General features: G+C 36.0%; 110 protein-coding genes and 1 tRNA gene. 51 read left to right on the top strand and 60 right to left on the bottom strand.

Annotated elements, in window-relative coordinates:
* Positions 1–295 precede the first annotated feature (295 nt).
* The gene (locus IQ237_RS10360; RefSeq protein WP_194054751.1) at positions 296–1,531 is read right to left on the bottom strand and encodes a tyrosine-type recombinase/integrase; all 1,236 of its coding nucleotides are present in this window, start codon (positions 1,529–1,531) and stop codon (positions 296–298) included.
* Between the two features lie 325 nt (positions 1,532–1,856).
* Here IQ237_RS10360 and IQ237_RS10355 point away from each other — a divergent pair, with 325 nt between their 5' ends.
* Entirely contained in the window at positions 1,857–3,443 is a 1,587-nt protein-coding gene (locus IQ237_RS10355) for a sodium:solute symporter family protein (protein WP_228019986.1), read from the top strand.
* Positions 3,444–3,519: 76 nt separating this feature from the next.
* Here IQ237_RS10355 and IQ237_RS10350 read toward each other — a convergent pair whose 3' ends face one another.
* Entirely contained in the window at positions 3,520–4,362 is an 843-nt protein-coding gene (locus IQ237_RS10350) for a tetratricopeptide repeat protein (RefSeq protein ID WP_194054749.1), read from the bottom strand.
* Positions 4,363–4,629: 267 nt separating this feature from the next.
* Entirely contained in the window at positions 4,630–5,550 is a 921-nt protein-coding gene (locus IQ237_RS10345) for a ribonuclease D (protein ID WP_194054747.1), read from the bottom strand.
* A 149-nt stretch (positions 5,551–5,699) separates the two neighbouring features.
* On the opposite strand from IQ237_RS10345, the gene IQ237_RS10340 reads away from it, so the two are divergent.
* The gene (locus tag IQ237_RS10340) at positions 5,700–6,728 is read left to right on the top strand and encodes an NADP-dependent oxidoreductase (RefSeq protein ID WP_194054745.1); all 1,029 of its coding nucleotides are present in this window, start codon (positions 5,700–5,702) and stop codon (positions 6,726–6,728) included.
* Between the two features lie 117 nt (positions 6,729–6,845).
* On the opposite strand, the gene IQ237_RS10335 is transcribed toward IQ237_RS10340, so the two are convergent.
* Positions 6,846–7,142 carry an RNA-binding protein gene (locus IQ237_RS10335; protein WP_194054743.1) on the bottom strand — a complete coding sequence of 99 codons (297 nt, stop codon included), beginning with the start codon at positions 7,140–7,142 and terminating at the stop codon, positions 6,846–6,848.
* Positions 7,143–7,224: 82 nt separating this feature from the next.
* Between IQ237_RS10335 and IQ237_RS26665 the strand changes: the two genes are divergently transcribed.
* The 4 genes from IQ237_RS26665 to IQ237_RS10320 all read left to right on the top strand — a co-directional run bounded on the left by IQ237_RS26665 (position 7,225) and on the right by IQ237_RS10320 (position 11,947).
* Positions 7,225–7,350 carry a hypothetical protein gene (locus IQ237_RS26665; protein ID WP_255512646.1) on the top strand — a complete coding sequence of 42 codons (126 nt, stop codon included), beginning with the start codon at positions 7,225–7,227 and terminating at the stop codon, positions 7,348–7,350.
* A 518-nt stretch (positions 7,351–7,868) separates the two neighbouring features.
* On the top strand, positions 7,869–9,980 hold the full coding sequence (locus tag IQ237_RS10330) for a TIGR00300 family protein (RefSeq protein WP_194054741.1): 2,112 nt from the start codon (positions 7,869–7,871) through the stop codon (positions 9,978–9,980).
* 456 nt (positions 9,981–10,436) lie between these two features.
* A complete protein-coding gene (locus IQ237_RS10325) occupies positions 10,437–11,234 on the top strand; it encodes a Uma2 family endonuclease (protein WP_194054739.1) in 798 nt (265 codons plus the stop codon).
* Between the two features lie 200 nt (positions 11,235–11,434).
* Positions 11,435–11,947, top strand: coding sequence for a DUF2085 domain-containing protein (locus IQ237_RS10320; protein WP_194054737.1), 513 nt, complete (start codon positions 11,435–11,437; stop codon positions 11,945–11,947).
* 465 nt (positions 11,948–12,412) lie between these two features.
* Here IQ237_RS10320 and IQ237_RS10315 read toward each other — a convergent pair whose 3' ends face one another.
* Complete coding sequence (locus IQ237_RS10315) at positions 12,413–13,105, bottom strand: response regulator transcription factor (protein WP_194054736.1); 693 nt, start codon at positions 13,103–13,105, stop codon at positions 12,413–12,415.
* An 84-nt stretch (positions 13,106–13,189) separates the two neighbouring features.
* Here IQ237_RS10315 and IQ237_RS10310 point away from each other — a divergent pair, with 84 nt between their 5' ends.
* Positions 13,190–14,548 carry an ATP-binding protein gene (locus IQ237_RS10310; protein WP_194054734.1) on the top strand — a complete coding sequence of 453 codons (1,359 nt, stop codon included), beginning with the start codon at positions 13,190–13,192 and terminating at the stop codon, positions 14,546–14,548.
* 147 nt (positions 14,549–14,695) lie between these two features.
* On the opposite strand, the gene IQ237_RS10305 is transcribed toward IQ237_RS10310, so the two are convergent.
* A complete protein-coding gene (locus tag IQ237_RS10305) occupies positions 14,696–16,471 on the bottom strand; it encodes an N-acetylmuramoyl-L-alanine amidase (protein ID WP_194054732.1) in 1,776 nt (591 codons plus the stop codon).
* 331 nt (positions 16,472–16,802) lie between these two features.
* On the opposite strand from IQ237_RS10305, the gene IQ237_RS10300 reads away from it, so the two are divergent.
* The gene (locus IQ237_RS10300; protein WP_194054730.1) at positions 16,803–18,440 is read left to right on the top strand and encodes a CTP synthase; all 1,638 of its coding nucleotides are present in this window, start codon (positions 16,803–16,805) and stop codon (positions 18,438–18,440) included.
* 90 nt (positions 18,441–18,530) lie between these two features.
* Here IQ237_RS10300 and IQ237_RS10295 read toward each other — a convergent pair whose 3' ends face one another.
* On the bottom strand, positions 18,531–19,445 hold the full coding sequence (locus IQ237_RS10295) for an ROK family protein (RefSeq protein WP_194054728.1): 915 nt from the start codon (positions 19,443–19,445) through the stop codon (positions 18,531–18,533).
* A 262-nt stretch (positions 19,446–19,707) separates the two neighbouring features.
* Here IQ237_RS10295 and IQ237_RS10290 point away from each other — a divergent pair, with 262 nt between their 5' ends.
* Positions 19,708–20,223 carry a type IV pilin-like G/H family protein gene (locus tag IQ237_RS10290; RefSeq protein WP_194054726.1) on the top strand — a complete coding sequence of 172 codons (516 nt, stop codon included), beginning with the start codon at positions 19,708–19,710 and terminating at the stop codon, positions 20,221–20,223.
* Positions 20,224–20,226: 3 nt separating this feature from the next.
* On the opposite strand, the gene IQ237_RS10285 is transcribed toward IQ237_RS10290, so the two are convergent.
* The 8 genes from IQ237_RS10285 to IQ237_RS10250 form a co-directional block, all read right to left on the bottom strand.
* Entirely contained in the window at positions 20,227–20,388 is a 162-nt protein-coding gene (locus IQ237_RS10285) for a hypothetical protein (protein WP_194054724.1), read from the bottom strand.
* Positions 20,389–20,637: 249 nt separating this feature from the next.
* A complete protein-coding gene (locus tag IQ237_RS10280; protein ID WP_194054722.1) occupies positions 20,638–21,522 on the bottom strand; it encodes an ABC transporter permease in 885 nt (294 codons plus the stop codon).
* 154 nt (positions 21,523–21,676) lie between these two features.
* Positions 21,677–22,078, bottom strand: a complete 402-nt coding sequence (locus IQ237_RS10275; protein ID WP_194054721.1) for a type II toxin-antitoxin system VapC family toxin — start codon at positions 22,076–22,078, stop codon at positions 21,677–21,679.
* A 4-nt stretch (positions 22,079–22,082) separates the two neighbouring features.
* On the bottom strand, positions 22,083–22,379 hold the full coding sequence (locus IQ237_RS10270) for a hypothetical protein (protein WP_194054720.1): 297 nt from the start codon (positions 22,377–22,379) through the stop codon (positions 22,083–22,085).
* Positions 22,380–22,433: 54 nt separating this feature from the next.
* A complete protein-coding gene (locus tag IQ237_RS10265; protein ID WP_194054719.1) occupies positions 22,434–23,054 on the bottom strand; it encodes a Uma2 family endonuclease in 621 nt (206 codons plus the stop codon).
* Between the two features lie 351 nt (positions 23,055–23,405).
* Positions 23,406–24,794, bottom strand: coding sequence for a thioredoxin-disulfide reductase (gene trxB / locus IQ237_RS10260; RefSeq protein WP_375539904.1), 1,389 nt, complete (start codon positions 24,792–24,794; stop codon positions 23,406–23,408).
* A gap of 220 nt (positions 24,795–25,014) precedes the next feature.
* Positions 25,015–25,455 (bottom strand): type II toxin-antitoxin system PemK/MazF family toxin, encoded by a 441-nt coding sequence (locus tag IQ237_RS10255; RefSeq protein WP_194054717.1) that lies wholly within the window; start codon positions 25,453–25,455, stop codon positions 25,015–25,017.
* Positions 25,449–25,691 (bottom strand): AbrB/MazE/SpoVT family DNA-binding domain-containing protein, encoded by a 243-nt coding sequence (locus IQ237_RS10250; RefSeq protein ID WP_194054716.1) that lies wholly within the window; start codon positions 25,689–25,691, stop codon positions 25,449–25,451. The genes IQ237_RS10255 and IQ237_RS10250 overlap by 7 nt, the downstream gene beginning before the upstream one ends.
* Before the next feature lie 147 nt (positions 25,692–25,838).
* Between IQ237_RS10250 and IQ237_RS10245 the strand changes: the two genes are divergently transcribed.
* The 7 genes from IQ237_RS10245 to IQ237_RS10215 all read left to right on the top strand — a co-directional run bounded on the left by IQ237_RS10245 (position 25,839) and on the right by IQ237_RS10215 (position 32,948).
* On the top strand, positions 25,839–26,399 hold the full coding sequence (locus tag IQ237_RS10245; protein ID WP_194054715.1) for a Uma2 family endonuclease: 561 nt from the start codon (positions 25,839–25,841) through the stop codon (positions 26,397–26,399).
* Between the two features lie 86 nt (positions 26,400–26,485).
* Positions 26,486–27,673 carry a class I SAM-dependent methyltransferase gene (locus IQ237_RS10240; RefSeq protein WP_194054714.1) on the top strand — a complete coding sequence of 396 codons (1,188 nt, stop codon included), beginning with the start codon at positions 26,486–26,488 and terminating at the stop codon, positions 27,671–27,673.
* 234 nt (positions 27,674–27,907) lie between these two features.
* Positions 27,908–28,423, top strand: coding sequence for a type IV pilin-like G/H family protein (locus IQ237_RS10235; protein WP_194054712.1), 516 nt, complete (start codon positions 27,908–27,910; stop codon positions 28,421–28,423).
* 185 nt (positions 28,424–28,608) lie between these two features.
* Positions 28,609–30,804 carry a hypothetical protein gene (locus IQ237_RS10230; RefSeq protein WP_194054710.1) on the top strand — a complete coding sequence of 732 codons (2,196 nt, stop codon included), beginning with the start codon at positions 28,609–28,611 and terminating at the stop codon, positions 30,802–30,804.
* Positions 30,805–30,977: 173 nt separating this feature from the next.
* Positions 30,978–31,211, top strand: a complete 234-nt coding sequence (locus tag IQ237_RS10225; protein ID WP_187041475.1) for a hypothetical protein — start codon at positions 30,978–30,980, stop codon at positions 31,209–31,211.
* Between the two features lie 10 nt (positions 31,212–31,221).
* On the top strand, positions 31,222–31,530 hold the full coding sequence (locus tag IQ237_RS10220) for a PIN domain-containing protein (protein ID WP_194054708.1): 309 nt from the start codon (positions 31,222–31,224) through the stop codon (positions 31,528–31,530).
* 410 nt (positions 31,531–31,940) lie between these two features.
* Complete coding sequence (locus IQ237_RS10215) at positions 31,941–32,948, top strand: hypothetical protein (RefSeq protein ID WP_194054700.1); 1,008 nt, start codon at positions 31,941–31,943, stop codon at positions 32,946–32,948.
* Positions 32,949–33,054: 106 nt separating this feature from the next.
* On the opposite strand, the gene IQ237_RS10210 is transcribed toward IQ237_RS10215, so the two are convergent.
* From IQ237_RS10210 to IQ237_RS10170, 9 genes are all read right to left on the bottom strand, one after another.
* Positions 33,055–36,000, bottom strand: coding sequence for a tetratricopeptide repeat protein (locus IQ237_RS10210; RefSeq protein WP_194054698.1), 2,946 nt, complete (start codon positions 35,998–36,000; stop codon positions 33,055–33,057).
* A 43-nt stretch (positions 36,001–36,043) separates the two neighbouring features.
* Positions 36,044–40,402: a glycosyltransferase gene (locus tag IQ237_RS10205; protein ID WP_228019984.1), complete on the bottom strand. Its 4,359-nt coding sequence runs from the start codon at positions 40,400–40,402 to the stop codon at positions 36,044–36,046.
* Between the two features lie 48 nt (positions 40,403–40,450).
* Positions 40,451–41,776, bottom strand: a complete 1,326-nt coding sequence (locus IQ237_RS10200) for a radical SAM protein (protein ID WP_194054696.1) — start codon at positions 41,774–41,776, stop codon at positions 40,451–40,453.
* A gap of 266 nt (positions 41,777–42,042) precedes the next feature.
* On the bottom strand, positions 42,043–42,999 hold the full coding sequence (locus tag IQ237_RS10195; RefSeq protein WP_194054694.1) for a glycosyltransferase: 957 nt from the start codon (positions 42,997–42,999) through the stop codon (positions 42,043–42,045).
* A gap of 48 nt (positions 43,000–43,047) precedes the next feature.
* On the bottom strand, positions 43,048–43,656 hold the full coding sequence (locus tag IQ237_RS10190) for a class I SAM-dependent methyltransferase (RefSeq protein ID WP_194054692.1): 609 nt from the start codon (positions 43,654–43,656) through the stop codon (positions 43,048–43,050).
* Between the two features lie 15 nt (positions 43,657–43,671).
* Positions 43,672–44,589, bottom strand: coding sequence for a glycosyltransferase (locus IQ237_RS10185; protein ID WP_194054690.1), 918 nt, complete (start codon positions 44,587–44,589; stop codon positions 43,672–43,674).
* Between the two features lie 5 nt (positions 44,590–44,594).
* A complete protein-coding gene (locus tag IQ237_RS10180; protein ID WP_194054688.1) occupies positions 44,595–45,614 on the bottom strand; it encodes an NAD(P)-dependent oxidoreductase in 1,020 nt (339 codons plus the stop codon).
* The gene (locus IQ237_RS10175; protein WP_194054686.1) at positions 45,615–46,811 is read right to left on the bottom strand and encodes a nucleotide sugar dehydrogenase; all 1,197 of its coding nucleotides are present in this window, start codon (positions 46,809–46,811) and stop codon (positions 45,615–45,617) included.
* Between the two features lie 241 nt (positions 46,812–47,052).
* The gene (locus IQ237_RS10170; RefSeq protein ID WP_194054676.1) at positions 47,053–47,196 is read right to left on the bottom strand and encodes a DUF3368 domain-containing protein; all 144 of its coding nucleotides are present in this window, start codon (positions 47,194–47,196) and stop codon (positions 47,053–47,055) included.
* Between the two features lie 108 nt (positions 47,197–47,304).
* Between IQ237_RS10170 and IQ237_RS10165 the strand changes: the two genes are divergently transcribed.
* The 8 genes from IQ237_RS10165 to IQ237_RS10130 all read left to right on the top strand — a co-directional run bounded on the left by IQ237_RS10165 (position 47,305) and on the right by IQ237_RS10130 (position 50,161).
* Entirely contained in the window at positions 47,305–47,538 is a 234-nt protein-coding gene (locus tag IQ237_RS10165) for a hypothetical protein (RefSeq protein WP_194054674.1), read from the top strand.
* Between the two features lie 10 nt (positions 47,539–47,548).
* On the top strand, positions 47,549–47,695 hold the full coding sequence (locus IQ237_RS10160; RefSeq protein WP_228019981.1) for a hypothetical protein: 147 nt from the start codon (positions 47,549–47,551) through the stop codon (positions 47,693–47,695).
* A gap of 12 nt (positions 47,696–47,707) precedes the next feature.
* Complete coding sequence (locus IQ237_RS10155; RefSeq protein ID WP_194054672.1) at positions 47,708–47,929, top strand: hypothetical protein; 222 nt, start codon at positions 47,708–47,710, stop codon at positions 47,927–47,929.
* Between the two features lie 8 nt (positions 47,930–47,937).
* Positions 47,938–48,339: a type II toxin-antitoxin system HigA family antitoxin gene (locus IQ237_RS10150; RefSeq protein ID WP_194054670.1), complete on the top strand. Its 402-nt coding sequence runs from the start codon at positions 47,938–47,940 to the stop codon at positions 48,337–48,339.
* A 287-nt stretch (positions 48,340–48,626) separates the two neighbouring features.
* Positions 48,627–48,839: a hypothetical protein gene (locus IQ237_RS10145; RefSeq protein WP_194054667.1), complete on the top strand. Its 213-nt coding sequence runs from the start codon at positions 48,627–48,629 to the stop codon at positions 48,837–48,839.
* A 7-nt stretch (positions 48,840–48,846) separates the two neighbouring features.
* Positions 48,847–49,068 (top strand): nucleotidyltransferase domain-containing protein, encoded by a 222-nt coding sequence (locus tag IQ237_RS10140; protein ID WP_228019978.1) that lies wholly within the window; start codon positions 48,847–48,849, stop codon positions 49,066–49,068.
* A gap of 188 nt (positions 49,069–49,256) precedes the next feature.
* A complete protein-coding gene (locus IQ237_RS10135) occupies positions 49,257–49,724 on the top strand; it encodes a DUF29 domain-containing protein (protein WP_194054665.1) in 468 nt (155 codons plus the stop codon).
* A gap of 11 nt (positions 49,725–49,735) precedes the next feature.
* Positions 49,736–50,161 (top strand): DUF29 domain-containing protein, encoded by a 426-nt coding sequence (locus tag IQ237_RS10130; protein ID WP_194054663.1) that lies wholly within the window; start codon positions 49,736–49,738, stop codon positions 50,159–50,161.
* A gap of 99 nt (positions 50,162–50,260) precedes the next feature.
* On the opposite strand, the gene IQ237_RS10125 is transcribed toward IQ237_RS10130, so the two are convergent.
* From IQ237_RS10125 to IQ237_RS10095, 7 genes are all read right to left on the bottom strand, one after another.
* Positions 50,261–50,932, bottom strand: coding sequence for a Uma2 family endonuclease (locus IQ237_RS10125; RefSeq protein WP_194054661.1), 672 nt, complete (start codon positions 50,930–50,932; stop codon positions 50,261–50,263).
* Positions 50,933–51,051: 119 nt separating this feature from the next.
* Positions 51,052–51,306 carry a UPF0175 family protein gene (locus IQ237_RS10120; protein ID WP_194054659.1) on the bottom strand — a complete coding sequence of 85 codons (255 nt, stop codon included), beginning with the start codon at positions 51,304–51,306 and terminating at the stop codon, positions 51,052–51,054.
* 45 nt (positions 51,307–51,351) lie between these two features.
* Positions 51,352–51,957: a hypothetical protein gene (locus IQ237_RS10115; RefSeq protein WP_194054657.1), complete on the bottom strand. Its 606-nt coding sequence runs from the start codon at positions 51,955–51,957 to the stop codon at positions 51,352–51,354.
* 96 nt (positions 51,958–52,053) lie between these two features.
* On the bottom strand, positions 52,054–52,605 hold the full coding sequence (locus IQ237_RS10110) for a Uma2 family endonuclease (protein WP_194054655.1): 552 nt from the start codon (positions 52,603–52,605) through the stop codon (positions 52,054–52,056).
* A gap of 86 nt (positions 52,606–52,691) precedes the next feature.
* A complete protein-coding gene (locus IQ237_RS10105) occupies positions 52,692–53,450 on the bottom strand; it encodes a Uma2 family endonuclease (protein ID WP_194054653.1) in 759 nt (252 codons plus the stop codon).
* A gap of 124 nt (positions 53,451–53,574) precedes the next feature.
* A complete protein-coding gene (locus tag IQ237_RS10100) occupies positions 53,575–54,420 on the bottom strand; it encodes a Uma2 family endonuclease (protein ID WP_194054651.1) in 846 nt (281 codons plus the stop codon).
* 182 nt (positions 54,421–54,602) lie between these two features.
* Positions 54,603–55,010, bottom strand: coding sequence for a tetratricopeptide repeat protein (locus IQ237_RS10095; protein ID WP_194054649.1), 408 nt, complete (start codon positions 55,008–55,010; stop codon positions 54,603–54,605).
* A 458-nt stretch (positions 55,011–55,468) separates the two neighbouring features.
* Between IQ237_RS10095 and IQ237_RS10090 the strand changes: the two genes are divergently transcribed.
* A complete protein-coding gene (locus IQ237_RS10090) occupies positions 55,469–55,687 on the top strand; it encodes a DUF4327 family protein (protein WP_096565289.1) in 219 nt (72 codons plus the stop codon).
* A gap of 91 nt (positions 55,688–55,778) precedes the next feature.
* On the opposite strand, the gene IQ237_RS10085 is transcribed toward IQ237_RS10090, so the two are convergent.
* Positions 55,779–57,017, bottom strand: a complete 1,239-nt coding sequence (locus IQ237_RS10085; RefSeq protein WP_194054647.1) for a protein kinase — start codon at positions 57,015–57,017, stop codon at positions 55,779–55,781.
* A gap of 129 nt (positions 57,018–57,146) precedes the next feature.
* Complete coding sequence (locus tag IQ237_RS10080; RefSeq protein ID WP_194054645.1) at positions 57,147–59,069, bottom strand: serine/threonine phosphatase; 1,923 nt, start codon at positions 59,067–59,069, stop codon at positions 57,147–57,149.
* 1,017 nt (positions 59,070–60,086) lie between these two features.
* On the opposite strand from IQ237_RS10080, the gene IQ237_RS10075 reads away from it, so the two are divergent.
* Positions 60,087–60,266 carry a replication restart DNA helicase PriA gene (locus IQ237_RS10075; RefSeq protein WP_194054643.1) on the top strand — a complete coding sequence of 60 codons (180 nt, stop codon included), beginning with the start codon at positions 60,087–60,089 and terminating at the stop codon, positions 60,264–60,266.
* A gap of 115 nt (positions 60,267–60,381) precedes the next feature.
* Here the strand turns inward: IQ237_RS10075 and rlmN are convergent, their stop codons facing one another.
* The 5 genes from rlmN to lgt all read right to left on the bottom strand — a co-directional run bounded on the left by rlmN (position 60,382) and on the right by lgt (position 69,526).
* Entirely contained in the window at positions 60,382–61,467 is a 1,086-nt protein-coding gene (gene rlmN / locus IQ237_RS10070; RefSeq protein ID WP_194054641.1) for a 23S rRNA (adenine(2503)-C(2))-methyltransferase RlmN, read from the bottom strand.
* A gap of 47 nt (positions 61,468–61,514) precedes the next feature.
* Positions 61,515–66,944: an ATP-binding sensor histidine kinase gene (locus tag IQ237_RS10065; RefSeq protein WP_194054639.1), complete on the bottom strand. Its 5,430-nt coding sequence runs from the start codon at positions 66,942–66,944 to the stop codon at positions 61,515–61,517.
* A gap of 173 nt (positions 66,945–67,117) precedes the next feature.
* A complete protein-coding gene (locus IQ237_RS10060) occupies positions 67,118–67,471 on the bottom strand; it encodes a phenylpyruvate tautomerase MIF-related protein (RefSeq protein ID WP_194054637.1) in 354 nt (117 codons plus the stop codon).
* A 147-nt stretch (positions 67,472–67,618) separates the two neighbouring features.
* The gene (cobM, locus tag IQ237_RS10055; RefSeq protein WP_194054635.1) at positions 67,619–68,407 is read right to left on the bottom strand and encodes a precorrin-4 C(11)-methyltransferase; all 789 of its coding nucleotides are present in this window, start codon (positions 68,405–68,407) and stop codon (positions 67,619–67,621) included.
* 264 nt (positions 68,408–68,671) lie between these two features.
* Positions 68,672–69,526: a prolipoprotein diacylglyceryl transferase gene (gene lgt, locus IQ237_RS10050; RefSeq protein WP_194054632.1), complete on the bottom strand. Its 855-nt coding sequence runs from the start codon at positions 69,524–69,526 to the stop codon at positions 68,672–68,674.
* A 256-nt stretch (positions 69,527–69,782) separates the two neighbouring features.
* Here lgt and coaD point away from each other — a divergent pair, with 256 nt between their 5' ends.
* The 3 genes from coaD to IQ237_RS10035 all read left to right on the top strand — a co-directional run bounded on the left by coaD (position 69,783) and on the right by IQ237_RS10035 (position 72,713).
* Positions 69,783–70,334, top strand: coding sequence for a pantetheine-phosphate adenylyltransferase (gene coaD / locus IQ237_RS10045; RefSeq protein ID WP_194054630.1), 552 nt, complete (start codon positions 69,783–69,785; stop codon positions 70,332–70,334).
* A complete protein-coding gene (locus tag IQ237_RS10040; RefSeq protein ID WP_194054628.1) occupies positions 70,244–70,912 on the top strand; it encodes a DivIVA domain-containing protein in 669 nt (222 codons plus the stop codon). The genes coaD and IQ237_RS10040 overlap by 91 nt, the downstream gene beginning before the upstream one ends.
* A gap of 154 nt (positions 70,913–71,066) precedes the next feature.
* Positions 71,067–72,713: a DUF1565 domain-containing protein gene (locus IQ237_RS10035; protein WP_194054625.1), complete on the top strand. Its 1,647-nt coding sequence runs from the start codon at positions 71,067–71,069 to the stop codon at positions 72,711–72,713.
* Between the two features lie 247 nt (positions 72,714–72,960).
* Here the strand turns inward: IQ237_RS10035 and IQ237_RS10030 are convergent, their stop codons facing one another.
* A complete protein-coding gene (locus tag IQ237_RS10030; RefSeq protein WP_194054623.1) occupies positions 72,961–73,245 on the bottom strand; it encodes a DUF3493 domain-containing protein in 285 nt (94 codons plus the stop codon).
* Positions 73,246–73,282: 37 nt separating this feature from the next.
* Here IQ237_RS10030 and IQ237_RS10025 point away from each other — a divergent pair.
* The 8 genes from IQ237_RS10025 to IQ237_RS09990 all read left to right on the top strand — a co-directional run bounded on the left by IQ237_RS10025 (position 73,283) and on the right by IQ237_RS09990 (position 78,929).
* Positions 73,283–73,354 (top strand) — tRNA-Thr (locus IQ237_RS10025).
* A gap of 126 nt (positions 73,355–73,480) precedes the next feature.
* Entirely contained in the window at positions 73,481–73,795 is a 315-nt protein-coding gene (locus IQ237_RS10020; protein WP_194054621.1) for a hypothetical protein, read from the top strand.
* 2 nt (positions 73,796–73,797) lie between these two features.
* Complete coding sequence (locus IQ237_RS10015; protein WP_194054619.1) at positions 73,798–74,280, top strand: hypothetical protein; 483 nt, start codon at positions 73,798–73,800, stop codon at positions 74,278–74,280.
* Positions 74,281–74,348: 68 nt separating this feature from the next.
* On the top strand, positions 74,349–76,865 hold the full coding sequence (locus tag IQ237_RS10010) for an alanine-zipper protein (RefSeq protein ID WP_194054617.1): 2,517 nt from the start codon (positions 74,349–74,351) through the stop codon (positions 76,863–76,865).
* Between the two features lies 1 nt (position 76,866).
* A complete protein-coding gene (locus IQ237_RS10005; protein WP_194054615.1) occupies positions 76,867–77,874 on the top strand; it encodes a hypothetical protein in 1,008 nt (335 codons plus the stop codon).
* Positions 77,875–77,909: 35 nt separating this feature from the next.
* A complete protein-coding gene (locus IQ237_RS10000) occupies positions 77,910–78,335 on the top strand; it encodes a hypothetical protein (protein ID WP_194054613.1) in 426 nt (141 codons plus the stop codon).
* Positions 78,335–78,658: a hypothetical protein gene (locus IQ237_RS09995; protein ID WP_228019972.1), complete on the top strand. Its 324-nt coding sequence runs from the start codon at positions 78,335–78,337 to the stop codon at positions 78,656–78,658. The genes IQ237_RS10000 and IQ237_RS09995 overlap by 1 nt, the downstream gene beginning before the upstream one ends.
* A 25-nt stretch (positions 78,659–78,683) precedes the next feature.
* Positions 78,684–78,929 (top strand): hypothetical protein, encoded by a 246-nt coding sequence (locus IQ237_RS09990; RefSeq protein ID WP_194054611.1) that lies wholly within the window; start codon positions 78,684–78,686, stop codon positions 78,927–78,929.
* A gap of 8 nt (positions 78,930–78,937) precedes the next feature.
* Here IQ237_RS09990 and IQ237_RS09985 read toward each other — a convergent pair whose 3' ends face one another.
* From IQ237_RS09985 to IQ237_RS09950, 8 genes are all read right to left on the bottom strand, one after another.
* On the bottom strand, positions 78,938–80,554 hold the full coding sequence (locus IQ237_RS09985; protein WP_194054609.1) for a type IV secretion system DNA-binding domain-containing protein: 1,617 nt from the start codon (positions 80,552–80,554) through the stop codon (positions 78,938–78,940).
* A 120-nt stretch (positions 80,555–80,674) separates the two neighbouring features.
* Positions 80,675–81,196 (bottom strand): hypothetical protein, encoded by a 522-nt coding sequence (locus IQ237_RS09980; protein WP_194054607.1) that lies wholly within the window; start codon positions 81,194–81,196, stop codon positions 80,675–80,677.
* A 25-nt stretch (positions 81,197–81,221) separates the two neighbouring features.
* Positions 81,222–81,830 (bottom strand): hypothetical protein, encoded by a 609-nt coding sequence (locus IQ237_RS09975; protein ID WP_194054605.1) that lies wholly within the window; start codon positions 81,828–81,830, stop codon positions 81,222–81,224.
* Entirely contained in the window at positions 81,820–82,050 is a 231-nt protein-coding gene (locus IQ237_RS09970) for a hypothetical protein (protein ID WP_194054603.1), read from the bottom strand. Before IQ237_RS09970 ends, IQ237_RS09975 begins: the two co-directional genes overlap by 11 nt.
* On the bottom strand, positions 82,047–82,427 hold the full coding sequence (locus IQ237_RS09965; protein WP_194054601.1) for a hypothetical protein: 381 nt from the start codon (positions 82,425–82,427) through the stop codon (positions 82,047–82,049). The genes IQ237_RS09970 and IQ237_RS09965 overlap by 4 nt, the downstream gene beginning before the upstream one ends.
* Complete coding sequence (locus IQ237_RS09960; RefSeq protein WP_194054599.1) at positions 82,417–82,668, bottom strand: hypothetical protein; 252 nt, start codon at positions 82,666–82,668, stop codon at positions 82,417–82,419. The genes IQ237_RS09965 and IQ237_RS09960 overlap by 11 nt, the downstream gene beginning before the upstream one ends.
* A 25-nt stretch (positions 82,669–82,693) precedes the next feature.
* Positions 82,694–82,867 (bottom strand): hypothetical protein, encoded by a 174-nt coding sequence (locus IQ237_RS09955; RefSeq protein ID WP_194054597.1) that lies wholly within the window; start codon positions 82,865–82,867, stop codon positions 82,694–82,696.
* A gap of 383 nt (positions 82,868–83,250) precedes the next feature.
* Positions 83,251–83,457, bottom strand: a complete 207-nt coding sequence (locus IQ237_RS09950) for a helix-turn-helix transcriptional regulator (RefSeq protein ID WP_228019969.1) — start codon at positions 83,455–83,457, stop codon at positions 83,251–83,253.
* A gap of 267 nt (positions 83,458–83,724) precedes the next feature.
* Here IQ237_RS09950 and IQ237_RS09945 point away from each other — a divergent pair, with 267 nt between their 5' ends.
* From IQ237_RS09945 to IQ237_RS09935, 3 genes are all read left to right on the top strand, one after another.
* A complete protein-coding gene (locus IQ237_RS09945; RefSeq protein ID WP_194054593.1) occupies positions 83,725–84,045 on the top strand; it encodes a hypothetical protein in 321 nt (106 codons plus the stop codon).
* A gap of 99 nt (positions 84,046–84,144) precedes the next feature.
* On the top strand, positions 84,145–87,198 hold the full coding sequence (locus IQ237_RS09940; protein ID WP_309225749.1) for a DUF3854 domain-containing protein: 3,054 nt from the start codon (positions 84,145–84,147) through the stop codon (positions 87,196–87,198).
* Positions 87,195–88,310: a site-specific integrase gene (locus IQ237_RS09935; RefSeq protein ID WP_194054590.1), complete on the top strand. Its 1,116-nt coding sequence runs from the start codon at positions 87,195–87,197 to the stop codon at positions 88,308–88,310. Before IQ237_RS09940 ends, IQ237_RS09935 begins: the two co-directional genes overlap by 4 nt.
* A gap of 191 nt (positions 88,311–88,501) precedes the next feature.
* Here the strand turns inward: IQ237_RS09935 and IQ237_RS09930 are convergent, their stop codons facing one another.
* A complete protein-coding gene (locus tag IQ237_RS09930; RefSeq protein ID WP_194054589.1) occupies positions 88,502–89,110 on the bottom strand; it encodes a hypothetical protein in 609 nt (202 codons plus the stop codon).
* A 457-nt stretch (positions 89,111–89,567) separates the two neighbouring features.
* Between IQ237_RS09930 and IQ237_RS09925 the strand changes: the two genes are divergently transcribed.
* Positions 89,568–89,873 (top strand): HigA family addiction module antitoxin, encoded by a 306-nt coding sequence (locus tag IQ237_RS09925; protein WP_194054588.1) that lies wholly within the window; start codon positions 89,568–89,570, stop codon positions 89,871–89,873.
* 60 nt (positions 89,874–89,933) lie between these two features.
* On the opposite strand, the gene IQ237_RS09920 is transcribed toward IQ237_RS09925, so the two are convergent.
* Both IQ237_RS09920 and IQ237_RS09915 read right to left on the bottom strand, forming a co-directional pair.
* Positions 89,934–90,293 (bottom strand): hypothetical protein, encoded by a 360-nt coding sequence (locus IQ237_RS09920; protein WP_194054587.1) that lies wholly within the window; start codon positions 90,291–90,293, stop codon positions 89,934–89,936.
* 316 nt (positions 90,294–90,609) lie between these two features.
* Positions 90,610–92,121 (bottom strand): CIA30 family protein, encoded by a 1,512-nt coding sequence (locus IQ237_RS09915; RefSeq protein WP_194054586.1) that lies wholly within the window; start codon positions 92,119–92,121, stop codon positions 90,610–90,612.
* Positions 92,122–92,214: 93 nt separating this feature from the next.
* Here IQ237_RS09915 and IQ237_RS09910 point away from each other — a divergent pair, with 93 nt between their 5' ends.
* The 3 genes from IQ237_RS09910 (at position 92,215) to IQ237_RS09900 (ending at position 94,082) form a co-directional block, all read left to right on the top strand.
* Positions 92,215–92,721, top strand: coding sequence for a HugZ family protein (locus tag IQ237_RS09910; RefSeq protein WP_194054759.1), 507 nt, complete (start codon positions 92,215–92,217; stop codon positions 92,719–92,721).
* Between the two features lie 12 nt (positions 92,722–92,733).
* Positions 92,734–93,621: an alpha/beta fold hydrolase gene (locus IQ237_RS09905; protein WP_194054585.1), complete on the top strand. Its 888-nt coding sequence runs from the start codon at positions 92,734–92,736 to the stop codon at positions 93,619–93,621.
* A 68-nt stretch (positions 93,622–93,689) separates the two neighbouring features.
* Complete coding sequence (locus IQ237_RS09900) at positions 93,690–94,082, top strand: GFA family protein (protein ID WP_194054757.1); 393 nt, start codon at positions 93,690–93,692, stop codon at positions 94,080–94,082.
* Positions 94,083–94,171: 89 nt separating this feature from the next.
* Here the strand turns inward: IQ237_RS09900 and IQ237_RS09895 are convergent, their stop codons facing one another.
* A complete protein-coding gene (locus tag IQ237_RS09895) occupies positions 94,172–94,816 on the bottom strand; it encodes a DUF3386 domain-containing protein (protein ID WP_194054583.1) in 645 nt (214 codons plus the stop codon).
* Between the two features lie 104 nt (positions 94,817–94,920).
* On the opposite strand from IQ237_RS09895, the gene IQ237_RS09890 reads away from it, so the two are divergent.
* The 3 genes from IQ237_RS09890 to IQ237_RS09880 are packed head-to-tail and all read left to right on the top strand — an operon-like array spanning position 94,921 to position 97,574.
* Positions 94,921–95,619 (top strand): LuxR C-terminal-related transcriptional regulator, encoded by a 699-nt coding sequence (locus IQ237_RS09890; RefSeq protein WP_194054581.1) that lies wholly within the window; start codon positions 94,921–94,923, stop codon positions 95,617–95,619.
* Between the two features lie 58 nt (positions 95,620–95,677).
* Positions 95,678–96,871: an AAA family ATPase gene (locus IQ237_RS09885; protein WP_194054579.1), complete on the top strand. Its 1,194-nt coding sequence runs from the start codon at positions 95,678–95,680 to the stop codon at positions 96,869–96,871.
* On the top strand, positions 96,864–97,574 hold the full coding sequence (locus tag IQ237_RS09880; protein ID WP_194054577.1) for a DUF4276 family protein: 711 nt from the start codon (positions 96,864–96,866) through the stop codon (positions 97,572–97,574). Before IQ237_RS09885 ends, IQ237_RS09880 begins: the two co-directional genes overlap by 8 nt.
* An 88-nt stretch (positions 97,575–97,662) precedes the next feature.
* Here IQ237_RS09880 and IQ237_RS09875 read toward each other — a convergent pair whose 3' ends face one another.
* The 7 genes from IQ237_RS09875 to IQ237_RS09845 form a co-directional block, all read right to left on the bottom strand.
* A complete protein-coding gene (locus IQ237_RS09875; RefSeq protein WP_194054755.1) occupies positions 97,663–98,370 on the bottom strand; it encodes a Na(+)/H(+) antiporter subunit B in 708 nt (235 codons plus the stop codon).
* A gap of 5 nt (positions 98,371–98,375) precedes the next feature.
* Complete coding sequence (locus IQ237_RS09870; protein ID WP_194054575.1) at positions 98,376–98,918, bottom strand: DUF4040 domain-containing protein; 543 nt, start codon at positions 98,916–98,918, stop codon at positions 98,376–98,378.
* Complete coding sequence (locus tag IQ237_RS09865; protein ID WP_194054573.1) at positions 98,911–99,210, bottom strand: monovalent cation/H(+) antiporter subunit G; 300 nt, start codon at positions 99,208–99,210, stop codon at positions 98,911–98,913. Before IQ237_RS09865 ends, IQ237_RS09870 begins: the two co-directional genes overlap by 8 nt.
* 81 nt (positions 99,211–99,291) lie before the next feature.
* Positions 99,292–99,549, bottom strand: coding sequence for a hypothetical protein (locus IQ237_RS09860; protein ID WP_194054571.1), 258 nt, complete (start codon positions 99,547–99,549; stop codon positions 99,292–99,294).
* 2 nt (positions 99,550–99,551) lie between these two features.
* Positions 99,552–99,932, bottom strand: a complete 381-nt coding sequence (locus IQ237_RS09855; RefSeq protein ID WP_194054569.1) for a Na+/H+ antiporter subunit E — start codon at positions 99,930–99,932, stop codon at positions 99,552–99,554.
* On the bottom strand, positions 99,929–101,362 hold the full coding sequence (locus IQ237_RS09850) for a cation:proton antiporter (RefSeq protein WP_194054568.1): 1,434 nt from the start codon (positions 101,360–101,362) through the stop codon (positions 99,929–99,931). The genes IQ237_RS09855 and IQ237_RS09850 overlap by 4 nt, the downstream gene beginning before the upstream one ends.
* Positions 101,363–101,455: 93 nt before the next feature.
* Complete coding sequence (locus tag IQ237_RS09845; RefSeq protein WP_194054753.1) at positions 101,456–101,791, bottom strand: cation:proton antiporter subunit C; 336 nt, start codon at positions 101,789–101,791, stop codon at positions 101,456–101,458.
* 181 nt (positions 101,792–101,972) lie between these two features.
* Here IQ237_RS09845 and IQ237_RS09840 point away from each other — a divergent pair, with 181 nt between their 5' ends.
* Entirely contained in the window at positions 101,973–103,100 is a 1,128-nt protein-coding gene (locus IQ237_RS09840; RefSeq protein ID WP_194054567.1) for an ATP-binding protein, read from the top strand.
* A gap of 479 nt (positions 103,101–103,579) precedes the next feature.
* On the opposite strand, the gene IQ237_RS09835 is transcribed toward IQ237_RS09840, so the two are convergent.
* Complete coding sequence (locus IQ237_RS09835) at positions 103,580–104,776, bottom strand: MFS transporter (protein WP_194054566.1); 1,197 nt, start codon at positions 104,774–104,776, stop codon at positions 103,580–103,582.
* A 162-nt stretch (positions 104,777–104,938) separates the two neighbouring features.
* On the opposite strand from IQ237_RS09835, the gene IQ237_RS09830 reads away from it, so the two are divergent.
* The 3 genes from IQ237_RS09830 to IQ237_RS09820 all read left to right on the top strand — a co-directional run bounded on the left by IQ237_RS09830 (position 104,939) and on the right by IQ237_RS09820 (position 108,759).
* A complete protein-coding gene (locus tag IQ237_RS09830) occupies positions 104,939–105,175 on the top strand; it encodes a hypothetical protein (protein ID WP_194054565.1) in 237 nt (78 codons plus the stop codon).
* A 102-nt stretch (positions 105,176–105,277) separates the two neighbouring features.
* Positions 105,278–105,901: a hypothetical protein gene (locus IQ237_RS09825; protein ID WP_194054564.1), complete on the top strand. Its 624-nt coding sequence runs from the start codon at positions 105,278–105,280 to the stop codon at positions 105,899–105,901.
* A 59-nt stretch (positions 105,902–105,960) separates the two neighbouring features.
* Entirely contained in the window at positions 105,961–108,759 is a 2,799-nt protein-coding gene (locus IQ237_RS09820) for a ParA family protein (protein WP_194054563.1), read from the top strand.
* Between the two features lie 127 nt (positions 108,760–108,886).
* Here the strand turns inward: IQ237_RS09820 and ilvC are convergent, their stop codons facing one another.
* On the bottom strand, positions 108,887–109,882 hold the full coding sequence (gene ilvC / locus IQ237_RS09815; RefSeq protein ID WP_194054562.1) for a ketol-acid reductoisomerase: 996 nt from the start codon (positions 109,880–109,882) through the stop codon (positions 108,887–108,889).
* Between the last annotated feature and the right edge of the window lie 125 nt (positions 109,883–110,007).

Raw genomic sequence — 110,007 nt, 5'->3', positions numbered from 1 at the left:
TTTAGACCACACTAACGAACTTAGTCAAGCCCGAAGAATGAGACGTAGTGAAGGCTTGACTTAGTGAGTGTGTGGTATACAATCCCTTCCTAAGCAAGAGAGTATTGTGGGTTATTTGTGGTATGTTAAATAGCTAAAAAAAAATCCCTAGCTCGGTACTCGCAACTTTGCTAAGGATTGTAATAGGTGCATCCAGGGTATTGTGTTTAGTATAGCTGATAGGCAATAAAAAACCTACCCAAATAATGAGTAGGTAGGTTAGTTATTTGGTTTCTAAATACAGTAAGGTTTGTGGTTAAATTTCAGGTAACTCTATGTCATTATTGGTTGCTAGGTAATTGTTAATAATTGTTTTTGGATTATTACCACTAACACCTGCGGTTGTAGCTAAATCAATACCATTTCTAACAACATGAGTAATAAAAGTATGGCGCTGATCGTAAAATGGTAGATATTCCTTAACTTCACCTAACTCAACTAATGTTTCTACATATTTTTTCCATATCCGCTTAGAAAAGTTATCTATATGGAAAATATCGCCATTGTAGCTAGGAAACACTAAATTATTTTCATTAGGAATTGTAGGTAAACTCCTAATGAACTCGGTTAGTTGTTTATTACAAGGGAAAATTCGAGCTTCAATACCATTTTTAGTGCCATGTTCGGGTATTTTATTTTTTTTATTCCTAGCTGATATACGTTTATTAAAGACAATTTGCATTTTATCGCCATTGTCTTTAATATCATCCCAAGTTAACGCTATTGCCTCACTAGGTCTACATCCAGTTAAAAATCTAAACTCGATAATTGGAGCATAGAAACTGCTAGGATATGCTGATTTATCGCTATCAAATCTACAACTTTTAAAAGCATCAATTATTATTTTAATTTCTGCTTTAGAGTATGATTTGATAATTTTTTTCTTTGGTAATTTCAGCAAACTAACTAATGGTACAAATGGATTTACTCTTTTGATCTTCCCTAGTTTGATAGCTAAATTAACTGCTGATGACAACAAATCAAAACACATTTTAATAGTAGTATCAGCATATTTAGTGCGTAATGATTCTAGTAATTTATCAGCGTTACTAAGCAATAAACAGTTAGATGAACATTGTGATAAGCAATTATCAATTATTCTCCATTTATTTTCTTTGCTTATTGCTGATGTTTCGTTAGATTTTAACGCCTTATAATCCTCCCAAATCTCAAGTAAGTTCGGTTCACTGTTATCACCAGTCGGTAAACTAATTATTTCAGTTAGCTTAGGTGTATCTGGCTTAACAAGCCCATACTTAACAAGTGTGCTATCAAAGTTGCCACGGTAATAGTCAACTAAAATTTCTTGACAGATGCTTACAGTTGCATTTATACCGCTATCAGAGTAGTCAAAAGTGTACTTAGTAAAGTTAATATCCTTGCGTCTAACTCGGATACGTAACCGTCCTTTTTCAACTTCTATTTTTAACGGTTTGACACTTGCGTTAGCTTGTGCTAGTTTGCGTTCTAACTTGCTAATATCTGCCTTCATTACTCTCAAAATCCTATTAAATCAGGTGTTTTGAGAGTTTTTGTTTCTACCAAATTTCTACCAAACTTAAAAACAAAATTTAATTTACAAGTGGTAAAAGCGGAATAGGACAAGCTGACCTGTCTTTAAGCTTCAATGGCATTGAAGAGGTCAGCGGTTCGATTCCGCTTAACTCCACTGTAAATTAAATAATTAGGGTTTGCTGAAAAAGTTATCTATAAAGTAATACTGCTCATAACTTTAAACCGTGAAATGTGCATTTTTACACCTCTGGTTTTGTCTCATATCATAAAACTTACGAGATGAAATAAAAATTTAGAAATTATTGTATTTTACTATAGGAATAAAGGATTTTTTTGTAGCTGGACAGGGTATTCCTTCTATTGCTAATGGTGCAGCAACCGCAGCAGATTGGATGTCTGCGGCTTCGTTTATTTCGATGGCTGGATTAATTTCTACTTTGGGTTATGATGGTTCAATTTATTTAATGGGTTGGACTGGTGGCTATGTTTTATTAGCTTTATTATTAGCCCCTTATTTACGCAAGTTTGGTAAATATACAGTACCAGATTTTGTGGGCGATCGCTATAAATCAAATCTCGCTCGTTTAGTTGCAGTTGTCGCGGCAATTTTTGTTTCTTTAACCTATGTTGCTGGACAAATGCGCGGGGTAGGAATTGTATTTAGCCGCTTTTTACAAGTTGATATCAATACTGGTGTCATGATCGGTATTGTGATCGTTGGTTTTTTTGCAGTTTTGGGAGGAATGAAAGGTATTACTTGGACACAAGTTGCCCAATATTGCATTTTGATTTTAGCTTATTTAATTCCTGCCATTGCGATTGCATTTAAACTCACAGGAAATCCTTTTCCCCAATTAGCATTTACCTTTAGTGATGTTGCTAATAATTTAAATCAACTTCAGGTGGATTTAGGGTTTAAAGAATATACCCAACCTTTTGCTAATAAAACTATGTTAGATGTCCTATTCATCACTATTGCTTTGATGGTGGGAACTGCTGGTTTACCTCATATTATCGTCCGATTTTACACTGTTCCTAATGTGCGGGCAGCGAGATTTTCCGCAGGTTGGGCATTATTATTTATAGCCATTCTTTACACCACTGCCCCCGCTTTATCAATGTTTTCCCGTTACAATTTAATTCAATCTTTGCATAATAATACGATTGAAGAAGTCAGACAATTAGACTGGGCAAATAAATGGGAAAAAACCAAGCTTTTGACTTTTGAAGATAAAAATAAAGATGGAAAATTGCAGTTAACACCGAATAAAGCAACTAATGAAATTACCATTGACAATGATATTATTGTCCTTTCAACTCCTGAAGTTGCTAAACTTCCAGCTTGGGTTATAGCTTTAGTAGCTGCGGGTGGTTTAGCTGCTGCATTATCAACAGCTTCCGGTTTATTATTGGTGATTTCCAGTTCTGTCGCTCATGATCTTTATTATCGTATTTTTGATGAAACAGCTTCAGAAGAAAAACGGGTGTTTGTGGGGCGAGTTGTTGTTGGTTTTTCCTTAATTTTAGCAGGATATTTTGGTGTTAACCCTCCCGGTTTTGTGTCTCAGGTGGTAGCTTTTGCGTTTGGTTTAGCTGCTGCTAGTTTCTTTCCGGTGATAGTGTTAGGAATTTTCGATAAACGCACAAATTCTCAAGGTGCGATCGCGGGAATGTTGGCAGGTTTAATTTTCACGATCATCTATATCATTGGGGTGAAATTTGCGGGAATGACACCTTGGTTTTTTGGAGTTTCTGCTGAAGGTATTGGTACTTTAGGCATGGTCATTAATTTTATTGTCACCTTGATAGTTTCCCGTTTTACTCCTCCACCTCCTGAAGATATTCAAGCTTTAGTGGAAGATTTACGTTCTCCCAGTTTTGAAGAATAGGTGACTGGGGATTTGGGACTGGTGATTGGTAACTGGGAATATTTATCTTTCTCCTAACTCCTGACTCCTATTCTTTTTACCTTCCCAAATCTTCAATATTTTTCATTACTTGTTGATACAATTCTTTGTTACCTTCTCGATCAAAAATAGCTGCTGCCCGTTGTAAATCTTGTAATGCACTGCGTTTATCTCCAGCAGCAGCAAAAGCATTTCCTCGGTTATTAAACCCAGGACCAAAATTAGGATTTAAACGAATGGCTTGATTGTAATCTGCGATCGCTTTTTGTGGATCTCCCACGGCAGCGTAAGCATTTCCCCGGTTATTATAGGCAACAGAATAATTTTCATCTATTCTAATTGCTTCAGTATAATCTTCTATCGCCCCATTTCTATCACCTTGAGCAGCACGGGCATTTCCTCGATTATTAAAAGCTTCGGCATAATTTGGAGCTAAACGAATCGCTTCATTATAATCAGAAATAGCTGCTTGTTGATCTCCCAAAGATGCAAAAGTATTACCACGATTATTATAAGTTTCTGCATCATTGGGATTGAGACGCAAAGCTTGATTATAATCAGCGATCGCACCTTCTTTATTACCAATATCAAAATATGCTAAACCCCGACTTTTAAACGCAGGTGCATATTGAGAATTAAGACTAATTGAACGACTATAAGCAGCAATAGCCGCTTCAGAATTACCTTTAGCGTGCTGATTTTGTCCCTGAATATAAAACTCTCCTGCTTTGGATGTTCTAGGTGTCAGTCGGTTCGGAGGACTAACCCCTATTTCTGTTACTAAAACATCCTGATTTTGATTGCAAGAAACGCATAAAATTCCACTGAAAACAGTAATCACTGTTATTTTTAATATTCTACCTAGCACTTGTCTATTATATGTCAATAACTGCCATTTCATAAGTTCTTATCAATCACTTGCATACCCGGAAAAAATTGTTACCAAAATCTAATAGAAACTAAAAGAAACTAATAGATTCCATGAATTACTTTTTCAAAATTTAACCAGTAATTGGAAAATTTAATGTATAAATAATTCCATTTCAGCTTTTATAAAATGTTGATTAAGATACATTTACGTAAATATAAATAATCAAAACCCCGACTTATTAAATAAGTCAGGGTTCTGTGAGTTCAAAATATAATAAATTCTGGCTTTTGCATTCCATTAATCATTTTTAACATCTTCTTCCTGAGATTTAGTAATTAACCGCCAAACAGAAGTTTTTTCAATATCTACATCTAATTGTTCTAAATTTCTGCCTAATTCTTTTTGTAATTTCTCAGTTAAAGTAATGGGAAAATCCAAATCAATATCTTCATTTTCTACTAATCTCACCAACTCCGTAAATTTCACCTTAACAGATTTACGTTCATAACCACTGAGTTGATAATATTCAGTTTCCGATACATTTTGAATTTGCATCGCTTTTTTTAATCTTTCTTGTAAATAATCAAATTCAGAATTAATCAGTTTTTTTTGCTGTTCCACTTCTGTATATCTTTGAGAAAGTAAAGATAAATCTTCCGTTTCTGGATTTGTAGTAACTTGAGACTGTAAAGCTAATAATTTTGAATGTACTTGAGCCAGATAAATACAATCAAAATAAGCATATTCTAATTGCTCATCGCTTAAAGGTCTTATACCCCAATCGCTACCTTGTTCTTGTTTATCAATACCATAAAAATTACACAACACATTAGCTAGAGTTTTCAGTTGATAATTAGGCAATGGTAGAATATGATATGGTATGGACTTAGCCATTTCTAAAGTGCAAGTGATATTTTTGGCTTTTTTATTGCCTAAAAGTTTCAAATCATAACTTGCATTGTGAAAAACCTTTTCGATAGATTCATTAATCATGATTTGCTCAATAAAAGCAGCAATCACATCAGACTTATTTAAAACATCCAAAATATAAACACTGTCACCAGTCATATCTTGAGGATGATCCAATATTTGAATCAGGGATAATCGAGGATTACGACTTTTATAATCAGCAACTTCTGTATCTATCCAAAGAGTTTTAGCTTTGGTATATTGAGCAATTTGAGAACGGATTTCCGCAGCAGTAGTAAGATAAGGCATTGGTAGATGTAGAGCAGTTTAACTTAGTTATAATTTTATAAATTAACATTTTGTGACTAATTTTGCCCTTACCTACTGCCTGATAATTATGCTAAGTTTTAATAAAAGTTCTTGCCAATCTGCCAAAATTCTGAAAAAAACTCAAATTTATGAAATCATCTATAAATCGTCAATGGCGTTTAGCATCTCGTCCTGTGGGTGACATCAAAGTAAGTGACTTTGAGTATCGAGAAGAACCCATTCCCACAGCAAAAGATGGCGAAATACTGATCCGCAATATCTATCTTTCCTTAGATCCTACCCATCGCATTTGGATGAGCGATCGCCCCCAGTATATGCCACCTGTGGAAATTGGGGAAGTCATGCGTGGTTTAGTTCTTGGTATAGTGGAAGAATCTAAAAATCCCAACTTTCAACGGGGGGATCTCGTTTCTGGACTGTTAGGATGGCAAGATTACGCTTTAATTACTACTGGAAATCTTCCTTACATCACCAAAATTCCCCAACCCTTAACAGTTCCCCTCACTGCTTTTATGGCAGTTCTTAGCTTTATTGGTTGCACCGCTTATTTTGGACTTTTAGATATAGGAAAACCTCAACCAGGAGAAACTTTGGTAGTCTCAGCGGCCTCTGGTGCTGTAGGTTCATTAGTCGGACAAATAGGGAAAATTAAAGGTTGTCGTGTAGTGGGGATCACTAGTTCCGATGAAAAATGTCGCTATTTATTAGAAGAACTGGGTTTTGATGCTGCAATAAATTATAAAACCGCAGATTTAAGTCCCGCTTTAGCTGCATCTTGTCCCAATGGAATTGATATATATTTTGAAAATGTGGGTGGGGAAATTCTCGACGCTGTTTTAACACAAGTGAATTTAAATGCCCGCATTTCTCTATGTGGTTTGATTTCTACTTATAATGCTGAAAAACCTGTACCCGGACCTTATAATTTCAGTCAGATTTTAATGAAGCGGGTGTTAATAAAAGGTTTCATTGTCACTGATTATGTGAGTCAATGGGATCTTGCTTTTAGGGAGATGGGACAATGGATACAACAGGGAAAACTTAAATATCAGCAAGAAATTGTCCAGGGTTTGGAAAATGCACCTACAGCTATTCTCAAACTTTTTAATAGTGAGAAAATGGGTAAATTAATTGTGCAGATTTCTGAACAGCCCTAATCTGAAATTATCCATGAAAAAGGCTCAAGTATTACTATTTTGTCATACCTGAGCCTTTAATTAATTCAATTAATTTGCTAAAACTATTGCATTAGCAAAAATGCTTGATTTTATAACTTAGTAGCGATTGCGATTATAACCACCACTGTTGCGATTACCACCACCTCTATCTTCTTTGGGTTTAGCTTTGTTAACTTTTAAATCTCTTCCCATCCACTCAGCACCATCAAGGGCATCAATAGCAGATGTTTCTTCTTCATCTGTACTCATTTCCACAAACCCAAAACCGCGCAGTCTTCCTGTTTCACGATCTGTAGGTAGTTGAACGCGCTTTACAGAACCATATTCTGCAAAAACCGCAGTTAGAGTATCTTGGGTAACTTCATAAGAGAGGTTGCCTACATAAATTGACATAGATTTTCTCCAAAATCATAAGAGTGTAGAGATTTAGGTTTCGGAGAAAAGTCTGTAAGTACCAAAAGGAAAAAACCTATCAATGTTAAAAACAAACGCCGTCGCCGAATTACTTCTCACCTCCCATCATGGCACGGAAATTCACTTTCGGGGAAGAAGTGACCAAAACTGTTACATATCGTTATGTGAACAATTAAAGTCTAAGTAACTTTATCAGTTCAAGCTGATTACATTAACGCCTAATCCGGTAACGCTTATATAAAATTCTTTGTTTTTAGTGTTTATTGTGTTATTTGTTCATTGCGTTATTTATTTTTTGTTGAAGAGAAGCGATAATTTCATCACTTAATTCTTCTTCTGGTTCTACAACTTCACGTTCAGCTAAAACTGATTGAATTTGACTTTCAGAAGCTTTTCCTAACCTTTGGTGTAAATTTTTGTAAACAGTGTTTATACATAAAATAAATTATTTTTTTAATACAAATTTTTATAAAAATTAACTCACTATGAGTTAGTTGAGAATGTAAAAGCCAGCAGTTTACATCCCACATAACACATTTTCCCTCCTCCCCCTCCTTTTCCCTATAGCAGTAATAGAATAGGAACGATATCCTGGTATAGTCTACCAAGAGCAAAAGGTAGCTATTAAGTAGCAGATTTGACAGACTTAGAACACCAAAACTCTGTATCCAGAAGAGATTACTGAAAAGCAAAGTAAAATTTTTTATGGTTTCCCAAATTCGGTTTTTAATGTGCGCTCCCGACCACTACGATGTAGACTATGTGATTAACCCGTGGATGGAAGGGAATATTCACAAATCATCACGCGATCGCGCTGTAGAACAGTGGAATAAATTATACAATGTTATCAAAAATCACGCCATTGTCGATTTAGTGACACCCCAAAAAGGTTGGCCAGATATGGTATTCAGTGCCAATGCTGGTTTAGTTCTTGGTGAAAATGTGGTTCTCAGCCGTTTTTTACATAAGGAACGCCAAGGAGAAGAACCGTATTTTCAACAGTGGTTTGAAAATAATGGTTTTAAGGTTTACACACTTCCTAAAGACTTACCCTTTGAAGGTGCTGGTGACGCGCTTTTAGACAGGGAAGGGCGCTGGTTATGGGCGGGGTATGGTTTCCGTTCTGAGTTAGATTCTCACCCATACTTAGCTAAATGGCTAGATATTGAGGTGATTTCTCTGCGGTTGATGGATGAAAGATTTTATCATCTTGATACCTGTTTCTGTCCCCTAGCTAATGGGTATTTGCTGTATTACCCCGGTGCGTTTGACTCCTACTCTAACCGGGTGATAGAAATGCGCGTTGCGCCAGAAAAACGTATTGCTATTGCAGAAGCTGATGCGGTTAACTTTGCTTGTAATGCAGTGAACATCGAAAGCATCGTGATTATGAACAAAGCCAGTGATAGTTTAAAATCACGGTTAGCGGAAGTTGGTTTTCAGGTAATTGAAACACCTTTAACTGAGTTTTTGAAAGCTGGTGGTGCGGCTAAATGCTTAACTTTACGAGTGACTGAACCTGTACGGGAAGAGGTACACGCTACAACTCAAGTCGAAAGTCGGATAATTCGTTTAGAAGGTCATTTATTAGATGCGGGTTTAATTAACCGCGCTTTAGATTTGATCGTAGACATGGGGGGGAGTTTCCAAGTTCTCAAGTTCAACTTGGGTGAACAACGTCAAAGCACTTCAGCAGCAGAAGTCAGGGTTTCTGCACCATCTCACGAGGTGATGGAAGAGATTATATCCCAGTTGATTGATTTGGGTGCGGTTGACTTACCCCAAGATGAAAGAGATGCAAAACTCGAACTTGTTTTACAAGCGGGTGTTGCTCCTGATGATTTCTATGTCAGTACAATTTATCCTACTGAAGTGCGAGTAAATGGAGAATGGCTGAAAGTAGAAAATCAACGCATGGATGGGGCGATCGCTATTTCTAGTACAGCCAATGGGTTAGTTGCTAGATGTAAAATTTTGCGTGATCTAGAAATTGGTGAACAGGTAGTAGTTGACGTTCAAGGTATCCGCACTATCCGCAAAACCGAATCCCGCGAACAACGCAACGCCCAGGAATTTAGCTTTATGTCTTCCGGTGTTTCCAGCGAAAGACGGGTAGAATTAGTTGTGGAACAGGTGGCTTGGGAATTACGTAAAATTCGGGATGCTGGCGGTAAAGTAGTTGTCACTGCTGGACCAGTGGTAATTCATACAGGCGGCGGTGAACACCTTTCTAGATTGATTCGTGAAGGTTATGTTCAAGGACTTTTAGGTGGAAATGCGATCGCAGTTCATGACATCGAGCAAAATATGATGGGAACATCTCTCGGTGTGGATATGAAACGCGGTGTAGCGGTACGTGGTGGACATCGACATCATTTAAAGGTAATTAACACCATTCGCCGTTTTGGTAGCATCACTAAAGCGGTAGATGCTGGGGTAATTACTAGCGGTGTGATGTATGAATGTGTGAAAAATGACGTTCCTTTTGTTTTAGCTGGTTCAATTCGGGATGATGGACCTTTACCAGATACGCAAATGAACTTGATTTTAGCACAGCAAGAATATGCTCAAATCATTCAAGGTGCGGAAATGATTTTGATGCTGTCTTCTATGCTGCATTCTATTGGTGTAGGAAATATGACACCAGCAGGGGTGAAGATGGTATGTGTGGATATTAACCCTGCGGTGGTGACAAAATTGAGCGATCGCGGTTCAATTGAGTCTGTAGGTGTGGTTACGGATGTGGGTTTGTTTCTGAGTTTGTTAATTCAACAGTTGGATAAGTTGACGAGTCCTTATGTTGCTAATGTAGGTTAAGAATTTTCTCACGCAAAGGCGCAAAGACGCAAAGGTTTTTTCTGTGCGTTTTTGTGTCTTTGTTTTTTCACGCAGAGGCGCAGAGAACGCAGAGAGTTATAATATAAACAAAACTAAGAAAAAACATAATTAACTCAAAATTAGCTTGTGAAAACATGGAAGCTGAAAAAAATAACTATGAAAAAAAACCAATAATTGAGTTTCTATTGGTAATATTTGGCAATTTGTGATTTTGCATCGTGAATCAAAAGAAATCACTCAAGATTTAAACCTTTATCGTGTACCCACTGATTTAGAAATTTTAATGAAAATTTTAGTGGCTTTAATGAAAAATCTCTAGGCTATTTACAAATAACATCCTGTAAATCCTTAAATCCTGGACATCCTGATTCTGACAATTTTATTTACTATCATGCGATATAATCTTAAATTAATAACTGCAATCCTTTAAATAGTATGAGTGAAACCCTGGCTGATATTGCTATACCACCGCAGTTTCCTGATCATACTCAACTACCGGAGTCTGACGGTACTTTCGTGAAAAACTTTCAAGAACATCCCCAAAGCATAATCATCACAGATTCAATAATTCAAACTTTAGAAAAAAAACATCCCGATGGACAATTTTGTATAGGTCAAGATTGCGGGATTTATTGGCGAGAAACAGAACCACCAGAAAAAGGTACAGTAGCACCAGATTGGTTTTATGTCCCTGATGTTCCCCCTAGACTAGATGGTAAAATTCGCCGTTCTTATGTTCTATGGCGTGAATATATTCCCCCTTTAATTGTCATAGAATTAGCTAGTGGTAATGGTGATGAAGAACGAGATAAAACACCTTTAGCGGTTTTACAACCAGGTGAAAAACCTGGGAAATTTTGGGTTTATGAACGCATTATCCGCGCTCCCTATTATGCTATTTATGAAGTTAATAGTGGCAATTTAGAAGTTTATCATTTGGTAGATTTTTCTTACCAAAAAATGCAGCCTAACAAACGCGGACACTATCCAATTCTGCCATTAGGTGTAGAATTAGGTTTATGGCAAGGAAGTTACTTAAATAATGCCGATCAACTTTGGTTACGTTGGTGGGATAATGAAGGTAACTTATTATTAGTAGGTCATGAACAAGCACAGTTAGAAAAATCAAGGACTGAACAACAACAACAAAGAGCAGAACAAGCAGAAATTAAAGCTGCAAAGTTAGCTGCAAAATTGCGAGAGTTGGGTATAAATCCTGATGATGAGTTCTAATTAGTAATCAGCTATCAGTCTATAACGGCAAAATCAAAGATCAAGTAGGATTAATTGAAGGAGGAAAGTTTAATTTTTCTCATTTGTTCTTATTCTTTGTACCTGAGTCTTGAAAGCTGATGGCTGAAAGCTGACTGCTGAATATTTACACTGTATAATTAAAGAAACAAACCACAGAGTCACAGAGGACACAGAGAGAAATGCAACGGGCTATTTTATTAGAAAAGGTTGAATTTGAAAAAATTAATTGGGTGAGTTTTTTTGCTGACTTCCTGTTAGTAGGAATGGTTTTTGGTCCCCCTATTGCTCCCTTTTTAGCCGCTTCTGGTTTTTTGGTACTGCCTAATATTGGGAATATTATTTATTTTATGGGTAATCATGTCTGTCCTCAACCTACTATGGGTTTGGAGTTAGCACCACCTCATATTATGGCGGTTTGTATGCGGTGTTATGGCACTGTTACAGGATTGTTAATTACTAGAATTTTGTGTGCTATGACTAAAGGAAAAGGCAGTTTTTGGTTACATCACTATGGTTGGATCGGTGCTGCTTTTGCTAGTGTGTTAATGATGGCTTATCCTTTGGAATTAGCAGCGCAAATTTTCGGTTTGTGGGATTTTAACAATTATATTGTTACTCCTTTTGGTTTAATTACTGGTTTAGCTTGGGGGTTGTTTGCTATGCCAATTTTACACAGGCACACAAAAAGGTAAACCACCTAGAGTAAACCTACCACTGCCACGACCATCGTCTATAATGTTCGTTAACATTTTTTATTCCTTTGATGAAAATAATGTGATTTAGTTCACGCACCCCAGATAACTAGTAATTTGATTAATACATGATTTGAAGATAGAGGAAAGGCGTTTTTGTTGTTGTTCTTAGTAATCAATCATCACTCAAATGCTAATTCATTAGTCTAATCTTTCCTGAGAAAAAAAATTTTTACTCTCTCAGGATATAACCTATATATGCAATTATCGTGCAAGATTTGTGCAGAATTTGTGCAGATAAACTTTTCTAGAAAGTTGTATGATGATGGTGAGTTTATTCTTTTCTAACAATGCATTTAATAAATGAAGCCTGTGAGATATAAAAATCTGGTAGAGACAGTTTATCAATCGCCTCTACATTGAACAGATTAACAACAAATTCCCTATAATTTTGTATCAATTGTATCAGTTGAGACGATATCCCAAACCATGAACAGTTTCAATCAAAGTTTCCGGCGCACCTAAAGCTCTTAATTTCTGTCGAATACTTTTGATATGTGACCTTACTGTTTCCTCCACTGGAGAGTCATCAACAGACCAAACCTGCTCAATGATGCTAGAACGACTCAATACCCTTCTACCATTAGCAACCAGCAGTTCTAAAATTCCATACTCTTTAGGAGTCAAGGACATAAGATGACCATCATAGGTAGTCTCGTAAGTGCTGGGATTTAAAGTTAACTTTCCCCAAGATAAACTGACTGTACTGGCAGCACTACCACGTCTGAGTAAAGCACGTATCCGAGCCATTAATTCTTCTAAGTCAAAGGGCTTTGCTACATAGTCATCTGCGCCGGCATCTAAACCAGCAACCTTATCGGCTACGGTATCACGGGCGGTTAGCATTAATACGGGTGCTGCTGAATTACGATGTGCCGGACTGTTGGTGCTAGTGGTGCGTAAGCGGTGACAAAATCTGATGCCATCTAACTTTGGTAAAGTGACATCCAGCACCACTAAATCATACTTCATTGACTCTGCTGCGTGCCAAGCTGCTTCTCCGTCTTGAGCAACATCAACTATATACTTTCGTCTGCTTAAAGCTTCTATTAGTGCTTCTGCCAGTTGAATATCGTCCTCAACTATTAAAATTCGCATAATTTATTCCTTATTCCACAGCAAGTCATGAAGTAATGAGGGAAATATTAACTTAAATTGACTATCTGAATAAAAAGGTAATTTATGAAATTGCATTTTTCAGTAAATTGGATTTCTGCGGGAGTTTCTTTGGCTATATCTCTGATGCTTTTGGTTACTTTCGCTGCATTAAACAACACTACCGAAATTAAGGAAAATGTTGCTCAAGTTCAACATACTTCTCAAACACTCAATACTTTGACAGATTTTTATGCAGCAATGACTGTGGCTGAATCAGCACGACGGGGGTATATATTTTTGGGTAGTAAACAAGATTTAGAGCGTTATCAAACTGCTATCAATAATATTAAAAATCACCTCAATTTATTAGATATTCAAATACATGAAAATATCAATCAAAGACAGAGGTTAAACCATTTAAAATCATTGGTTAATCAAAGATTAGCTTTGTTAGAAGAATCTATAAAACTTTATCAACAAGATGAAACCGCATGGCAACGGCAAAATAAAATTACTGAACTTAGTGTTAATCTCAGAGAGCAAATTATAATGATAATTTTAGAAATTCAAGGGGAAGAACAAAGTTACTTGAAAACTTATCTCCAGCAGTCAGAAAATGGTATTCACTTACGAATCATCATAGAAATAATAGGAACTATTTTAAGTTTGTTAGTAATTTGCATTTTATGTTTTATTATCGAGAGTCAATCGGTGAAACGAGAACATATTAAATCTTTAGAAGCTTCCTTAGCTCAAGAAAAAAAGATTGGGGAACTCAAGGTTCAGTTATTTTCTATGATTTCCCATGAATTTCGTACTCCTTTAAGTGTAATTTTGCTATCTTGTCAGTTATTAAGGGAAATTTTGATAGAATTAGTAGATGAAAAGGAATTGAAAAACCTTTATCGCATTCAGTCTTCAGCTAAGTTAATGAATCACCTTTTAACAGATATATTAACTTTAACTAGAGCCGAAGCAGGTGAACTAGATTATAAACCTCAATTAATTAATGTGGAAAACTTTTGTTTAAATTTGCTGGAAGATGTGCAAATGTTTAGTCGCACAACTCATACTATTAAGTTTATCAAACATGGTCAATCTTTTCGGGCTAATCTAGATGAAAAGTTACTATATTCTATTTTGAGTAATTTACTGTTAAATGCTATCAAATATTCATCACCAGGGGGTAAAATTTACTTGTTTTTAAATGCTCAACAGGATGCTACTATTTTTCAAGTGATAGATGAAGGAATCGGTATTTCTCCAGAGGAACAGGTGAGGCTTTATGAGCCTTATTATCGCTCGGAAAATGTTGAAGGTATTGTTGGTACTGGGTTAGGATTACCAATTGTGAAAAAATGTGTAGATCGACATCAAGGAGAAATTTTTGTAGACAGTAAAGTGGGTGTAGGAACAACTTTTACTGTGAAAATTCCTATATAGCAGGAGTCAGGAGTCAGAAGTCAGGAGTAAAACTCTCTTGTATTGGTAGTTTCATTATTTACTATGACTTACACAATATAGGACTAAAAACCTAATTATTACGTAGGGGTAATTCATGAATTACTCCTACTTACGTTCTGTTTTGCTTTATTTCCGACTTTTAAACCACTCTGTCACCCCATCAGCTAAAGTCCGCGCCATTTTCCTTTGTTCTTGGGGGTTGACTATCTCTTCAAACTCCTGGGGGTTGATCATAAAACCTAATTCTAATAATACTGAAGGAGCAGCAGCAGGACGAGTCAGGGCTAAATTATTCCAAAACACGCCATAATAAGGTTTCCTCAATGTTTTTACCACGTGATTTTGCAAAAATATTGCTAAACTGTGTGCTTGTGGATGATACCAAAAAGTCCCAAAACCTCTAGTTTTTTCGGCATCGCCATCATCAGGTAAAGCATTGTAATGGATAGAAAGGGCGATCGCAGGTTCTTCTTTTTCAATCATCTGCTGACGTTCCACTAAAGACACATCCCGATCATCTTCCCTTGTCATCACCACCTTTGCACCCCGTTTTACCAACTCATCCCGCAGTAACTTGGAAATTACCAAGTTGGCATCTTTTTCTGGATACCCAGTCGGACCAATTGCACCAGACTCTTTACCACCGTGACCAGGATCAAGTAATATCTTAATACCAGATAAAGGTAGGCGTTTTCTGTTGTGAATCTTAGGTGCATGGCGCAAGGTCAAAACCAGCGTTGTGTTGTCGTATTTCAGCTTATATCCCCACTGTTGGAAGTTTTTGAGGTTAAAGGTATATTTCACTTGACCAGGACTCACCTGTTGCCAATCTAGGCGATAAATCAAGGGGTCATCATCCAGGCGAATGGTGTCTGTTTGAGCAGTAGTATTGTAAAGGGTGAGACTAAAAGTGCGATCGCCGAAGGCGGGGCTTTGCCCATCGCTCTGTTCCACACTTACAGGTATGGGCATTTGTAAAGGAAACCTGATTTCTGTTCTATCAGACAAGCGACGATATCCCACACTACGAATTACAGTCTGTGGTGGTACTGCACCTGGTATAATTCTAGTTTCTTTACTATTGATCCAAGCCCCATAATCTAAGCGTAGCCAATCACCTTCTCTACCGGTAACTGTTGCTTTTGTTCCCTGTGGTAGTGGTGTCAGTCGAGAATAATCTGTACTAGGACCTGTGCGAGCAACACCTGATGTTGCTGACACTTCCACAACTGGCAACTGTGCAGGTGCAAGAATTTCAATTTTGCCCTTACCAGTTTCAGTGATAGTCTGACCATTCAATGTCAAACTATATTGAGGTTTTCCTAAATCAGCAGCATTGGCCACTGTTGTACAACCTTGATATTTGTTAGGACTAGAAGTTGTGGGTTGATTTCTTCCCGTTAGTACACCTGAATTAGCAGGTAATTGCGCCTGTGGTGGTTGTGGTAATAAGGGAATGGTTTGTTCGGCCAGCTTCACAAAGACACTAGCTTGAGGAGGTGCAACAGCACCAAAACAAATCAATTCTCCCGGTAGTCTAGTAATATCAGCAGTAGGAGTCAAAGAATCTTTAGCAAAGCCTAAACCTTGTGGTAATTCTGGTTGAGTAGAAAGCCTTGTTACTTTAATCTCTCGTTCCTGATTTTGGTAACGTACTTTAAATACATTCTCCCCTAACTGTAAAGGGAAACTGGGAGAAAAATGACCAGCCTTGCTGCGGTTAATTAGTCTACCATTGATGAGAACTTCTCCAACTGGTGGTGCAGTACCGATAAAAAATATTTTTTCTTTACTGGTTTGGTAGTTTGTTGGGGGAAAAACTACTAGGAGCGATGTTTGTGCAAAAGCAACGGAGGAGGTAAGCAGACAGTTAAATACTACTAATCCTAAGAGTTTTTTCACGGCAAAAAACAGAAGATTTTACGATAATGACTGTGAGACAATGAATAATCAAGGATAAAGAATGAAGCATAAAAAGCAGGAAGTCAGGAGTCAGGAGTCAGTAGGGGCAATCCCCCCGTGGTTGCCCCAGGAGTCAGAATATTTGATCAATCGTAGATAATCGAATAGTGATTTTTGGCGTAACCGTTAAAACCTGACTGCTAAAAGCTGACGGGGTAGCTTACCTTTAAGCATTAGCTGAATCTTTACTTCATATCTAGTGTTTGGGCGCACGTTTTATCCTTCAAGAAACAGAATGTATTTTTAGAAGTTGCTAGAAATTGAAAATACTATGACTAAGTTTATCTTTGTAACTGGAGGCGTTGTTTCCAGTATTGGTAAAGGCATTGTAGCAGCAAGTTTGGGGAGGTTGCTTAAATCACGGGATTATTCAGTATCCATTCTCAAACTTGATCCTTATATTAATGTTGATCCTGGTACAATGAGTCCCTTTCAACATGGGGAAGTTTTTGTTACCCAAGATGGTGCAGAAACAGATTTGGATTTGGGACATTATGAACGTTTTACGGATACTTCTATGTCCCGGTTAAACAGTGTTACTACTGGGTTGATTTATCAATCAGTAATTAATAAAGAACGCCGGGGAGAATATAATGGTGGGACTGTACAAGTAATTCCCCATATTACCAATGAAATTAAAGACCGCATTTTAAGAGTTGCTAAGGAAACAAATCCGGCGGCAGTAATTACGGAAATTGGTGGTACTGTGGGTGATATTGAATCACTGCCATTTTTAGAAGCGATCCGTCAGTTACGTAAAGAAGTCGGACGACAGAATGTTTTGTATATGCACGTTACCCTTCTCCCTTGGATTGCTTCAGCAGGGGAGATGAAAACTAAACCTACTCAACATTCTGTTAAAGAATTGAGATCCATTGGTATTCAACCAGATATTTTAGTTTGTCGTTGCGATCGCCCCATTGGTGTGGGTTTAAAACAAAAATTATCGGAATTTTGTGATGTACCGGTAGAATGTGTGATTACCTGTCAAGATGCTAGTAGCATTTATGAAGTACCTCTGATTTTAGAAAAGGAAGGACTGGCGCAGCAAACTTTAGACTTGTTGCAAATGGAACAACGCCAGCCTGATTTGAGTCAGTGGGAAACAATGGTAGAAAGAATGTATAGTCCTAAATATAGCGTAGAAATTGCCATTGTTGGTAAATATGTGCGTTTAAGTGATGCTTATCTTTCTGTAGTTGAATCCTTACGTCATGCGGCGATTTCTACTTACGGTGATTTGCGGATAAGATGGGTAAATTCAGAAACCCTAGAAACTGAATCAGCGGAAAATTATCTTGCAGGTGTGGATGGTATTCTTGTTCCTGGTGGTTTTGGTAGTCGGGGGATAGATGGCAAAATTGCCGCGATTAAATTTGCACGCGATCGCCAAATACCCTTTTTAGGTTTATGCTTAGGAATGCAATGTTCTGTGATTGAATGGGCGAGAAATGTTGAAGGTTTAGCTGATGCTAACAGCGCCGAATTTGACCCATATACCACAAATCCCATTATTAATCTTTTACCTGAACAACAAGACGTAGTAGACTTAGGTGGAACAATGCGCTTAGGTTTGTATCCTTGTCGGGTGCAACCTGATACACTAGCATTTGATTTATATCAAGAAGAAGTCATTTATGAACGTCACCGACATCGTTATGAGTTTAACAACTTGTACCGCAACGCTTTATTAGAGTCGGGTTACGTTGTCAGTGGTACTTCTCCTGATGGAAGGTTAGTAGAAATAGTTGAATATCCCAAACATCCATTTTTTATAGCTTGTCAGTTTCACCCAGAATTTCAATCTCGTCCGAGTACACCCCATCCTTTATTTAAAGGTTTCATGGAAGCTGCTATTTCCCGTACTCATCACAGTAAGAATACATCTAAACCAGTCCAAGTTTCTTAATTTGGAGGCAGGAGGCAGGGGGCAGAAGGCAGGAGGATGAACAAATAATTTTCTATTCCCTGTTCCCTATTCCCTTCTTACTGTCACCTGTCACCTGTCACCTGTCACCTTCTTACTGTCACCAGTCACCAGTCCCCACGCTAATTTAGCAGCACCTACCATTCCCGCTGAATTACCTAGTTCTGCTGGTAAAATTTGTAAACCTATACGGGATGTTGGTAAAACTCGCTTTTCTATTTCTGCTTGCATTGCTGGTAAGAAATACTGAAAACTCGCACTTACACCACCACCAATAATTACCGCTTGGGGTGTGAGTACATATATTAAACTTGTTAAGCCAATTCCCAAATATTTACCATATTCTTGCCAAAATGTCAAGGCTTCAATATCGGCATTTTCCGCTAATTTACCTAATTCTACGGGTTCTTTTCCTGTGCGACGACGAATAGCTGAAATTGAAGCATATTGTTCTAAAGAACCTTGATTACCACTATTACACATTGGACCATCGGGGTTTAAAGTAATTAAACCTAATTCTGCACCTGCACCTTGAGGTCCGACAAATAATTTACCATCAAGAATAATCGCACCACCAACCCCAGTTCCCAAAGTTAGTAAAATTAAATGTTGAAAATTACGTCCAGCACCTAACCAAGCTTCTCCTAAACCTGCACAGTTAGCGTCATTAGCGAGGATGGTAGGTTTTCCAGTTTTTGCTTCTAACCAATCTGCTAAGGGTACATCATGCCATCCTACCAGATTAATGGCAACTTTGGCAACTCTGCCAGCAGCATCAGCAGGTCCGGGAGTTCCCACACCGATCGCTATACTTTGATTATTCGGATCAATTTGGGCGATCGCATCTACCATCTTTAATAATACAGCTTCTGGTGTTGCCGGTTGGGGAGTATCCACAGTTAATGATTGTAAACAGTTTCCATCCTCTGTAAATCTTCCCAGTTTAATCGCTGTTCCACCTAAATCAATACCAATTACATTAGTCATTAGTCATTAGTTATTAGTTATTAGTGATTAGTTGATTCTACCCAATCACGGCGGGATAGATCCCCGACCTCTCTAAGAAGTTGGGGATCTGAGTTTTGAAATTGGGTGTAAAATATTATCTAAACCCCTATCTATTACACAGGAATTAAGGGATAATAACGAACCGCAGAGGCGCAGATTTCGCAGAGAAATAAAACTTATTGAAATTGGGTAATTTATTTATAGAGGTAACAAAAATTCTCTCATCTCCAAAGAAACCACTATGAAACTAACCATAAAAGCTAAGTTGATGCAGCATCTACTGATCAAAAAACAAGATCATGCAGGTTTTACGATTATTGAATTGTTAATTGTATTTATTCTCATTGGTATTCTATCAGCGATCGCTCTTCCTTCCTTCCTGAGTCAAGCTGCAAAAGCCCAACAATCAGAAGCTAAAACTTATGTTGGTGCATTTAATAGAGCGCAACAAGCTTATAGAATGGAAAATCCTGCTTTTGCTAGTGATATAGAGACTTTACAACTGGGTATACCTGTGGTGACAGAGAATTATAATTATACCGTTGTAGCAGATATTAATACTACTACAATTACAGCTATAGCTAATGATGCTGCTGCGCTGAAAGGTTTTAATGGTGGTGTAACGGTTCTTTTAAGTGGACTGACTTTAGGTGTTGCTTGTCAAACAGCAGGAACATTGGCTAATAATCCCATTACTGCTCCTAGCTTAACTGCTACTGGAGCAAGTTGTACAGGAACGATGGTTAGTATGGATTAGGAATTAATTTTTTTTAGTAAAAACTTGCACATTAGCAACAGTGTAAGACTTAATATGAGATTTTTCCGAAGTTATCACGGGTGCGCCTTTTAATATACCAGATAGAGCAACAGAAAGCATTAACCCACCAGTAGCAGCTGCAATTAAAGTAAATTTATCGTTCACAGTAGTCTCTCAGTTTGTTAGTTATCAGGAGTCAGGAGTCAGGATAAAGAATATATACAGCAGATTTCGTTTTTATGAGGTACAAATCATAATCATGAAATTCTTGTGGGGTGGGCATACTTCGACATAGTTCGACTGCGCTCACTAACCGCTCAGTACAAGTCTTGCCCGCCCAAAGTGTACCTCATTACACCGGAAAATGCTGTATTACCTATTCCCAATCACCAATTACCAATTACCAATTACCAATCATCTATTTTCTCTTCTCAAACGAGGATTGACAAATTCATTCAACCCTTCACCAAGTAGGGATAACCCTACTACCATAATTGTCATTGCTAAACCGGGAAAAAGAGTGGTCCACCAAATACCTGTAGGTAGTGCTTCCAGAGCTTGTTTTAAATCATAACCCCATTCTGGGACATCTTCGGGTAGTCCTAAACCCAAAAAGCCTAAACCACCTAATACTAATATGGCATCTGCGGCGTTGAGGGTAAAGAGGACGGGGACACTTTGAATAACATTGAAAAATAGATATCTTGATAATACAATCCAGGTAGAAGCGCCCATTGCTTGCGCTGCTTCGATGTATACTTCGGTTTTAACGCTGACGGTGTGATTACGGACAACGCGATAATATTGGGGGATGTAAGCTATACTAATGGCGATCGCTGCATTAAAAATTCCTCTCCCTACCACAAAAGCTAATGTTACAGATAGCAGTAATCCTGGTAAAGTGTAAATGCTATCCATGAGAAATAGCAAAGTTTTATCTAATTTTCCTCCTAAATAACCACTTACCATCCCCAAAGGTACACCCACTATCATACTTAATGCTGTGGCTAAAATCACTACTTGTAAAGCTGCTTGTGCGCCAAAAATTGTCCGGGAAAAAACATCATAACCCAAGCGACTTGTACCAAACCAATGTTTTAAAGAAGGTGCTTCATGAATAGGGTTACTTAAAAATTCTTTGGGGTTTTGTAACCATCCCCACTGTTGAAACACTGGGGCAAAAAAGGCTAAAAATATGAATGATAGGGTAATAGCTAAACCTATCAACATAAATTTTTGAGATAGGTTAGATTTAGCAAAGTTTAAAAATCTGGGTATGCGGCTTTTTGTAATAGTCATCCGATTTTAGATTTTAGATTTTAGATTTTAGATTTTAGATTTGGGATTTTCCTATATACAGCAGATTGCATATCAATGAGGTACAGAATCAAAATTAAAACCTATACACTAAGCTAGTTTTACTCCTGACTCCTGACTCCTGACTCCTGCTGTATTACAATAACCAATTTTCCAATTTAAGTCCTTCAACTCTGGATAAATCGGAATCATTAGAAACAAGAATTAAATCTAAGATAATTGCTGTTGCTGCTATTAAAACATCTGCATCTTGAATAGGTGTACCTTGATTTTTTAACTTAGCGTGAATTTCACAGGATTTTTCAATGATTTCTAAATCATCTAAAAATAACACAGGATAATCATTACAAAAACCATGAAAATCTACTAATTGCCTAGTAGCGTTTAAAGATATTAGTCCTCTTTTAATTTCATAGTAGGTAATACAACTAATAAATATTTCTGAACCAAGAAAACTTAACTCTCTCAGTTTATTATTTATAGTTGTATTTTTCTTTAACGCATAACTAACGATATTTGAATCAAGTAAGTAATTCACAGTGTTATTTTCCTTCTACTGCTGCATCAAAAATCGCTATTTCTTCGGGTGATAAGTCGTTTAATGTGCCAGAAACCGCTTCTAGAGTTAGGATTTTACCAATTCTTCTACTTAAATCATGTTCTTTAATTGCTCTCATTTCCTCTGGTGACAATCTGCCAAATAATTCTATCAGCATTTCAGTCATTTCATATTGGTCTAATTTGACTTTGTAGAAACTACTTCCTTGAAATAATTTATCTACCAATGTGGAAATACGTTCGGTTAGTTCTTGTTGATAGTCGGTTATTTGTTCTTGCATGGTTTTGACTCCTGATGACGGCTGAATATTTACATTAAAATTATAATCTATCCTCTATAAACTTGCTTGAAAAATTTGATTAGCAGTTAAATTTAACTCTGGGAAAGTGGGTGATACTATTAAATCATTACCTGTAAATTGACTAACTTGATATTCTCCTTCTATCAGTTGATAAATTGAAATAGTTGGTTGTTTAGGATTGCCAATAAACACTCTACCACCTAAAGCAGCATAATCAACAATCCAATATTCAACAATACCCATTTCCTCATAGTCAGCAAGTTTTTTATGGTAATCATCACGCCAGTTTGTACTGACAACTTCAACGACTAAAGGAATTGAAGCTGATTCACTAATTGTAGATGATTTTTTCCATAAAGGTTCATTAACTAAATTAGGACGATTTAATAATAGTATATCTGGTAAGTATGCTGATTCTTTTTCAGGTGGTTTGATAAAAGCGGTTTTGGGAATGAAATAAGGCAGTTTTAGACGACTAAATTCTAATGTGATTTGTGCAGCTAAAAAACCAATAATTTCTTCATGTTCTCCTACGGGTGGTGTCATTTCTACAATTACTCCATCATGTAATTCATAGCGAACTCCTGTATCTGGATACCACTTTATAAACTCTGCAAAAGTAACTAATTTAGTTTGAGGTAAAACTTGAATCATAATTTAGATTATTTGTTTTGAATAGTTATTATATCTGTTCAGGCAGGGAACAGGGAACAGAAGGCAAAAGGAAAATAATCTATTCTCTATTCTTTTCACTGTCACCTGTCACCATTGGTGTCAACTTAACATAAAACCGATCACCCGACTGGGAATGAATTCCCAGTCTCATAGTATAAGTCATCTAAAGATGACTAAAAACACCCATAAATCTATAGTTTACTTTAGTAAACTTTGACTATTAGCCCGGAAATATGGCTAACGCCACGCTGCGCTATCATTTCTGGGCGGGTGTGGAAGCCAAAAAATAAGACATTTTTCGGTTAATAAGTTGAAACCAGTCCCCAGTCACTACAAATTACTTTCAATCAACTGTCGATATTCACTTTTCTGTTTTACACCTTTCAATTCCTTCACTAATTCTTTATTCTTAAATATCTGTACCGTCGGTGTACCAACTATGCCAGCATTTTCAGCAATATCTCGATCTTGGTCAATGTCGATTTCCACAAAGTGAATTTTACCATCAAATTCATCCACGACTTTATTTAATATCGGTTTCAAGGTGTGACAAGGACCACAACCAGGAGAAACATATTTTACCAACAGCAAGCGATCGCTCTCATGGAATAATTTTCTTAAAGCATAACCCCCATTATGCCGTGTTGCTTGTACATTAAATTCAGTAGCTGTTTCTGCTTTCTCGGTTTCTGGGTGGGGTGTTGTTCCCTCAGTTTGGGTTTGATGAAATTCATGAATTAAATTCTTTGATGATAACCATCTTTCCGCTAACATGGCCGCCATACAACCAGTACCCGCTGCTGTAATAGCTTGTTTAAATTCATGGTCTTGCACGTCACCGGCTGCAAATACGCCATCTACGCTGGTTTCTACACCACCATGTTTAGTGGTAATGTACCCCACCTCATCCAGTTCTAATTGTCCCTGAAATAACTCTGTATTGGGCTTGTGACCAATGGCGTAAAATAAACCTTTAGCGGGAATAGTGCTTTCTTCCCCGGTTTGATTATTACGCACTTGCACACCATTCATACTTTCTTCACCAATTACATCTACTGCTTCGGTGTGCCAATGTATTTTAATTTTCGGGTTACTCAAAACTCTGTCTTGCATAGCTTTAGAAGCCCGCATTTTATCAGAACGCACTAACAAATGCACCAAAGAAGCATATTTAGTTAAATAAATAGCTTCTTCTGCTGCTGAGTCTCCCGCACCAATAATCCCTAACTCCGTATTACGAAATAGAGGAGTTGCACCATCACAAATGGCACAAGCGGAAATTCCCTGACTCCAAAATTGTTTTTCGCTGGGTAAACCTAAGCGTTTTGCAGTTGCACCGGTGGCGATAATTACACTATGGGCTTTTATTTCCCTTTCTTGGGAACGGATAGTAAAAGGACGTTGACTTAAATCTACTGATATCACATCTTCAGTATATAATTCTGCTCCCCACCGTTCTGCTTGTGCTTTCATATTATCCATCAAGTCTGGTCCGGTGATACCTTGGGGAAACCCTGGGAAGTTCTCCACTTCGGTGGTTGTCATCAGTTGGCCACCTGGTAAACCACCTGCTTGAAACCCTTCAAAAACCACGGGTTTTAAATTTGCCCTTCCTGCATAGATAGCTGCTGTATATCCAGCAGGACCAGAACCGATAATGACTAAGTTTTCTACTGTGTTTGCTACTTGGGAATTTGTCATGCTATTATACAAACTCATAACGACTACGTTTTAAATAGTATAGCATAACTCAAAGATCCCCGACTTCTGACATTACAGCGATTTTCAGGTAAATAAACCACATTTTTTAATCTCACGCAAAGACGCAAAGGAAGAAAGGAAAATAATAAGAAGGATGTGGTACAACTACATGAAAACTGCTGTAATTTATGATTTGTAGACCAGATCAAAGAAGAAGTTGGGGATCTGATGGTTCAAACTATAAAATTAAAGTTTCCAACCTAGCTTGTACTTCTTCTATTACATCTTGTGGTACAGTTTCCACAAATTTAACTTTTCTCGCTCTCCAATCTAATGTTTTAATTTGGTCAGCTAACACAACTCCTTTTGTTTGCATTCCCTCAACGAGTGGTACTTCAAAACTTAGCCCTTTTGCGTTGCTGGTGATGGGACAAGTTAGAATTAAAGAAGCCATTTGATTATATTTAATTGGAGATATCACCAAAACCGGACGATAACCAATTTGCTCACGTCCTTGCTGTTGTATTTCCTCATTTAATATGTTAGCAATATCATCAAAAGACATTCCTGATGCTTGTAGAGTCAATACACGCCTAATAGAATCCGCCGTAAACCGCTGCTTATTGCCAAATTCTAAGTTAATAATATCTCCTCTGTTGGGAAAATAAGAAACTACCAATCTTCATTACCCACAGCGTTTCCAGTTTCAAATTCAGGATGAAATTTATCAGGAGTCATACCCTCCAGTAACTCATCAAGTGTATATTTTTTTCTCTTTTGCGGTGTAATCACAATACTGTTACCTTCCAGAGTCAAATTTATGGCTACTCCTTCGGTTAATTGCACTTGTTCAGCTATAGATTTAGGAATGCGAATAGCTAAACTGTTTCCCCATTTTGCGACAAATGTAGTCATAACTTGCCTTAATGTATCTACTTTGAAGATACAGATTTAATTGGCAGATGTCAACGGGAAGTTTAGGTTTTATATTATGTACGGGTTTAGCAGTGCTAAACCCCTACTGACTCCTGCTATAAATAGAGAAGAGTTTTCTGGTGTATTATGCTGACTATTGCTGATTTAGAACAGTTACAAACCGAACATCCAGAATGGCAAATGGAGTTGGTAGAAGGGAATATAGTAATTATGGGTCCATCAGATTACGAGTCAGAAGAAATAGGTGGTCGGTTACTAACCTTTTTGAATATGTGGGTGCTATCTCGTAAACTGGGACGAGTCACAGGTTCTAGTGCTGGTTTTATTTTGCCCAGTATAGATAATAACTCAGAAAAAAGAAACCTCCGCGCCCCTGATGTATCTTTTGTGAAAGCGGAAAGATTGAAAAAGAGTAAACGGGACTTTGTAGAGTTAGTACCTGATTTAGTAGTAGAAATCAAGTTTAAATCAGATAGAATTAAACCTTTAGAAGAGAAAATACAGTTATTTTTACAACTTGGGGCGACAGTGGGTATTTTAATTGACCCTGATAAGTTGACTGTAACAGTTTACCGATTTAATCAAGCACCTGTGATCTTGAAAAATCACGATATCCTCAGTGTACCAGAGTTACTACCTGGTTGGGAACTTTCAGTGTCAGAACTTTGGCCACCTGAGTTTGAGTAATTTATGTATATTTTCTGCAACATATACACATAATCAATAAATATCAGCTAGTATCATAATCGACTTAGCCATTAAGATGTATTACCATGAATAACTCGAACACTGAACTGTGGGATAAAATCCGCCAACAATTTGATAGTTCACCTTATCCAAGGATACCCCTAGATCAATCTCCTAAAGATGATGTTAATGCTCTCTATATTCATAATATCATTACTTCCTATTATTTGAGAAATCAGAAAGTCATAGATACTAAAGATAAAGTTATTTTAGATGCTGGCTGTGGTACTGGTTATAAATCATTAATTTTAGCAGAAGCTAACCCTGGTGCAAAAATTGTGGGTGTTGATATATCAGAAGAGTCAGTAAAACTGGCGCGTCAGCGTTTAGAATATCATGGTTTTGAAAATGCTGAATTTTATGTTTTATCTATTTATGATTTACCAAAGTTAAACTATCAATTTGATTATATTAATTGTGATGAAGTTCTCTATTTTTGCCCTGATATAGCTGTGGCATTGCAAGCCATGAAAGCTGTGTTAAAAACAGAAGGCATTATTCGCACCAACCTCCATAGTTATTTTCAGAGATTTAATTATTTCCGCGCTCAAAAACTATTCACTATGATGGGTTTGATGGATAATAATCCAGAAGATTTAGAAATAGATATTGTTGTCGATACTATGAAAGCCTTAAAAGATAATGTCGAACTTAAAACTAAAACGTGGTTTCCTGAAAATGAAGGAGAAAATAAAGAAGAGAGTATTTTAGCAAATCATTTATTGCAAGGTGATAAAGGTTACACTATTCAAGATATGTTTTCAGCTTTAAGGTCGGCTGATTTAGAGTTTATCAAGATGAGAAACTGGCGACAATGGGACTTGATGAACTTATTTAAAAAACCAGATGATTTACCTGCTTTTTTGGGGATGAGCTTACCAGAAATTTCTGAAGAAGAACAGTTACAATTAATAGAGTTACTACATCCGGTTCATAGATTACTTGATTTTTGGTGTGGACATCCCCAAGGAGGAAATTCTTTTGTACCTGTTTCTGAATGGTCTGATACTGATTGGGAAAATGCAACTGTACATCTACATCCACAGTTAAAAACTTCTGATTTTCAAACACAAGTTATTGACAGAGGACTTACGCAAAACAGAACGAAAGTAGGGGTAATTCATGAATTACCCCTACGCAATAATCAGGTTTTTAGTCCAATCTTGCATAAGTCCTATGACATTAACCTACCCTACGCCAATGTTATTTTTTAGCCCTAAACCAACAGCATTAGGTAGTTAACAAAATTATTTAACTCTCTTCAACACTAGGCTCAATATACTGAAAGTGCCTTTAAATAAAGGTTTGAGCCTATTTTAGTCACCCTTTTAAGACTATTAAATAGATGGTAAAAAAAATTTTTTCAAGAGGTGATATGAAACTGATCAGATGTGGGTAAGTTCTTAGCATAGAGAAACAAACAACACTCCACTCCAAGGCAAACTACTATGAAAACTGAACTGAAAGCAAAATTCTTACAACACATCCTGGGTAAAAAGAAAGAAAACGAAGGTTTCACCCTGATTGAACTATTAGTTGTTATCATCATTATCGGTATTCTATCTGCTATCGCTCTTCCTTCCTTCTTGAACCAAGCAGCAAAAGCTAAACAATCAGAAGCTAAAACCTATGTAGGTTCAGTAAACAGAGCGCAACAGTCTTTCCGTATTGAAAATACACAGTTTGCTAGTAATATTGATCAGCTTCAAATTGGTATTCCCACATCCACTGACTACTATAGCTACACTCTTGCAGCATCTGTTAACACTACCACTGTTGTAGCAGGTGCTAAAGATCCTACTTCTCTTAAAGGCTTTTCTGGTGGTGTTAGCATTCTCACCAGTGGTCAAACTGATGCTATTTCTTGTCAAACAAACGGAGTACAATCTCAAACTCCGGTTGTTGTACCAGCATTGACTAACACTGCTACATCTTGTGCTAATGGCATGAGTACCATGAAATAAAGTTTAATGCTTTGTGGTTAAAAATGCTAGATGGATTAAAGTACATCTGGCATTTTTTGATATGATGTTCCAAATGTTTACTTTGTAGGGGTTAACTATAGGTTAATGCCTACATTGTTTTTTAGGAATAAAGTTAACAATATACTCAAAAAATTAATTTGAACCCGAATTCAAGGTTGTTAATGATGACTATCCTATCAGATAATCAAGTTTCTTTAACTCAAACTTTGTTAAGTATTCCAGAATATGAACAAAATATTAGTGAAAATCCCAAGGAAGTTGCTAACTATTGGTATTTAGGGTTAGCCTTATTATTGCAAGGAAGAGAAGAAGAAGCACAAATCACCTGGATGACTCCCTTTCTCGAATTAGCAGAACAATCGGAATCATGGCTTGTAGAATTAATCACAATTTTATTAGATTATGCTGAGAAAGAAGAATCAAGTCATAATCATAAATTAGCTTGGGTAATTCGTCAACACATTAAAGAATTTATTCCTGATGATATTAATAATCTGTTAAAAATAGTTGAGCTAAATATAGACTTAAATATAGATGATATAGAAACCAATGTTAATCAATTACTGGAAATAATATCTCAATTCACAGAACCTCTTGTATTTAACGAAAATTTATTAGTGCTAGTCCTGGAAAAGTTAGTTTATCTGAATCCAGTGACTCCTCCTCAATTTGTGGAGGAACTGGTAAACGCATTTATTCCTTATTTATTAACATCCGAAACAATTATTAAATTGCTTACAGGAAAAGCAGAAGCTTATTATCGTGCTTCTCAATATTATAACTCCATTTATTTTGCGAAAATCGCTCTGCGTTTAGCACCCAATAACTTAGAGTGTATTGCTAAAATTATTGCTCCTCTCCAAAGACTGGGACAAGATTATAGTAAAGAGTCTATTGATTGGTGCAAAAAATATTTAAATCTCAGTGAATATCCAATTGATAAAATAGTGGGTACTCAGTTCTTATTGGGAGCATTATTAACTTGTTGTAGACCTTGGGAAGAATCAGTAAAGGTTTATGAAGAATACAAATTATGCTTATATGATATTATTAACAGTCAAACGCCAAGCTCAAGTTTAATACAAATTTTATCAATTGGTTCTTATTTGCTATACATGGAAGATAATCCCAGAGAAAATAGACCAATTCGTAATCAACTAGCTGCTTTGTGTCAAAAATTATTATGGACAATATTTAGCGAAAATATCAACATCTATCAACAACGTTTTCAATCACCACGTCCTAGTTTAAGTGAGCGTCCTTTAAGAATAGGTTATATTTCAGAATGTTTTCGTACTCATTCTGTAGGTTTTTTGGCTTGGTGGTTATTAAAATATCATAATCGTGAACAATTTAATATATATTTATATTCTTTAAAAGAAAGTGTTTATGATCCACAACAACAAGCCTATAAAAATGAATTTGGCGATCATTTTCATCAAGAATGTCTGTCAATGGTAGCAATGGCAGATAAAATTAATGCAGATGAAATAGATATTTTAGTTGATCTCGATAGTTTAACTACCTATAGTAGTTGTTCAGTAATAGCATTTAAACCTGCACCAATTCAAGTGACGTGGTTAGGTTATGATGGAACTGGTTTCCCAACAGTTGATTATTTTATTGCTGATCATTATGTATTACCAGAATCAGCCCAAGATTATTATACGGAAAAGATTTGGCGACTACCAGAGAATTATATTGGTATTGATGGTTTTACTGTGGGAACACCAACTATCAGCAGAGAATCTTTAGATATTCCTGATGATGGGATTATTTATTTTAGTTCCCAAACCGGATTAAAGCGTAATCCCCATAATATTCGTCTACAACTACAAATTATTAAACAAGTACCTAATAGTTATTTTATTCTTAAAAGTCACCAAACGAATCACAAAGATTTACAAGATTTTGTTAATCCAATTGCTGAAACTGAAGGAGTAGATTTAAATCGCATAAGATATCTTCCTACGGCACGTTTAGATACAGAACATCGTGCAAATTTAGCAATTGCTGATGTTGTTTTAGATACCTATCCCTATAATGGTGCAACCACAACCCTAGAAACTCTATGGATGGGTATACCATTGGTGACGCAAGTGGGAGAACAATTTGCAGCCCGTAACAGTTATACAATGATGATGAATGCTGGAATTACTGAAGGTATAGCATGGAGTGATGAAGAGTATGTAGAGTGGGGTGTAAAATTGGGTAAAGATGAGAATTTAAGAAAAGAAATTGTGTGGAAACTGCGAAAGTCAAGACAAACATCACCTCTGTGGAATGGTAAAAAATTTGCACGGGAAATGGAGAAAGCTTATTTACAGATGTGGCAAATATATATTGAGAGTAAAAAATAGATAGTAGGTTGCGTTGACGTGAAGTAGGGAAACCCAACATTTATTGTCAATTTGATTATAATGAGGTATATCAGGCGAGATGCTCACCTCACAATAATTGTATCATTATGGTATGTAAATCATTGACCTCAGAATTGCCGTAAAACCAAATTATCCCAAATCCAAATAACACTATGGTTATTCCAGAACTTGAACAACAACTGCTTCAACTCTCTGCCCATGAAAAAATTTACATCATCCAATTACTAGCACAAAGCCTTACTCTGGATCATCCAAACAACAAAGCCCTTACAGAACAACCCAGTAAACTTTCCGAATTTTTTCGTCAATCTCCGTTAACTGAAGTAGCTGAAGAATTAGACCTGAGTAGAAATAAAAGTTTACCTCGTGACAATTTTATCCCATAACTTAATTCCTGTGAATTATCTTCTTGATACTTGCTTAATTTCTGAGACTATTCATAAACAACCAAATCAAACAGTTTTAAATTGGCTAGATGAACAACTTCCAGAAACACTTTACCTCAGTGTAATTACAATTGGTGAAATTGCTAAAGGGATTAGTAAACTACCTGCATCTAAACGCAAGGAATCTTTAACACAATGGTTACATCAAGCCCTACCACATCGCTTTGAGAATAGAATTTTAGGTTTAGACATTGACACAATGAGTTTATGGGGAAAACTAGTTGCACAATTAGAACAAAAGGGAGCATCCCAATTTTGAAAAAATAAATGCAGCAACACCAAAAATTCTCTCCAACTCTCTTAACCTTTGTGTACTTTGCGTCCTTTGCGGTTCAATCAAATAAAGCCTGGGATAATTTGCTGTTGTTAGATAAAAATAAACTTACACATTTGGGATGCTCCCGAACAAAATGGACGGCCTTTACCTGCAATGGATTCTCTTATTGCTGCCACTGCCTTAAAAAATTCTCTCACCCTTGTTACCCGTAATGAAAAAGATTTCGCAGGTACTCAAGTTGTAATTATTAATCCGTGGTATTTTTAAAAGATTTTAAATATAAAAATACTCCTTTTTTCATGAATGTTAGAAAAAAGGGTATAATTTTATGAATTGTTGATAACAAAAACATCATTAATTATATTGTCCAGAAACAAGGAAATATCAATAATATGCTACATGAGATATATGACCAGGGCGTTTATTTAGGTTATTTGTCATATCAGGGACAAGGAGAAGAAACCCACATATTATCATGTATTAGATCAGGTTTGCAAAAGTTAGATATCAAAATATCGGAAAACCTAGAAGATAGTAATTTGAATATTCTTGATATTTCGCTGATATCATTTTTACACGAAAATGTATTTGACTTATTGCCACTTTTAAAAGATTGTGAGCATCTTAAAAACAAAACTCTTTTTATCAATATGTCAGATTGTGCTTCTTCTCACTTTATAGGTGACAATGACTACTGGTTATTATCTACCCAAACAACAGAATTGATTAATTTTGCTAATGGAAACAAGATTCCTTGGGCTTTTGCTTTTCAACAAAAATTAATTGATTTTACGGATAATTTCGATTTTTCTCAACCTAAAAAAAGATTGATTCTTAGGAATTTTAAACCTAGCTTACAGCAATCTGTAAGAGAGTCACTAGATTTGATTTTAGTGCCTAAGTTAGAAAGAAATATTACTGTAGATAGAACCATTGATTATTATTCTAGTTATGCAAATAATGATAATTTTTTAAATAAATTATTGACTAGTAGATTTTGTTTAGCTTATGGGGGTTATTATACTAGCAATGTATTACTTAATCCTTATTTTCATCAATTTCCAGAATATTCTAAGATTACTTATTTACAAGATGTTGTGATAGGACGTTGGGATAGTTGGCGTTTATGGGAAAGTTGGGTTATGGGTTGTATTCCTATCACTTTAGATTTTCATAAGTATGGTTTCCTATTGCCAGTTATGCCAGAAAATTGGAAACATTATATAGGATTAGATTTAAGTAAATTAGATGAGGATGTAGAAAGATTATTATCGTTATCTGAACAAGAATTAGATGAAATATCTTATAATGGTAGAGAATGGGCTTTACAATATTATTCACCTCAAGCTGTTGCGGAACGAGCTTTAACTATAGGTATTGATAAAATTCTTGGTGTTTGACAATGAACCTCATTTACAATTTCCCTTAAACTGTCCTTATGACATCACAGAAGTTTTAAATCGTGAGATTGAATTAGATGAAAAGTAAGAACTGAAGAACTCAATACTAACTGGAAGCTAATTTAGCTTTCACAACCTGTTTATAAAATGCTTCTAAACCTTCTACCGCAGTTTTATCATTAAAAACACGGTTCTGATTTTCTCTGCTTTTTTCTACAATACTATTTCTAAAATCAGTATCTAATCCTAATTTAACTGCTATTTCGATATATTCTGCTTCTGAACTCGCTATAGTTTCACTGATACCTAACATTTTTAAGTAAGCATAGGAATGACGACCTCGCATAAATTCACCCGGACAAGTAACTATAGGTAAATTACAAGCGATCGCATTTAAAGTGGTAAATCCTCCATTCCAAACTAAGGTATCTAAATAAATATCAGAAATGAGATTGAGTTGCATAAATTCATAGTGTTGCATTCTTGGTAAGATAATACAATAATGTTCACTATTCAAGCCTAACTTAGCAAAGGCTTTTTCTAACCGCTGCTGGAATATATCTGTTATATGTTTACCTTCTGGTGCTGAGATAAATGCAAATTTAGCATTACTTACTTGTCTGGCAATGGACGGGAAAATATAATCATACTGTGGTAGATATTTAAACGTAGATTGACAACACAAATATAAAATACAATCTTCAGGAATACCAAATTCGGAACGAGTTTTTTTCACTTCAGGTAAGATAGGTTTGTCATAACATAAGCTGCTATTTGGTAGGCGAATAAGTGTTTCTGAATAATGTTCTTCTCCATTTTCAGACTCCATTAATTCACTAGATAAAAAATAGTCAACTGTAGGTATACCAGATGTTACTGGATGTCCCCAAGCCATACATTGAATAGGCGCTAATCGTAAAGCAGCAAGCTGTCCATCTAGAGGGTTCATGCCAATGGCAGGAAATACTAAAATATGTAATTTATCAGCAATAACCTGTTCACAAATTGCTTCTATATCGTTAGGAATATGTACAAAACTATAACTATTCAATTGATATTGTTCCGTTACATTATCGCTGGTGATACCAACATGATAACAATATAATTGGAAATCCTGACGATTGTGGTTTTTAACCCATCCTAAACACCCATTTGCACCATTATGATTATATAAATGAGTGGAAATATAACCGACTCTAATTTTTTCTCCTGGACGCAGTTTGGATAATGGTAAATCTTGACTGTATTGAGAATTATTAGCAGTCATGATTTTCTGGAGAACTTGCCCATATTGTTTTTGTAAAACTATATCATTTTTACCTTGATAGGCTAAATAAAAATTTGTGCTACTACTGATTGCAAATAAGGCATTTTTCTGATCCTCCTCTGTATCTAAAGATAGAGTTTGACATAATAACGCTAATCTTTCACAAAAATAATCTCTATAAAATTCGATTTCTTCTATATCTTTATACAAAGGAGGTAGAAGCTGAAAACTAGCAGTTTGGATTATTACATTATTTGGCAATATTTTTAATACAGATTTTACTTCCTCAAGCAGTTCTTGATTTTTTCCTAAACCGTGTAAACTCCGTAATAAATATAAATAAAAATCTGGAGTTTCTGGTTCAATACTAATTCCTTGTTTACATAGGTTAATAGTTTCTTCAAGCTTACCATTTTTAAAAGACGAAGATAGCTGGTAGAATACAGATTTTACTGCATCATTTTTCTGTTGGTATGCCACACTTAAATGATGAAAAATATCAACATTAGAATGACTTGGGTTTAAATCTGCTGCTTTATGATAGTAGGAAATTGCTTGATCAATCTGATCACGTTTATCTAATAACAAATTACCTAAATTGAGATAACCACCAAAATGGAATGGATTATCAGTGATAGCTTTTCTGAAAATCTCTTCCGCTTTATCTATTTCATTTTGCAATAAAAATAAATTTCCTAAATTATTATAAGCATCGACTAATTTAGGATTGATTTCGATAGCTTTCTCATAAGCTTTGATAGCTGTTTTAATATCATTTTTTTCTAGTATCAAACCGCTTGTATAATGATATACTCCTTGAGTATCATCTATTCTTAATGCTTTATTTAAACAATCTATTGCTTTGAAAAATTCTCCTTGCTCATAATATAAAGTTCCTAAATTGTGCCAAACATTTGCGTTCTTTTTATTCAAATGTAACAAGTTAAAATATATTCTTTCGGCTTCTGAATATCTTTTTTCAAAAAATAATAATAATCCTTTAGATTCCATCTCACCAACATATTTTTTTGTTTCCTCTTCAGTAATTTTGGTAATAGCTTGATGAAAACCTATATTTAAATCTATATTTACAGTTACATCATATTCTAAGTTGTTCTTATATTCTCGCTGAGTATCCCAACTTAATATTTGTATCCCATTCCATAATAAATAGTCTGTTTGAGAAAAATCTATGATTAATCTAGCCTCAGAATTAGTAGCTAAAAAATCTCTTATTGCTTGTTGGCAAGATGGCCATTGACAATTGGTGATAATAATCAGAGATTGATTACTAATAATTGGTTTTAACGCTAGTAACCCTAGCAAATAAGAACGATAATCTTGACTACCATCATAAAAATATACTCCTATTTTTTCACTTAGTTCTTGATTTTTGAACTCTACAAGAAATTCTTCTGTATCTTGAGAAAAGAAAAATACCTGATCTGCAATATTAAATGCTTCTAAGTTACTTGATAATTTATCAAAATTTTCACCTTCAGAATCTAATTCGGAAAAATTATCTACAGCATAAGCTATTTTATCAGGATTATTAATTAAAGCTGCGATTAAGCTTGCTCCTTGAAATGTACCAATTTCACAATAAATTTCATTTTCATCTAAACAAAATACTGCAAAATTTAATAGCTGCATGACGTTAGGGGATATCATGCTATTAACCGTGGTACTGACAGATTTAAAAATGTTTGCTTTGGGATGACAAGATACTTCTCCCCAATTATTGAATAGTTCCGGTAATTCCTGTTGAAATTTTTGATAGTCCATGATTAACTCCTTGGGTTGTTAATTTTACTTTTCAAACATCCTCTTAAATTTGATTAATCAAAGTATCTAGTTGATAACTTTCTAACTGGTTAACTGGTGCTTGTGCTACAGTCGCTTTATTCTCATTTTCTAAAATAACTCTGCCATAAATGCGAGTTAATAAAGATTGCCATTGCATATCCCCTAGCGTACATACCAAAGAAATATCTATGGTATCACTAATATCTAAATCTTCCATCAAAAGATTCATAGCTACACTAGCTAAAAACATTTCTGCATCTTCTGTAGCAAAATCACCTGTGTAGATCATCAACTTAATTTTTTCATTTTGGGGATGATTTGCTAATGTTTGAATTACTTGTTGTAACTCCAAACCAAGCTCATCTTCTGGTTGTGTCCAATCTGGAAAAATGATCAAGTTTATATCTCTCAGATTTAGATTTAATTTGTTAACAATATCGTTATTGATATAATCATCTAAATTATCTATTTGGCAACTTGGCAACTGTCTTATGTTTTCGTCTTCTCTAGTTATTTTATCCTCCAAATTTAAAGTAAGTTTGGCATCAACTTGAGGTAATAAAGATTGCCGTTTTTGAACACTTAATGTTTCTATCAAGGAAATCTGAATGGTATCACTAATATCTAAATCTTCCATCAATAGATTCATTGCCACACTGGATAAAAATATTTCTGCATCTTCCAGAGAAAAATCACCTATGTAAATAATTAAGGTAATTTTGTCACTATTTTGATTATGTGCTAATTTTGCAATTATCTCTTGTAATTCTAAACCTAGTTCTTCTTCTGGTTGATTCCAGTCGGGGAAAATAATATAGTTAATTTCTCTCAAATTCAAAGACGGCTGTATTGTATCCATTAAGGCATTACTAACAATGTCAGCCATCTCTGTCCAAGAGAATTTTTGAGCCTGTTTCAAACCTGCATTAATTAAATTATTTCTCACCCTGGGTTTTTGCACTTCACATAAAGCATCTGCTAATCCCATGACATCATTATCATTGATATAAATAGCCGCTTGTCCTGCCACTTCAGGTAGGGAAGCATTACGGGTAGTAATAACAGGACAACTACAGGCCATAGCTTCTATAACCGGCATTCCAAAACCTTCATATTTAGAAGGATAAACTAAAGCCATTGCTCCAGCATAAGCTAATCTGAGTTCTTCATCATTTAATTGCAGTGCATGAAAAGTACATCCTGCGGTATATTGTCGCCATTCTGATGGTAATTTGCCACCTGCTCCAGTAGCGACAATATCAAAACTTTGTTTATTTGCTAATTGAGTTAAAGCTTGGAAAAAGAGAATTGAATTTTTATATCCTTGTAAACTACCCAGGATAAAATATGGTTTATGAATGCCATATTTATGTGTGAAAGTATTAATTTCTGTGGCAGTAGCAGGAGAGAAAAGAGAATCTACACCACAATGGGCGACAGTAATTGATTCTAAGGGTATATCAGGGAAACATTTATGTAAGTCTTTAGCTGTGTTTTCTGAAATAGAAATATAAGCTGAGGCGTGTTTTATAGCGTGATGTTTTTCCCGCCACATTGGTTGATTTAAGTCACCTCCTAAGACTTCAGGAATCATGTCATAGGCCATAAATACTGAAGGGGTTTCTATAGGGGTGGTGTAGTAGGTGGAAATAAATAATTCTGCTGCTTCTTCATTACAGATTTCTTGCAGCATTTGTTTATCAGCTTCGGTATTGTTATAGTCGTAGGGGGCAATTGTCCGATAACGAATACCGTTAATTTTGGGGGCAGTATTGGCTCTATCTAATACTAAAATATGATGAGAAAATTTAGTATTTGCCCATTGTTCTAAAAGACTTTGCCAAACTCTAGCGATTCCTGTCGTATAGAGTTGGAAAAATACACCATCAATGATGATGATTGGTGATTGAGATTCAGGAATATTGACTAATTCACCATCAGTATGAACTTGACTTTTTTGCAAAATTTTATTTACTACTTGATTAAAGTCACGGGTTAAAAGTGATTCTTTGTTAGGAATTCGTAAATTATTTTTTGCTAGTTCTGCAAATAAATTATTTGGTAAATTTCGGTTTTTGGTTAACAAGTGCAGAGATTTTCCATCAGTGTATAATCGCAGATTGTACTTACTGGCTAATATTTCTAAGGATTTGCGAGTATATATAGAAATATGTTGACCTTCATGGGGTGTATAATACCACCATTGATCTGGTGTGGGATTATCTTCTGGCAATAATTCTGTACTAAAGAGAATATTAGGACATAGATTAATCATATCTTCTAACTCCTGTAGAGGATGAGTTAGATGTTCAAATAATTCAAATGCCGTAATTAGTTCTAAATTTTCTTTGTCGGTTGTTTGTAATTCAAATCCCCTAGCAAATATATTTTTACAGAATTTATCAAACCAATAAAAATCAAAACCTTGATCTCTCATTAAGCGGACAAATAACCCATAGCCACCACCATAATCTAAAAACTTGGCTTGATGATCAAAATAATTAAATAGCAATTTGCCTGTAATATTGGACATCATATTATTACGATAGACTAAACCAACATCACTAATGGCGATCGCTTCTGAATAAGCCTCATTTAACCAATAGGGTTCTTCTGTTTGGACAAAACCACAGTTAGAACACTGAAAATAATTAACGTCGTATTTTTGCAGAATTTTCGCTTGAGCAAAATAATGAGAATCCGAGTTGCAAACCTTACATTTTTGGACTGATTCTACAGTAGATGATTGAGAAATTGTACCGCTAAATTGTGTTTGTTCAGTAAAATTATCAGCCTCATTATTTCTGTTGATGACTGGAGGATGTTTGAGAGGAAAAGTCATTGCTGCAACAGACATATTAGCAAGGGGACTATTACTCATAGTTGTATGAGTACCAGAACCAAAGCCAAGATTAGAAACTAAATTCATATCAGGTAATATTGTTAATCCATTATTCGCCCAAAGGGTAAATAACCAGATATAATCCCAAGTATTAAAACCATCATAAACAGCTTGAAAAATTTGTGTCCAATAATTAACTGCTTGTTCATTTTCTAATACTTTATTCAGCCAATTGTTATTTTTTAACCTTGGCCATATTGCCATAGAATCATCATACTTTGTCCATGCTCTACGCCAACTTGCCCAGCCCCAAACATGACCATAACGGGAAAAATAATAACTATCTTCTGTTCTCTTTCTGCCAAATTGGAAGTTATCTCCCGAAATCATCATCACTCGTTGATCATCACGATATTTCTCTAATAACTCCTGACAATAACGGAAAAATGTAGGATGGGGTAAACAATCATCTTCTAAAATAATCGCTTCTTCTACTTGCTCAAATATCCAATCTAAACCGCTACTTACTCTTTTGCGACATCCTAAATTTACATCTGAGTAATTAATTAATACTTCACATTCCCAATCTATTTGATTAATTATTGCTCTGGTAGCAGCACATTTTTCTGCTTCTCCTAATTTCTCTGCTCTTGGTCCATCCGCCACTACTAATAATTTATGTGGTTTAGCTTGGCGAATAGCTTCAAAAACTCTAGCTGTAGTTTCAGGACGATTAAAAATTAAGAAACCAACAGGAGTAGTTAATTGCCAATTATCATCATAGTCATAATTTACAGATGATTGTAAACCAGAAATTTTAACTAAATTATTTTTAATCTTTTGTTCTATTTGATAGCTGGCTGATAGCTGATAATTTTGGTAAGTTTCCTCACCATATACTTGTTTTCTTAGTTGTAATGCTTCGGCTTGAGTTGCTTCTTCTTCTGCTAATTGAATATGTGCTAGTTCTTTGGTAAGTTGATACTGAGTTAATTTAATAATGGATTTAACAATAAAATTAGCGACTGTGATCCAGTCTATTTCATGTTCAGAATTTGTATAAATAACCTGGGTATTTTCAGATGGTAAATTAACGTATTTTTGTAAATTTTTGATCGTTTCCTGATAAATAGCTAAATAACTGGATGTAAATCTCAGACTTCTTTGCAGAGAACTAATAATAATTAAATCATCACTATTGTTGACATCTAAAGAATTATCTATATCTATAAATAATGTTTTTACCCCACTACCTGCGGAAGTGTTGTAAGTGCTAATAAAGAAATCTATTTGTAAATCTCGACATAAACAGCCTAACCGACGATCTTCTAATGCAGATAAAGAAAAATCCACTGATGGAGCATATAGATTATGAAGAGTGCTAATATCAGGAAAATCTAAATCTGAGTTTCTATTCAGATAATAAATCTCCGTTCCTCTTAATCTTAAAATCAGTCTGGGAATCAGTTGTTGCCAAAAATCAATGGCTTTTTCATCTTGTACCTGACTGAACACTGCTCCATCAATGAGAAGTTTCATAATTGTTACCTAATTGTTACCTAGTTTGTTAAATAAATCGTGTTTTCGTTAATTAGTTCTCAGACTTTCCACTAAACTTTGGAATTTTTTATGTCCATCAACTTGACGTTGATAATTACCATCCATTGTTGCACCTTGATAGCGATCTAGTTGACCTTTTTCTCTGAGAGTATGTAAAGGAGTACCTTCAATTTCTGCTGTTCCTGACTCTTGATAAGTGTCAAAAGGTAAAGAAGCAATAAACCGCTTAGTATCTAACATTTGTTCTTGAGTTTCTCCTGGTAATCCATAGGTGAAAGTACCATGAACTGTCATCCCTAATCGTTTAGCTTCAAAAACTGCCTGACTGGCATATTCTAAGTCAAGATGTTTGTTAACTATCTTATCTACCACATACTGATTACCACTTTCAAAGCCTAATTTTACTCCAAAGCAACCGCTTTCTTTCATCACTTTCCAAGTGTCTAAAGGAATTGTATCTGCTCGACACATAGCAGACCAAGGAATACCAATCCTACCCATCACTTCGCACATTTGTAAAACGTGACGATTACCTAAATTGAAGGTATCATCATCAAAATAAATACACTTATATTGATAGCGTTCTATCAATTCTCGAACAAAAGCCTCCATATATTCTGGAGAATATTGTCTAACTGTACGCGGGTTTTTACCTTCGGGATCATTGCCAGTCATGGCGGCTGGCCATACACAGAAAATACATTTAAAAGGACAACCGCGACTACTCCAAATTTGAGCATGGGGTGGTCTTTGTCCTATGGGGTTTGCATCCCAATAACGATAAGCGTGTAGTTCATCAAAGTAGGGAAAAGGAGATTGATTCATTTCTTCTATTGTCAGAAGATCATAATCAATAATACCGGATTCTCCATTAATTACACGGACACTACCTTTTTCATACTCACCACGAATACAAGCATAAACTGGGTAGTTATTGAGAATTTCCTCTGATTTTGTTGTGGTAATTGGTCCTGTGACAACTATTTTACAATCAGGAAGCAGTTGATGAATTTGTCTAATTAATTGGCTGTCATGTTCCCAACTAGGAGTAGCTATTTCTATGAAGATATATTGATATTTTTCCTCTTGTAAGTGGTCAAAATAAGTTTGATAGGATTCTCGGATAGCGAGACTATCACGAAATCGGACATCTGTTTGCGTTTTTTTCTGGGTATAGGTGGTTGCGTATCCCATAAAGAAGGGATAGGGTAAATAGTCACCAAATTGATACTGGTCTGGTGCGGATCTGACTAGGTAGGTGAATGGCCAACGAGAACCTGCTCTCACACCTGCACGCCAATAACCACTTTCTTTGTTTTCCCACCAGGGAGGATTACTAAATAGGATTTTCATAGATGTTTTGGTAATTTTGAAACATTGTATCTTTTATACCCAGATTTATCCAGGGAGTTTCATTATTTGATAATTTTTAACAAATTTTAACTAAATAGTAAGGCTGGAAATTATGTTACCTTTGAGATAGGGTAGTTGAATCAGCACAAGCTATTGCTCTATACATAATATAAAATTTAATCATGATTCACCAACAGGATGGTAGTTATGGCAAATATAACACTAAATAAGTTACAAGAATTGTATAGTGAATCAGTGCATTGATATTAAATAATTTCTCGTAAAAAATCCAATAATACTTTCATTCTTTGATCATAGGTATGATGAGCTAAAACTAATTTTTTACCTTCTTCACTGCGTCTTTTTCGTTCCTCACTATTGGCTAAATATTCAACTGCTTTCGCCCAAATATCCTCATAACCATCACTATAAACAAGGGTATCACCAAAGGTATTTTCCAAGGATTCAAAGTAATCGGAAATAATAAAACCTCCACAAGCTAAAATATCGTAAATTCTTAAATTAATAGTTTCCCATTCTAAGTGTTCACTAATATGGGCATTGAGATTAATTAAACTTTCAGAATATAATTTAGGTAAATCTGGCATGGGTAACAAACCACGACAAACGCTGTCTAAGGGGGGTATTGTCCACATATTACCGTAAATTACTAAGCCCAAATTAATCAGGGGTGCAAAATAGCGTTGGTTAACCGATGCGCTTCTAATACCATTACCCACAAAAGAAAGGGGATATTCATATAAACCACAGGTTTGAGGATAGAAAAAATCTGCATCGGTAGCAAAGGGAATAACTGCTCCATCAGCACAATGATATTTTAATTTTTGACTGGTGAAAAGATAGCCATCATATTTATTTTTGATGAAGTTATGAAATGCCTCCACTGTGCCACCTTCATAAATTAGCCCCGCTCCACCTGTTTTACCAAGATGTTGAGGTTTTTGGTAGGCATTTTGCAGATAAAAAAGATTTTTAGCTTGAGGATGTAATGGTTGATTGGGATGAAAATGAATGACAACATCTAGTTTTTCTTCTATTACATCATTCATGTTATATAAGTTAACTGATTCCACGAAATCAGTTTTTAATAAGGATTTTTGCCAGCCTCTGGCTATGAGTTCATCACCAGTAACATTCCCCCCTTTAATATCTAAAGTGCCAGTTTGGAAAAGACGTATACCTATTTTGAGTTTATTTTTCATTATGATTATTTATTTAATAATTTATTTCTCTTGATTTTATCCTTCTAATTAACTTATTGATGCCAGCCAAATCCAGTTGTAAAACAGTTGAAACTTTGGAAAAGACTCCCTCACAGCCTTAGCAACTCCCCAAGTTCCCTCATCAGAAAAATCATCTCCTGCTAAAAAACCATGAGGCTTAACTTTCCTTAAAGCTAAATTAATCAGATTTTTCACTGATTCATAATCATGGGACGTATCTATATAAATAAAATCAAACACCTGAGCAGTATTTTGCAGAAAATTCACATCAAAATCAGACACCAAAAATACATTACCACTCAAGCCAAGTTTTAATAAATTAGACCTAGTTTTTTGTAAATCAGGAGCTTGACCAAAACCTGCTTCCTGCCAAGTTAAATTTCTTTTCTCTTCCGGCCAATCATCACAAAAACGATCTTCAAATTTATCCACCCCCACAATCATACAATCAGTTCTACCTAATTCTTCTGCTATAGCTTTCATGTAAGCTATATCTCGACCATAATACACACCAATCACACAAATATTCTTGATATCAGGATGAGATAAAGCTTCCCTAAAAAACTGCCAGTGATGTTGACCAGAATAACCAATACAAACAGAATTAATTTCTTCCATTCTTGTTAAATTAACCATATTCATATTCCTTTATTACAAAATTTCTTTAAGATACTTAACTACAGTTTCCATCCTGTGTTCATAACTATGATGACTCAGAACTAATTTCCTTCCCTCTTCTGCTTTTTTCTTCCTCAATTCAGTATTAGATAAATAATAACTAATTTTAGCCCATTCATCTTCATAACCATCAGTAATTGGTACTAAATCACCAAAAGTTTCCACCAAAGAATCTACATGATCCGATAATACAAAACCCCCACAAGCTAAAATATCGTAAATTCTTAAATTAATAGTATCTAACTCCGCGTGTTGCGTAATATGAGCATTCAAATTAATATCACAATCTGAATATAACACAGGTAAATCTGGCATAGGTAGCTTTCCTAACCATGCTTGAGACAAGGGAGGTTGCCACATATTGCCATATATTACCAAACCAAACGGTAAAGCCGGAGCAATATATCTTTGATTGACATCAGGACTTCTGATCCCATTACCCACAAAAGAAACTGGAAAATTATATTTACCCGCAGGTTGTGGATTAAAAAACTCTGGATCTGTGGCAAACTCTACCACAGCACCATCTCCACAAAAGTTTTTTAATCTTTGACTCGTATAAATATAACCCTCAAATCTATCTTTAATCTTCTCAAACACACCCACTGTTCCCCCCGGATAGGTTTCTTTGGGAAAAGCGTTTTGCAGATAAAGAATATTTTTCGCCGTGGGATGTAATTCCAAAAACGGATTAAAATGAATAACTACATCTAAATCTGCTCTCATCAAATCTTGTGCGCCATAAATATCTGTCACCTCAACTTTTTCATGTCTGGCTAAATACTTATGCCATCCCCTACCAATTAATTCATCACCTTGAATATTTCCCTGTTTATTAATATCAAAAGTATCTATTCCAAATAACTTAATTCCTACTTTAAATTTTTTCATATCAATTATATTCCTCCTATCTCTATTTGCTCTTGAATCCAAGGAATAATTTCATCTAAGGATTCACTTAAAGATGTAGTAGCTTCAAATCCTAACATATTCTTAGCTTTTTCTACACTAGGAATCCGCTTTTGTACATCATATTTAAAAGGTTGCTCAGAAATATAATTAAATGGTTTATCACCTTTAATTTTTTGCCAAATTAATTCAGCTAATTCTAACACTGTAGTAGAAACTGATGTTGAAAGATTAAAATCCTCATTAATTGCTTTTTCACTTTCAACGCAGATTCTAATCCCTTTCGCTAAATCTCCTCCATAGGTATAATGTCTAATTTGATTTCCTGAACCAAGAATATATAAAGGATCTTGACCTTTTAAAATCTTCTGTACTAAATCTGGTACAACATGACTCATGGCTAATTTAATATTACCAGAGGAAATTTCTTTATCACATAAAGCCCGTTTTTCTCCAGTACCAATACAGTTAAAAGGTCTAAGAATCGTGTAGGGTAATTTATATTGTTCCCATGCTCCTTGAGCGAAATATTCACAGGCTAATTTTTGAAACCCATAGGTAGATAGAGGAGGAGGACATTTTAATTGTTCACCTTCTGGACTGGGAAATACATTGGTACTTTCAAATACCATTGAAGAAGAAATCACATTAATTTTCTGCAATTTTTGAGTTTTAAAAGCCCAAATAGCAGCATCAAATGTAGAAGCAATAATCCGCTCGTTTTCTGCTAATAAATCATAAGCATATTCATGAAATAAAGAAATCCCACCGATCATAGCAGCACCAGCTACTACCTGATCACATTCTGCTATCAAATCTTTAAGTAATTTAACATCTTTAGCATCTCCTTCTACAAAATGATAGTGAGGATGTTGATCATAACTTTTGCTCACCTTACCATATTTAGAAAAGTTATCAATGCCTACAACTTCATGACCATGTTGTAAAAGTTCCTCTATTAAATACCCGGCAATAAAACCTGCTGAACCAGTTACTAAAATCTTCATTTAAAATAGTCCTCCTTGTCCATAAAAATTCCAAACATCTACCAAAATCTTCTGTTCACTAATAACTAAATCTTGGTATTCCCAATGAGGAGTAGCCAAAATAATTATATCTGAATTATCTATTAAATTTTCTGCACTGACAAAATCACTTTCATGAATGTATACATCTGAGCATAACACTTTTTTAGCTTCAAATTCTAAAACCTTTTTCAGTTTATAGGAAAGCGATTCTCTTTTATCATCATTATTTGCTTTAAAAGCCATCCCTAATATACCGACTGTTTTTTGTTTTAAATCATATTTTTCTTGTAATCTATTGACAACAAAATTGGGTAAACCTTCGTTAACCAACATAGCGGTATGACCCATAAAAAAGCTATTACTGCTATAAGCTGCTACCTGCATAGTATCTTTGAGCAAACAAGGACCCGCTGCAAAACCAGGTGCGGGAAAATTTGCTGCTCTAGGATATTTATAGGTAATAGCATCGTAGATTTTATAAAAATCTAAGTTGTTTTGAGTAGCAATTTGGTAAAAATAGTTAGAAATGGCAAATTGAATATATCGCCAAGAATTAGTAAATAATTTGGCTAATTCTGCTTCTACAGGTGTTAGGGAAATAATGTCATCAGTGAGTGATTGAAATAATGTTTTAGCTTCATTTTCCGCAGTTTCATCAAAAGATGATACAATTTGTGGTAAGGATTTTAATTCTTCCATCGCCTTACCTTCAGCAATTCTTTCAGGACAGAAAGAAACCTTAGTTTGTTTATTTTTAGATTCTAAATAATTTTTAATCTTCTCTGTTGTTCCCGGATAAACTGTACTGCGTAAAATAATATGTTGTTCATCAGAAATTAAATGAATTATATCATTGAAGAACTTTTTAAACAAAGTAAATTGCGGGTTTAAATGCTCATCTACTGGTGTACCAATGACAACTATCACAAAATAACTATCAGCAATTACTTGTTGATTATTAGAAATAAATAAAGTCTGCTCTAACACCTTTTGTAAAATAGGTTCTGCCCCTTTTTCAATAAAAGGCATTTCACCCTGAGAAACCTTATCTATTGTCGCAGCATTGATATCATATAAAACTACCTTTTTACCTGTTTCTGCAAGAGAAATACCTAAAGGTAAACCTACATGACCTAAGCCACCAATTATACAAACATCATAAAGAAAGTTTTTCATAGTTGCATGAATAAAGAAATACTTTGCACTTAAAAAGTCATTGGCTTCAAAAATTTAGACTGGCTAAATTGGCTCACCATAGGTATCGCTCCTTAAATTACCCCCATAATCGTAGAATACCCAAAGTTGACCAAAATCTATCATCTCCTAGATACGTGAATATTTATTGAAATAAATCTTTACAATTAACATCAGCAAACCCAAAAATCATTATTCAATGCTTTTAAACTGATTTATATTTTTATTCACAAACTTGAGATTTAAGAATATTCACTATATTATCTGACAACCATAACCCCGCATCTCGTAAAGCCTCAATTCCTGGAGATATATTAGAAATAAGTCCCCGGCTTTTTGCTAAAATTATTACCCCACCAGTACCCATAGTAATAATACTTAACGATTGACCACAACGCCTAGCTGATCTAACATCAACAATAGCGGTACTGTTAGACCAGAGAAGATAATAATTATCCCCAATCCAAATAAAACTATGGTTATTCCAGAACTTGAAAAACAACTGCTTCAACTCTCTACCCCTGAAAAAATGTACATCATCCAATTACTAGCACAAAGCCTTACTCTGGATCATCCAAACGACAAAACCCTTACAGAACAACCTAGTAAACTTTCCGAATTTTTTCGTCAATCTCCATTAACTGAAGTAGCTGAAGAATTAGACCTGAGTAGAAATAAAAGTTTACCCCGTGACAATTTTATCCCATAACTTAATTCCTGTGAATTATCTTCTTGATACTTGCTTAATTTCTGAGACTATTCATAAACAACCAAATCAAAAAGTTTTAAATTGGCTAGATGAACAACTTCCAGAAACACCTTACCTCAGTGTAATTACAATTGGTGAAATTGCTAAAGGGAATTGAGGAGACAGAACCATGAAAATTAAAGTTATTAATGAAGAAAAAAATATGCAAGAAGTAATTCAAGTTTTATTGACACATTTAGAACCATCAAAAGTTTTAAAATTTTGGGCTGCTTGTAATTTTGGTGAAGGTGATTATTTACAGACTAAGGAAAAATTATTCGCTGAAGAAACAGTTGCTAGTTTATATACAAAAATCAAAGAGTATCAGGAAAATAACCAATTATCAGAGTAAAAATGATAATGACCCTTACTTTTAATCCAGATAAATACAAGGAACTATTAACAGCGTATCTTCCTAAGCTGATCAAAACTGAAGCTGAAAATGAGCAAGCTTTAGCAATAGTAGAAGATTTAATGCACCGGAAACGGACTCCTGAAGAAAATGAAATTTATCAGTTATTAATTACTTTAATTGAAAAATTTGAACAAGAACACTATCAATTAAATCAGCAGAATAAACCAGAGTCTATGTTATTATTTTTGTTAGAGGAATCTGATAAAAATAGAGAGGATTTAGTAGCGGTATTCGGGACTGAAGATATAGTTAATAATATTTTCAATGGACAAGAAAAAATAAATGCAGAACAAGCGCGAAAACTGGGAGAGTTTTTTCATGTAGAATCAAGTTTATTTATGGAATAATATTAAATTCGTCTATTCCTCCGTAGTTAGGAAAATGTCAAGTAAGTAGGTTGGGTTGAACAAAGTGAAACCCAACAAAACCTTGTAAACGTTGGGTTTCGTTCCATTGCGTCGCAACGCTAACGCGAACAACCCAACCTACAAATTTTATTATTTTGAGCTTAACCGACAAGTATTGGGTTGGGTTAACGCAAGGAAACCTACTTTTTTGGTAACTTTGATTATAATGAGGTATATCAGGCAAAAATTACCATCTCTGTAATTTTGTACTATGAATAGGTGAAAAAATGGAAACCACAAATAGAAAACAAGCTTTATTGAAAGCAATTTATGAACGACTAGAACAAGTTTATGAAGACACACTAGAAGATGTATTGGAACTGTTAAATTTTTCTGAACGTGAAGATGCTGAGGATATTGCAGATGCGGTTGCTGAATTAGAAGACGCAAAGGTAAACGGTACAATATCCTGGGAAGATTACCAGAAGAAAATAAAATAATTAAAATATGGAAACACTAATAGTAAATAAAATTTTAGAGAAAGTTAAAACATTCCTCCAAAAAACCTATCAAGATAATTTAGATCAAGTTATTTTGTTCGGTTCTCGTGCTAGAGGTGATCATCATGCTGATTCTGATATAGATATTCTAATTGTATTAAAACAACCGTTTAACTATTCTCAGGAAGTTGAAATAACAAGTGTTTTTATTTCTGAATTATCCTTATAATTTGATTTAGTTATTTCTCGCGTTTTTGCGGAAACTCAAGATTTTAACTCTAAAAATACTCCTTTTTTCATGAATATTAGAAAGGAAGGAGTGATTTTATGAAAGATGAACTCAGGGTAATTATGAGTGTGATATAATAGAAAATAACCAATTATGAATAACTACTACTAAAAAAAGGAATTTATATGATGTTCAACATCACACAAAACCAACTAAAACAACTGTATGAAATTGACGATTATCTCTGGTTAGAAGAAACCATTAAAATTTTAAAAACCAAAGATTTACAAAATTTAGACATAGAAAATTTAATTGAGGAGTTAGAAAGTTTGGGAAGGAATGATTTAAATAAAGTTAGAAGTCTGTTAAGACAAATCATAATTCATATTTTACTGTTAGAATATTGGCAACAGGAATATGAACGCAATTATCATCATTGGAGAGGAGAAATTATAGCTTTTCGAGATGACTTAAATAATAATTTAACGACAACTTTAAAAAACAAATTAATTCAAGAATTAGAAAACATTTATAATGTTGCTGTGAAAATTGTCAGTACAAAAACGGGATTATCTAAAAATGTATTTCCTGAAAATTGCCCCTATTCCTTAGAACAACTATTAGATGATAACTGTTATCCTGAAAAACATTCATGAGGTAAAAGAAAATGAGTAGTCTGTATAACAAAGATTATGCTTATTGGGCTGAAGAAATGGCAGCGAAATTACAACAAAGGAAATTTGATGAATTAGATATTGAAAATTTAGTAGAGGAAATTAAAGATTTGTCCAAACGAGAAAGAGATAAATTGCTTAGTAGTCTGCGTTTAATTATTCATCATTTACTTAAATGGGATTATCAACCAGAAAAACGTTCCCGAAGTTGGCAAATAACCATTAAAAGAGAGAGAAATAATATTGCATTCTACTTAGAAGATAGTCCTAGCTTACAAAAATATCTTGCTGATGATTGGCTAAAAAAGGCTTATCTGAATGCAAGTTTAGACGCTACCAAAGAAACCGATTTAGACTTTCCCGCAGAATGTCCTTATCAAATTTCACAAGTTTTAAATCGTGATATTGAACTAGAATAAACACAAGTATTCAGCTATAGCAATCGTTCATAACCAGATCCCCGACTTCTAACATCAATTGATCATTTGTGAACAAAATAAAAAAAGAAGTCGGGGATCTTATCTCTGATATAACTTTTCAATAAAACTTTTATGATTTTCTGACTTTAAATTTTTCCCTAATTCCCCTAAAACTTCAGCTAAATTTTCCTCAAGTAAAGCATTAACAGATAACACTAATCCCGGAAATTCCCGACTTTCAATTAAACCTAAATTATCCGGTTCAAGTTTTTTATACTCTCCTTGATCTAAATAAAACCAATCAATTTCTTGATCATAAACTCGCCACACAATATATTCCTTCACTCCATGACGACGATAGACATTTAACTTATCATGTAAATCATAGGAAACCGTTGAACCAGAAATTTCTACTATTAATTCCGGCGCACCTTCAATATAATCATCATCACTAATGCGAGATTGTCCCCCTAATTCTGATTTAATTCTCAGTAAAGCATCCGGTTGAGGTTCATTGTCTATATCTAATCTGACTGTTGTATTATCAGCTAATTCTACCCCCGGAGTTTGGGAAACATATAAGCCCAACCAAGTTATAATTAAACTATGAGGAAAACCATGACCTTTATATCGTAAAGCAGCAGCCATATAAACAACTCCATTAATTAATTCTACCTTTTTATTTTCAGATATTTGTTCATAGCGTTTTTCAAATTCAAAACGATTCATGCGATCGCCATTTTCTAAAATGGGAATCCTTTTAGTTAACATTGTTAGCTCTCCTTGCTAAATTTAAAATTTGGTTATTCACCCGCTTGAGTTTTCAGAATAATTTAGCTTGTTTACTTTTGAACAAAACAATCAGAGGAGAAGAATTAATGATAATGCGATTAATCAACATTTGCCATTTCCTCGGCTAATTCTTCCGCCGTATATTGCATAAAATCCACACGATAACGTGATAAAGCATTGATAAATTCAGCACGAGTTAAACCAGCTATTTCCGCAGCTTTATTTTGCGAAATATCACCTAACTCATACCATTTAACAGCAGCAGCAATTCTCATTTCCTGTACAAACTCTTCTGGATTTCTCCGTAGGGAAGAAAATACTGTTTCTGGCAATTGAATAGGTATGGTTTTCATAAATAAATGGAAAAGTTAATTTAATCTTTCCTGTATTCTATTATATCATTTCACCTGCTCAAAACTAGCATTAAATAAAAAATTAACAGCTTCCATCAATGCTTGTAAATCATCCAACACATAATATTTAACATTCTTCACAAAATCCACAGCTTGTAAAAATCCAAATTCCCACAATTTACCATTAGAAACTATCCCAAACAACCTACTATTTTCCTCACCATTAATTTTTTGTGCTGCTACCAACTCCGCTAAACACTGTCCCCAACCTTCCTCAAAATTATCCTTTTTTGCTTCTACAATAATTAAATAAGGTTTCTCTAAAATTACCTTTCCTCTAGGAGAACGTTGGGCAATCATATAATCAGGAATACCAGATAAATTTTCATCATAATTTAATGCTTGATGACTCCACAGCAGTAATTTATCAGCGTAATTTCTCCATACCTCTACTAAAATCGGATAAATAATACTTTCACAAATAGCATATTCTGAATTGAAAATTACCCCTTCCTGTAATAGAAAGTTTAATCTATTTTGAAAATACGGATCAATTTCTATCGGTATTTGTTCAATAAAATTCCTTTCAGAATAAGTGATAGGAAACTCCTGTAAAACATCAGCAATATTTTTGTATTTATTAAAAGACATAATTACAACATTAATAAATAAAATTTTGACTTTTGACTTTTGACTTCCCGAAGGGTGTCCTGGACATCCTGATATGGCTTACGCCACGCTTCGCTATCAGACAGAATAAATTAATAACTGACTAACAATAATATCAACATTTGGGAAAGCTAAAGGATTAATTATTGGTTCTTGCCATTTCATTTCCACCAAATAATCACCATTTTCAGGATGCCGAAAAACAATTAATTCTTTACTTTGTAAATTAATAATCCAATATTCAGGTATTTTTGCCTCAGCATAAACCTTTTTCTTAATCAATAAATCTTTAGCTAAACTCGTATTAGCAACTTCAATTAACCAAAAAATATCCTCTGCATAAGGATGATGTTGATCATATTTAGAGTCAGGCAATTTAACAATTGCAATATCTGGTTCAGGTTCAGAATTAGATAACGTAATTGGACCATTAAACCTAACATCCGCTTTTCCTTGTAAAAGACTGGCTAAATAACTAACACCTCTTTTAGCAGTATTATAATGTTGAGGTAATTCGGGACTCATTTCTATAATTTCCCCATCTATTAATTCACAGTTTCGACCTGTTAAAATATCAGCAGCAATCATATTATGATAGTCGGCAACCGTCCATTTAACTAAAGTTTTCATTGTTTAAAACCTTAACTTCAACTTATCTACCTAATATATCCAGATCCCCAACCTCTTCAAGAAATCGGGGATCTATCACCTGATTGTTACTCTAAACCATTGACATCAACACCAGCATTTTTCAATAATTCCCTTAACCTCGCTATTTCTAATTCTGCATCATCCGCACGTTGTTTTTCCTGTTCAGCACGTTGTGTTTCCTGTTCACTAACCTCTTTATCAGTTAACAGCAACTCACCATCTAAAGTTTCCCACCGTAACCAAACCGTATCCACACCTCTATACACACCTTGCCAACACACTAAAGCTAATTGCAATTTCTTACTAATATAGCGATTTTTCTCATCACGGGTGAGAGGTTGATATACTCCCTCAACAATAGCAAAACCCTCCCAATCATCAGGATTAAAAGGATCATACCAGAAATACTCCGGTACTCGCATCCGGTCTTGATAAACTAATTTTTTCTTAGTTTTATCATAATTAGCAGTGCTTTCTGATAATAACTCTATTACCACATCAGGGGTTTTTCCTTCTTCCCAAACTACCCAGCTTTTTCTTTCCTGTTGTGATACATCTAAAACACAGAAAAAATCAGGACCTTTATAATCATATTTTTTTACTTGGTAGGGACTAAAATAAACAAACATATTCCCTGCGGCAAAACCATCTTGACGTTTTTCTAACCAAGGGTAGATGGTTTCCAAAAGTAAATCCATTTGATATTTATGTCGCAGAGTTTCCATAACGTCATCGTCATCACAGGGGAGATCATGTTGGGTGGGAAAATTAATCAGTTGTTCTTCTGAGTTGTAAATTGTTTCTTCTGTGGTGAATGGGAGCATAATTTTATTCACTCCTATTTTCTCTGTAATTTATTAATTATATCCCCAAAATGTGTAGAGACAATTCATGTAGCTTGCTTACCACAGGGTATTGTCCCGACAATAACTTTCACTAAATGTCTATTTACTCATCTAATTCTATTCCTAATTCTCGCAACTTTGCCGCTAATTTATCAGCCCGTTGTTTTTCCTGTTCAGCCCGTTGTTTTTCCTGTTCAGCCCGTTGTTTTTCCTGTTCAGCCCGTTGTTTCTCCTGTTCAGCCCGTTGTTTCTCCTGTTCAGCCCGTTGTTTTTCCTGTTCTGCTTGTTCTTCTCCTGTTAACAATAAATTACCATCTAAATCCCACCATCTTAACCAAGGTAACTCTACATTTTTATATGTTCCTTGCCAAATACCCAACTCTACACCCATTTTTTGAATTAGATAACGCCCCCTTTCATTAGGTGACATTAAATAATACTTTCCTTCAACTAAATTATATAATTCTAAAGATGCTTTCTGCACTTCATAAATTCCATAAAAAGGTACTCTAATGGCTTTTTCATACACCCAAAACTTACCTGAATATGGAGTTTCATCTCTTTCTTCAGCACCATTACCAGAAACAAATTCAATCACAATGAAAGGGGCGACAAATTCTTGCCACATCACATAAGAACGGCGCATTTGACCGTTTAAAGTTGGCGGTACATCAGGAACATAAAACCAATCTGGTGCTTCTGCTCCTTTTTGTGGTGGGTCAGTAATACGCCAATAAATACCGCTATCTTGACCTATACAAAATTGTTTATCTGGATGAATTTGCTGTAATTTAGACCAAATTGATTCTGTTAATAAAATACTTTGAGGATGTTCTTGAAAATTCTTCACTATAGTTCCATCTTCACAGGGTAATTGAGTATGATCTGGTAATTGGGTGGGTAGATCAGTTGGCAGATCAAGTTTCATATCAAGTTTCATACTGTCCATAATTTACCATTGTGTATGTTTGTGTTGGCTAGGATAGGTTATGGCATGGCATTCACCTGATTTCATTGTAAACATTAAATATTAGGGCAAATATTAGGGCAAATATTAGGGCGGGCAGGGATGCCCACCCCACAAGAGTTAAACTTATTTACTTGATAAAATTTAAATGCGTAATAGCTTACCTATTTAGCAGCTTGATTATTTCCCTCTGCTCTATTTTTTACATCCGCCAACACAGTTTTATAATCTTCCCGATCAGGATGCAACTTCACCAACCTTTCCATCAGAGCGATCGCACCCTGATTATCCCCCATTTGTAACTTCATCACTGACAACTTCTCCAACGCCACCTGATTATTAGGTTCACGCTGCAAAACCAACTCATAACCCTTAATTTGTTTCTCTAACTCAGTCTCAGCCGATTCAACCACCGATTGCTGTGGTTGTTGCCAAGCCCGTTGAATCGTACTAAACCCCCCAAACAATATAGAACCACCGAAGCCCAATAAAGAAATATATGTAACAATTCTTTGCTTTCTTGCAATTTGCTGACGACGTTTTTCTAAGTAATCACTACCAGAACTAGCCATGTATCAATACTTGCTGCTGTAAACACTAAAAAACAGCAATCCTCCTTTCCTAGTTATCAGATTACCCATAAAACCCAAAAAAATATCACCACTGACTGCTGATAGCTGTTCAATAATGGACAATTGACAATGGACAATTGACAATTAATTTCCTCTCCCTTGAAGGGAGAGGATTGAAAAGCTGAATTTTTTGCTTTTTTCCCCTTGAAAGGGGAGGTTTTAAGCCTTGAATGAAACAATTATCAATTGTCAATTGTCAATTATCAATTGATAACTGTGGTCGTAATTACCGTACAAAACCAAATTTTTAGCAATTTCCCAGAATCATTTATGATATACTCTAGAAGTTAAGACTGGCTTCGCCCAACTATAGGACTCGCGCACCAGTAAAAAATGCCAACTGGAAAGCAGTTTTAACTAAGTATTCACACAAATAAAATTTGAACCACATCGAGGTTATGACTCAGCAAGTGATTCACCCTATGGTGAAATTGCAGCGCAATGTGCAATCACTCGTAGAATCCAGTATTATCAAGCCCAGCGATAGCATCTGGAAAATTGCCTTCCTCTACGGCAATGAATGGCAACACTGGAAACAAGAACTCCTAGACTTTGGCTTTAGTATGCAAGATCCCATTGGTGATCTATTAGCAGTAGAAACCTGGGACGAAGATTAGGGACTGGGGATTGGGGACCCTTGACTGGTGACAGGTGACAGTAATAAATTTACCAATTACCAATTACCAATTACCAATTACCAATCACCAATCACTGACAAGCCATTAACGCCTGAGCCAAATCCTTAGCACTTTGAAAGCGATCGCGTGGTAGAGGTTCCGTCACCCGTTCAATAATTTCGCGGAGTTGAGGAGTAATTGTCGGCACATTTTTCACATCAAAACAAACACCACGTCCCCTGTGGCGGATAAAATTTACAGGATTTTGCCCAGTCAGTAAAAAAATCAAAGTTGGACCTATAGCATACAAATCCGATTGTGTCAATGGTTGTCCTCGTTCCTGCTCAGGAGCGCAATAACCTTCCGCACCAATCCTTGTCCCCGGTGCAGTGCCAATTTCCTTCACAGCACCGAAATCCAACACCACAATTTGATTATCAGCATTTCTCACCATCAAATTAGCAGGTTTAATATCCCGGTGAATCAGCGGTGGATCTTGATGATGAAGATAATCTAAAATATCACAAGTCTGAATCATCCAGGCGATCGCCTGATGAGGAGTCACAGGACCAGTAGTATATACACGCTTTTCCAAATCCTGTCCGTGAATTAACTCCATTGCCAAGTAGTTTTTCCTATCTTCGGCAAAAAAATCATAATATTTGGGAATTCCTCGATAATTAAGACATTTTAGAGTTTTCGCTTCTCGTTCAAACAACTCCTGCGCTTTAGCAATTTTAGCCATATCCGCATTCATCTGCTTTAGCACCAACAGTTGAGGAACACCCGTACTTACGCCTGTAGCATCCCAAGCTAGGTAAGTAGTACCCATACCACCCTGTCCCAGTGTGCGTAAGACCTGATAATGGCGAATTCGCTTGATAACAGTTAGCGGTTGACCACAGTGAACACAAAATATATTATTTGGGGAATTTCCTTCGTGATTGCAATGGGAAACTGCAACTTTCTCAATTTCCTGGTGTATTGGTTGCCAAGGTGAAACAGTCAGTTCCGGTATATCCTCAAGTTGAAATTTGAGTATAGGTCCTCCCTGTGCTAGTTGCAGGAGAGAATTATCGGATAACGTACTTTTTGTTACCAGAACACCATTAAGAAAAGTACCATTTGTCCCTTGACTAATTACCTGCCAAGCATCACTGCTGCCAGAACTCAATTGTTGAAGTTGCAGATGATACCGAGAAACTAAACTATCATTGAGTACAACATGATTATCCACCGCGCGACCAATGCGAATCACAGAGGAACCCTGAAAACTCCACTGTTTAAGCGGCGTTTTATTTTTCGTGTCTAACAGGGTCAGTGTTACCACAATCAAAATTTATAATTCATAATTATTTATCTATCAGAAAAGAGAACTACTTGTAAAGACATGGCCTATCAAGCTCATTTCCATTCTATGTCAACTTTGCTGATAGGGTTAACAGCTAGTTAGCAAGAGTTAGCTTGTTTGTATCGGAGAAACCTTAACCCGAATCAATATAGCCGTAATATTGTCGTGACCATTGTATTCATTTGCCAGATCAACCAAGTCGCTCAGACCTGATTCCAAATTTGTACTCGAACTGAGCAACGGTGTGAGGTGAGTCTGCCAATTAGTTTCCAATAAATCATTATCAGATAACCCATCGGAAACCAACAACAGCAAACAATCTTCATGAATCTCAAAGAAATTGATATCAGGATGGACAAAATTGGCATCTCGTGGACCCAAAGCTTGAGTGAGTTGGTAGGCATCTGGACGAGCATAAGCTACACTAGCAGGTACCCCTTTAGCAATTTCCCGTTGACCCACTTCGTGATCCACAGTCATTTGCTCTAGTCCCCCCTTGCGAGTGACACGATAAAGACGACTATCTCCCAGATGAGCAACTGCTAACTTAGTGTTTTGCATCAATAACATCACCAAAGTTGTACCCATGCGCCCCACACCAGAACGCAGTCCTTGTTGATTGAGATCGTAAATCGTTTGATTCGCCAACAAAACCGCTGCTTCCATCATTTCAGATGTTGGCAGTTCCTCCCCAACCCACTTTTCTTGAAAGTATTTTCGCAAAGTAGTTACAGCCAACTCACTGGCCACCTCACCTCCAGCGTGTCCCCCCATCCCATCACAGAGAATATACAAACCCCTAGCTTGCAAATGGCGATTTCCAGGTACATCCAGCTTTTGCTGCTTGGTTTCAATGGCAAAATAATCTTCGTTGTGATCACGTTGACGACCGACATCAGTGCATCCTACATCTTCCACAGTCCTTAATTGCATTGACAAGATAATTGTCGGTGCATCTTCATTTCTTTCCTCATCCTGCCAATTATCATCTTGCAACACAGTTGGCGCAAAAGCATATTTTGTTTCTGTAGAAGCAACACCAGAGTGAGAAGGTGATTGTAGTTCTGTGGATATTTCCTGCAAATGCGATCGCAATTCTTCCCCAGTGGCAATCTTACCAGCTTCTAAATCATCCAAAATTTGCACAAGAGAGGCAATATGAATATGTTGAGACTGTAGACATAAATTGCGCCAAACCCTTCCCAAAGACTTGATAGTTAAAAGCGGCTCGCCATCAGTAGGCAAATTTTCAGTAGGTGTTTCCAGATACAACCGTTGCACCCCCAGAGTTTGGTCTTCATCTAGTCGCAGATTTGATAACTTCAACAAACTTTGACGACAATTTACTGGTTTCAGTATTTCCCAAAGTTGGATCATCTGATAGCACCAGTGTAAAATCTGCAATGGATGGGTTGTAGGATCTTGCCACGCCTCTAGTAACAACTGCCAATGGGAACGGTCTTCAATCAGTACCACCTGCATATTATCTTGTTGCCAAGCATCGTGAATTACTGGTATTCCCGGTGGCATTTCCTGTTGCAATGCCACATAAGCTTGAGCCAAACTAGGAATACCAATTACACTCACCGATGGCACAATCAAACCCTGTGGTTGATGTTCCAGCATCGCCTCAATAGGTGAAATGTGAAAGGGTTGGCAATCTAAAACCTTGAATTTATACTCCGTACCACCCGGCATCACTTCCGGTTCTGGTAAAGGTTCTAATAATTGATAGCGTTGTCCCCGATCTAAAAATGAGCCTACCGCAAATTGTAGACGGGTGTTTGTGTTGCCTATATCTGGTGTTAATTTCTCGTCCCCAAATTCGGAAACAACAACAGGTACTTCTTGGGTGATGATTGCCCACCAAATCGTGCCACATTCTGCACCACACTTGTGACAGTATTGATTATTTAAAAGGACTTCTGCCCCACATTCAGGACAAGTCTTATAAGTTAAAGACGTGCCACAACTTTGACAAAACTTATTGTCATTGGGATTTTCAAATTGACATTGCGGGCAAATGAGCATAGTAGAAATTCCTTGCTTTTTCTTCTAAGATGCTTCTAGCTACTAAATATATAACGTCTCTACTGGGATAAAATCTATCCACAATTACTAATTTACTGTCATATAGTTGTGTTTTATATTCTAGTACAGCACGGCGTAAATAGGGTTTGCTGAAAAGTTATCTGTGAGGGGTCAGGAGTATGGCTAACGCCACGCTTACTTTGACTTACTTCGACTTCGCTCAGTACAGGTTGCTCAGTACAAATCGCTATCAAGGAGTCAGGAGTTCAATTGAATCCTGACTCCTGACTCCTATTCCTTCACGAAAAGACTTTCTCAGCAACCCCTAATAAGTAGTCGTGATTTTATGTAATGTATCTTTTCTAATGTTGGCTATTTTTTGGTGTAATCTCGCTAATTCGATAACTCTTAAAGTCTTACATGATAAGAAATAATGGGCAATTAATAATTAAGAATATCTATTACTAATTACCCATTTCTCATTACCCATTACTAATCTCTAGATTAGCAAAAGTAGTTGATTACTGTAATATCTCATGTTGGAAGTTTTGCTTAAATTATCACTGAGTCATGTAATGATATTTTCTCTAATAAAGATAATCAAGGTAGTAAATACCACTATAGCCGAGAATACAATTGTAATCTGAAATACAATTTATACAGCGAAAAGCTTAACAAAATCTAAAGAAAAATATTTTGTGACTTAAAATACAGTTTTTCTTTTTCTGTAGCGGTTGAATACAAAAATAACCTATTTAAAAACAAAAGGATAAATATACTTGTCTCAAAGATTAAAGTACGGGGATCACTAAGAATGAAAACAAAAGTTACAGGAAAAGTAAATTTATATATCTAAAGTGTGACGACTAAAAATATGAAGACTAAGATAATGAATAAGAATGCGTGAAATTTTTAAATTGTTAAATTTTTTAAAAAATAGCCGCCTCTGTGGCTATAAATCTTGACTGGCTAGAGTTACGGATTTTTACCAACATTATTTAATCCAGGGGTTTTAAAATGCAAGTTTTACAAAAAGTTCATTGCCCAAATTGCGGCAGTACAGCTGAACGTCACTTTATTGCTGAGAGTCAAGTCACCAGAACACAATGCCCAACCTGTGATTACCTGATGATTAGCTGCACTCGCACTGGTAGGGTTATTGAGGCTTATGCACCAGGTATTTATGCTAAAAAATAGGTGATTGGGGACTGGGGACTGGTGACTGGTGACTGGTGACTGGTGACTGGTGACTGGGTAATCAATTTTATGTTTACCAATTATCAATTATCAATTATCAATTATCAATTACTAATTACCTTTTATTTCTTCTCAGTTGTCCACAAGCTGCGTCTGCTTCTAAACCGCGAGAATATCTGACACTCACAGCAATGTTTTGTTGTTGGAGAACATTAACAAAAGCTTGTATTCTATCGCGGTTTGGTCTTTTATAATCTACTTCCTCGATAGGGTTGTAAGGAATTAAATTCACATGACTTTGAAAACCGCGCAGACGTTTTGATAATTCTAAAGCGTGTTCTGGTAAGTCGTTGACTCCCGCTAAAAGGATATATTCAAAAGTTACTCTGCGTCCGGTTATTTCTACATATTCTCGGCATTCTGCGAGTAAGTCTTCGATGGGGTAGGGTTTAGCACTGGGAATAATTTGTTCTCTTAATGTTTGGTTTGGTGCATGAAGACTGACAGCGAGGGTAATTTGAAAATGGTGTTCGGCTAATTGACGAATGCGATCGCGAATACCTACAGTAGAAACAGTGAGCGATCGCGCTCCAATTCCCACATCTTGATTTAAAGATTTCAACGCCAAAATTACATTTTCCGTATTCAACAACGGTTCACCCATTCCCATAAACACCACATTACTCACCCGTTGCTGAAAATCTTCCTGTACAGTTAATACTTGATCCACAATTTCTGCACGGCTAAGATTACGTTTAAAACCTCCTTTCCCCGTCGCACAAAAATCACAGGCCATTGGACAACCAACTTGAGTAGAAACACAAACCGTTAACCGCTTATCACTGGGAATACCAACAGTTTCAATAATTTCTCCATCTGCTAATTTCAACAGATATTTTACCGTATCATCAGCAGCAACAGAACGATAATGTAGAGATGAACGACCTATAGGAATATCTATAACTTTTTCTCGCCAACTTTTAGGAAATACAGAAATATCTGCTAAATTACGCACACCTTTATCATATATCCAATTATGTAGTTGTTTCCCCCGGTATCCAGGTTGTCCTTGTTCTTGAACCCAAGCGGTTAACTCAGCTACCGAAGCACCGAGAAGAGGGGAAACAAGTTCAGAGTTTGCAGTGGTAGAGTTTGTAGAGTTAGTGGAATTTACGGGAGATACAACAGGTGTAGCAGACATAAAAAAACCATAATTTGATTCTATATCTCTATCCTACACCCATGATCTCAAATTGTGTGGCTTTTCTGACTCGAATTAATAGGAATTTGAATAATAAATTCTGTACCCATTCCCGGTTCAGACACGCACTCTATTCTTCCACTATGTTTATCTACGATAATTTGATAACTAATTGATAAACCTAAACCTGTACCTTCACCAACTGATTTGGTGGTGAAAAAAGGATCAAATATTCGTTGTGTAATTTCTGGATTCATCCCCATTGCATTATCTTTAATGGAAAATTTCACCCAATCATTATTAATGATATCCGTGCTAATTGTAATTTGACTAAAATGTAATTCTCTTTCCGCTTTTGATAAACTCTGCTTATATTGATATAAAGCATCAATCGCATTACTGATAATATTCATAAACACCTGATTTAGCTGGGAAGCATAACAGCTAACCAAAGGTAACTTACCATAATCTTTAATAACTATATTTTGTGCATAACCTAACTTTTCTTTTAACCGGGGTTGCAACAGCATTAATGTACTTTCAATCCCCTCATGGATATCTACAGGTTTCATTTCCGATTCATCTAAACGAGAAAAATTACGTAATCCCAGAACAATTTTGCGAATACGATCTGCACCTACAGACATTGACCTGAGTATTTTTGGTAAGTCTACAATCAAAAAATCTAAATCTATTTCTGCCATCTTTTGTTGCAATAAATATGTAGGTTGGGGATACTCTTGTTGATAAAGATGGAGCAAATTTATCAAAGCTTCAATATAGCTTTGAGCATGATCAATATTACCATAGATAAAATTTACAGGATTATTAATTTCATGGGCAATACCAGCAACTAATTGTCCTAAACTAGACATTTTTTCCGTTTGAATTAGTTGCAGTTGTGTAAATTGTAATTCCCGCAGTGTTTTTTCTAAGTGCAGATTTTTTTCATTTAATTCCTGGGTTCTTTGGGCAACTTTTTCTTCTAATTTACCATAAAGTTGGGCATTTTCTAAGGAAATAGCAGCTTGGGAAGATAAGAGTTTTAATACTTTCAGTCTTTCCGGGGTAAATGCACCTACTGTTAAATCATTTTCTAAATAGATAATGCCGATAACTTTACCTTGATTTAAAATAGGATTGCAGAGAATAGATTTAGGTTCATATTTAATAATATAAGGATCAACAGCAAATGTTTTTTCAGTAGTAGCATCATTAATCAAGATGTCTTTTTGAGTATTCAAAACATAATTTATAATGCTTAATGGTAAGTTTTGATACTCACTTAATTGTGTAAAATTTAACTCAACTTTTTGGTTTTCTCGATATTGTGGTACAACAAATAAGTTGCCTTCTTGCTGTAAAATAAAAACAGCCTTTTTCGCACCTATATTTTCTACAATTACATCCAGTAAATTATGTAGTAATTTGTCTATTTTGATTTCTGAAGAAATAGCTAGAGATGCTTTAGTCACAGTTTCTAAATCTAAAATTGCTGATACACTGCTATTGCTAGAATCAGATATAAGCTTACTAATCAAATTAGGTTCTTCACTGTTTATTGCTTTTTGCTTGAGAATCGGAAGAAGTAGCTGAGGATAGGTTATTTCTAAATCTTCTACTTTAGCTTTAGCACCCCAATTAACATAACAATAATAAGCATCTATTAAGTAAGTTTGAGCAATTTTTATTTTACCAGATTCGAGATAAAATTGAGCAGCTAATTCATTAGCAAGAGCTTCTTCTTGGATATATTTATTTTCCTTAGCTCCAGCAATTGCTTGATCATAAAGTTCCATTGCTTGCCAATTATTACCCAATACTCTTGCTATTTCTGCTGCCACTAAATCATACTTATGTTGATAATTTTGTGGTGCATGATTAGCCCACAATTGCATTTGCTTTTGATTGGCTAAAACAATTTTGAAACTTGTCTCTTGTTCACTTATAGATTGATTTGGATATTCAGCCAAAAGAGATAAAGAGTAGTATAAATTATGGTAAATGACAGTAATTTGTCCAACAACATACTGTAAATATTCTTTTCCTTGTACAGCAGTTGTAATAGATTTTTTGGTATCCTTAAATAAGTAAAAAAATATAGTTTTGGCTAAATATAAAGAAAACAATGTTGTAGAGCTATTAGTCTCTAATAAAAGTGGTAATAATACAGATTCATTAAATGAATTACCACTAAAATCCGATTTATTAATATTATTGCTATCTAAAAAATTCAACACAAACTGTTTCCAGACTTGGTGAACAGGAACCGTTCCCTCTTGCTTGAACTTACACATTAAATGTATATAGGTTTCGAGATGCTGAAATATAGATGCTAAATTTTCTCCATTTAATATCATATTTATATTGTACATAGCGGAAGCATAACCAGCATATTCTAAATCTCCCACTTCTATACCACAATTTATAGATTCCAGTAAACTGTCTATTGTTTTATCAACATGATTTTTCCAAAAATTAATATTAGCATTCCACATTACTAAAACTCTACATTTGATTTCTTTGGCATCCAATTTATCCAATAAATTCAAAGCCAATTTACCATAGCGGTATCCAGTATCAATATCTAAGAAAAAACCACATAATAATACACCATAATTCACATACCCATGAGCAGAACTTGAACAATTACCATATTTAACCGATAAATGTATCATGGTAAAAATAATTGCTGGAAATAATGCCGGATCAACAAAATAACTAGCAGCAGTCATGTTAGCTAAAATCCGCATCGCTGCAATTTTATCCGGTGCAGTCATCACAGGTAAATTGATTAAATCATCAACATTTAAGTTTGCTGGTGGTTCTTTTTCTAAGTTAACTCCCAACAAATTGATGATATTTAAACCTGTTTCAATGGCTAATTGGATTTGTACCTGAGCCATATATATTTGCATTTCTGCTTCATATACTTTCACTTGATCAAGTAAACTATGTGCATGGTTTTTGACTATTTTTATATAGGTTTGTGCTTGCTCAAAATTAATGTTTAAAAATTCGGCTTCGACAGCTTCTACATAAAGATTTAAAGTCAAATCATACTGATTTTGCCAACTATCTATTGCTAACAGTTCTAAACCCATTCTTAAATATATCACAGCCGCTTCATAAGCTGTAGACAACTTAGCTTTTTGCCCTGCAATTAAGTTGAGTTTAGCTAATTCATATTTATCTAATTCATTAGTAATTAATTCAACACTAATATTAAGCTGGTTGACTATCTCAAATATTTTTTCTTCTAGTTCCCAAGAATCACTATTTTTTAAAATTAATTGCCCAATTTTCAAGTGTGTTGCTTGTTTCTCAGCATCAGGAATCAATAAATAAGCAGCTTGCTGTATTCTGTCATGGAGAAACTTATATTTAACTGTCAGTCTTTCCAAATTATTCAATTCTAATTCTGAACCAGATACAGAAATAACATCTATACTATCTACATAAAATTTATAACTTTCATCTTGTGGTAAAATCAAACCTTGTTTCAGAGCATTCCATAAATTTGTAGCTATTTCTAATTGTGATTTTTCACAGACGATAGATAAAGTATATAAATCAAATTGATTACCTATACAAGCTGCTATTTTTAAGATATTTTGTGTATCAATTGGTAATTTTTTGATTTGCGAACCTAAAAACTGTACAATATCATCATTCTGATATAAAGCCTTAGCTGCATAAATATCACACTGCCAATAACCAAGATTAAAATTCAAACTAATCAACCCATCTTCATACATGGATTTCATTAATTGATTAGTAAAAAATGGGTTTCCTTGGGTTTTGGTTAACAGTAATTCAGTGAGAGATTCTGTTTCAGATTCTGGGCAATATAAAGTATCTACTATTAGTTGATTTAAGTGTAATTTATCTAAAGGTTGTAGGTTTATTTGATTAACTATAACATCGGCTTTGCGAATATTATCTAAGGTAATTATTAAAGGATGTCCAGCATAGACTTCATTATCTCGATATGCTCCAATGAACAACAAATATTGAGTATCTGTTTCACTAATTAATAATTCTATTAACTTCAAAGAAGCTGAATCAGCCCATTGTAAATCATCTAAAAAAATTACTAATGGATGTTCTTTTGTGGCAAATATTTGAATAAATTTACCAAAGAGAAAATTAAAGCGATTTTGAGCAGCACTACCTGTAAGTTCTGGAACATCAGGTTGCTTACCAATAATGTTTTCTAATTCGGGAATGACATCAATAATAACTTGTCCTTGTTCTCCCAGTGCTGATAAAATATGACTTTTCCATTCTTGTAACTTGTCGGTACTTTCGGTTAAAAGTTGCTGTAATAAACTCTGCAATGCTTTTACTAAAGCCGACAAAGGAATATTGCGTTGAAATTGATCATATTTGCCAGAAATAAAATAACCTTTTTGACGGATAATAGGTTTATGAATTTCATTAATAACCGCAGTTTTACCAATACCAGAAAAACCAGCTACTAAGATTAATTCTTTATTGCCATTACTGACTCTTTCAAAAGACTCTAATAAACTTGAAATCTCATTTTCTCTCCCATAAATTTTATCAGAAATTATAAATCTGTCTGCTATATCTCTTTGTCCTAAATCAAAATCAGAAATTGCACCTTGATTTAATAACATTTGTTGACAGATTTCTAAATCATATCTAATCCCCCTGGCTGTTTGATATCTTTCCTCTGGGGTTTTTGCCATTAATTTGAAAATCATATCTGCAACAATCTCAGGAATTTGGGGATTAATTTCCCTGGGATGCTCAGGAGTTTTCGCCAGATGACAATGCACCAACTCTAAAGGATTATTACTCATAAAAGGTAATTTTCCTGTGAGTAATTCATAAAATGTCACACCCAAAGAATAAAAATCAGTCCGGTAGTCTATCCCGCGATTCATTCTTCCCGTTTGTTCTGGTGACATATAGGGAAGCGTACCTTCTAATACATTTGGGTTTTTGATTTCGGTAACTTCTTTAGGTAAGAGACAAGAAATACTAAAATCTATCAGTTTAATTTGCTTCGTTTCTGGATTAATAATAATATTTTTGGGTTTGATATCTTTATGAATAATTTTATTTTGATATAAAAATTCTAACGCCTCAACAATGAGAATAGCTATATTGAAAAATAAATCTAATTTTAATGGTTGAGACTGAGCATATTGATATAGAGATATGCCGCCAATATCTTCTAAGATTAAAGCATAACTATTACCATTAGTTTCTAAAGCATAGGATTTGATAATATTTGGATGTTCTATTTCTTGGATAATTGTGAACTGATTTTTTAAGGATATCAATTCGTGCAATTGGGGATATTGTGCGTTTAAAGTTTTGATGATGACTGGAGTTTGAGTCTTTTCTTGCTCACCACGATATACAGTCGTTCTAGTGCTAACATGAATGACTTCTGTGATGCGATAACCAGGAATAGTGATAGCAGAGATATTACTCTTGCTCATAACTCATTATTTGATAAATAGGGAATAGTTAGGTTTATTTAGACATCAACTAAATGCTTTAGACAACTTTTGTAGAGATGCTTCATGGAACGTCTCTAGATTATTTGTCACCAGATGTCTATTTCATCTGAAATTTATTAGCTGATAGCTGATAGCTGAATGATTAAAAAACATTAACCAAAGGTTGTACTATTCCAACCCCACATAAAACCCTTAGCGTCAGCAAATTCTATATAAATTCTATTTTTAGGAACACCCAAACAAGAGTTAATTTCCTGGCAAAATTCCTGACTCATAGCTAAAGTTTGTTCAGGTTTCATTATGCCAACACTTTTAATTTCAATATAGCAAACTGGATCTGTAGTTCCTGCAAAAGTCATGGGTATTTCTGGTTCAAAAGCTGTCATCACATAAGATTCTGGTTTACCTGTATGTTTAGCTAACTTGGCTGATAAACCTTTAAGCATGGACTCAATTTGAGCTTTTTCTGGGGCAGATACAGAAGTTTGGACTTTAATTAATGGCATAATCAACAATTCAAAATTGAAAATTACAAAAAAATGAAATAATTGCCGGAATAATCTTAATGAATTTTCAAATCTTCATTAAAATTTGAGAATTGCCATCCTGAGAAGGTAGCAATGATTCTCCTAATTTTACTTTGTTTTCTGCATTCAGTGATGAGATGAACGAAACAAATGATTATGCTGTGGATGGTATAAACGAGAACGACCTGTTACTGGTAACAGGGCAGGACTAATGATATAAAGTGTAGTCCGCAGTAATTGTTCTTGTTGGGTACATTCTGCCATTTTGTCAAGAGGAACAACCCGGATTTTTTCATCAGGCCAGCCTACACGAAAACAAATAGCCACTTGGGTTTGTGGTGGGTAATGTTCCAAGAGTTGAGCTTGGGCATTGGCAACATGACGCGCACTCAGGTATAAACACAGACTAGCTTGATGTGCAGCCAAACTAGCTAATTCCTCTCTAGCTGGTACTTCTGTGCGTCCACTGATGCGGGTGAGGATTATGCTTTGTACCAAATTAGGCACTGTTAACTCTATCTTGAGTTTAGCGGACGCAGCTTGAAAAGCACTAATACCAGGGATAACTTCAAAAGGAATATTCGCCTCAGTCAAAAGCTGCATTTGCTCATGGATAGCACTATAAAGACTAGGATCACCAGAATGAAGACGCACCACAGACTTATGCGATCGCACTGCTTCCACCATGATCGGTAACATCTCTTCTAAAGTCTTATTCGCCGTTTTAATAATTTGGGCATCTTGCCGACAAATATCTAAAATCTGTTCTGGAATTAAAGAATCAGCAAATAAAATTACATCAGCCCTAGAGAGGAGTTTTTGCGCCTTAACCGTTAATAAATCCGGATCTCCCGGTCCTGCTCCCACAATATACACTGCTGATTCTAAGGAATTAATCAAACTTGCATCACTCATATTATTGGTACATTCACTTATAGAAATCTACACAACTATTCCCAAAAAAATTTTTTTGGCATTTCTTGACTACCCTTCCGGATTAACTCCCTTGGCCTAGTAGAGAGATATGGTAGATGCACCCTGGTTAAGCCCTAGAGAAAACTCTGGGGCATTTTTTATTTTTGGGCAGGAGGCAGGAGTCAGAATAATTTTAGATTTTAGATTTTAGATTGGAGTTGACAAAAACAATCCAAAATCCAAAATCCAAAATCCAAAATAGAATCACCAATCACCAGTCACCACATCAGGTAAAGGGCGTTTGAATAAATAAAGCCAAGTTAAACCAGCTAAACCTAAAGAAATTCCCGTTAAACTAACTATTTGTGCAATTCTCAAAGGTCCTAACATCAAGCTATCTGTGCGTAAGCCTTCAATCCAAAATCGTCCTAAGCTGTAGGCTACCCAGTAAACTAAGAATAACGTCCCTACCTTGAGGCGAGGCTTGCCAGATATAGCGCGAAAAAATAAAATTAGCAGCAGGGCAAAAACCATTAAATTCCACAGAGATTCGTAGAGAAAAGTGGGATGGAAATATTCAAAATTAGCCAAGCTGGGAGGACGACGATCCAAGGGAATATACAGCTTCCAAGGTAAATCAGTCGGTCTGCCAAAAGCTTCAGAATTGAAGAAATTACCCCAACGTCCGATCGCTTGCCCTAAAATCAGCGAAGGCGCTACTAAATCTGCTAATTGCCAAAAAGGTATCTTTTTCAGTTTGGCAAAGATTAATGCCGCTATGACACCACCAATAATTGCTCCATGAATGGCAATACCTCCCTGCCAAATGGCTATAATCCTCTCTGGATGCTGGGAATATTCTGACCATTGAAATAAAACATAATATAGCCTAGCTGCGGGAATAGCCCCAATTACCAGCCAAATCGACAAATCACTAATTAACTCAGGATTAACATGACGACGCTTTGCCAGATATTGCGAAAGACTAACGCCAATTAACACGGCTGAGGCAATCAACAAGCCATACCAGCGGATAACCACTGGACCGACTTCAAATATAATTGGTCCTGGAGAGGTAAATTGAAACCCCAAGGGCAAAGCAGAAAAATCTATTGCCATGCAGAATTACCTAAAAGGATTTGATTGACTACTGCTATATTCTGGACTTCAACATCATAAGCTGGACTGGTGATTGGTGATTTGTAATTGGTGACTGGTGATTGGGGAAGAAAATTTTAGATTTTAGATTTTAGATTTTAACTTGGAGTTAACAAAAACAATCCAAAATCCAAAATCCAAAATCCAAAATTAATAACTCCTGCCCCCTGCTGCCTGTATGTCGCTATAATTACCTAAAGCTGTTTAATTTATATAAATGATTGCTATCTATCCGGGGAGCTTTGACCCTATTACATTGGGACACCTTGATATCATTCAGCGCGGTAGTCGGCTGTTTGACGAGGTAATAGTGGCTGTATTGCGAAATCCTAACAAAATACCACTTTTTCCGGTGCAACAACGGTTAGAACAAATTCGTCTGGCTACAAAACATTTACCGAATGTGGAGATAGACAGTTTTGATGGACTTACCGTTAACTATGCCCAAATGCGACAAGCACAAGTTTTGTTACGTGGTTTACGAGCAGTTTCCGATTTTGAGATTGAGCTACAAATGGCTCACACTAATAAAACACTTTCCACTCAGATGGAAACAGTTTTTCTGGCCACCTCAAACGAGTATAGTTTTTTAAGCAGTAGTGTGGTAAAAGAGATTGCAAAGTTTGGTGGCTCTGTCGATCATCTTGTTCCCCCACACATTGCCCTGGATATATACCAATGCTACAACCAAAACTCTCCAAACCTGAACCCAACCACAACGGAAAAAATGTCCCACCTCAAGAAAACCCCATTGGACAAGGAGGTGTAGATATTCTCCAAGAACTCAACCGTTTAGAGGATATGATTCTTGCTGGTTTGCAAATTCCTCTGACTGGACGCACGCTGATAGATGAAGACAAGGTTCTAGAACAGCTTGATTTTGTGCGTGTTTTTTTACCGTCGGTGTTTCAGGAAGCAGCAGAACTCCTTCAAAACAAGGAGGAAATCATGCTGGAAGCGGAGGAGTACGGCCAGCAGGTGGTAGAAGCAGCACAGGCGAAAAGAGCGCAAATTTTGGCTGATAGCGATATTATCAGACAGGCGGAACGAGAAGCTGAACAATTGCGTCGGAAAGTGCAGCAAGAGTGTGACGCAATGATGCAAGATACTCTGGCAGAAATTGAACGCAAAAAACGTGCTTGTATGCAAGAGTTAGAGGAAATGCGCCAAAATGCGATCGCTCAAGCTCAAGAAATTGAAGATGGTGCTGATCAATATGCCGATAATGTTCTAGAAAATATCGAACAGGATCTTCAGGAAATGTTACGAATTATTACTAATGGTAGATTACAATTGCGAGGAGAAATACCTAAGCAACGTAATTCGACCTATCCTAAGAAAAAATAATTTGTTCAATACCCAATATAGATAGATCGTATCCGATTTCCAACTTTACCCAGAATCACTGTTGATCATCCAGTATATTTTTGCATAGGTTTTACAGTGCGACGCTGTTACCTTAGACTGTCTTAAAAGTACCGTAAGCAAGTATATCAAAAATATGAAATCTAAGGGTTTTCACATTTCTCGTTTATCTTTAGGAAGCAGTTTGACTGCTTTGTTAGTTATTGCTGGTAGTTCAACATTGCTACCCAGTCAGGTAAACGCTGGTTCTACTCAAACTTTAATTGCCCAAATTCCTGCTAGTGCTACAGTCATTTATGTTAATCCGGTAACTGGTCAAGATCGTGCCGGTGCTGGTGTGAGCGCAGCAACACCTTACAAAACCATTACCTTTGCTCTTTCCCAGGCGCAAGCAAACACAGTGATTCAACTTGCTCCTGGTAACTATAGTAAGGACACTGGGGAAAGTTTTCCTTTAATACTCAAACCAGGAGTGACACTTATAGGTAATGAATCTGCCAAAGGTCAAGGAACAATAATTACAGGTGGTGGGTTTTACACCAGTCGTACTTTTGCTAGACAGGATATAACAATCCTCGCAGAAAATAACACCACTATTGCTGGCTTAACTGTGACTAATCCCAATCAACGAGGTACTGCTGTTTGGGTAGAATCAAGCAATCCCACTATCAAAAACAATACTTTTACCAACAGTGTCAGAGAAGGGGTTTTTGTTACAGGTACAGGAAATCCCAAAATTGAAAATAACATCTTTTTCAAAAATGGAGGTAATGGGGTTTCTTTAGCCCGTTCTGCTCAAGGTGAAATTAGAAATAACACCTTTGAAGATACTGGTTTTGGTTTGGCTATTGGTGGAAATTCTACACCTTTGGTAGAAGGCAACCAAATTATTCAAAACCAAGATGGTCTGTTTATCTCTGAATCTGCCACACCCATACTGCGTAAGAATGTGATTCAGAACAATAAGCGGGATGGTATTGTAGCGACTATCAACGCCCTTCCCAACCTTGGTACTAATGACAGTCCTGGTGGTAATCTGATTCGTAATAACACTCGTCACGACTTAAATAATTCCACTAGAGGTAATCGCATTCTTGCTGTCGGCAATGATATTGATCAAAAGCGAATTGTGGGCGCTGTAGATTTTGTAGCTGCAACTGTTACTCCCCCCAGTGGTGGTACTGGTAGTACAGGTGCTACAGCATTTAAAGATGTGCCAACAGGTTATTGGGCAAAAGCTTATATTGAAGCTTTAGCTGCCCAAAATATTATTGCAGGTTTTCCCGATGGCACTTTTAGACCTAATGAACCTGTCACTCGCGCCCAATTTGCGACTATTATCACTAAAGCTTTGACACCTCCTGTTAAACGTCAAGCTATTCAGTTCAGAGATGTGCAAAGTAATTTTTGGGCTTATGGTGCAATACAATCTGCTTACCAAAGTCAATTTGTAGCAGGGTATCCTGATGGTACTTTTAAACCACAGCAACAAATTCCTAGAGTTCAGGCTTTAGTGGCTTTAGCTAATGGGTTGAATTTCACTGCTAATAATAACAATGTCCTAAGCGTTTACACAGATGCTGCTCAAATTCCTAATTATGCTATTGGACCTGTGGCTGCTGCTACTGTGAGACAATTAGTAGTCAATTATCCGACGGTGCAACGACTTGATCCTAATCGTCAGGCAACTAGGGCGGAAATTGCTGCTTTTGTTTATCAATCACTTGTGGCTATTGGTAGGGCGCAACCAATTTCTTCTGCTTATTTGGTGACAGCACAGTAACTTCAACAAATTCAATCAAACCCAATACCCAGATCCTTGACTTTTCCAAGAAGTCAGGGATCTATCTCAGAGGATGTTTGAAAAGTCCAACTTGGGTGATTAGAAATCACATCTACACAGACAAAACCTGCCTACGCAGGTTTGAAATCCCTAGTTTTTCGTTAGTCCACTAGTGGACTTTGTTTGTGTAGTAGCGTATCCCTAACGGGACCGGAGGCTCTATTATATTCGCCGAAAACTTTTCTTCCTAATTTCTTCTCCTGACTCCTGACTCCTGACTCCTGACTCCTACCTCTTTGGAGCGTCGCTGTTCCCATCTCCACAGAAATACCATGAGAGCAACTATTCCTGCTTGCAGTGCAAAGTTGGGTAAGGTGGTATCAATATTTCTACCTGCAAGTAGTTGAAAGAAAAATACAAATGCACCGATAAAACCAGAAGCACCAACGCCAAGATAAATAAACTGCCTTAAACCCCGATAGGGTGAGGCCATTTCGGCTTTTAAGCGATTTTTGAGATTTTGATCTACCATTTTTTTAAGAATTATGCTATAATTTTGGATGGTTTATGCCGATGTAGCACAGTGGTAGTGCAGCTGATTCGTAATCAGCAGGCCGTGGGTTCAAATCCCATCATCGGCTTGGGTTCTAAAATTTTAATATTTTTTGTTGACCGGATTTTGACCATTTAGAGAAAAAACCGGTCTTTTTTTTGACAAATTTATCAATAAATAGCTATATAGATATATAAGTATATTCGTAAAAAAAATGGCAGAAAAAACATTAACTGATTTAGGCGCAAACTGCACCCAATCATCTACTACCATTACTTTATCCAAGGCTGATCTAGGACTTACCGCTGAAACTTGTACACTTGATCAAATTATTTTAGCTATAGCGGTAAAGGCTAAAGCTATTCTGACTCAGGCGAATTTTGATAGTGAACCAAACCAGAACCTATACCTATCCGACGGTTTTAACTCATTTACTACAAAAAATAATGAATCATGGATACTCCGGCAAATTACCATAAACTTCGCCAAACAAGACACTGAAGCAACGATTGATCCTAATGACTACTAATTATGGCTAAAAAATGTTGGGTACTTTACGGACAAGGTTTTAATGGTTACTGGTATGAGCTACTGATTTGTGCTGATTCTGTAACCTACCAATTTTCTCCTACAAATCCCTATACGGGAAACCAACCTTGGATGCAACCTTATGTTAATGGGGTTTTGCTTGGACCTGGTAGTGGCTATGTTGTAGGAACTGAACATGCAGAAATTGTCACCTATCCCATCAAAGACCAGTATTGTCCAAATCCAAGAGCCGTTAGGGATGGAAGTTGTGATGCTTGCTACCCCGAACCGCCACAGGCGAAATATGACTGCATAAATGGCGCTTGTATTCCTGACACCACTTACAGCACCCCAGGACTTTACAGCACGCTTTCAGAATGTGAAACCGCTTGTGGTACTGGATGTAGTGGTAAGTGTATTAGTAATCAGGATTGGGCAACTATTGAAGGTTTAGCAGCACAATTGAAAAATAAAAATTGCAGCTAGTTCTCTGAAAATTCCTGTGATTGTTCACAGGGATTTTTATTAAATAAAATTATTGAATAATAAATACCATGAGTGTAATTGGAAATTTGAATCAAACTTTGCAATGTGCTGGTAAATGTGATTGTTGCGAGAAATTGCAAAGTCAAATTAATAGTTTAAATCAAAGAATTGCGGCTTTAGACAATAAATTCATCCCCAAAAATGAAAAACCAAATATTATAAATGAATCAATAAAAGGCGCTGAAAATTCAATAGTCCCTATTATCGGGAGTACAATTGCGTTAGCTGTATCTCCCCTCGGTCCACAAATTGCTAATGCGACGGCTTTAGCCAACGCTGCCAACGCTGCTGCTGCTGCTGCTTCTACTGCTGCTAAAGCCGCTGCTACTGCTGCTGCTGCTGCTTTGACTAAATTGGCAGGGATAGCCGCCCAAATAGCATCTATCTTAGCCGCGATAGCAATTTTGCAAGTTTTGGGGAGTAGAATTGATGCTGTTGAGTCTGGTTTGGCAGCGTTAGGGAATGATGTTTCCAGAATTTTGGGGTTAATTCTTCCTATTAAAAATCAAGCGGAAAGAGCGGAAGGAAAAGCAAATTCAGCCTTAGATAAAATTCCCCCAATTGATTCAACAGCTAATCAAGCAATTTTTAAAGTAAATGAACTTGATAAAAAAGTTGGCACTGCAATTTCAAAAGCTGATGCTGCTAATTCAACAGCTAACCAAGCAATTACTAAAGTAAATGAACTTGATAAAAAAGTTGGCACTGCAATTTCAAAAGCTGATGCTGCTAATTCAACAGCTAACCAAGCAATTACTAAAGTAAATGAACTTGATAAAAAAGTTGGCACTGCAATTTCAAAAGCTGATGCTGCTAATTCAACAGCTAACCAAGCAATTACTAAAGTAAATGAACTTGATAAAAAAGTTGGCGCTGCAATTTCAAAAGCTGATGCTGCTAATTCAACAGCTAACCAAGCAATTACTAAAGTAAATGAACTTGATAAAAAAGTTGGCACTGCAATTTCAAAAGCTGATGCTGCTAATTCAACAGCTAATCAAGCTATTGCGAAGGCAGAAGAGGCATTGAAAAAAGCATCTATTCCTGGACCAAGAGGATTACAGGGCATCCAAGGGAAACAGGGGATTCAAGGAGAGAGAGGAAAAGACGGCGTTAATGGAAAGGATGGGAGTTTTAATATGGCTGAATTAGCAGGTGTAATTGGTATTCTGGGAGTCTTACAATCCAAAATCGCTAACGTTGAGGTTATTTCTAACAATATTCGACTAAAAACGGATGCTTTACCATCTACAATGCAAGAGGCTTTATGCCAGGAATTAACCAATGGAAAATGTTTTCCTGCTGGATTAAATATGTGGTATCAAGCATCGCCACTTGCTGCTGCTGCGGTGCAAACAGCGGCTATAGTTCCAGTCACCACACAAGTATTTGCACTACAAGGGCAAGTAGCTGCTTTACAAGGGCAAGTAGCTGCTTTACAAGGTACATCACTAGCTACTAATGCGGCTGTTTTAGCAATGCGTCCAGTGGTTCTAAATACCGGTAGCGTCGTCACTTCAACCAATAATCAAGTTACCAATTTAGCTAATCCGATTACTAATATTAATAATCAAATTACCAATTTAGCTAATCCGATTACTAATATTAATAATCAAGTTACCAATTTAGCTAATCCGATTACTAATATTAATAATCAAGTTACCAATTTAGCTAATCCGATTACTAATATTAATAATCAAATTACCAATTTAGTTAATCCGATTACTAATATTAATAATCAAGTTACCAATTTAGTTAATCCGATTACTAATACGAACACACAGGTAAACAATCTAACCAATCAAGTAACTAATTTAAGCACTCAAGTAAATAATCAGACAAATATTATCAATCAAATAGATAATGGAATCAAACAACAAGAGTGTTTACAATGGCAATCGGTGGAAGTAGACACCGTAGCCTGTGAGAAGGACTCGCAAGGGATATGGAAACCTACGACCAATAAAGTTACTATTACGGTGATCAAAACCGCGACGGGGAATGAAGTTGAGAAAGTTAAAAAACTGTATGAAGAAATATCCAAAACTAATACGGAGATATGTTTAGCTAAAAATAATAAATGTCCAGAGCCTTACGCTGTTGTTCCAGAGTGGTGGCAGGTAAGAAGCTTTCAGAAACCACAACTATCAATAATTTATAGAGAAGTTTTACCAGATGGTAAATATGGTCGGGGAGTATGGACTTTAACAATTCCACATTACAATAAGGATAAAAATTATAAATTATCCCTACCCGAATATGAAAAAGGAGATTATGAAGGTATAAAGGTATTAAATGATAATTCAAAAATAATAGTTAATGCTAAAAATGAAACCGTTTGCTTACAAGTTATTAATGCAATTTTAGCGCATGTACCGCGTGAACTTAAAAGCGGAACACAAGAACCAAAAATAGGTAAAAGAAAAGGTGTATACAAGAAATGCAAAGTAAAACCTGTCCGTTGTCATTTCTTTGTTGATGGTCAAAAAGACTTAGTCCCCACATGGTCAAAATCTCTTATTTAAAATGGCTACAATTTTCCAGGTTTTTCTGATTGATAATCGTCGGGCTGTAAGAGTCGAGGCTTACGCCCAATTGTTACATTATTCTTCAAAATATTTAATTGAATTAATTCAAAAACTCCGCAGAAAAAAAATTTATATTGGTATTAAGTGGCGCAAATATTGGTACATATTTCTCCCTGATTACTCAAAAATAAAATCACCTTCTGGTAAAAATAATCCTACCAATTTACCAAGTGGACAGCAAATTGATGTGGATCAAGCGTGGCGTAAAGCTATAGAAGAAATTCCACAACTTCTTCCAAAATTTGACACTGAGAAGGAGGAAGAAGCACCTCTACCACTTAATTACACCATAAACCAAGATGGGGAATTAGGCGTGATTGCGTTTTCGAGCTTAACCTCGAAAACGGTAACTCAAATCATAGGGGTTCAAAACGCCACATACCCTGCTACAACTGGATATAGCTACGGTAATTACATTTTTTACGACCCAAACAAGATGAGTACATTTGACGCTGGCACTGGTGGAACTTTAAAATCCACCCAAATACCTCAAGCATTTTTTGAAGTTTGTCGCGCTTTGGATGCTGCTGAAAATACCCGTAACGGTGCTAACCCTGGTTTACCTCCCAGACGAAACCTTTCTACCACTGTTTCGTTTGATACTGGCACTGTTGCGGTAGCGGCTACTATTCCCATTATTGCCAGTATTCAGACGGACGGTACTATCAAAATCTCCGGAAGTGACTACTTAGGTAGTACATATTCCAGTTTCAATAATGGTGGTGGTGATTTAACCTCCACTAATATTGTTGCTGCGTTCTTAGAGACAGCTTCTTTACTTTCCAGCGCAGAAAAGGTTGTTACTCCTGTAGAAAACCAGCCAAATAACATTCAGATTGTGATTGACACCGAAGCTGGTAACGCGACTGTTTCTGCTAACTTGCCTTTTACAACTGCTGCTGCAAATAACGGTGATGTGACAGTAATCGCTATTGATTACCTCTGATTTTTGATCCGTTTATTCATTGATTGGGAGGTAGTATGGCAGGAGCAACTAAAAAAAGAGGTCCCCGCGCAACTGTTTTATTTAAATCAGGACAGGGACAAGGGGCAGGAGCTAAGTCTCAATATGTTTTTATGTTGAGGTCTGTAGCCGAAAAACTTGGATTCAAGATTGAACCCAACGCGCAAATTACACGAAAAGCAGGTAAAGGTGGTAAAGGTAAAACCGTGAAAGTGAGTGTTCGCGGTTCAATGGGAGCCAAGCATATTAAAGTCCCATTACCAGGAACCACTTCTAATACAGCAGGAAAAAAGGGCGTGTCTGTTAAAATGCTCTCCGTTCCTGTTCCTTCCGGAGCCAATATCGAGGACATCAAAAAGTTTCTAGGGAAAGCAGGGAAAAAACCGACCTCTTTTGTTAGTCCAGACGGAAGAACCTATTCGCTAGATAAAGCTGCTAAATAATGGAAACTCAATTAGTTTTCCAGAACGAGTACAGATGGGATTTAAAAAAAATCGAATCTGTACTTATCCCTTATGTTTTTGATGACCCAAGTTTGATTATTACTGTCACTCCAAAATCAAAACTTTTCAGGAATTACCAAACTTGTGGACGTTTAGACGAAGTTTTGATTGATTACCCTGACAAGCTTGTGGCATCAAATCAGGTAGTGGTATTGCAGAAAAATTTTCAATATTTGTTCTCCGGGCAAGGAAGATTTCAATTGGTATTTTACCCTTATCAATTTTTAGGTAAAACACAAATTTCAGTGCGGAGGATTTTATAGATTCAAAAAACTACCCGTGCCTCTAATGACAGAAATAGAACTTTTAATAGGATTTATAGGAGTCGAACTCGCCTTAGCCTCTCTCTTTTACAAGATTTTCAAAGATTTCCGAATAGAGTTGCAGGAAGAAATTGATTCCAAAGCTAAAACCAATTTTTTAGCCTTGGAATCAATTTTAAAAAATTCAGACAAGAGGTTGAGCGCTCGTCTATCAAATTTAGAAGATAGGTTTGTGGAGCTTCACCATTGTATTCAGCAAAGAAAAGGTTGAGCCAGTTGTCACTTATCACTTGTCACTTGCTTAAACTCCGAAACGGCATTTCGGTAAGCGTCGTTATCCCCAGGCTTTGCACCCCAAAGGATTTTGATGATTTGGGTTTGGGATAATTTCATTTCGTTTCGGAGTTTATCAATCTCCTCCAAAATCTCATTTCGAGACATTCTGAAACGTCCGAAATGAGTTTTTTTATCTCCTGAAAGTGTTACTGTATCGTCGTTTCGTTCATTTCGGAAGATGGGCGCAGCCGTTTCGCCGAAATCAAAAATCGGCTCCCACTGGGGAACAGGTACTGGGGAAAATTCACCCCCTGGATATTTAACTTCCCACGCCCGTTCACTGCCACCGGTTGGGGGAATGCAATGTAATTCCAGAAATGAATCATCCCTGGTTTTGGCAGTTCCTTGAGAGCCGCCAGTTAAAGCCAAAGTTCTTCCATGAGATATAAAAATTGCACTGAAGAAAATTTTACGGTTGTCCGATAAACAGGCTTGAATAAAATCTGCTGAGTTTTTGCAACGTTTAGCATAATTAGTTAATTCCTCAGCTACCACACAAATTGAACCTAATTTTTTAACCGCTTCTTCTCCCTCTTTTCTTAATAATTGATAACGTCTCTGACATTCGTCGTCGTACCACTTCATAAAGTTGTCAATTTCTTCATAATCTAACCCCGCTCCAATAACTTCTAATCCTTCCCATTGTCCCTTTGCTGCGTGAGGGTCCAGGATAATAATCTTGTCGCCCCTCTGTTTTTTGCCTTTGATAATGTGTGAAGCTGCTGTAGTTTTCCCACTGCCCTGAGCGCCCCAAACCATCACACAAAAATAATCAATGGCATGAGTTACCCAATCAGGGTGTAGTGATTTACTTTCAACACCATCCACCTTGTCGTTGGGGTCAATCGTCTTACCCAAAGTTTGATTACCGGTTAGGTAAGGTGTTTGCTGATTGCGGACAAAGTTCACATAATCCTGTTTCTGTTCCTCGGTCATTCCAGCCGTTTCAGCTTCAAAAATAGTTTCAGCCGCCTCTAGTTGAGTGAGTTTAATTTCAACCTCTCCCAGAATTTCAGCCTGTTGAATGATAACGGCGTTATCAGTTGTTATCAGTTCTAAGCCTCTGGCAGTTTCCATTAATTCCATCTGAGTCTCAAGATGGGCTATGGCTTCATCTCTTTGGTTAGCTACGTTATCCCATTTTGACTTTTGATTTTCAGCGAACTGCAATTGTCTGAGCATCCAGCCAGCCACTGCAAAACTGATAAATGCCCAGCCGGCTTGAATTGGTTTACCTGGATTGGTGGGAAGTTCCAATCGGTTCAAAGTTACCTGTTTTGGTCGTCCGTTCAGTTCCCACTGCTGCCAGTGGTAAGGAGTCATTCTAAATGGCCTGTTTTTTTCATCAGTGCAAATTTCCCCCGCCGGCGATTTAATACAGAAGTAAATCCTGGTTGATGATGTTCCCTGCCATGCCATCGCTGATGCTGCCATTCCTGAAAATAAAGCCACAGAAATAATCCCTATCCGTGAGTCAAATCTTAGCTTTTGGATTTTAACCGCCAATGTTGACTGCTGACTCTCGGTTAATTCTTGGTGATAGTCGTTGATATATTTCATCTTAAAAAAACAATGAAGTGTCACTTTATCCGTCACAACCGTCACTTTCCTTGTGTGGCAAGGGTTCTGAACCGTCACTCGAACCGTCACTTTATCCGTCACCAACCGTCACTTTATCCGTCACTTTTTGGAAACTGCTCTAAACACTGCCAACTTGACCCCAAAAATAATGAGGGCGATCGTAATTCCTCCTGACCAATCAGGCAAGTCATTTTTAGAACTGTAAATTCGCTCAATCTCTACAACCGCACGATTTACAGAGGTTCTAGCCTCAAACCATTCACCTATCGGCTCACTCAAGGCGCACAGTACAGACAGCGAACCAGCAGCGCCGACCATTGCAGTGGGGAATGATTTTTCACCAACAGCCGTAGCAGTAAAGTAAAAGTGACAAGTACCAACTGCCAAGAAGATGCCCACGGGGTGAACCTGTAGGAGATGAAAGGTAAAAATTATTGTTGAGTTTAGGCAAGTCCCTGCTGCAATCTCACAGGCATTGGCCGCACGTCTAAAAGTTCGTTCCCTGTTGTTTTCAGGTAAAGTTTTTACCTGTTCCCTGTTCCCTGTACCCTTTTCTTCACACAGCCCTTTAAAATGAAAAGGGCTGGTGTTAGTAGATGGGCGTTCACTCCGTACTAACATCAGCCTTGCTCCTATTTATTGAGAATTACCCAATGTTGATTTTTTCTTCTGGGGGATTACCACCGCGACTACCGCGTTTAACCCGTTCCATTAAAGATTGACGTTTTTCTCTAACAGAATTGCTGATTGCTTGTCGTTCGGATTGGACTTTCTCACGGCTGGTAATATCAGCAATTTTGTTTTGATGTCTAAACAGTTCAGCTTGTAAATCATGCTGCAAGGTGGTAGCGATTTCAGTTAGAGCATTTTTACGTTTAGCCTCTAATCTAGTTCGGTCGCTTCTATCTTGAGCGTCTAAAATTTCCATCCCCGCACCAAATTCAGAATCAAATTTTCTGATTTTGGCTATAGAATCAGCAACTTTGGAACTAAATTTTTTACGTAATTCAGTCCACTTGACTTGACCATCTGACATCTTCTCCATTGCATCAAAATATTTTTCAGCATTGGCTAGAAAGGGGTCAATGTAAGATGCTATTTGGTCAGAATCAGCAGCCACGTCAGCGAATTTTTCAAGGTTGGAAACATCACATAAATAATTAAGGATGTTTTCTTCTACTCCTCCCCATTGACGGGCTTTTTCATCAATGTGTTCAGAGTAGCCAAAACTGGGGTTAATTATTCTAAAGTCCAAATTCAGCCTCCTTATCTTCCGTTTCGTCTAATTCTTTGAAATAATCCTCTAACGCCCTCACTGCATCCTTCAACTCGTCAAAGTCTAGCGATATGTCCTGAATATCAAAAGGGCTTGAATTGACAGAATTGATATATTGTTCTGTTTTGTCTTCTACTTGTCTTGACAGTTTCTGAACCCGGAAAACTTCATCATCATCCAAGTGTCTGAAATTTATCATGCTACATTCCTAATTGACTTAACTAAGGGTACAAAATCAAACCGAATCACAGTAACTAAATTATCGGGATGGATATCTACAAACTTGATAAACTCATCCTTTGACCTCCATAAATTGCCCTCAAAAAATACGTCTTCCTCCGGCATATCTTCCAGTTTTTCACGGTAGGGTAATTGAGTTAAATTAACCCATCCAATGTGTTTAGCGTTGGGTACAAATGGCTGTGCTGACCATGCGGCATGACGACGTATTCCGGCATCGTATTGATTACAGATTGATTTGAACTTCGTATCAGTCCACAGTCTGCGAGTTACTGTTTTAACGCCTTCATAAAGCGGGTCTTTTTTACCTAATCTATCAGCCAGATTAGTGGTCATTGAAAAGCTGATTATCATTTGTTCTTGCCTCTTGGATGATTTCTTCTAGTTCGCAAACTCTACGAAAGCTTTGAGAGTACAACTCACATTCAACCCGAAAATATTCTCCGTTAATTAACTGATAAAGATGTCCGTATTGCTCTATAAAATCAGGACTTGAGTCTGAGTCTATTTTGGTAGATGTAGTGACTCCACCTCCTGCTTCATAGCGGGTGATAATTAGCTTTACTGTTTTCTTCATTTTTGTTGAAAGGTAAAAATCTTTTTTAGTTTGCATCTTCGTCTTTCAACCTTGGATTAATAGAAACAGTGAAGCAGAACCAACCAAAGGGGAAATTTGGAACTTGTACACCACTGGCGGCTATGCCAAATATTCCCCATTTGAAATAAAACCCACCGCATTGAATAATTAATAAACTGTCAAACAACACGATAGTCATCACTCCTTAATTTTGGTGAAAGCATAAAATACAAATCCCTAGAGTTGAATCTCGTAAACCCGAAGCGATGAGCATCGGTTTGAGTGCCAAAAAATATTAGGTGAGTAGTGCCATACTGGATCGTCAACGACCCCCATCTTTTAACTGATATATACATTTAAAATTTTCTCTCCAAAAAAAACATGTCTGCATTGCAACCATACGAAAACTAAGGTCATAAACCACCAGCAGGTCGTTGAATATGCGTCAATCGCCGGGGGGCTGCTATCTCCCCCTGTTATGCAGTTTGTTAATTAGTTTTCGGATGTTAGTTATCAGTCGTTAGGTAGGTTTGGCGCTGGCAGGTCTTTGATCTAGGAGGCTGCCACCTCTCCGGTTTGCGCTTAACTTTTCTCTACACTGTCTGATAGTGCGATGGGCAAATCGTCGAAACTAACTTTTAGCAATGAGCAGAACTTAGTCCACTCTTTGCGGGTCAATGATGGTTCGGTCACACCTCTTTCCCATCGCCGAAATGTACTGAGAGCTACATTTAACTCTCTAGCCATTTGCTCTTGGGTGAGTCCGGCTGCTTCCCGAAGATGCTTCAAGGGAGTGTCCTTGTTTTTTCCGTTGTCTTCATTCATAATAACATAGGATATTCATTTTTGGATACTTAAAAATAAATATCTAAAAATGATTACTGTGAGATACAATTGGATTTGAGTAGTCACCAATGACTACTCATTCTTAGATTCCCACAAAATCTAAACAGCGGCGAAAGCTTGTGTCAGTGGGCGTTCCCGGCACATCAGCAAGTACCTCTAAAAGAATAAGTGGGAAACCGGTAAACAGCGAACCCCAGAGACGACAGAAGAGTGCCTAGTTCAAAAACGCATTTAGCGACGGGCGATCGTTCTAGGGAAGTACCTGCTACCAATCACCAATCACCAATCACCAATCACCAATCACCAATCACCAATCACCAATCACTAATGACCTATTCAATATATGTTTGCCCCAGTTGTTACAGCGAAAATATCAGCCTTGGGGATTATGTAAATGCTTTCACTTGTTCCGATTGCGGCTGTCACTTTCCGGAAGCTGAGGAAGTACAAATTCCCGGTCGTGTAACAACTCCCGAATACATATCACCCGCTCCATCGCTAGAGGAAAATTTAGGTGATATTCCTTTTTGATGCAAAAATAACCATCAACAATAGCAGTTGATGGTGCAAGCAATTGAGTAATACCAGGAGCCTTTCATGTCTACAATTATAACAGAAAATCCCCAGAATGTGACAGAAGAAACCAGGCGAAATAGATTTAATTCACTACATGAATTCCGGGAATTTATAGAGAATAAATTCATCAATGGTAGTGGGGTAATCGCTTCATTATTGAAAGGTTGTATCGAGTTTCATCAAGATGTAGAAACCTCGCCTTGGGGGGACGTGGAAACACCAATACATGAAGAATTAGGATGGAAATACACCCGATTTGGATTTCAAGCCAACGAACCATTGTATGCAGCTTTCCTAAAAAATGAAGATGGTACAACATGGCAAGCTGTATTAAGTATCTGGGATGAAGACCGTCAACGTCCTTATAGATATTATGCTCCTAAAGATATTGGTGATAGAGCATTTTTACCACCAATCCCTAAGAATATTAGAAAGTTAATTGGGAATAAATACGGTGTAGAAGTTCCTGAAGATGGTAGTTTTTGGGAATGGTTGAAAACCCAGAATAAGATTCCCAAAGTCATTACAGAAGGCGCTGGTAAAAGTTTATCTTTACTGTCTCAAGGTTACATAGGAATAGCTTTATATGGCTGTTCCTGTGGAGGTAGGATTGACAAGTATGGCTTAATTGAAGACCTTAAACAATTCAATCAGGAAGAATCTATTTGGCTTTTTGGACTGGACAGGGATGCAAGCGAAAAAACTAAACGCCGTGTAAATTCTGCTAAGAAGCAACTTAAGTTAACTCTAGAATCAGACGGTGTTCCGTTTTATATAGAAGATGTTTTTTGGCGTGCTGAGGATGGAAAAGGTGTTGATGATTTAATAGTTAACAAGGGTTCAGGAGCCTTTGATACTGCCTATCATGCTGCAATGGCAAGGTTAGAAAAGCAGTTTAAAGATGGCGGTTATTCGAGTGAAAATGATAAGGATTACAAACCCTCTCAAGTAGGTGTAGCAAGAGAAATTGCTGAAAAATATAGAGGGGTATTAGCTTACAATAACGAAATTTCATCTTGGATGAGATATGGCGCTGACAATGATGGAATGTGGTCAAGAGAAACAGATGAATATGTAGAGGCAGTAATTTATCAAATTATCTTAAGTGAAGGGTACAAGGGATTTAGTAGTTCATTTGTTAGTGCAGTAACTAAACTGCTAAGACATGAATTAATAGAGCGTAACTGGAACGAACGACTACCTAATGATTTACTACCATTTAGGAATGGCGTACTAGAAATTAAAACAGGCAAATTACTGGACCACGCACCGGGATACAGATTGACTTGGCAACTACCAAGGAACTATGAAACAGGTGGAACTTTTGACAAGATTAATAAATTTCTTGACGACTTATCGGCTGGTAATTCTGCCATTAAAGATTTATTGTTGTGCTTCTGTAACGCAGTCATCAAAGGACGCGCCGACCTTCAAAAATTCCTGCATTTAATTGGTTTGGGTGGAACTGGTAAAGGCACATTCTCTAGACTAATTACCAGTTTAATTGGTGAGGAAAATATACACACCACCAGCCTTGAGGAATGGTGTAAAGATAAATTTGAACCAGCTAACGCATACCGCAAAAGGTTGGTAGTTTTTCCAGATGAGGATAGACAAACTGGTAAAATTGGTAAATTTTTAAGCTTGACTGGGGAAGATTACCTAAGAGCAGAAGAGAAACATAAAACAGCTTTCAAATTCAAATACGACGGCATGGTAATGGTACTTTCTAACCTTCCTATATTTGGGGGTGAATCTGCCAGCCGTGTTAAACGTCGTGTATTGACCGTTCCCTGTAATAACGTATGTCCAGTAACTAAACGGAAAAATTTAGAGAAGGACTTCGAGCCGGAGTTAGCCGCATTCACTAATCACGTTCTCACTATTTCAGACGATCATGTTACGTCTGTACTAATGGGAATCCAGGAAATACCAGAATGCACCCTTGAGTTTTGGGAAAACAGAATGAGGGTAGATTCTATAGCCGCCTGGATTAATCAGTCAGTTATTCATGACCCTGAAGCACAGACGGCGATTGGGTTCAGTAAACATGAAGGCAGCGACGGTGGAGAAATTCTAACTTTATTTGGCAGTTACTCGCGTCATTGTTACAACTTGGGTGATAGTCCCAAGAGTCATAAAAATTTCTCACCGGATTTACTGGAGCTTTGCAAGTCTGTACTGAATTGGCCAGTTGAGAAAGTCCACACCAATACAGGGAAGTTTATCCGGGGTTTGAAACTCAGGATTCCAGGCATACACGATCACATTCCTACTTATGATGTTTGGCTAAATAATCGAGTGACGGTTCAAGTGACGGTTGATGACGGTTCAAGTGACGGTTCAAGTGACGGTTCAGAACCCTTACCACACAAGGAAAGTGACGGTTGTGACGGTTCAGAAGTCACTATGACGGAAATTTCAGAAAATAAAACAGAACATAATTTTAAGGTTGGTGATTTCGTGCTGGTTGATGGATCAATCACCCAGATTGCAGAAAATATTGGATGCCACTGTCGAATCTTGAACGGAGAACAATGGCACTACAGTCAATTGGAACTTCAAATTCCACAAACAGGGATTGAAATTCTCAGAGAATGTGACTGCTGGGATGATTGGGGATTGGTTGAGTCTCTAACCGCTGCATGGTGCGAGTCATTCAAGGATGCTGTCTGGAAATTGCTAACATCTGAAGAAAAATCCAGAATCAAATCAGCAAAAAAAATTATTTCTGCCCCAAATCCAGGTTCATCGAGTGCAATCGTCCTGCCGATACTTGAACCCAATAAGGAATATTTTTCAGCCATAAATCAGCAGACGGTGAAGGTTATAACACTGCATGATTATTTAGAGCTTTGCCATTGTGCGGCTAATGGGAAAAAATTGGCCTGTGATTTTGGTGATTTGCGAGTATTGCCAAACTCTCAAAAGTTAGAGGCAGATATTAACGACCGGGTAGAAATTTTATCTGGGAAGTATAGAGGGAAAAAAGCTACTATTTCCTCTCAACTCTGTGAACATGGTCCTGTTTATTTAAGGATTGAAGGGGTGAGGTCATCTGTATCCTGTAAACATAAATTTTGGGGACATCAAATCAGGAAGATATGAGCAATATTGAGCAACGAATAAAGGAAGCAAATGGACGGCTGCGGGCAAATTATGTAGGCTTCCAGATAGAGATAATGGGTGGTAAATTGTGCATCCGTGGCACAATGCCACCGCGCCCAAATTCCAACCATACCAAGCCATACAGACAAAGGTTAACTGTAGCAAAAGCTAATAATGAAGGGGTAAAAATTGCCGAGAAAATGGCTAAAATTATCTCAGTTCAGATAGATGCGAAAACTTTTGACTGGGTTGATTACCTGAATTTAGTTGAACCTGAAACTACCAAAACTATTGGTGATTGGGTGAGGGAATTTGAAAAAGATTACTTTCTAAGACGAGAGAGAACCTTTAAAACCGAAACAACATGGAAAGTAGAATATGAATCTATTTTTAAATTTCTGCCTCACGACGAGCATATATCACCAATCATTTTAGAGAAAATTATAATTGACCATTCCTCACCTGACACGAGAATTAGAAAACGATATTGTCAAACTTTGTCGCTATTGGCAAAGTTCGCGGGGCTGAATTGTGACTTTCTAAAATTATCGGGGAATTATTCTAATAAGAGTAGGAAGGCAAGAGAAATCCCAACAGATAAGCAAATCCAAGATTTTTATTTTGAGCTAAAGAACCCTGGCTGGCGATGGGTATATGGAATGATAGCTACCTATGGATTAAGAAACCATGAAGTTTTTTTTGTTGATTTAGACAATCTTTTTGAAGGGGAAACAGCCATCTCTATCACCCAAGGGAAGACAGGAAGCAGAAAAATATGGCCACTGCACCCCGAATGGGTGGAGACTTTTAATCTACTTAATCCAACAATCCCACTGATTAACCTAGACCGCCCAAACAGGGAAATAGGTTTTACTTGTACTCGATATTTTTCACGGGTGAAGATGCCATTTCATGTTTACGACTTACGCCACGCCTGGGCTGTTCGGAGCTTAGAATATGGCATTGATATAAGCCTAGCCGCTAAACAGATGGGACATTCTCTACAGGTTCACAGTAACCTTTACCATTCTTGGATTGATTCAAAAATTCACCAAAGGGCTTTTGACGCTGCGCTATTGAAAGACGATCGACCCAGACCACCTGATACATGATACATGATTCGTAATCAGCAGGCCGTGGGTTCAAATCCCATCATCGGCTTGGGTTCTAGAAAATCAATATTTATTATTGCCTAGATTTTGCCTATTTGGAAAAAAATCTGGGCATTTTTAATACTTGCTTATTTAATACTTGGGGGATGCTGAATAAATGTAAAAGATATATAAATCAAGAGATGGAGAATTTATTTTGCATGACTACTTAACATCCACAGCAAAAATCCTAAAATTGGCTCAACTGGTGGTAAGGGATATTCGGTAATATCAATAGTGACTAAATTACCTTCTAATTTCAAAAATTTCCAAGCTGTGCCACTGGTGACAGAACCAAAAATAGTAGAAATATCTATACTATTAGCAGCATTAAATTTTTGAGCAGCTACCATTTCTGCAATACACTGACCTAAACCACCATTCAGATTTTCTTTTTTTGCTTCTATAATGATAATAACTGGAGCTTGAATTTCTAATTGGGTGGGTGATTGACTAATCAGAAAATCACAAATACCATTAAGTCCCATGTTGGTATCTACAGTAAAATCTTCTCCAGAAAAAAGGCTTACTTGACGATTTAATAATCTTCTCACTGCTGTTAATACAGGGCTAATAATCCATTCAGAACGGGCTTTTTCGCTACCTCTTGCGAGTACCAAAGGTACACCTTCTTCTAGTTCTTGACGTAATAAATCATCGGGTGCTACAGGAGGAATGTCTGGGAAAAATCTTCCGCCTTCATGGATGGTAATTGCTAAATCTTGGCGGACTTTTTTAAGTGTAAAATCACTGTAAGGCATGGTGATAATTAATTAGGACTAAAAATGGATAGGAGAGTCAAATATTTGTTGTTACATCAATTCAAATGTTAATTAATTATGGTTGTGTTTGTCAATATATTTTGTATGAATCAGGATATCCAGGATTTAAGGATGTACAGGATGGGGTTATTTGTGGGTATCATAATTTTAGAAATTCAATAATATTGTGATGTAGAGGATTATTTTTGGTGATATAATTAATGATTAGTTGTGAACTTCAGGAATAATTGATACTTAATCAATCATATCCTGAAAATCCTTAAATCCTGGATATCCTGATTCAGACAAAATTATTTAATGTTCTCATCCTGAAAATCCTTAAATCCTGGACATCCTGATTCAGACAATCTGCGTTTATCCGTGTTCTTATCCTGAAAATCCTTATAGAAATGTTTATAATGTAGAAATAGTGGATTACCATTCAGGGGAAAATCTCATGGAAAATAACTTACTGCATAATCCTCATGCTGGTGAAATTTTAAAGTATGAATTTTTAGATGAATTAGAAATCAGCGAAAATATTTTAGCTGATAATTTAGGTTTACCTCATCCTACTATTCAAGAAATTATTACAGGTAAACTTCCCATGACTGCGGATATAGATTTGCGTCTTTGTCGCTATTTTAGACTTTCGGAAGGATATTTTTTAAGATTGCAAAATGCTTATGAAATTATGGAAGCAAAAAGAAGTTTAGGAGAAATTTTAAATCAAATTACTCCTTATTCTTCGCTGACAACATAGAATACATATTGCCTACAATTTCTGTATCACAGATCAAAAATCCTAATTCAGACATTTTCACTACTTCCCAGTCTCCAATTTTATAACCCGCTTCTCTAAATCATTAACCTGTTGCTTTAATTCCACTACTAAAGTTGATAATCTCTCAAACATTTTATCCCTGTCAGATTGTGATAAATTCCGTTGATCAATTTGCGGTTGGACAGGATTTTGAGAAATTCTCGAAGATGGAATTTGAGGATTTTGACGCAATGATAATTCTATTTGGTTTAACCGCAATTCTAAACGTCGCAAGTTAGATTCTAGGTTATAAATTCTAAATTCTACTTGTTGTGATGTTGCAGGATGAGAAAAAACACTACTCCACAAAATAATGGCTAAAATTCCAGCTATTACTGTAAAAAACAATTTTTTTGACATTTCTAATATTGCATTAATTTTGATTTTGAAGGTGAAATACACGGAAGCATCCCAAATGTGTAAGTTTATTTTTTTATTGAGGCCAAGACATGAAATAAACGAACCACGAAGGGACGAAGGACACGAAGGAAAGAAAGTTTTAGAGAGATTTTGCAGTGGACAAGTTTATTTTTTCAAAATTGGGATGTTCCCAAATACACAGATACCCAATTTATTTTAAAATTCGGTTTTAAAATTTGGGTATCTATGGTATTTTTTTTCAGGGAAAGGAATGAATAATTAAACGCAGATGAGATAAACGCAGATAATTCTAAATTTAGATTATCTTAACTGGATCACGTTGCAATTGAGAAAATAATTGTTCCCAGTTGATAGAGTTAACGTTATTTTCTCCTTGTTTGACTTCAAAAGTGATATTTTTTGCTTTTGGTTTTTTTAACGATTGCACACAAATTTCTGCTACATCATTACGGCTAATTTTTCCCCGAATATTATCACCTTGTTCTACTATTAATTCTTTACCTCCCGCTTCTTCTGTTAACGCACAAGGTCGAATAATTGTATATGGTATTCCGCTTGATCTTAAACTATCTTCTCCTTTTAATTTCCAGGTTAAAATTCCTCCTAATTGGTCATTCAATCTCACTGCTGGGGGTTCTTCCTCTAAATTAATTCCTGGTCTTCCAGGACGAGTTACACCCGCAGAACTAACTAAAATAAATTGTGATAAACCTGCACCACCATAAGCTTTGATAGATTCTATTTCTAATGCAAAACCACCAGGACTAAATTGAGGATTTAAAGCACCGTCATATTCAAATTTGCTCAACATTAATTGAAAAGAACAAATTTTACTTTGATCAATTTCAGGACAATCTTTAACAGTTTTCGCTCTAAAAACAGGTGTTAAATTCACAAAAGGGATATTAACATCTATCCATGTATTAGCTACAGTATCAAAGGAATAACTGTAACCCACTCCATCCCAAGTATTTTCAGTTCTCAAAAATATTTTATAACGTTGTCCATCACCTTTAACTCTCAATCTCACCCCGGTAAAACCTGATAAATTAATTGCAGGTGCAAAATTTTTGGTTCTTACAGATGCAAAACCTCCTGAGTTTGCAGTAGAAACATTACCAGCAAATAAAGCGGTTTTTTCTAAAATGCTAAAATTGCTAGAACTGACACCACCCATGACAACATCATCCAAAGCACCCCAAATATTTTTTAATTGTGCTGTTAATTCCTCTGATGATTGGGTAAAATCAAAGATAGTTTTTTCTCCCGTGTTTGGTAAATATCTTCTAGCAGCTTCTACTAAATTTTTTACTCCTCTATATTCTACATTTTCTGGGGTGTCTCCTACTATTTCTGGTTGATAAAATTTCACACCTTGGTTATATTTTGCTCTATCAGGTGTGTCTCCTTCTACTGGTTGAACTCGCACTGCTGTACAACAAACCACACCTTGAATATTACTCATTACCAAATCATTCAAAGTTTCTGGTTTTGTAATATCTCCCACTACTAAGTCAACTTCATTACCAAGAATTGACCGCGCTTTATCAATATCTCTGACTAAACAACGCACTTTTTCACCTTGCGCTAATAATCTTTGTACGACTCGTTTACCAACTCCACCAGTTGCACCAGCTACTAAAATTATACCCATAAAATTACCCCCTTTTGGTTGATTTTGAATTGGTTGAGAACGATTTTTTGCAAATATATTTTGTACCCAGTTCAGTGCAGGGAATACCTCAAAATAGGTGAGGGTTTGAATGAGTCTACATAACTTAGATTGATGACGATTGTTTTCATTCATAGTGATTGCTAATGGTTGAGGAGTGTTTTTTGATAATTGCGGCAATTTTATATTATAATAGTATATTAACAGCTAATTATGGATTTATGGGTTATGAGTCAATTGGCAAAAATCCAAGCAGAGTATGAGAAATTTCCTCAAGAAGTTGCCAGTATTATGATTAGTACAGCAAACGAAAAAGGAATACCCAACGCTAGTTATACTCCTTTTGTCATGGATGAATTTAAAAACATTTATATTTATGTGAGTGGTTTATCCACCCATACTGTTAATATTCAATCTCATCCTTATGTGAGTGTTTTATTTATTGAAGATGAAGCTAAAAGTCCTAATATTTTTGCCCGTCGTCGCTTGAATTTTGATTGTACAGCTACTTTAATTGAAAGAGAAACTGATCAATGGAATCAAATTGTTGATCAATTTCAAGAACGCTTTGGAGAAATTATTGAAGTGTTACGTGGTTTAGCTGATTTTAGAATTTTTCAACTCACTCCCACGCAAGGACGTTTTGTGATTGGTTTTGGTGCAGCTTACAATATTAGTGGTGATAATCTCAATCAAATTGTACATTTAAATAAAGATAATATTCCTAATTCATAACTTATATATTATATGCTGAAATTTCAACCTCCTGGTTTTGGTCAGAAATTAATTAAGACATCTTTGGGTAATATGGTTTATTATACCCAAATTGGTGAACCTTGGAATATAGAAGCAGTTGAAAAATTACCACCTTTGTTATTTTTACATAATTTTGGTGGTGGTGCATCTGCTTGTGAATGGTCTAAGGTTTATCCAGCTTTTGCTAATGAATATCGTATTTTAGCACCTGATTTAATTGGTTGGGGAGAGTCAGATCATCCAGTTAAAGATTATCAAATTCAAGATTATTTGACTACTATTAGTGAATTTATTCACCAAACTTGTAATCAACCTGTGACGGTGGTTGCGTCTTCTTTAACTGCTGCTTTTATTATTCGTTTAGCTATTTCTCAACCGGAAATATTTAAAGCATTGTATTTAGTTTCTCCTTCTGGGTTTGATGATTTTGGACAAGGTGCTGGTAGAAGATTACCGCTTTCTGTGATTAATACACCTTTTTTGGATAATTTAATTTATGGTTTGGGTGCAGAAAATGAAGTTGCTGTGAATAATTTTTTGCAAAGTTTTCTGTTTGCTAAATCGGAAAGATTGACTCAAGAAATTGTAGAAGCTTATTTAACTTCTGCACAGAAACCTAATGCTAAATATTCCGCTTTGGCATTTTTGAAGGGTGATTTGTATTTTGATTTGAGTTTGTATATTCAACAGTTGCAAGTTCCAACTGTGTTTTTCTGGGGTGAGGAAGCGCAGTTTACTAATATTAATTTGGGTAGGAGGTTAGCAAGTTTAAATAAAGGTGCAATTAGAGATTTTCAAGCTATAGCTGATACTGGGATTTTACCACATTTGGAAATTCCTGGGGTTTTTGTGGGGTTGCTATATAAGTATCTTGATTAAACGCAGATGTACGCGGATGAACGCAGATAAAAAATAAATAAAAATCAATTTTTTTGGGGTGATAAATGATGAGGAAAAATATTAATAAAACTGTCACTTATGAAGGTGGTTGTCACTGTGGGGCGGTGCGTTTTCAGGTAATAGTTGATAAACATAAAGTTGATGATTGTAATTGTTCAGTTTGTCGGAAAAAGGGTTTTTTACATTTAATTGTCACTAAAGATAAGTTTACTTTGTTGCAAGGTGAGGATGTTTTAACAACTTATCAATTTAATACGGGTGTTGCTAAACATAAATTTTGTAAAGTTTGTGGTATTCATTCTTTTTATATTCCCCGTAGTCATCCCGACTGTATTGATGTAAATGTGCGATGTTTAGATGGGGATGTGATGGGTAATTTTGAAATTGTTCCTTTTGATGGGGCAAATTGGGAGGATAATATTCACAAGTTGATTAATTGATCTGTTATAATTTTTTAGCTTTTGTATACAGATACCCGACTTCTTTAAGAAGTCGGGTATCTTTTGATCTATTGATTTGATTAGTTAAGTTAACCTAACAATTCAAGATTACCGAAAATAAACTCTTGAATTGAGATATTTCCTTCTGTTTCAGTGCGAATTTCTCGACGAGAAAGAACGTAGTAGTTGCCTACTTTTTCATATTCATCAGTAAACTCACTACGTCCACCTTTTTGAACACCAGTTTTAGGGTCATGATATACAGAATCATAGCTGTTAGCTAGATATCCTGCACCAGTTTCTTGAATGCTGAAAGTGTTAATAGTCACAACAACTCCATGAATATGACGATGAACAAGGGTAACTACATCATTGCGAACTTTATATTTATCACCGGTTGATTTTCCACCAAGGATAATTTCTACAGCGCCGGTTTCGTCAGCTTCTCCATAACTAAAAGTATTTTCGCCATGAGTTTGTTCAAAGGTGCGACGAACACGGTGAACAGCAATTTCCCAAGTTTGGCTATCAATTGCTTTTTTTGCTGCTTCGTTTTCTACTTCTGTAACTTCCCATTTGAGATTAGCTTCAATACGAATTTTGCCAGTGAACTCCTGACCATCATATTTATAAGTAATATCTGCGGTGTAACCTGGGAAATTTTCATCCCAAGTATAACGGTTTTGATATGCAGCCCGGAAAAGTTCTTGGGCAGAGATTTGAGTAACTGTCATGATGCTTGTCCTCTGGCTACGATTGAATAATAGCTTTTTATCCTTGATGATATTAGGATAGAGGTAATTATTGCAGTTCGCATAGTCCCCAACTGGGTACTCTTATGACTAAAACACTCCACGCCATTTTTGAAGCGATCGCCCATGTTGACAATGAGCAAGAATTACAACAAGCTCTGATGGATACCATCGGCGTGCATTTTGGCGTGCAACATTGGGGTATTTCTTTTCTAGACAATGAGTTATTAACAGGAATAGAAATTCCTGAAATTCCTGCGGTTTGCTTAGAAGCTAACCCGGTGGGAAGTTATGTTTTGGAACGTCATGCACCCACCCATGAACAATTAATTTTATCCCCAGAAGACTGGAAAAATTTTTGCACCCGTCATGAACACGTGATGACTGGACCGATAGTTTGTGACGGTCGTTTAGTAGGTACTCTCAACTTTGCCCGTGACCCTGGCAGTCCTTCTTTTAATGCTAATGATTTGGCTGATTTAAGTGCTTTATGTATTCATTTATCAGCCAAAATTGCCACTCTCCGCGCTAAGTTGAAAACTGCTAAACCTGCTGTTGAATGTCCCCTCACACCTAGGGAATTAGAAATTGCGGCTTTAGTGGCTCAAGGTTTAACAAATGGAGAAATTGCGACTAAACTTTGGATTACTCAAAATACAGTGAAACAAGCATTGAAAAGAATGTTTAAAAAATTGGGTGTTTCTGCACGGGCGGAAATGGTGGCAAAATTGCAAGAGCATTTTGTAATTCGTAATAGTGCCTCTGATACCGTCAGGGATACTTAATTCTTGGTGAATATAATTAACATATTTTAAGTAAACTGCTCATATAAAGGGGATATTTATGACTCTTAAACTCGTATCGGCAAGAATCAAAAATTTTAAAAGTTTAGGAGATGTTGATCTCAATTTCCGAGATTTAACCATTTTAGTCGGTGCTAATGCTAGTGGTAAATCAAACTCTTTAGATGCACTTAATTTTTTAAAGAAAATTTTGAACGCTCCATCACTTCCTCCTTTGGATTATATGGATTCAATATTAAGAACGGGAGAAAAACAAATCTCTTATCAGATAACTATAGAAGATGATGAAATTAATCAAAAAGCAGAATATAGTATTTCACTTAGTCTTAGTGACAAGAACACTTTAATTGAGCAAGAGTATCTTTTAATTAATGGGATTGAAGTTATTAACATTAGTAATGGTAAAGGAATAGTTAAGGATGAAGATGGCGGAAATTCTCAAATATATGATTCTGAAGGTGATGGACTCGCATTAACAGATGCAGGTAAATATGGTAAAAAACCATTTACTAAAAATTTAGCCAGCTATATTAAAGATTGGAAGTTTTATGATGTTAATCCTGATAAAGTTAGGGGATATCCTAAAATCCTAAAAATGATAAATACTTCTCAATCTACAGATGATGATGAAATAATAGCTAGTCTAGATTCTAGTGCTAGTAAGTCTCAAGAAATTTTACAATATTGGGCTAGATATGATGAACATTTATTTAAGCAAATAAGTCAAGAACTTAATGATATTCTCAATATTAGATTAGATAAAAAGGAAGTAAAAGATGGAAAGCCAGTGATTACAGTTATTGAAAAAGATGGGAAAAAGTTAGCTTTATTCAATCTGTCAAATGGCACTTTAAGATTAGTTGCTTATTTGATTATGCTTTATCAATCTGATATTCCTAGTCTCATAGGTATTGAAGAACCAGAAATTAACTTTCATCCAGGTATTTTACAAGATATAGCTAACTTGATTAAAAGGTTATCCAACAGAACACAAGTTATTTTTACAACCCATAGTTCTCAATTACTTGATTGTTTTTCTACAGAAGAAATATCATCAGACATTTCCATAATTCTTTTAAATCAAAAAGGAGAAGCTGGTACAAAAGCTTGTTTATTAGATAAATTATCTGCAACCAGAGATGATCTTTCAGATTGGATGAATGATTTTGGCATAGGTAGCGCAATTTATCATAGTAATTTAATAGAAGAAATTTTAACTAAAGAATATGCCTAGAATTCATATTTGGACTCCTGAATCTGATTATGATAGAGATGCAGTGTGCTGTATTGCTAGAAAAATTTTGGATTATTATGATTATGATTTAGAAATTTATTTTGTTGGTAAATCAACATGGAATAACGTTGGCAAAGAGCCAGGAGGTTTAAAAAAAGCAGTTGATATTTACCTTAAAAAAGATGATTTAGTCATATTTTTAATAGATTCAGATGGCATTCAATCTCAAGCACAAAGACGTAAAGAAAGTAATTCTTTATTTAATCAAATTTTACAGGTGGTTCAAACATCTGAAGGTAAAGCTAAACTGATTTTGATGGTACAAGAGTTAGAAGCTTGGTTATTAATAGATTGTTTGGGTATTTGCTGTTACTTTGCAGAAAACCCTAAAAATAGAGATAATCCAGATTGGATAAATTTTGCTAAACGTCAGCAACCTGGTAAAACAAATCTGATCGCAGAATCTGAATCAGGAGGTAAAGGTGCAAAAGAGTTTTTAGAAGAATTATCAAAAGCAATATTAACTAAGAAAAATCCCAATTTAAAAAATAAACCTAATAATCTCAAGGCTATGAAATATGATGAAAAACAATCACCTGCAATTGCAAAATATATTGAAATTAATCATCAAACTATTCAACGCAATGACTCTTTAAAAGAATTTGCCCAATGTTTACAACAATTAGCTAATGATAAAAAATAAACTTAACCCCAAAATATTCAAACAATTATGAATAAATTTGGGGATATCATTCTTTGTCTTATTTGCGCGAAACCTCTTAACTTCAAAACTACAATAAACCTCGATAACGAATAAAAATCAAAACCACCGCCCAAGAACCTAACGCCACTTTCACAGCAACTAAAATATTTAAAATTGGCAAAATTCCACCACTAAATAATGCTCCTAACTCCCCGTGAGGTAACTCTATTCCCGATAAAGTTATCACAGCTAAAACAATAAAAATTAAAACCGAAACTTTTTCCCAAATAGCTGCATTATAACGTAAGTAAATTTCCTGCATCCAAGGATAGGATGAAGTAATTGCAATTAAACCTATTGCCGTTCCACCCGCTACACCCGCAGCAAAACCACCCCCAGGGCTTAAATGTCCTCTAATTGCTAATTCTATACCTACTAACGCTGCAATTGTCGCCCCCAAACGAGCTAAAATAACTGATGAGCGATCTTTAAATTGATAAATTGTACAGGATGGATTTTCATTTGCTAATAAAAAATTACATCCTAAAATGGCAATGGTAAAGACAATGACTTCAAAGATCGTATCATAAAGCCGATTTCTGAAAATAATTCCTGATACTGCATTAACAACACCACTTTCAGCAACTACTTTTTCTGTGATGGACTTATCTAAGAAAATAATACCTGATAAATCATTTTCTCCATTGAGAACTTCTGGTAAGTTAGATACTGCATCAGACATGAATAACATTTTTACTAATAATGCTATTCCGGCTAAAATATAAACCCATTTCATTTTCATTAATGTTTCTCCTCAGATGCTTCAACATCAACATAATTGATAACTGTGTTAGGTGCTGAAAGTTCACTTTCAACAATTTGATAAATACGTTTTACTCTGATTTCTGTTTGATAATTTTGCTCAGATTCATCACTAACTAATATTGGCGCACAGGTAGCATGAACTTCTTTTTCCTGTAATGCTGTTTGTAAACATTGGTGGTTGTTGTAAGGTACAAGTTCCAACCGCATATAATGTTTATTAAAAATTCTACGAAAATCACTGATTATATTTTCTGAAATTGATTCATTTTCAATGATACCCAAACGTAAAACTAAAGAAGAACGAACTGCGATCGCATACAAAGCAACGGATAACATTGTACCCATTAATGCTTCTGTTAAAGCTACATCTGCTGCACCCAAAACCGCATCTACTAATGCAGCGATCGCCCCCAAAACCCCACGCAAAATTAACGCATGATAAGGGTTAACTTGAGTTATCAATAAACCCGCAGTTAAAGGTAACAAAGCAATAATTATATATAAATAAGAATCATTCATTTTCTGCCTCTATAGTTGTATCATGAGTTGAACAATAGGCGATTACATAACCCAACATTGTATTCCAAATCGCCAAGGAAATAATACCTAAAACTAACAATGGCCATTTACTAGGTATTTTCATTAAAATTCCCACAATCATCAGCATTGAACCCAAAGTATCAGCCACAGTAAGTCCATGTAATTTGAATAATACTGATTTATTGCTAACTAAATGAGAAGTACCCCAAAACCAGAAAAATAAACCTATACCTATACAGGTATAACTGATAATACTCACAACATTTTGCATTTAACTTTCCTCATGTTCATCTTTTATTTAAACTCGTGAAATCTGATTACTGAAAGCTGAAAGCTGATAGCTAATTACTATTCATGCTTCATTTAACCTTCTTAAAATCTGTGCTAATAACATAAAACCAGCATTTCCCACACTCAAAATAATCGCTCCTACTACCCCGATCATCCAATCATCTCTGGCCACAGAAATCACTAAAATCATGATAGATACTTTACTAGAAATACTACCCAAAGCCAACATTAACTGCCAAGTATTTTCCGTTTTCCATGCTTCATAAATGGGAATTAATAAAGCTGCTATCATCCCTAACAAGACTATTTCTAAATTCATAATTATTTCCTTCCTGGTTTAATATGATGAACTTCGTAAAATCCTTCTTCATCATGGTTTAAAACAATAGTTTTAGGTGTAAAAGTAATCAAAAATATGTCCATAAACACCAACAGCGAAGAATGTTTATGTTTTACTTTTTCCCTGATAATTTCCTCCTGATGATGGGGATTAATGATAATTTCAAACGCTTCTTTAAAAGCCACAAGAATAGCTACCAAAACTTCACCGAAAACCTTGATCCATTCGGTTAATTTTGCCCGTGATGTGTAACCTCTGGGTAAAATTAGGGCAATAATTACCCCAATAATAATGTTAGTTGTACTAAAATCAGCCGTTAATAAAAACCAAATGGTTAATCTTAATATCAAATGTCCAATCATGATAATAACATCCAAAACAAGAAGATTATAGTTAAACTCATCACACCTACTAAATGTTCAAATTCTTCAAGTACACGGGGTACATAAATTGCTAATTTCTTAAAAATCAGATGATATGCTAACCAACCAATAGCAATGGTGATAATTGCTTTGATAATATCGGCAATGTTATAAGCTTTCAGATAGGCAATATTGCCCACAACTAAACCAGTAAGTAAGAATATTACTGCTAACCAAAAACCGGGTTTTACTGTTTGTTCATCGTCTTTATTATGGGATAAAAAGATGAATTTAGAAAAAGCTATTGCTGTGCCAACGGCGGCAATATTCATGGCTATAAATTGCCAAGATGCTAAATTTTTCATGGCTAACACCTTAGCTTCAAAACCGGACAACAAAGGAAAACCAGAAATTGATAAACTAGCGATAACTAAAACAATCCAAATGTTAGTATTAATAGGTTTATTTTCCAGTTCTTTAAAATTGCGACTAGGTAAAGAACCAGCAGTCAAAAATAAAGATGATTTTGCCAGTCCATGAGTTAGGGCATAAAAACCACCTACCGCTGGTGCAGCCAGTATCCAACCTAACTGGGAAATAGTGCTAAATGCTAACAGACGCTTGGTATCTTTTTCAAAGATGGCGTAGGATAAACCCATAAAAGCTGTCGCCACACCCAAAATAACGATTATATTATTAAGTTCTGGAGAAACCGCAGCACATCTTAATAAAGGTAAAACACTAGCTTTGACTACTACACCTGAAAGCAGCGCAGAAACAGGAGTTTCTGATTCAGAATGGGTTAAAGGTAGCCATAAACCAGAAACAAAAATCCCAGCTTTGACTAACATTCCTAAAAAAATTAATGCTACTGCTTCTGGTGGGGCATTTTTTAAACCTGCAAAACTAAAAGAGAGATTATTTTGATAAACTAAGACAGCACCAACTAGATAAAATAACATTGAGATATTGCTGACAAATAGATAGCGTAAACCTACCCAAATTGATTTGTCAGTTCTAGCATAAGCAATTAATAAAAAAGCCGCAATTCCGCTTACTTCTAAAGCTACATATAAACTCACAAAATCAGCACAAACAAAAGCCGCATTTAAACTACCATGCACTAGCAAAGTTTGGGCATAGAAAAAAGCATTTTTATCACTTTGCCAACAATATAAAGCTACCGCCGCAGTCACTAAAGCATTAGTTAAAATAAAATAACCACTTAATTGATCCGCTTCTAAAGTCACACCAAAACTATCAAGTAAATTGAGCTTAATTTCTGGCTTTTCTATCAACAACTGCACACCATAAGCAGCAGTAACTAATGTTCCCAAAAAAGTCAAATGTCTGTTAACTTGGGGAACTAAAAAAATCATGAACCCCAGAAAAAACGGGATGCCTACCCAAGCAATTGTGATCGTATTCATGGTTAGATTATTCATGGTTTTAAATTTAGATTTAATTTGAGTTAATTTGAGTTAATTTGAGTTAATTTAATTTTTCTGTTCATATTTGATGATCTACAGTGTATTATTTTTCTCGATTTCGCTACTTTCTAAAGTGGGATTTTCTTTAGCTAATTTCATTACACCTACTAACATTAAAGCTTGAATTGAAAACCCTATCACTATCGCTGTTAAAATCACTGCTTGGGGAACAGGATCAGCATATCCAACTTTTTTTACGTTGGAAATAATGGGAGTAAATAAACCCGCTTTTGAGGCAATAAATACATAAAAAGCAATCACCCCCGTACTCATGACATCCATTGAAACTATCTTCATCACCAGGTTTTTCTTGAGAATAATTCCAAAAAACCCGAATAGTATTGTTGTCAGTACAAACGCTTCTATCACAGACATCACCTATTTAATAAAATATAAATTTGTATTACTGGATTGAGGGAAAAGTTGCTGTTTGCAATCGGAAATTTTTGTTTCTGAAAGTGTTATACTATTAATAGCACTAAAAGTAAGTGCTATTTACAGAATAAAACTAAATAATTATTATAATGATCATAAGAACACCTAATGATTTATGTTTTCTTTAATAACACCAAACAGACAACCTGCAAATAAACCCGTGAATTTTGATTTATCCACTTCATTACAATTAATTGGACGTTCTAAAGAGTTTCAGCGAATTATAGACATACTTATAAAAGATAAAGATTTATTAATTACAGGAGTACCTGGAAGCGGTAGAAGAACTTTAGTTAAAGTTGCAGCGCAGGAAGTTGGTGCGGTAGTCTTAGAAATAGACTGTATTCGTGCTACAGATGGTGAAAGATTTTTGCAATTATTACTAGAAGCAATTAGTCAAAATTGGCAAGCAAAGAAAATTAAATCTTGGGTGGAAAAAAAAGCGAGTGAGTTTTTTATTTTTAATAGTGAAAGTAAACTTAAATTATTGCATTCTTTAGATCAAAAACAACTCTGGCAAGCATTTACTAGCCTACTTGAATTATTACAAATAATGCCTAATGATTTAAACCAGAGAGTAGTATTGATTTTACAAAGTTTTCCCCATATTCGTTCTTGGGATCGCAATGGTTTATGGGAATCAACATTGAGACAAGAAGTTAAGAACCATCCTCATGTAAGTTACGTTTTATTGGCGACAATTGCAGAAACTAGCTATCATCAAGATGATAGTATTTATTCTATAGAAACAATGGAATTAGCACCTTTATCTAAAGATATTTTAGCATTGTGGGCGCGAGAGATTTTACATACAGAAAACCTTAAATTTGACCCCCATTCTCAAGCATTACCAATATTTTTAGATGCAGTTCAGGGAAACATTGGCGATGCGATGGTATTAATTCGTAGGTTATCAGATTTACAGCATTATCAAGGGTTGATTACTGAACAAAAAGTCCAGCAGGTAATTGAAGGAATGCTCAAAGATTTATCTATAACTTATGAATCTTTATTAATGTTACTACCAGCAAGCCAAATACATCTTTTAGAATGTTTAGCAGTTGATCCTACAGATAAACCACAGAGTAAAGAATATATTCAAAAACATGGACTTTCTAGAGGTGGAGCTTTGCAAGGTGCTTTAACTGGGTTACAACACAAAGGTTTAATTTACAGTGCTGAACAAGGTTATCGCTTGGCTTTACCTTTATTAGCTTTGTGGTTAAAACAAAGGTTGAGTTAATTTTCAGCATTCAGCTATCAGTCATCAGTAATCAGCTATGATCAGGAGAGAGACTGAGTAAATAATAAGTATGCTCCCATTTTGGCAAATTTTTATCGGGAGCATTCCAAATATGTAAGTTTATTTTTCGTTTGAGTTCAAGACTTGAAATAAACGAACCACGAAGGACACGAAGGACACGAAGGGAAGAGGGAAGAAGAGAGTTTTTGGTGTTGCTGCGGTTATTTTTTCAAAATTGGGATGCTCCCTTTTTATCGTTCCCATACTCTGTATGGGAATGAAATTAACAAGCTTCTACCTTGTTTATTTAACTATAGGACTTACGCAAGATTTGACTAGAAACCTGATTCTTGCGTAGGGGTAATTCATGAATTACCACTACTTTCATTTTATTTTGCGTAAGTCCTGAACTAGAGTCAGAGACTCTTAAATTGTATTCCCAGTCTGAGACTGAGAACAAGAAAGAAATTGAACTTTATTTATTCACCTACCTGAACTTCTGGAGAAGCAGCATAAAAAGTATTAGCTTTTAATTGTACCCAGGTAAAGAAAGGAATTGCTAAAAGTTGAGTTATGGAAGAAAAAACCACTAAGAAAGTAATAGAGTGATCATACAAAATTCCCATGAAAGCACTACCTAAAAACCAAGCTAAACCATAACCTGTACTAAAAATTCCGTAAGCTGTGGCGCGTTTATTTTTAGGGACAATTTTTGCTATTGCTGCTTTGAGAATTGATTCTTGCGCCCCCATCCCAATACCCCAAAATGCCATACCTAAAAGGGCAAACTGTACATCTCCAAAAAATACTAAAGGTGCAAATAGGGAGGAAAATAAAGCTGCAATAATCAACATAGAAATCCCAATGCGATCAAATAAATATCCAAAAATTAGTGCAGCTACAGCATCTACTCCCATCGCCCAAGCATAAAATAAAGGAATGGTTTGCCCAGAGGCAATTTCTCCTTTTTGGAAATGGAAAGCAATCAAGGGAAAATCTGCATAACCAGCCGCAATAATAGCTACAGCACCCAAATAAATCCAAAATATCCGGGGTAATTTATCACCTTGATCAAGTATTTTTTCTTCTTCAAAATCACTGGGATTAGGATATAATTTTTGGATGATTAATAAGACAATTAATCCTAAAATTGCCGGGACAACTAAAACTTTAAAACCCTGGCGATATTCTCCTTGAAAATAAACCATTGCTGCTACAGCCAAAGGTCCCAAAACTGCACCAGTTTGATCCATTGCTTCGTGCAAACCAAAGCCAAAACCGCTACCAATTTGACTTACACCATGCGAAAGTAAGGCATCTCTAGGAGGGGTACGTACTGCTTTACCTGTGCGTTCAGCCATCATTAAACCTGCGGCTATTTCCCATCTTCCAGCTAGAGATAAAAATGGGACAACGGCAGTATTTAAAATGAAACCTAAAGTTGTAATTCCCCAATATTTACCTGTTTTATCACTAAGATAACCAATCACTAAACGGAAACCATAACCTATTAATTCCCCAAAACCTGCAACTAAACCAACTATAGTTCCATTCGCGCCCAAAACTTCTAAATAAGCGCCTGTAATGCTCCGCGCTCCTTCATAGGTTGCATCAGCACAAAGACTCACAAAACCCAGTAAAATCACAAACTTTAATGCGGCTGATTTTTGGTGCATATTTCGATAACTGCTAATAATTACCTCAATTATTTAAACATGGAAAATTATAAAAAATAATTGTGTTTTCAAGTTTTTATAATTCGATGATATTTATACCCATTTTATGAAATTCTGTATAATAAAATAAGGATGATGAAAATTTAGGGAGAAAAATTGACTATGCAAAGTATGACAATAAAAACTCATGTTGGTTGTGATGGAATGTTACAAATATCTTTACCTGAAGTTCAAGATACTGATGTAGAAGTAATAATTGTTTATCAACCAATACAGAAAACAGAAAAACCATCTTTAGCGTCGTTATATGGAATTTGTGCTGATGATCCGATTATCATTGATGATGACAGTGTGTTTGATAACCTAGATGAAAAAATTGAAGGAGTATTTGATTCATAAATGCTTCACCTAATTGATACTTTTAATATAAAAATTTTCGTATCTATACTGCTATAATCCTGTTATTCCACTACTTAGTTAATTGCGAAAAATAACGGAATTATGCCTGACCTCTCTGCACTAAATCTAGACCAATCACATCTGAAAGCAATTGAGGAGTTACTTGACGAAATTGAATTGCGAATTAAGCAAAATAATGTATCTGCTGAAACGTACATCTACAATATAAAAAACGAGATTGTACTACTTAAAAATCAAAAAAGTCGATCAAATGGTAGCATGATTCCCGCCAGTATTCATGAATTAAAAACAGCTTTTTATATTCACTTAGGTATAATTAAGGCTCAAAAGACTCCAAGTATTTCCTCGCACTTGCTGAGAGTTTATGCTGTAGAATGCGGACTAAAAAGGATATGGCTTAGAAGAGCAGGGTTCAAGGGAACTGATGAAATTAAGGATCAAACGATGCTCACCAAAGATGGACATAACTTAGGCAGATGGGTTAAGGAACTGAGATTACCAGCTACAATAATTGGTGGACATCCTGATTTTAATGGAATTCCTCGGTTTCATCTTGTTAAAGATGCCTCTATTCATGATCTGAAACAATCTCACCAAGTTTGGCGATACGGTATTGAGATGAAACCTGAAGATGAAATAAAAGTAGTTAAATGGTTAGAGGATGTTTGCACTTGGATTGAGGAAAATATAAATGGAAGAAGATGAAAAAATATTAGTTCAACAATTAGAAAAATTTATACTTTTATAGAGAGGATAAAATATTTATGATTTCTTCCGATACCCTTCTTTATGCTTGGTTAGATATTCGCCTTTATACTTGGCTTGATGTTGAAGAAGTTTTACTTCGCATTCAGGAAAAAAGTGATTTACCAAATTGGTTAGTTTCGGTGCAAGCTTATTGGGATAGTTTAAGAGTTGAAATTCGCCCTGGTACTCAAGCAGAAGCAAAAAGCTGGCTAAAAAATGTATATGATACTCGATTCCGGATTGATGAAGAGGATAATAGAGTAGACGGAATAATTATTTTAGAAAGTTTACCTGATAAACAACAGATTTTACCAGTAATTTTTGAGGAAACAAACGAAGATTATCGTGTTCCCAGACTAACACCAAGTTTAGCTAGACCAGGAATAATTGTTCCAAATCGTCAAGATTACAGTAGTGAACTACCACCAAGTTTTGATAAAGATTTTCCACCAATAGTAGCTTTTCATTCTTTTAAAGGCGGTGTAGGACGAACAACCAATACTATTGCTTTTGCACAATCTTTAATAGATGCAAACTATCGTGTACTCTTGGTAGATGGTGATTTGGAAGCACCTGGTATAAGCTGGCTTTTAGAACAAAGATTACCTTCTCCACCTGTATCTTTTGCTGACTTGATAGCTTTGGTTCATGGTGATCCTGATCCCAAAGCAACTGATTCAATTCAATTAGTTGCTGATCGAGTTCAGAATGCTTTGATTGATAATATTTATTTCTTGCCAGCATTCCGTTCTACCAAAAGATTTACTTCATTAGAAATTAAACCAGAGCATCTTATTCAAGGTGCAAAAAATCCATATATATTAACGCAAATACTGGCAGATTTAGGTAAGGCTTTAAAGGTAGATGTGGTTTTAGTTGATTTACGTGCAGGACTGTCTGAGTTATCTACAGGTCTAATTTTAGATCCACGAGTTTACCGTGTTTTTGTAACTACTTTAAGTGGACAATCAATTGCAGGTACAAAGCAACTTCTAGAACTTGTAAGAGAAAAAGCACCTTCTCAAAGAGATACAGATCCATTACCAACAATAATTATCAGTCAAGTTCCTGATGAGTTAAAGGAATCAGAATTATTAAAAGATGAAAATGAGATTCTTGATAATCTTATTATTGATACGTCTGAACCACCTTCAGACAGAAATATACAAAATACAGAAGAAAATATCCTTGATTCATCTATATCTTTTCTGGAACAAGTCCTAAGACATTTAAAATTAACAACTCAATTTTCCGATCGTTTACTTGTTTTACCTAGAACATGGGAAGAAGTAAATACTCGTCTGCATCGTTCTGGAATTGTAAATGATTTACGTCCATTACTAAATGCATTACCTATACAGCAAAGTCAAACTCAAGTTAGTCAAGAACATATTACATCAAGCGAGGATAACACTCCAACTTTAAAAACTCAAAGAGAAAAACTTAGAGATATTACAAAAAAACTGATTTATGCAGAAACAGCAGAAGGTGATGATTTTCTAACGACTATTCCTTTACGTCACTTGGCTTCAGATCACAGAAATCAAGTTCCAATTACCGTAGTAATTGGTGCAAAAGGCTCAGGAAAAACCTATACTTTTCTACAAATAATCCGTCAAGAAACCTGGCAAAGATTTGTAGAAAAAGCTCTAGGATATCCAATCCAAACAGATGCTTTAATTTGTCCAGTGTTGTCATCTAAAAATCTAGAATCTGGTGCTGTCAAATTAGTAGAAAATATGCAGGCGACGACAGCAAGATCATTAGGGTTCACGAGTCCAATATCTATCCAAAGAATTAGAGATAATATTGAAAGTCAACTTAATATTCTCAATCTTGAAAGTGAGTGGCGGGAATATTGGTTAGATGTAATTGCTTGGGGTGTGGGATTTCAGCCTGAACAACAAGGGGCTGGCAGAGCATTAACAGAACATCTGCTTAAAATACAAAAGCGATTGCTTGTAGTTATTGATGGGTTAGAAGATCAATTTCAAGAATTTGCTGATCATCCAACTCAACAGATAGCACTGAGAGCTTTACTTCAGGGAGTTCCAGAATGGCTTGGACAGCAACCTGGTCGTCCTCTGGGTATTTTGATTTTTGTGAGGCGTGATATTGTACTATCAGCAGTACGGCAAAATGCAGCCCAGATGATGGCACGCTACGAGCCTTATGCTCTCAAGTGGAATAAAGAAGAAGCTTTAAGACTCGTTGCTTGGGTAACTATGCGGTCAGGTATTTCACTTGACACTGTTATAGAAAAACTTCACGAAATGAAGGAAGATGATCTGACACAGATTTTAGTTCCTTTATGGGGTAAAAAACTCGGTGTGGATACATCAAAAGAAGCTGCTTCAGCTAGATTCGTTATTGCAGCACTTTCAGATTACAGGGGACAAATTCAATCACGAGATTTAATGCGTCTTCTTTATCTATCAGCAGAAGCATCTGTAGATAATCATGATGATCGCTGGTTAAACCGTATTCTTATTCCCAAAGGAATTAGAGGTGCTTTACCAGAATGCAGTAAGGAGAAAATAACAGAAATTGAGCAAGAAAATACAGCTTTGAAAACAGTTTTCACTAAATTACGTGATCTTTTTGAAGAGGAACGAAAAATTCCTTTCACACGGCAGCAATTAAGATTAGAAGTGGAAGAGATGAAAATACTAGAAGAAAACGGCGTAGTTATTCGGGAAAAAGACGATTATTATATGCCCGAAATTTTTCGTTTGGGATTAGGCTTTTCATTAACAGCAGCCGGAAGACCATCGGTCATGTCTTTAGCTCGTCGTGCTGCTAAACAGGGAAGTTGACTTTATATTTGTATCGCCCCTGCCTGTGTATTAATTTGGTAAAAGGTAATGATAAAAACTGAAGTAATTACAAATTACCAATCATTAATTACCAATTACCAATTACCCCTTTAAGAATTACCCAAAATTAAGCTTTCTTCAACCAGCTAAACATAGCGCGTAAATCTTTACCAACTTCCTCAATAGGATGTTCAGCTTCTTGACGACGCATAGCAGTGAAACCAGGTTTACCTGCTTGGTTTTCTAATACAAATTCCCGCGCAAATTGTCCAGATTGAATTTCACTTAAAATCTTCTTCATTTCTGCTTTGGTTTCAGCAGTAACAACGCGGGGACCACGGGTATAATCACCATATTCCGCAGTATTAGAAATACTATCGCGCATTGTTGCTAAACCACCTTCAACTACTAAGTCAACGATGAGTTTAACTTCATGCAGACATTCAAAATATGCTAATTCTGGTTGATAACCTGCTTCAATTAAGGTTTCAAAACCGGCTTTAATTAAAGCACTTAAACCACCACACAATACAGCTTGTTCACCAAATAAGTCGGTTTCGGTTTCTTCGCGGAATGTGGTTTCTAAGACACCTGCGCGTGTACCACCGATACCTTTAGCATAAGCCATTGCGCGATCGCGTGCCTTACCTGTAGCATCTTGATATACTGCAAATAACGCTGGTACACCTTGTCCTTGTTCATAAGTACGACGTACTAAATGGCCAGGTCCTTTAGGTGCAACCATGATCACATCAACATCCGCAGGGGGTACAACTTGCCCAAAGTGGATATTAAAACCGTGTGCAAACGCTAAGATATTTCCTGCTTCTAAATTAGGTGCTATTTCATTTGTGTAAATAGTTTTCTGAACTTCATCAGGTAATAAAATCATGATCAAGTCAGCAGCTTTAGCAGCATCAGCAACGTTTTTTACTGTTAAACCAGCCGCTTCAGCTTTTGCAATAGATTTACTGCCGGGATATAGACCTACAATTACATTTACACCACTATCTTTTAAATTTAGCGCGTGGGCGTGACCTTGAGAACCGTAACCAATAATCGCAACGGTTTTTCCCGCTAAAAGGTCTAAATTAGCATCTTCATCATAATACATACGCGCCATAGAAGCATCTCCTGTTCACAAAGGTTGTTAAGAAATTGGCAGATTTATGATTGTACCGCAGATTGGGCATTAGTCATTAGTCATTGGTCATTAGTCATTAGTCTCCCCCTTGCACCCTACACCCC

The sequence above is a fragment of the Sphaerospermopsis sp. LEGE 08334 genome, from assembly GCF_015207205.1.
Lineage (GTDB): Bacteria > Cyanobacteriota > Cyanobacteriia > Cyanobacteriales > Nostocaceae > Sphaerospermopsis.
Note: the sequence above shows the minus strand (reverse complement) of the source record. Positions and strands in the feature narration are given on the sequence as shown.

Excerpts from the sequence above, each read along its gene's own strand:
- IQ237_RS10360 (WP_194054751.1), bottom strand. The coding sequence starts at position 1,531 with ATGAAGGCAGATATTAGCAAGTTAGAACGCAAACTAGCACAAGCTAAC.
- IQ237_RS10350 (WP_194054749.1), bottom strand. The coding sequence starts at position 4,362 with ATGAAATGGCAGTTATTGACATATAATAGACAAGTGCTAGGTAGAATA.
- IQ237_RS10345 (WP_194054747.1), bottom strand. The coding sequence starts at position 5,550 with ATGCCTTATCTTACTACTGCTGCGGAAATCCGTTCTCAAATTGCTCAA.
- IQ237_RS10340 (WP_194054745.1), top strand. The coding sequence starts at position 5,700 with ATGAAATCATCTATAAATCGTCAATGGCGTTTAGCATCTCGTCCTGTG.
- IQ237_RS10335 (WP_194054743.1), bottom strand. The coding sequence starts at position 7,142 with ATGTCAATTTATGTAGGCAACCTCTCTTATGAAGTTACCCAAGATACT.
- IQ237_RS26665 (WP_255512646.1), top strand. The coding sequence starts at position 7,225 with ATGTTAAAAACAAACGCCGTCGCCGAATTACTTCTCACCTCCCATCAT.
- IQ237_RS10330 (WP_194054741.1), top strand. The coding sequence starts at position 7,869 with ATGGTTTCCCAAATTCGGTTTTTAATGTGCGCTCCCGACCACTACGAT.
- IQ237_RS10325 (WP_194054739.1), top strand. The coding sequence starts at position 10,437 with ATGAGTGAAACCCTGGCTGATATTGCTATACCACCGCAGTTTCCTGAT.
- IQ237_RS10320 (WP_194054737.1), top strand. The coding sequence starts at position 11,435 with ATGCAACGGGCTATTTTATTAGAAAAGGTTGAATTTGAAAAAATTAAT.
- IQ237_RS10315 (WP_194054736.1), bottom strand. The coding sequence starts at position 13,105 with ATGCGAATTTTAATAGTTGAGGACGATATTCAACTGGCAGAAGCACTA.
- IQ237_RS10310 (WP_194054734.1), top strand. The coding sequence starts at position 13,190 with ATGAAATTGCATTTTTCAGTAAATTGGATTTCTGCGGGAGTTTCTTTG.
- IQ237_RS10300 (WP_194054730.1), top strand. The coding sequence starts at position 16,803 with ATGACTAAGTTTATCTTTGTAACTGGAGGCGTTGTTTCCAGTATTGGT.
- IQ237_RS10295 (WP_194054728.1), bottom strand. The coding sequence starts at position 19,445 with ATGACTAATGTAATTGGTATTGATTTAGGTGGAACAGCGATTAAACTG.
- IQ237_RS10290 (WP_194054726.1), top strand. The coding sequence starts at position 19,708 with ATGAAACTAACCATAAAAGCTAAGTTGATGCAGCATCTACTGATCAAA.
- IQ237_RS10280 (WP_194054722.1), bottom strand. The coding sequence starts at position 21,522 with ATGACTATTACAAAAAGCCGCATACCCAGATTTTTAAACTTTGCTAAA.
- IQ237_RS10270 (WP_194054720.1), bottom strand. The coding sequence starts at position 22,379 with ATGCAAGAACAAATAACCGACTATCAACAAGAACTAACCGAACGTATT.
- IQ237_RS10265 (WP_194054719.1), bottom strand. The coding sequence starts at position 23,054 with ATGATTCAAGTTTTACCTCAAACTAAATTAGTTACTTTTGCAGAGTTT.
- trxB (WP_375539904.1), bottom strand. The coding sequence starts at position 24,794 with ATGAGTTTGTATAATAGCATGACAAATTCCCAAGTAGCAAACACAGTA.
- IQ237_RS10250 (WP_194054716.1), bottom strand. The coding sequence starts at position 25,691 with ATGACTACATTTGTCGCAAAATGGGGAAACAGTTTAGCTATTCGCATT.
- IQ237_RS10245 (WP_194054715.1), top strand. The coding sequence starts at position 25,839 with ATGCTGACTATTGCTGATTTAGAACAGTTACAAACCGAACATCCAGAA.
- IQ237_RS10240 (WP_194054714.1), top strand. The coding sequence starts at position 26,486 with ATGAATAACTCGAACACTGAACTGTGGGATAAAATCCGCCAACAATTT.
- IQ237_RS10235 (WP_194054712.1), top strand. The coding sequence starts at position 27,908 with ATGAAAACTGAACTGAAAGCAAAATTCTTACAACACATCCTGGGTAAA.
- IQ237_RS10230 (WP_194054710.1), top strand. The coding sequence starts at position 28,609 with ATGACTATCCTATCAGATAATCAAGTTTCTTTAACTCAAACTTTGTTA.
- IQ237_RS10225 (WP_187041475.1), top strand. The coding sequence starts at position 30,978 with ATGGTTATTCCAGAACTTGAACAACAACTGCTTCAACTCTCTGCCCAT.
- IQ237_RS10215 (WP_194054700.1), top strand. The coding sequence starts at position 31,941 with ATGCTACATGAGATATATGACCAGGGCGTTTATTTAGGTTATTTGTCA.
- IQ237_RS10210 (WP_194054698.1), bottom strand. The coding sequence starts at position 36,000 with ATGGACTATCAAAAATTTCAACAGGAATTACCGGAACTATTCAATAAT.
- IQ237_RS10205 (WP_228019984.1), bottom strand. The coding sequence starts at position 40,402 with ATGAAACTTCTCATTGATGGAGCAGTGTTCAGTCAGGTACAAGATGAA.
- IQ237_RS10200 (WP_194054696.1), bottom strand. The coding sequence starts at position 41,776 with ATGAAAATCCTATTTAGTAATCCTCCCTGGTGGGAAAACAAAGAAAGT.
- IQ237_RS10195 (WP_194054694.1), bottom strand. The coding sequence starts at position 42,999 with ATGAAAAATAAACTCAAAATAGGTATACGTCTTTTCCAAACTGGCACT.
- IQ237_RS10190 (WP_194054692.1), bottom strand. The coding sequence starts at position 43,656 with ATGGTTAATTTAACAAGAATGGAAGAAATTAATTCTGTTTGTATTGGT.
- IQ237_RS10185 (WP_194054690.1), bottom strand. The coding sequence starts at position 44,589 with ATGAAAAAATTTAAAGTAGGAATTAAGTTATTTGGAATAGATACTTTT.
- IQ237_RS10180 (WP_194054688.1), bottom strand. The coding sequence starts at position 45,614 with ATGAAGATTTTAGTAACTGGTTCAGCAGGTTTTATTGCCGGGTATTTA.
- IQ237_RS10175 (WP_194054686.1), bottom strand. The coding sequence starts at position 46,811 with ATGAAAAACTTTCTTTATGATGTTTGTATAATTGGTGGCTTAGGTCAT.
- IQ237_RS10170 (WP_194054676.1), bottom strand. The coding sequence starts at position 47,196 with ATGGGTACTGGTGGGGTAATAATTTTAGCAAAAAGCCGGGGACTTATT.
- IQ237_RS10165 (WP_194054674.1), top strand. The coding sequence starts at position 47,305 with ATGGTTATTCCAGAACTTGAAAAACAACTGCTTCAACTCTCTACCCCT.
- IQ237_RS10155 (WP_194054672.1), top strand. The coding sequence starts at position 47,708 with ATGAAAATTAAAGTTATTAATGAAGAAAAAAATATGCAAGAAGTAATT.
- IQ237_RS10150 (WP_194054670.1), top strand. The coding sequence starts at position 47,938 with ATGACCCTTACTTTTAATCCAGATAAATACAAGGAACTATTAACAGCG.
- IQ237_RS10145 (WP_194054667.1), top strand. The coding sequence starts at position 48,627 with ATGGAAACCACAAATAGAAAACAAGCTTTATTGAAAGCAATTTATGAA.
- IQ237_RS10140 (WP_228019978.1), top strand. The coding sequence starts at position 48,847 with ATGGAAACACTAATAGTAAATAAAATTTTAGAGAAAGTTAAAACATTC.
- IQ237_RS10135 (WP_194054665.1), top strand. The coding sequence starts at position 49,257 with ATGTTCAACATCACACAAAACCAACTAAAACAACTGTATGAAATTGAC.
- IQ237_RS10130 (WP_194054663.1), top strand. The coding sequence starts at position 49,736 with ATGAGTAGTCTGTATAACAAAGATTATGCTTATTGGGCTGAAGAAATG.
- IQ237_RS10125 (WP_194054661.1), bottom strand. The coding sequence starts at position 50,932 with ATGTTAACTAAAAGGATTCCCATTTTAGAAAATGGCGATCGCATGAAT.
- IQ237_RS10120 (WP_194054659.1), bottom strand. The coding sequence starts at position 51,306 with ATGAAAACCATACCTATTCAATTGCCAGAAACAGTATTTTCTTCCCTA.
- IQ237_RS10115 (WP_194054657.1), bottom strand. The coding sequence starts at position 51,957 with ATGTCTTTTAATAAATACAAAAATATTGCTGATGTTTTACAGGAGTTT.
- IQ237_RS10110 (WP_194054655.1), bottom strand. The coding sequence starts at position 52,605 with ATGAAAACTTTAGTTAAATGGACGGTTGCCGACTATCATAATATGATT.
- IQ237_RS10105 (WP_194054653.1), bottom strand. The coding sequence starts at position 53,450 with ATGCTCCCATTCACCACAGAAGAAACAATTTACAACTCAGAAGAACAA.
- IQ237_RS10100 (WP_194054651.1), bottom strand. The coding sequence starts at position 54,420 with ATGGACAGTATGAAACTTGATATGAAACTTGATCTGCCAACTGATCTA.
- IQ237_RS10095 (WP_194054649.1), bottom strand. The coding sequence starts at position 55,010 with ATGGCTAGTTCTGGTAGTGATTACTTAGAAAAACGTCGTCAGCAAATT.
- IQ237_RS10090 (WP_096565289.1), top strand. The coding sequence starts at position 55,469 with ATGACTCAGCAAGTGATTCACCCTATGGTGAAATTGCAGCGCAATGTG.
- IQ237_RS10080 (WP_194054645.1), bottom strand. The coding sequence starts at position 59,069 with ATGCTCATTTGCCCGCAATGTCAATTTGAAAATCCCAATGACAATAAG.
- IQ237_RS10075 (WP_194054643.1), top strand. The coding sequence starts at position 60,087 with ATGCAAGTTTTACAAAAAGTTCATTGCCCAAATTGCGGCAGTACAGCT.
- rlmN (WP_194054641.1), bottom strand. The coding sequence starts at position 61,467 with ATGTCTGCTACACCTGTTGTATCTCCCGTAAATTCCACTAACTCTACA.
- IQ237_RS10065 (WP_194054639.1), bottom strand. The coding sequence starts at position 66,944 with ATGAGCAAGAGTAATATCTCTGCTATCACTATTCCTGGTTATCGCATC.
- IQ237_RS10060 (WP_194054637.1), bottom strand. The coding sequence starts at position 67,471 with ATGCCATTAATTAAAGTCCAAACTTCTGTATCTGCCCCAGAAAAAGCT.
- cobM (WP_194054635.1), bottom strand. The coding sequence starts at position 68,407 with ATGAGTGATGCAAGTTTGATTAATTCCTTAGAATCAGCAGTGTATATT.
- lgt (WP_194054632.1), bottom strand. The coding sequence starts at position 69,526 with ATGGCAATAGATTTTTCTGCTTTGCCCTTGGGGTTTCAATTTACCTCT.
- coaD (WP_194054630.1), top strand. The coding sequence starts at position 69,783 with ATGATTGCTATCTATCCGGGGAGCTTTGACCCTATTACATTGGGACAC.
- IQ237_RS10040 (WP_194054628.1), top strand. The coding sequence starts at position 70,244 with ATGCTACAACCAAAACTCTCCAAACCTGAACCCAACCACAACGGAAAA.
- IQ237_RS10035 (WP_194054625.1), top strand. The coding sequence starts at position 71,067 with ATGAAATCTAAGGGTTTTCACATTTCTCGTTTATCTTTAGGAAGCAGT.
- IQ237_RS10030 (WP_194054623.1), bottom strand. The coding sequence starts at position 73,245 with ATGGTAGATCAAAATCTCAAAAATCGCTTAAAAGCCGAAATGGCCTCA.
- IQ237_RS10020 (WP_194054621.1), top strand. The coding sequence starts at position 73,481 with ATGGCAGAAAAAACATTAACTGATTTAGGCGCAAACTGCACCCAATCA.
- IQ237_RS10015 (WP_194054619.1), top strand. The coding sequence starts at position 73,798 with ATGGCTAAAAAATGTTGGGTACTTTACGGACAAGGTTTTAATGGTTAC.
- IQ237_RS10010 (WP_194054617.1), top strand. The coding sequence starts at position 74,349 with ATGAGTGTAATTGGAAATTTGAATCAAACTTTGCAATGTGCTGGTAAA.
- IQ237_RS10005 (WP_194054615.1), top strand. The coding sequence starts at position 76,867 with ATGGCTACAATTTTCCAGGTTTTTCTGATTGATAATCGTCGGGCTGTA.
- IQ237_RS10000 (WP_194054613.1), top strand. The coding sequence starts at position 77,910 with ATGGCAGGAGCAACTAAAAAAAGAGGTCCCCGCGCAACTGTTTTATTT.
- IQ237_RS09995 (WP_228019972.1), top strand. The coding sequence starts at position 78,335 with ATGGAAACTCAATTAGTTTTCCAGAACGAGTACAGATGGGATTTAAAA.
- IQ237_RS09990 (WP_194054611.1), top strand. The coding sequence starts at position 78,684 with ATGACAGAAATAGAACTTTTAATAGGATTTATAGGAGTCGAACTCGCC.
- IQ237_RS09985 (WP_194054609.1), bottom strand. The coding sequence starts at position 80,554 with ATGAAATATATCAACGACTATCACCAAGAATTAACCGAGAGTCAGCAG.
- IQ237_RS09980 (WP_194054607.1), bottom strand. The coding sequence starts at position 81,196 with ATGTTAGTACGGAGTGAACGCCCATCTACTAACACCAGCCCTTTTCAT.
- IQ237_RS09970 (WP_194054603.1), bottom strand. The coding sequence starts at position 82,050 with ATGATAAATTTCAGACACTTGGATGATGATGAAGTTTTCCGGGTTCAG.
- IQ237_RS09965 (WP_194054601.1), bottom strand. The coding sequence starts at position 82,427 with ATGACCACTAATCTGGCTGATAGATTAGGTAAAAAAGACCCGCTTTAT.
- IQ237_RS09960 (WP_194054599.1), bottom strand. The coding sequence starts at position 82,668 with ATGAAGAAAACAGTAAAGCTAATTATCACCCGCTATGAAGCAGGAGGT.
- IQ237_RS09955 (WP_194054597.1), bottom strand. The coding sequence starts at position 82,867 with ATGACTATCGTGTTGTTTGACAGTTTATTAATTATTCAATGCGGTGGG.
- IQ237_RS09935 (WP_194054590.1), top strand. The coding sequence starts at position 87,195 with ATGAGCAATATTGAGCAACGAATAAAGGAAGCAAATGGACGGCTGCGG.
- IQ237_RS09930 (WP_194054589.1), bottom strand. The coding sequence starts at position 89,110 with ATGCCTTACAGTGATTTTACACTTAAAAAAGTCCGCCAAGATTTAGCA.
- IQ237_RS09925 (WP_194054588.1), top strand. The coding sequence starts at position 89,568 with ATGGAAAATAACTTACTGCATAATCCTCATGCTGGTGAAATTTTAAAG.
- IQ237_RS09920 (WP_194054587.1), bottom strand. The coding sequence starts at position 90,293 with ATGTCAAAAAAATTGTTTTTTACAGTAATAGCTGGAATTTTAGCCATT.
- IQ237_RS09915 (WP_194054586.1), bottom strand. The coding sequence starts at position 92,121 with ATGAATGAAAACAATCGTCATCAATCTAAGTTATGTAGACTCATTCAA.
- IQ237_RS09910 (WP_194054759.1), top strand. The coding sequence starts at position 92,215 with ATGAGTCAATTGGCAAAAATCCAAGCAGAGTATGAGAAATTTCCTCAA.
- IQ237_RS09905 (WP_194054585.1), top strand. The coding sequence starts at position 92,734 with ATGCTGAAATTTCAACCTCCTGGTTTTGGTCAGAAATTAATTAAGACA.
- IQ237_RS09900 (WP_194054757.1), top strand. The coding sequence starts at position 93,690 with ATGAGGAAAAATATTAATAAAACTGTCACTTATGAAGGTGGTTGTCAC.
- IQ237_RS09895 (WP_194054583.1), bottom strand. The coding sequence starts at position 94,816 with ATGACAGTTACTCAAATCTCTGCCCAAGAACTTTTCCGGGCTGCATAT.
- IQ237_RS09890 (WP_194054581.1), top strand. The coding sequence starts at position 94,921 with ATGACTAAAACACTCCACGCCATTTTTGAAGCGATCGCCCATGTTGAC.
- IQ237_RS09885 (WP_194054579.1), top strand. The coding sequence starts at position 95,678 with ATGACTCTTAAACTCGTATCGGCAAGAATCAAAAATTTTAAAAGTTTA.
- IQ237_RS09880 (WP_194054577.1), top strand. The coding sequence starts at position 96,864 with ATGCCTAGAATTCATATTTGGACTCCTGAATCTGATTATGATAGAGAT.
- IQ237_RS09875 (WP_194054755.1), bottom strand. The coding sequence starts at position 98,370 with ATGAAATGGGTTTATATTTTAGCCGGAATAGCATTATTAGTAAAAATG.
- IQ237_RS09870 (WP_194054575.1), bottom strand. The coding sequence starts at position 98,918 with ATGAATGATTCTTATTTATATATAATTATTGCTTTGTTACCTTTAACT.
- IQ237_RS09865 (WP_194054573.1), bottom strand. The coding sequence starts at position 99,210 with ATGCAAAATGTTGTGAGTATTATCAGTTATACCTGTATAGGTATAGGT.
- IQ237_RS09860 (WP_194054571.1), bottom strand. The coding sequence starts at position 99,549 with ATGAATTTAGAAATAGTCTTGTTAGGGATGATAGCAGCTTTATTAATT.
- IQ237_RS09855 (WP_194054569.1), bottom strand. The coding sequence starts at position 99,932 with ATGATTGGACATTTGATATTAAGATTAACCATTTGGTTTTTATTAACG.
- IQ237_RS09850 (WP_194054568.1), bottom strand. The coding sequence starts at position 101,362 with ATGAATACGATCACAATTGCTTGGGTAGGCATCCCGTTTTTTCTGGGG.
- IQ237_RS09840 (WP_194054567.1), top strand. The coding sequence starts at position 101,973 with ATGTTTTCTTTAATAACACCAAACAGACAACCTGCAAATAAACCCGTG.
- IQ237_RS09835 (WP_194054566.1), bottom strand. The coding sequence starts at position 104,776 with ATGCACCAAAAATCAGCCGCATTAAAGTTTGTGATTTTACTGGGTTTT.
- IQ237_RS09830 (WP_194054565.1), top strand. The coding sequence starts at position 104,939 with ATGCAAAGTATGACAATAAAAACTCATGTTGGTTGTGATGGAATGTTA.
- IQ237_RS09825 (WP_194054564.1), top strand. The coding sequence starts at position 105,278 with ATGCCTGACCTCTCTGCACTAAATCTAGACCAATCACATCTGAAAGCA.
- IQ237_RS09820 (WP_194054563.1), top strand. The coding sequence starts at position 105,961 with ATGATTTCTTCCGATACCCTTCTTTATGCTTGGTTAGATATTCGCCTT.
- ilvC (WP_194054562.1), bottom strand. The coding sequence starts at position 109,882 with ATGGCGCGTATGTATTATGATGAAGATGCTAATTTAGACCTTTTAGCG.